Here is a 97,794-nt window from a genome sequence, read left to right on the forward strand (position 1 = left end):
GGTCGGGGCGGGGGCGCGGCGGCGGCCCGTCCCCGGGGCGGCGGCCGGCCCGGGGACTTCTCCGTCCCGGCCCCCGGCGCCCGCGGCGCGCCGGCGGCGTCCCGCCCGCCGGTCCTCGGCGCGCGGGCCCGGCACGGGGACGGGCAGGGCGGGCTCCGTGTCCCAGGACGAGGGCCCGGGATCGGCGGGCCGGGCCGGGGCTTCGCCCCCGTACGCCTCGGGGACGGGAGCGCCCCGGCGGTGGCTGCCCTGCGTATCGCTCACGACGCTCGCTCCCCTGGTGGTCCGGCACCCGCTGGTTGGGGCACGGCACCCTAGCGGAGGACCGGTCACGGAAAAAAGTCGTACGATTACCCTGTGTGCCGTCGGACGGGGATGGGTCAGTAGGCGAAGGCGCGGGCCGTGTTGGCCGCCAGGGCGGTGGCCATCGCGTCCTCGTCGATCCCGCGGACCGCGGCCATCGCGCGGACCGTCAGCGGAATGAGGTACGGCGCGTTGGGCCGTCCGCGGTACGGCGCGGGGGTCAGGTAGGGCGCGTCGGTCTCGACGAGGAGCAGTTCCAGCGGGGCCGCGGCCAGCGCCTCGCGCAGCGGCGCGGCGTTCTTGAAGGTGACGGTGCCGGCGAAGGACATGTAGTAGCCGGCGGCGGCGCACTCGCGGGCCATGTCGGCGTCCCCGGAGTAGCAGTGGAAGACGGTCCGCTCGGGGGCGCCCTCCTCGCGCAGCACGCGCAGCACGTCGGCGTGGGCGTCGCGGTCGTGGATGACGAGGGCCTTGCCCTGCCGCTTGGCGATCTCGATGTGGGCGCGGAAGGACCGCTCCTGCGCTGCCATGCCCTCAGGTCCGGTACGGAAGTAGTCCAGCCCGGTCTCGCCGACCGCTTTGACGTGGTCGAGGGCGGCGAGCGCCTCGATCTCCGCGAGGGCCTCGTCGAGGGCGGCGTCGCCGCCCCCTGCCCGGGCGCCCTGGCGGGACCAGCCGTCCGGGTCCCCGTGGACGATGCGCGGGGCTTCGTTGGGGTGCAGGGCGACGGCCGCGTGGACGTTGTCGTACCGGGCCGCGGTCTCGGCGGCCCACCGGGAGCCCTTCACGTCGCAGCCGACCTGGACCACGGTGGTGACGCCGACCGAGGCGGCCTTGGCGAGGCCCTCCTCGACGGTCCCCGACTGCATGTCCAGGTGGGTGTGCGAGTCCGCCACCGCCACCCGGAGGGGTTCGGGCAGCGGCGGCGGTGCGTCCTTGGAGGCGGAGGAAGGGCTCATGGAGCCGATCTTATGACCGGCGGAAGAACCCCATCAGCCGGGAGAGGAGGCCCCCGCGCTTCTCGGCCTCACTGATGGCGACGGGTCCGGGGCCGTCGGGGAGTTCGGCGGCCCTGCGGGGCTTCGGGGTGCGCGGGACGTTCGCTCCGGCCGGCACCGGTCCCGCGATCCCGGGGGCGATGCGGTGGTGGTAGAGGTGGTCGATCATCCCGAGCACCGAGGAGACCTGGCCGGCCCGCATGATCCGCACGACGTGCCCGCCGCAGTTCAGGCAGGTCGGGTTGGACAGCGGGGAGGGCACCCGCTCCCCGTTGATCGTGTACATGATGAACGGCTCGCCGCGGCCGTCGACGTGGTGCTCGATCCGGTAGCCCTGCTCCCAGGCGTACCCGCAGCGCATGCACGCGAAGGAGTACGCCTCGTGCACGGTCTGCACGTCGGGGCTGGAGTAACGCGCGGGGGCCGCGGGCCGGACCGGTACCGGGGTGTCTGCGATCTCACTCATGCCAGCTCCTCTTGTTCCACTGGTGCCATGGCCAGTGGACGCCTCTTCGGGCGGGAGCGCATCAGGTCCTGTCCAGTGTTGGACGACCTTTGGGCGACTCATGCCCAAAGCGCCCGGCGCACGGTCTGAGCTTTGCCTTTCAGGTTAGCTCTTTACCGAGTTATGGCGCCTTTTGTGCCGCATTCTTTGCCGCCACGACCGCGTCGAAGACGTCGCGCTTGGGTACCCCGGCCTCGGCCGCGACCGCTGCGATGGCCTCCTTGCGGCGCTCCCCCGCTTCCTCCCGCACCCGGACACGGCGCACCAGTTCCTCGTCGTCCACGTCGCCGGGGCCGGCCGCCGGGGCGCCCTCCACCACGATGGTGATCTCCCCGCGCACGCCCTCCGCGGCCCAGGCGGCGAGTTCGCCGAGCCCACCGCGCCTGACCTCCTCGTAGGTCTTCGTGAGCTCGCGGCAGACCGCGGCCCGCCGCTCCGCGCCGAAGACCTCGGCCATCGCGGCCAGGGTGTCGTCGAGCCGGTGGGGGGCCTCGAAGTAGACGAGCGTGCGCCGCTCGCCCTCGACCTCGCGCAGCCGGCCGAGGCGCTCGCCGGCCTTGCGCGGCAGGAAGCCCTCGAAGCAGAACCGGTCCACCGGCAGCCCGGACAGCGCGAGCGCGGTGAGCACGGCGGACGGCCCGGGTACCGCGGTGACCTTGATGTCCTTCTCCACGGCGGCGGCGACCAGCCGGTAGCCGGGGTCGGAGACGGACGGCATGCCGGCGTCGGTCACCAGCAGCACGCGCGCCCCGCCGACCAGGGCCTCGACCAGTTCCGGGGTGCGGGCCGACTCGTTGCCCTCGAAGTACGACAGGACGCGCCCGGTGGTGTGCACGCCGAGCCCCTGGGTCAGCCGGCGCAGCCGCCGGGTGTCCTCGGCGGCGACGACGTCGGCCCGCTCCAGTTCCGCCGCCAGACGCGGCGGGGCGTCGGCGAGGTCGCCGATGGGGGTGCCGGCAAGGACGAGGACGCCTGCCGAGGAGGTGGGCTCGGTACCGCGGGGCTGGTCAGTTGTCACCCGCCCATCCTCTCAGTCCCACGGCTCGTCACCCCACGCCACTGGGGCGCACACAGATCTCTTCCCTACGATGTGCCGGTGACCAGTACCGCGACGCCGCCGCCCATCCCCGCGGGGGCCCTGCCCACCGCAACGGCGGGCGGCGAAGAAGAGCCGCCCACCTGGCTGCGCCGCCTGCGCGGCTTCGGCTACGCGCCGGCCGCCGGCGCGTCGCCCCGCGTGGACGTCCGCACCCGCCTGGTGCCCCCGTACACGAAGCCGTCCCGGCAGCTGTGGATGACCTTCGGACTGCCACCGGAGGTGTGGGGGACCTGGCAGCGCATCGTGTCGTGGATCGGGCCGCTGCTGGTGGCGCTGGTCGCGGGCGTGCTGCGGTTCGTGCACCTGGGCAGCCCGAAGGCGGTGATATTCGACGAGACGTACTACGCCAAGGACGCCTGGGCCACGATCAAGCAGGGCTACGAGGCGAACTGGCCCAAGGACATCGACAAGTCGATCCTCGCCAACCCGGACGGGGTCGCCCTGCCGGTGGACCCGGGCTACGTCGTGCACCCGCCGGTCGGCAAGTGGGTGATCGGGCTCGGCGAGTGGATGTTCGGCCTCACCCCCTTCGGCTGGCGGTTCATGACCGCCGTGCTCGGCACCCTGTCGGTGCTGATGCTGTGCCGGATCGGGCGGCGCCTGTTCCGCTCGACGTTCCTGGGCTGCCTGGCGGGCACGCTGCTGGCGGTGGACGGTCTGCACCTGGTGATGAGCCGCACGGCCCTGCTCGACCTGGTGCTGATGTTCTTCGTGCTCGCCGCGTTCGGGGCGCTGCTCATCGACCGGGACCGGGCCAGGGCCCGGCTCGCGGACGCCCTGCCGGTGGACGAGGAGGGCCGGACCCGGCCCGACGCGAAGATCGCGGAGACGCTGCGGCTGGGCTGGCGCCCGTACCGGATCCTGGCCGGTGTGTGCCTGGGGCTGGCGGCCGGCACGAAGTGGAACGGCTTCGTGATCCTGGCCTTCTTCGGCGTCCTCACCGTGCTGTGGGACGCCGCCGCCCGCCGAACCGCCGGCGCGGGCGCCCCGTACGCGGCGATGCTGCGCCGTGATGCGCTGCCGGCCTTCGTCTCCACGGTGCCGGTGGCGGTCGTCACGTACGTGGCCTCCTGGTCGGGCTGGATCTTCAGCCCGGACAACGGCAAGGGCGGCTACCTGCGCGACTGGGCAGCCAAGCACGACCAGAACAGCTCGCTGTCGTTCCTGCCCGAATGGGTGCGCAGCCTGTGGCACTACGAGACCGAGGTCTACAGCTTCCACGTCGGCCTGACCTCGGGGCACACCTACGAGTCCAACCCGTGGAGCTGGCTGGTGCTGGGCCGGCCCGTCTCGTACTTCTACGAGTCCCCCGAGCCCGGCACCGACGGCTGCCCGGCGACGGCTGCCGGCAAGTGCGCCCGGGAGGTCCTGGCGCTGGGGACTCCGCTGCTGTGGTGGGCGGGCTGCTTCGCGCTGCTGTACGTGCTGTGGCGGTGGTTCTTCCGCCGTGACTGGCGGGCGGGCGCGATCGCGTGCGCGCTGGGCGCGGGTCTGCTGCCCTGGTTCAACTACCAGGAGCGGACGATCTTCTACTTCTACGCGGTGGTCTTCGTCCCGTACCTGTGCCTGGCGGTGGCGATGATGATCGGCGCCCTGCTGGGGCCCGCGGGCTCGACGGAACGCCGCCGCGCCCTGGGCGCGATCGGCGCGGGCGTGCTGGTCCTGCTCATCGTGTGGAACTTCATCTACTTCTGGCCGATCTACACGGGCCAGACCCTCCCGATGGACTCCTGGCGCGGCCGCATGTGGCTGGACACCTGGGTCTAGCGGGACGGACGAGGGCCCCGGCACCGGGTGGTGCCGGGGCCCTCGTGCGTTCCGGGTGCGGCGTCAGCGGGAGGCTTCGCAGGCCGTGTTCGCCACGTCCTTGGAGGCGCCGACCGCGGTGAGGCTGGAGACGCAGCTGGTCTGGTTGCCGATCTGGCCCTCGTAGCACGCTTCCGCGGCGCCGTCCGTGGCCTTGGGGGCGTGCTGGGCGACGTACTGCTCGCAGGCCTTCACGTCCGCCTGGGCGGACGGGGCGGCGACGACGGCGCCGCCGGCGGCGAGGGCGAGGGCGGCGAGGATGCCGGGGATACGAGCCGACGGACGCATGCGGATGCACCTGCTCTCTCGGTCGGTCACGCGATCCGCGGATGCGCCGGACCACGGGCGGGGGCGGCGGCGCGGAGCGGGGACTCCGGGGCGGGCGACCGGCTCGGCGCATCGGTCGCCCTCGCCCTTCCGACGCTAGAACACGGCCCCGGCGCCTGCACGTCGGCCGTCCGGCCCAACTCAGCCGGGCTCGTCGTCCCAGGCGGGGAGCGTGGTCGTGCCGGTGAGCCAGTCCCGTCGCAGGATCGCGTAGCCGACGGCGTCGTGGACGGCGCTGCCGTCGGCGGCGGGCCATCCGTCCCGGTAGTGGGCCTCCTTGACGTAGCCGCAGCGCCGGAAGGTGCGGCGCATCGCCGCATTGTCCCGTCGCGTGGTGCCCTCGATCCGCCGGATCGCAGGGAACTCGGCGAACAGGTACGCCGTCAGCCAGGCCAGGGCGTGGCCGCCGACGCCCCGGCCCCGGTAACGGGTGTGAATCCGCAGGTCGAACACGGGTGTGCTGTCGCCGAGGTCCATGAGGCGCAGGAGTCCGAGGACGTCGTCGCCGTCCGTGATCCAGAAGGTCCTGGTGTCGTCGCCGTCGAAGCGGCCGTCCGCGAGCCAACGCCGGGCGAGGTCGGCGTCGACCACGGCCGCGCCGTGGAAGGGCCAGGTGTCCGCGGTGAGGAAGGCGAGCAGGGCGTCGCCCTCGGCGGGGTCGAACCGCCGGTACGTGAGGTCCACGGGCGCACCCTAGGGCCCGGATCGGCGGGGGGTCTTCCGGATTTTCGTCCGGTAACTACTGCACACCGGTCGACTCCGCAGAGTAAGGTCGAAGCCAAGGGCTCTTTGAACGCGTTCAGGAGCCGTGTCACGGGGGAGGACCGAAGAATTGAACGGGGCAGCGAAGGGCGCCGTCATAGGCGGCGTGTTCCTGGCGATGCTCGGCGGGGCCGGGTACGGGGTGTACTCCCTGGTGGGCGACAGCGGTGACGCATCGGACCCGGACGCCTCCGTCCAGTCCGCCCAGGGCAGCGGGCCGGTCGGTGAGAAGGAGGCGACCCGGACCGCCAAGGCGTTCCTGGCGGCCTGGGCGTCCGGGGACGGACGGGGAGCGGCCGACCTGACCAACAACGCCGCGGCCGCGCAGACCGCGGTCGGGGAGTTCAGGACCAAGGCGTACGTGTCCAAGGCCGTGATCACCCCCGGCGAGGCGAACGGCACCACCGTTCCCTTCAAGGTCGAGGCGGAGATCACCTACGAGGGCACGACCAAGCCGCTCGTCTACGACTCCCAGCTCACGGTGGTACGCGGCCTGACCAGCGGCAAGCCCCTCGTCGACTGGCAGCCCTCGGTGATCCACCCGCAGCTCCAGAAGGACGAGAAGCTGCGCGCGGGCGCCCCCGCGAACCCGCCGGTGAAGGCCGTGGACCGCAACGGCGAGGAGCTGACGGCGGAGAAGTACCCCTCGCTGCGGCAGATCCTCGACGAGCTGCGCCAGAACTACGGCAGCAAGGCGGGCGGAAAGGCCGGCGCCGAGGTGTGGATCGAGCCGGCCGGGAAGGAGGCACCCAGGCGGACCCTGCTGACCCTCGTCGAGGGCGAGCCGAGCACCCTGAAGACCTATCTGGACGCGAAGGTGCAGGCGGCGGCCGAGCAGGCGGTCGCCAGGTTCCCGGAGGCGTCGGTGGTCGCCGTCAAGCCGAGCAACGGACACATCCTGGCCGTCGCCAACCACCGCAAGGACGGCTTCAACGCGGCCATGCAGGGCAACCGGGCGCCCGGCTCCACGATGAAGATCGTGACGGGCGCGATGCTGCTGGACCGCGGCCTTGTGGCGGCCGGCAAGCCCGCGGAGTGCCCCAAGGAGGTGTCCTGGGGCGGCCGCGCCTTCCACAACCTGAAGAACTTCGAGCTGCCGGCCGGCACCGACTTCTCGACCTCCTTCGCCCGTTCCTGCAACACCGCCTTCATCAAGCAGATCAAGCCCGTCGACGACGACTCCGCGCTGCCGGAGGAGGCCACGGAGGTCTTCGGCATCGGCCTGGACTGGAAGACGGGCGTCAGGTCCACCGACGGCAAGGTCCCGCCGGCGACGGGCGCGTCCGCGGCCGCCGCGTACATCGGGCAGGGCCAGATCACCATGAACCCGCTGAACGTCGCATCCATCACCGCGACCGCCCGCACCGGCGTGTTCCGCCAGCCGCTGCTGGTCTCGCCGGAGCTGGACGGCCGCACGATCGCCACGGCCCAGCGCCGGATGAAGCCCTCCGTGCAGCAGCAGCTCGTCTCCATGATGAAGCTGACGGCGACCAGCGGCACCGCCCGTGAGGCCATGGCCCCGGTGCGCGGCTCGGACAAGGGCGCCAAGACCGGCTCGGCGGAGGTCGGCGGTGCCGGGGACAGCCCGGACAGCTGGTTCACCGGCTTCAGCGGCGATGTCGCCGCGGCCGCGATGGTCGAGGGCGGCGGCCACGGCGGCGAAGCGGCCGGCCCGGTCGTCGCCGAGGTACTGAACGCGGGCTGACGCCCGTCCCCCGCCCACCCGCGCTGCGGCCCGCCCGCCCGGTCGGCCCACGGCCGGGCGGGCGGGCCGGGGGGAATCGCCTCGCGGAGGGCGGCCGGCGCGCGCCGGCGTCCCCGACGACCAGCCGGAGCAAGTCCGCCCGGCTCTCAGAGGACTGACTTCAGGGCCCGCACCAGGGCCTGGGCCCGGGGGTCGGCGGTGACCGACTTGGCCAGGGCGTTGGTGACGTAGCCGAAGCCGATGCCGGCTTCCGGGTCGGCGAAGGCCAGGGAGCCGCCGCGGCCGGGGTGCCCGAAGGAGGCGGGCGAGAGCAGCGGCGAGGCCGGCCCGTGCAGCATGTAGCCGGCGCCGAAACGGGTGTTGACGACCAGGACCCGGTCCGGACCCGCGGAGTGCTCGCGGGCGGCCAGTGCGGTGGTGGCCGGGGTGAAGATCCGCGCGCCGTCCTCGACCACCCCGATCGTGGCCGCGTAGAACCGGGCCAGGGCGCGGGCCGTGCCGATGCCGTTCGAGGCCGGGAGCTCGGCGGCCCGGTACGCGGGGGCGTTCTCGTCGGGCAGCGGGTCGATGGCGGCGAAGGCGCGGCGGGTCAGGGACGCGGGGTCGGCGTAGGCCTCGGAAACGTTCCTGCGCGGCCTGGTCCTCAGCACCCCGGCGCTCTCCGGCGGCTCGACCGGGGCCACCCGGCCCACCCGGCCGGCCTCGGCCTCGGCGTCCGGCAGGCCGATCCAGAAGTCCACGCCGAGCGGCTCGGCGATCTCCTCCGCCAGGACGCAGCCCAGCGTGCGTCCCGTCACCCGGAGCACCAGCTCGGACAGCAGCCAGCTGTAGGTCTGGGCGTGGTAGCCGTGCCCGGTCCCCGGCTCCCAGAAGGGGCGCTGCGCGGCGACCGCGCGGGGCCCGGACACCCCGTCCGCGGCCTCTGCGGCGGTCAGTCCCCGGTCCAGGGCCGGCACGCCCGCGCGGTGCGCGAGGAGGTCCCGGACGAGGACCTTCTCCTTGCCGCCCGCCTTGAACTCCGGCCAGTACGCGCCGACCGGCGCGTCCAGGTCGAGCAGACCGCGCTGGTGCAGGAGCAGCGGGACGGCGGCGGCCACGCCCTTGGTGGCGGAGCGGACGACCTGAGCGGTGTCCTCGGTCCACGGTGCGGTGCCGTCGGCGTCCCTCGTGCCGCCCCACAGGTCGACGACCTTGCGGCCGTCCCGGTAGACGGCGACGGCCGCGCCCCGGTCCCCGAGTACCTCGAAGTTGCGTACGAACGCGTCCCTGACGGGCTCGAAGCCCGCCGTCACCACACCCTGGATGTCCACGTGCGGTGCAACAAACGCGGACCGGTGCTTATGCCACCGATACCGAACGAGGGTCGAAGCCGAAGGGGAGCTCCAGCCGGTGGGCCCGCATCAGCTTCTCGTCGCACAGCAGTTCCTGCGTGCGGCCGTCCGCCGCGATCACGCCCTCGCTGAGGATCACCGAGCGCGGGCACAGCTCCAGGGCGTAGGGCAGGTCGTGCGTCACCATCAGCACGGTGACGTCGAGCGAGCGCAGGATGTCGGCGAGCTCGCGGCGCGAGGCCGGGTCCAGGTTGGAGGAGGGTTCGTCCAGGACCAGGATCTCCGGCCGCATGGCCAGTACGGTCGCCACGGCCACCCGGCGGCGCTGCCCGAAGGAAAGGTGGTGCGGCGGCCGGTCGGCGAAGCCGGCCATGCCGACCTGGTCCAGGGCGGCCCGGACCCGTTCCTCCAGCTCGGCGCCCCGCAGGCCGGCCGCCGCCGGCCCGAAGGCCACGTCCTCGCGCACGGTCGGCATGAACAGCTGGTCGTCGGGGTCCTGGAAGACGATCCCGACCCGGCGCCGGATCTCGGCCAGGTTCCGCTTCTCCACCGGGAGGCCGGCCACGGCCACCGTGCCGACCCCGCCGGCGAGGATCCCGTTGAGGTGCAGCACGAGGGTGGTCTTGCCGGCGCCGTTGGGGCCGAGGAGGGCGACGCGCTCGCCGCGCCCGACGGTGAGGTCGACGCCGTACAGGGCCTGGTGGCCGTCCGGGTAGGCGTATGCGAGGCCGGCGACTTCGAGCGAGGGGGCGGTCGGGGGGGTACTGGTCACAGGGTCCATCCCATCAGACAGACGGCGAGGGCCGTCACCGGGAGCACGGCCGCGTACGCCCACTGGCCGCGGGTGGCCACGGCCTCGTCGACGACCGGCATGGAGCCGGTGTAGCCGCGGCTGACCATCGCCAGGTAGACCCGCTCGCCGCGTTCGTAGGAGCGGATGAACAGCGCGCCGGCCGTCTTCGCCAGCACGCCCCAGTGCCGGATTCCGCTCGCCTCGAAGCCGCGTGAGCGGCGGGCGACGGACATCCGGCGCAGCTCGTCGCCGATCACGTCGCCGTAGCGGATCATGAAGGAGGCGATCTGCACGAGCAGGGGTGGCAGCCTGAGCCGCTGCAGGCCCAGCAGCAGGGCCCGCAGCTCGGTCGTCGAGGCGAGCAGCACGGACGCGGCCACGCCGAGGGTTCCCTTGGCGAGGACGTTCCAGGCGCCCCAGAGGCCGGAGACGCTCAGCGACATGCCGAGGACCTCGACCCGCTCGCCCTGGGCCACGAAGGGCATGAGCACGGCGAAGGCAACGAACGGGACCTCGATCAGCAGCCTGCGCAGCAGCAGGCCCGCCGGGATCCGGGCCACGGCCGCGACCCCGGCGAGGAGCAGTGCGTACAGGCCAAAGGCCCACACCGCCTCCCGCGGTGTGGACACGACGACCAGGACGAAGCCGAAGGTCGCGGCGAGTTTGCAGTGCGGTGGCAGGGCGTGGACCGGCGAGGTGCCCGGGCGGTAGAGCCTGTGGGCGTGGCCGGCACCCATGTCAGGCGACCGGGGTGGCGGTGGAGGTGGCGGTCGGCGCGTCCGTCGTGCGGCGGCGCACGGCCCAGAAGATCCCGGTGCCGGCGACGACGGTGACCCCGACGCCGATGACCCCGGCGAGGCCGCCGGAGAGGCGGGCGTCCTCGACGTCCTTGACCCCGTAGTCGGCGAGCGGCGAGCCGGCGGCTGCGTGCTCCTCGACCTTCTCGTCGATGCCCTTGTCCGCGGCGACCTTCTCCAGGCCGTCGGGGTCGGCGGAGGCGTAGAAGGAGACGAACCCGGCGAGGACGAGCGCGGTGACCAGGCCGGTCGCCCACACCTTCTTTGTGGAGCGGCCCGCGGCGGCGGGTGCCGGGGCCGCGGCCGGCGCGTCGACGAGCGCGCCGTCGACGCGCAGCTTCAGCGGCGTGGCCAGTCCGCGGGCGCCGTGCACCAGGTCGGGCCGTACGGCGATCACGGCGCCCACGGTCGCGGTGGTGATGAGGGCCTCGCCGATGCCGATGAGGACGTGTACGCCGACCATGGCGGTCAGCACCTTGCCGAGGGGCACGTCGGTGGTGCCGCCGACGGCGTAGACGGCGGTGAAGGCGGCGGCCGCGGCGGGCACCGAGAGCAGGGCGGCGGTGAATCCGGCGACGGTCACGGAGCGGCGGCTGCGCGGCAGGATGCCGAGGAGCCCGCGGAAGACCAGGTGTGCGGTGACGACGGTGACGACGCCCATGACGGTGATGTTCACGCCGAGGGCGGTGAGGCCGCCGTCGGCGAAGAGGATGCCCTGCATGAGCAGGACGACGGACACGCAGAGCACGCCGGTGTAGGGGCCGACGAGTATCGCCGCGAGTGCGCCGCCCAGGAGGTGGCCGCTGGTTCCGGCGGCCACGGGGAAGTTCAGCATCTGGACGGCGAAGATGAAGGCGGCGACGAGTCCGGCGAGCGGCGCGGTCCGCTCGTCGAGCTCGCGTCGGGCGCCGCGGAGGCTGACGGCCACCGCCGCGGCCGCCGCCACTCCGGCGGCCACCGAGACGGGTGCGTTGATGAATCCGTCGGGCACATGCATGGAGTGGGCTCCGCTTCATATACGGTCTTTAGCCGTTCAAGAATAGTGCCCAGTTGCAAACCGTTGGCAAGAGCGAGCGCACCACAAAAAGCCGCGCGCGCTTTCGTCGGAATGTGCGAGGCTGGAGGGCAAACGGACGGATACGTTCCGATTCGAGGAGTCTGGTCGATGTCAGCCACCGCCGAGAATCTCCCAGCGACCGCGACCGCGGCCCCCGTCGAAGAGCGGGTCCGCGCCCGTGTGATCACGGACGACCCCCTCTACCGGGCGATCCCCGTTGCCCTGCGTTTCACCCCCGCCGAGCCGCTGGCCGTGCGCATCGTCTTCCCCGCCGACCTCTCCCCCGAGGGCACCGACAACGAGTGGGTCTTCCCCCGGGCGCTGCTCGAGGCCGGTCTCCAGGCCCCGACGGGGACCGGGGACGTACGCGTCTGGCCCTGCGGCCGCGTCCAGGCGGTCGTCGAGTTCCACTCCCCCGAGGGCGTCGCGGTGGTCCAGTTCGACATCGCCGCGCTGCGCCGCTTCCTCCGGCGCACCTACGCGGCCACCGCCACCCGCTAGTCGTCACCCGATGGGCCCAACGGGCCCGGCCCCGTGCCCCCGGGTGATCGGGGGTACGGGGCCGGGCCGTGTGCGGCGCGTGCGGTCAGGCGTTGACCAGCTCGCGGTCCTTGTCGGGGCCTTCGCCCTGCGGGGACCCGGAGGCGAGGTGCTTGCGCAGGCTCTCGCCCTCCACGTCCACGTTCGGCAGCATCCGGTCCAGCCACTTGGGCAGCCACCAGGCCTTGTGGCCGAGCAGGGCGAGCACCGCCGGGACGATGGCCATGCGGACCACGAAGGCGTCGAAGAAGACCGCGACGGCCAGACCGAAACCGATCATCTTGACCATCTGCTCGCTGGCCCCGATGAAGCCGGCGAACACCGCGATCATGATGACGGCGGCGGCCACGACGACCCGCGCGCTGTACTGGAAGCCGGTCACGACCGCCTGGCCGGGGCGCTCGCCGTGGACGTACGCCTCGCGCATGCGGGTGACGAGGAAGACCTCGTAGTCCATGGCCAGGCCGAAGACCACGCCGACCATGAAGATCGGCATCATCGACATGATCGGACCGGTCTGTTCCACGCCGAAGACCGAGCCGAGCCAGCCCCACTGGAAGACGGCGACGACCGCGCCGAGGGCCGCGACGACCGAGAGCAGGAAGCCGAGGGCCGCCTTGAGCGGGACCAGGATCGAGCGGAAGACCAGCATCAGCAGCAGGAAGGCGAGGCCGACGACGAGGGCCAGGTAGGGCAGCAGCGCGTCGTTCATCTTCTGCGAGAAGTCGATGTTCATCGCGGTGGCGCCGGTGACGAGGACGTCGTCGCCGCTGCCGTCGCGGATCTCGTGGACCAGTTCCTCGGTGTGCGTGGAGGACGGACGGTCCTTCGGGATGACGGTGATCACCGAGGCGTCGCCGGCCTCGTTGGGGGTCGGCGGCATGACCGCGGCGACGCCCTCGAGGCCCTTGATCCGGTCGACGGTGGAGTCCGCGAGGCCCTTGTCGCCGTCGACGACCACCATCAGCGGCCCGTTGAAGCCCGGGCCGAAGCCCTCGGACAGCAGGTCGTACGCCTGGCGCTGGGTGGTGGAGACCGGCTGGGCGCCGTCGTCCGGCAGGCCCATCTCCAGCTTGCTCGCCGGGACGGCGATGACGCCGAGGCCGATCACACCGGCCAGCAGCACCATGACGGGGCGGCGCAGGACGAAGCGGGCCCAGCGGGTGCCGCCGTTGGCCTTCTTCTCCGAGGCCGGCTTGCCCTTGCCGAACAGCTTGCTCTTCTCGCCCGCGGGCAGGACCTTCTTGCCCGCGAAGCCGAGGATGGCCGGGACCAGGGTCAGCGCGACGAGCACGGCGATGACCACGGTGCCCGCGGCCGCGACGCCCATCTTGGTCAGCATCGGGATGTTGACGACGGCCAGGCCCACGAGGGCGATGACGACGGTCAGACCGGCGAAGACGACGGCGGAGCCGGCGGTTCCGGTGGCCCGGCCGGCGGCCTCGTCGCGGTCGCGGCCGTCGGCGAGCTCCGCACGGTAGCGGGAGACGATGAAGAGGGCGTAGTCGATGCCGACGGCGAGGCCGATCATCGTGGCGAGGGTGGCGGTGGTGTTGCCGAGGTCCAGCACGTTGGCGAGCGCGGTGATGGAGGAGACGCCGATGCCGACACCGATGAGCGCCGTGAGCAGCGGCAGACCGGCCGCGACCAGCGAACCGAAGGTGATCACGAGGACGATCGCGGCGACGAGGATGCCGATGATCTCGCCGGAGCCGGTCTCGGGGGCCACCATCAGCGCGTCACCGCCGATCTGGACGTTCAGGCCCGCCGCCTTGGCGCCGTCGCCGGACTCCTTCAGCGCGTCACGGGTGGCGTCCTTCAGCTCCATCCCGCTGACGGTGTACTTGGCGCTGATGTAGGTGGTGGAGCCGTCCTGGCTGACGGCCTGCACCTCGTACGGGTTGGCCACGGAGGCGATCTGCTCCGCGCCCGGACCGGTCTTGAGGCCGTTGACGATCTTCTCGACCTCGGCCTTGGGGCCGGGGTCGGTGACCTTCGCGCCCGCGGGGGCCTTGACGACGATGCGCGCGGTGGCGCCGTCGGCGGCCATGCCCGGGAACTTCTTGTCCAGCAGGTCGAAGGCCTTCTGGGCCTCCGTGCCGGGTATCGAGAACGATCCGGAGGTCGGGGCCGCCGCGGAGGCGGCGCCGAAACCGGCGGCGAACAGCAGCGCCACCCAGAGGAGGGCGACGAGCCCGCGGCGCCTGAAGGCGCCCCGGCCGAGTCGGTAGAGGAAGGTGGCCACGTCGTGGTTCTCCCGTTCAGGTCGTGGGATGGATCCGGAGGGATCAGGGCGTGGGGAGCCGGCCCGACGACGAGAGCGGCGTGTCAGGAGCAGCGGGGCGGCACGGGGTGCCGGGGGACGGGGAGGTTCAGACGCCGAGGGCGGGGAAGACCACGGCGTCGATGAAGTCACCGAGGAACGCCCGGTCCACCGGCCGGTCCTCGATCAGCGGGAGCGCGATGAACGCCCCGATGAGCATGTGCGGTACGAAGCCCAGGGCCGGGCACCCCGGGGCGATCTCGCCCCGGTCCACCGCGCGCTGCAGCATCACCTGCAGCCCGGTGATCTCCGGGTCGACCAACAGGTCCCGCAGCGCCTTGTGGAGCTCCGGGCTCTCGTGGACGGCGTGGGCCAGACCCCGCATCAGCGCGGTGTCCTTGGCCATCTGCGCGTCGTCCGAGTGCTCCACCATGAGCGCGAAGTCCCCGCGCAGGCTGCCCGTGTCGATCTCGCGCAGCGAGACGGGCTGCGTGCACCGCAGGGCCTTGGCGACCAGCTCCGGCTTGCTCCCCCACTGGCGGTAGAGGGTGGCCTTGCTGGACTTCGTACGGGCGGCGACCGCGTCCATGGTCAGCGCCTCGTAGCCGACGTCACGCAGGAGGTCGAGGACCGCCTCGTGCAGTTCGGCCTGCCGTTCGGGGGTGATCCGGCTGCGCCGGGCCGCCATCGCCTCGGTCATCTCCGTGCCTCCGTCCCGAACGAAACTGTTCCGTACGCTCAAGACGATACCCCTCCCGCAAGCGAAACGAAACCGTTCCGTTTCGATTGGAGGGGTGGCGTGGATCACCAGTACGAGTTGCCGCACCCCCTCCGCGCGGAAAGCATTGGGGGGTGAGTCACGACGTCGCGTACCTCCGGTTCCCGCACCTGCACGACGACCTCCTGTGCTTCGCCACCGAGGACGACCTCTGGGTCGCCCCGCTGGTCCCCGACGGCCACCCGCCCGGACGCGCCTGGCGGGTCACCGTCGACCGGACCCGGGTCGGCCACCCCCGTTTCTCCCCCGACGGCCGGCACATCGCCTTCACCACCTGGCGCAGCCTCGACCCCGAGATCCACCTGGCGCCCGTCGACGGCGGCCCCGCCCGCCGGCTGACGTACTGGGGTGCCACCGACACCCGCGTCTGCGGCTGGGACCCCGACGGCAACATCCTCGCCGTCTCCTCGCACGAACAGCCGTTCTCCTACTTCTCCTGGGCCTACAAACTGCCCACCGACGGCAGCCCCGGCGGGCGCCTGCCCTGGGGCCCCGTCTCCGACATCCAGGTCGCCGACATCGACGGCGAGCACCGCAGCCTGCTGCTCACCGGCAAACCGCCGCACGAGCCCGCCGCCTGGAAGCGCTACCGGGGCGGCGCCATGGGCCGGCTCTGGCTGCACGGGCGCCAGCTCCTGGAGGGCCTCGAAGGGCACCTGGACGCGCCGATGTTCGTGAGCGGCCGGATCGCCTTCCTCTCCGACCACGAGGGCATCGGCAACCTCTACTCCTGCCTGCCCGACGGCACCGACCTGCGCCGCCACACCGACCACGACGAGTTCTACGCCCGGCACGCCTCCAGCGACGGCTCCCGGGTCGTCTACCAGTGCGCCGGGGACCTCTGGCTCGTCGACTCCCTGGCCCCCGACGCCGCCCCGCGCAAGCTCCAGGTCCGCCTCGGCGGCCCGCGCGCGGGCCGGCGCACCTACCAGGTACCGGCCGCCAGCCACGTCGACTCCCTCTCGGTGGACGCCACCGGGCGGGCCAGCGCCGTCGTGGTGCGCGGCAGCCTGTACTGGCTGACCCACCGCGACGGACCGGCCCGGACCATCGCCGACACCCCGGGCGTGCGGGTGCGGCTGCCGGAGATGCTCGGCAGCGGCGGGCAGGTCGCCTACGTCACCGACGCCGAGGGCGAGGACGCGATCGAGATCGCCTACCTGCCCCGGGCCTCGGGGGAGCGGGAGCCGCGCCGGCTGGCCTCGGGCGCACTGGGGCGCGTGACCGAACTGCTCGCCGACCCCGACGGGGAGCGCCTCGCCGTCGCCTCGAACGACGGCCGGCTGCTGCTCGTCGACGCGACGGAGGAGTCCGACGGCGAGGTCACCGAGCTGATCCGGTCCATCAACGGCCCCGTCACCGACCTGGCCTTCTCCCCCGACGGGGACTGGCTGACCTGGTCGCACCCGGGCATCGGGCGCTCGCTGCGGCAGATCAAGATGGCCCGCATCTCCGGCCCCGGTGCGCGCACCGTCGTCGACGTCACCAACGGCCGCTTCGCCGACGAGAATCCGGTCTTCACCCGGGACGGGCGCTACCTGGCCTTCCTGTCCTGGCGCGGTTTCGACCCGGTCTACGACGTGCACACCGGCGACCTGTCCTTCCCGCTCGGCTGCCGCCCGTACCTGGTGCCGCTGTCCTCCGCGACCCCCTCCCCCTTCGCGCTCTCGGCCGAGGGCAGGCCCGCGGCGGGCGGACTGGACCCGGGCGAGGGCGAATCGGAGAACTCGGGCGAGGGCGGCGCCGTGACCGTGGAGGTGGAGGGGCTGGAGAGCCGCGTCACCCCGTTCCCGGTGAGCGCGTCCAAGTACTCGGCCCTGTACCCGGTGCACGGCGGCGGGCTGGTCTGGCTGCGCTGGCCGATCTCCGGCGCGCTCGGCGAGACCTTCGCCAACCCCAACGACATCAGCGGCAAGCCCACGCTGGAGCACTTCGACCTGACCAAGGCCCGCAAGAGCGAACTGGCCTCGGGGCTGGACTGGTTCGCCGTCAGCGGCGACGGCACCCGGCTCGTGATCAACGACGACGGGGACCTGCGCGCGGTCCCCGCCACCGAGTCGGGCGACAGCGACTCGACGGTCTACCTGGACCTGCGGCGCATCCTGCACGAGGTGGACCCGGCGGCCGAATGGCGCCAGGCCTTCGAGGAGGCCGGGCGGATCATCCGCGCGTACTTCTGGGAGCCGAACATGTGCGGCATCGACTGGGACGGCGTACTGCGCCAGTACCGCCCTCTGGTCGAACGGGTCGCCTCCCCCGACGAGTTCGCGGACCTGCTGCGCGAGGTCCTCGGCGAGCTCGGCACCTCGCACGCCTACGTCTCCCCCGCCCGCCGCAACGAGGGCCCCCCGCACTACCAGCGGGCCATCGGCCTGCTCGGCGCCAACCTGGTCCCCCGGGACGGGACATGGGTGGTGGCCAAGATCCTGCCCGGCGAGTCCTCCGACTCCAAGGCCCGCTCCCCGCTGGCCGGAACCGGCATCAGGCAGGGCGCGGTGCTCACCCACGTGGACGGCCGGCCCGTGGACCCGGTCGCCGGGCCCTACCCGCTGCTGGCGGGAGCGGGCGGCACCACGGTCGAGCTGACCTTCCGGCCGGAGGGGGGGTCGGCCCGCTCCCGCCGGGTCGCCGTCGTCCCGCTGATCGACGAACGGCCGCTGCGCTACCAGGACTGGGTGTCCAAGCGGCGCCAGGTGGTCCGCGAGCTCAGCGGCGGCCGGTGCGGCTACCTCCACATCCCCGACATGGGCGGCTCGGGCTGGGCGCAGTTCAACCGGGACCTGCGCATGGAGATGTCCCGGCCCGCGCTGATCGTGGACGTGCGCGGCAACGCGGGCGGCCACATCAGCGAGCTGGTGGTGGAGAAGCTCACCCGTTCCATCCTCGGCTGGGACCTGACGCGCGACGCCCAGCCCGTCAGCTACGCCTCCAACGCACCCCGCGGCCCGATCGTGGCACTGGCCGACGAGGCGACCTCCTCGGACGGGGACATGATCACCGCGGCCTTCAAACTGCTGGGGCTGGGCCCGGTGGTGGGCCAGCGCACCTGGGGCGGGGTGGTCGGCATGACGGGCCGGCACCCCCTCGGCGACGGCACGGTGATCACGGTGCCGATGAACGCCGCCTGGTTCCCCGAGTACGGCTGGTCGGTGGAGAACCACGGCGTGGAACCGGACTTCGAGATCCTGCGCACCCCGCTCGACTGGGCGGAGGGGCGGCACGCCGGGATGGACGACGCCGTGCACCTGGCGCTGGAGCTGCTCGAACAGGACCCGGCCGCGATGCCGCCCGGCTACACGGACGTACCGGACCGGCGCCGTCCGAAGCTGCCGCCCAGGCCGTGAGCGCATTCCCGAGGCCGTGAGCGGATGCCGGAGGGGCGCGGCCGCCGGTGACGGCCGCGCCCCTTGCGTCTGATGGGCGGCGGACGGAGCCCGCGCCCCGGTCAGTGGCTGCGGGTGCGTTCCTGCTCGTCCGCGGCGCCGCCCGCCCCGACCAGACCCCGGGAGACACCGGCCAGCCGGGGCTCGAAGCGCTTCACGTCACGCTGCCCGACGGTCGCGATGATCCCGGGCAGGTAGCCGCGCACCCCCTGCATCCCGCGCAGCCACCACTGCGCGTACACGTGCGGCGAGCGCCGTTCGATGCCCGCGACGATCCGGTCGACGGCGGGACCCAGCGGGTAGGTGCGGTTCGCCGGCCACGGCAGCCGCTGCCGCAGCTCCCGCATGACCTCGTCCTGGTCGGCGCCGCGCACCATGTCCGTGTCGGTCCACGAGAGGTAGCCGACCCCGACGCCCACGCCCTTGTGGGCGACCTCGGCGCGCAGGCAGTGGGCGAAGGCCTCGACGCCGGACTTGGAGGCGCAGTAGGCGGTCATCATCGGCGCCGGGGTGATGGCGGCGAGCGAGGCGATCTGGAGGAAGTAGCCGCGGCTCTCCGTCAGCACGGGCAGGAAGGCCCGGGCGGTGACGGCCCCGCCGATCAGGTTGACCTCGATCACCCGGCGCCAGGCGTCGGGGTCGGAGTGGGCGAACGGCCCGCCCGCGGCGACCCCCGCGTTGGCGACGACGATGTCGACCTTCCCGAAGCGCTCCTCGACCTCCCGGGCGACGCGTGCCATCGCCTCGTGGTCGGTGACGTCGGCGTACCAGTGCTCGCTGTCGGTGTGCAGGCGCTCGGAGACCTCCTTGAGGGCCTCCGGCTCCAGGCCGACGAGGGCGATCCGCGCGCCGCGGGCCGACAGTTTGCGGGCGAGCAGCTCGCCGACCCCGCGGGCGGCCCCGGTGACGACGGCGACCCGGCCTTCCAGACTCCTGCGAGCACTCACGGTGTCTTCTCCTTCTCGGTGGTGACGAGATAGCGCGCGGTCAGCTCGCACACGGCACGGGTGACGGCTTCGGGAGCCTCGACCGGGGTCATGTGCCCCACGCCGGTGAGCTCGGTGAGTCCCACGCAGTTCGGCAGCGCCGCGGCGAGCCCGCGGGCGTGGACGACCGGGGTGAGCCGGTCGGCGGTACCGCCGAGCACGGCGGTGGGGACGGTCAGCCGGGCCACGTCGGCGTCGAGGTCCAGCCCGGCCAGCACCCGGGACCAGGCGTGCCGCACCCCGGTGGGGCAGGCGTGCACGATACGGGCGCACGCCTCGACCCGGTCGGGCGCCGAACCCGGTCCCATGGTGGCGTACTTGAGGATCTTCCGGGCGACGGGCGTGACCGGCCCGAGCGGGGCGCGCGATCCGAGGACGGCGCCGGTGACACGGGTCCGGGCGCGCCCGGCGCGCACCGGCAGCACGGTGGCCTGCTCGACCAGGGCGGAGCTGCCGGTGCTGCACAGCAGGGCGGCGGCGGCGTGCTCGGTGAACTCCGGCCGGGCCGCGGCCGCCATGATCGTCATGCCGCCCATGGAGTGCCCGGCGACGACCGCGCGCTCCCCCGGGGCGAGGGTGGCGCCGAGCACCGCCACGAGGTCGTCGGCGAGTGCGGTGGTGCTGTGCTCCCGGGCGGCGGGGCTGCGCCCGTGTCCGCGCTGGTCGTAGGCGACGACCCGGTGGGTGGCGGCCAGGGCCCGTACCGGCGCGGCCCAGAACGCGGTGGAGCAGGTCCAGCCGTGGGCCAGCACCACGGGCGGCGCCCCCTCCTCCCCGTGCACCTCGACGTGCAGGCGGGACCCGTCGGCGGAGACGGCGACGAGCTCGCGCCGCGGGGCGGGAGGGGCGTAGGGGCCGGAGGTGACGTGCGCCGGGCGGCTCACGCGACGCCCTCGGCGGCGTCGGCCCCGGCGGTTGCGGAGCCGGCCGCGCCGGCGTCCGCGGTGCGGGGCTCCGGGGGCACGGCCCCCGGCGGCGTCGCGTCGGGCCCCCCGGCGGTCCCCCGGGAGCGGCGCGGCTTCGGCCCGGAGGGCGCGGCCGTCGTGGCCGTCCCGGCCGTCGCCACGGCCACGGCCGGGACCCGCTCGCGGTCCCGGGCGCGTACGACCTCGTACTCCCCCAGGTCGACGCTGCGCGTCTCGCGGCGGAACTCACCGGTCGTACCCGGCCAGACCGTCGTGTTGCGGCCGTTCGCGTCCAGGTACCAGCTGGTGCAGCCGCCGGTGTTCCAGACCGTCCGCTCCATCCGGGCCTGCACCTGCCGGTTCCACTGGTTCACGGCGGAGGGTCGCGCGGCGAGCGCGACCTTCCCGCCCAGCATGCCCAACTGCCGCAGGTAGTCGGCCATGTAGTTCAGCTGCGACTCGATCATGAGGATCATCGAGCTGTTCCCGAGACCGGTGTTCGGCCCGATGATCGTCATCCAGTTGGGGAAGCCGGCCGCGGTCGCCCCGCGCAGCGACTGCATCCCGTCCTTCCACTGGTCGGCGAGGGTCCGGCCCTCCGCGCCCACGACCCGGTCGGCGATCGGCATGTCCGTGACGTGGAAGCCCGTACCGAAGATGATCGCGTCGACCTCGGCCTCGGTCCCGTCGGCCGCGACGAGGACCGAGCCCCGGATCTCCTGCAGCCCGGAGGCGACGAGGTCCACATCGGGCCGTGCCAGCGCCGGGTAGTACTCGCTGGAGAGCAGGATCCGCTTGCAGCCGATCCGGTAGGAGGGGGTCAGCTTGGCGCGCAGCTCCGGGTCCTTGATCGACCGGGCCATGTTGGCCCTGGCGAGCGCCTCGACGAGTCCGAGCTGGTGGGGCCGCTTGGTGAAGGCGCTGACCTGGAGTTCCCGGATGCCCCACAGCAGGCCGCGGCGCGCGGCGCGGGTGAAGGGCAGCTGCCGGTGCAGCCAGCGCTCCACCGCCGAGATCGCCCGGTCGGTACGCGGCATCACCCACGGCGGGGTCCGCTGGAAGAGCGTCAGCCGCTCCACCTCGGGGGCGATGGCCGGCACGATCTGGATCGCGGAGGCCCCCGTACCGATCATGGCGACACGCTTGCCGGTGAGGTCGTAGTCGTGGTCCCAGCGCGCGGAGTGGAAGACCTTGCCGGGGAACCCGGCCAGTCCCGGCACCTCCGGCAGCTTCGGCTCGGACAGCGGCCCGGTCGCGGAGACCACGACGTCGGCGGTCAGCTCGCCCCGGGAGGTCTCGATCTCCCAGCGCAGTTCGTCGGCGTCCCAGCGCATCATCAGGACCTCGGAGCCGAGCCGGATGTGCCGGCGCAGCCCGAAGGTGTCCGCGACGTGCTCCAGGTACTCCCGGATGGCGGGCTGCCCGGAGAAGGTGCGGGGCCAGTCCGGATTCGGTGCGAAGGAGAAGGAGTACAGGTGCGACGGGACGTCGCACGCGCATCCGGGGTAACTGTTGTCCCGCCAGGTCCCGCCGACGGAGTCGGCCCGTTCCAGGACGACGAAGTCCGTGATCCCCTCGCGCCGCAGCCGCACGGCGGCCCCGAGCCCGCCGAATCCGGATCCGATCACCGCCACTCGTACGTGCTCGCGCCCCTTGCGCCCGCCCGTGCCGCCCATGCCCGCCGCCTTCCGCTCGTCCCCAGTTCCAGCCACGCAACGCCGCAACGCACCACACCATCGAAACACTGCCAGCAATCACTGGCACAATCGGGAGGGTAGAGCAGCTCCGTACTCATGGGTAGGGGGCGGACCCGGAAAGTTACTCCCGGTACGCCATCGGGGCCGCCCTGCCGATCATGCCGGGCTGACCGGCACGACACCCCCTAGGCTGCAACTGTGGCGAAGGAAGAGACGCAAGCGAAGCCGGTGCGCGAGTACCGCACCGAGGAGCTGGCCGAGGCGGCCGGCATACCCGTGCGCACCCTGCGCTTCTACCGGGAACGCAAACTGCTCCCGCCGCCCCGCCGCGAGGGCCGCATCGCCTGGTACGACGACCACCACCTGGCCCGCCTGCGCACCATCGCCGCCCTGCTCGAACGGGGCCACACCCTCGGCGGCATCGCCGAGCTGACCGCCGCCTTCGAGAAGGGCCGCGACGTCGGCCAGCTGGGTGAGCTGCTCGGCATCGGCTGGTCGGAGGAGACCCCGGTCCGGCTCACCCCGGAGGAACTGGCCGACTACTTCGAGGGCGAGGTCACCCCCGAGAACCTGGCGGCCTCGCTGGACCTGGGCTACCTCGCCGTCGACGGCGACGCGATCGTGCACGTCAGCCGCCGCCTGCTGGACGTCTCCTCGGCGCTGGTCCGCGAGGGGGTGCCGCTCGCCGAGGTCCTGGAGACGGGCCGACGCGTCCGCGAGCACGCGGACGCGATGGCGCTGCTGTTCACCGAGCTGATCTCGGAGCACATCTCCCCGGACGCGCTCACGCGGCTGCGCCCGCTCGCCAAGAGCGTGGTCGAGGCCGAGCTGACGATGGCGATGGACCGCCTGCTGGCGTCCGCGCAGGGTCAGACGCCGAGCTCGTAGACGACGGTCACGGGCGCGTGGTCGGACCAGCGCTCGGGGTGGGTCTCGGCCCGCTCGACGAAGGCCTTCACGGCCTTCGCGGCCAGCCGCGGGGTCGCCACCTGCAGGTCGATCCGCCAGCCGGCGTCGTTGTCGAAGGCGCGGCCGCGGTAGGACCACCACGAGTACGGCCCCTCCGTGTCGGGGTGCAGCTCGCGCACCACGTCGACGTAGCCGGCCTCGGCGTAGACCTTCCCCAGCCACTCCCGCTCCTCGGGGAGGAAGCCGGCGCTCTTGCGGTTGGTCTTCCAGTTCTTGAGGTCGGCCTCGCGGTGACAGATGTTCCAGTCACCGCAGACCACGACCTCGCGCCCGTCGGCGGCGGCCTTCTCCTTCAGCGCGGTCAGGTAGGTCAGGAACTCCCGCATGAACCGGTACTTCTCGTCCTGCTTCTCCGTGCCCGCCTCGCCGGAGGGCAGGTAGAGGCTGGCCACGGTCACACCGGGCAGGTCGACCTCCAGGTACCGCCCGGCGGTGTCGAACTCCGCGCTGCCGAAACCGACCTGCACCCGCTCGGGCGCGCGCCGCGTGTACAGCGCGACCCCGGCCCGGCCCTTCGCGGCGGCCGGCGCGAAGACGGTGTGCCAGCCCTCGGGCGAGCGCACCTCCTGCGGGATCTGCCCCTCCTCGGCCCGTACCTCCTGCAGGCACACCACGTCGGCGTCGGATCCCGCGAGCCACGCCCCGAAGCCCTTCTTGGCGGCGGCCCGGATCCCATTCACATTCACGGAGGTCACAGTGAGCATCCCAGCACCATAGCGGGAGGGTTCCGTACGATGTCCGGATGTCTCATGGGATCGAGCTCCGCACCGTGCCGTACGACCACCCGGACGCGGTGAAACTCAACGACCAGGTCCAGCTCGAATACCAGGAGCGGTACCAGGGCGAGGGCGACGCGACCTTCCTGGACCCGGCGATGTTCGCTCCGCCGCGGGGCCTGTACATAGTGGCGTACGACACCTCCGGCGCCCCGGTGGCGACCGGCGGCTGGCGCAGCCAGGAGAAGAACGACGAGGGCTACTCGGACGGCGACGCCGAACTCAAGCGGATGTACGTCGTCCCCGAGGCCCGCGGCCTGGGCCTGGCCCGCCGCATCCTGGCCGTGCTGGAGACGGACGCCCGCGCGGCGGGCCGCCTGCGGATGGTCCTCGAAACGGGCGACCGGCAGCCGGAGGCGATCGCCCTCTACCTCTCCGAGGGCTACACCCCGTCCCCGAAGTTCGGCTTCTACCGCTTCTACGACTCCAGCCGCTGCATGGCCAAGCCCCTCCGGGCACCCGGCCCCGCCACCGTCTGAGGCGCGGGGGGCGGGGGCGGCGCCCCCGGCGAAGGACGGGGGGCACCCCCGCCGCCGGCCCGCAGACCCCGACGGCCGCACGCGCCAACTCCCGCACCGGCAGCGGCCCTTCCCCGAGGTTCCCGCTCCCGGTGCAGCGGACCCGCCCCACGCCCTCCGGCGCGCCGCCCCACGACCTCCGGTGCACCGCCGAGCGCCTCCCACGCCGGGGCCGTACCGGCGTCCCGTTCCTCACCGATCGTCAGGAACGCACCCTCGCCCAACCGCCCCCGGAAACGCCGAGATCCCGCCCGGTCTTGCGACCGGACGGGATCTCGTGACGTTCACGAGAGCTACTCGCGAACTGTCGTCTGTGGACCTGTGGGGATTTGAACCCCAGACCCCCTCGATGCGAACGAGGTGCGCTACCAGACTGCGCCACAGGCCCTTGCGACGTGTGAAACATTAGCACCCCTGCGCCGGTGCTCCAAAACGCGTATCCCCGAAGGTCCGCGCAGGTCACCGCTCACTCGTTCGCGGCGCGGGGGCGGTCCTCGTTCTCGTACTGGTCGAACAGCGGAGTGCGGCCGCGGCCCTGGCCGCGAGGGCGGGAGTCCTCCTCGGCCGGCGCCGGCGCCGGGGCGGGGACGGCGGGCTGGGCGCGCAGGCGGGGTTCCGTCGGCTCGGCCGTGCTGGAGCGGGTCGCGCTCCAGGCGTCCGGGGTCACGGGGCCCGTGGCGCGGGGGGCGACGGGGGCCGTCACGTATGTCGGCAGCGGGACCGGGACCGGCTCCCAGCTGTCACCGCGGGCGGGGCCGCGTTCGCGTTCGCGCTGCTGGTCCACCCACTCAGCGTGGTCGGTCTGCTCGACCAGCGCGCGCCGTCCGGCCTCCTGGGGGGAGACCGGTGGAGCAGGGTCCGGTTCGCCGGCCGCCGGCGCGCCCTCCTCGGGGTGGCGGCGGTGCGGGCGGTCCTCGCGCAGCCGGCGCGCGGCTGCCTCGGCCCGCCGCCGGTCCATGGTGAACTCGTAGCGCCGCCGCTCCTGGACGCGCAGGTGGGCGATGTACGTGCTCAGCAGGACGGCGGGGACGGCGGGGGCCCACAGGTAGTGCAGGCCGCCCACGGCCGCAACGACGGCGCCGGCGGTGAAGACCAGGAAGAGGAGGGCCGTGGTGCGCCGACGGCGCGCGAGGACCTGGAGGCGTTGTTCGCGCCGGGCCCGCTCCGCGCGATGCTCCCGCTCGGCGGCTGCCGCACGCGGCTCCGCCCTGGTCGGGGACACGCCGAGGGCCCGGGCGTCGGCGTCGACGGAATTGACCGTCTCCGTCGCGGCGTCCGGGTCCGCGTGGGGCTGGGGCTCCGCCTCCTCGTCACCGCGCTCACGCAGTCCCTTGGCGTAACGGCGCTCCATTCCCGCCCGGCCGGAAAGCAGCCGAATGGCGGTGGAGAAGCGTTCCGTCGGACGGGCTTCGTTCAGCTCGTCCTGCCTCCGGAGCCACATGGGCACCAAGTAGGCGGCCCAGGCCCCGACGATGACTGCGTAGATGAGGCCGCTGCTGCTCACACCTCACACCGTAGAGGGGCGCGGGCGAGGGGATCGGCCAATTGGGCCGGTGTGTCGCGCGATCTCGCTGATATCACGGACTTTTTTTGTGATTCTTCGGATCAGGTTATGGGCGAATCGGTTACCCGGGCCATTAATTCGAACAGTTATTCGTTTATCGTCGATGGCCCGGCCACCCGCGAGCCACCCCTATTGCGGCGGGGGCGGCGCGTCGCGGGAGCGGTGCCAGCGGCGCAGCAACCCCTCCGGCACCTCCTCCGCCGTGATCGCGTAGACGAGGTGGTCTCGCCAGGCGCCGTCGATGTGGAGGTAGCGCGGACGCAGGCCCTCCTCGCGCAGGCCGAGCTTCTCCACGACCCGTCGGCTCGGCCCGTTCTCGGGCCGGATGCACACCTCGATCCGGTGCAGCCCGAGCTTCCGGAAGCAGTGGTCCACCGCCAACGCGACCGCCGTCGGCATGACGCCCCGGCCGGCGACGTCGCGGTCCACCCAGTAGCCGACGTGCCCCGCGCACATCGAACCCCAGGTGATGCCGGCCACCGTCAGCTGGCCCACCAGCCGGCCCTGGTACTCGATGACGAAGGGCAGCATGCGGCCCGCGTTCGCCTCCGCCCGCAGGTGCCGGACCATCTGGCGGTACGTGGGCCGCTGGATCACCGGCCCCCACGGCGCGGGCGGCGGGATCGTCGCCTCCCACGGCCGCAGCCAGTCGCGGTTGCGCCGGTTGACCTCCCGCCAGTCCTTCTGGTCGCGCAGTTTTATCGGCCGGAGCGTGACATCGCCGTCGGTCAGGACCACCGGCCAGGTGGGGCCGTTCAGCTCGCGCTCCCGGAGGATCCCGCCGGTCTGGGGTGGTCGCCGCCCCGGATCTGGTCCACCGCGTGCGGCAGGATGCGGGACAGGACCGTGAGGCCGTCGCGCACCCCGCCCGTGGAACCGGGCAGGTTGACGATCAGCGTGCGCCCCGCGACGCCCGCCAGGCCCCGGGACAGGGCCGCGGTCGGCACCTTGGCCAGGCCCTCCGCCCGGATGGCCTGCGGGATGCCCGGGATCTCGTAGTCCAGCACCCGCGCGGTGGCGTCCGGGGTGCGGTCGGTCGGCGAGATGCCCGTACCGCCGGTGGTCAGGATGACGTCGTAGGCGGCGGCCACGCCCTCGCGCAGCGCCCGCTCGACCGGATCGCCGTCCGGGACGACCCGGGGGCCGTCCACCGTGAAGCCGAGCTTCTCCAGAGCCTCGGCCAGCAGCGGACCGCCCTTGTCCGCGTACACGCCCTGCGAGGCCCGGTTGGAGGCCGTGACGACGAGCGCCCTGCCGAGGGGCCCGGCCGGGGCCGCCCCGGCCTCCGGCGCCGCCGCCGCGTGGTGGCTGTGCACCTCCCCGCCGCGCGGGGCGTTCACGAGCGCGCCCAGTCGCCGGACTTGCCGCCGGTCTTCTCCTCCACCCGGACGTCGGTGATGACGGCGCCCTTGTCGACCGCCTTCACCATGTCGATCACGGTGAGGCCGGCGACCGCGACGGCGGTCAGCGCCTCCATCTCGACGCCGGTGCGGTCGGTCGTCTTCACGGTGGCGAGGATCTCGACGGCGTCGTCGGCGACCGACAGGTCGACCTTCACGCCGGAGACGGCCAGCGGGTGGCACAGCGGGATCAGCTCCGGGGTCTTCTTCGCGCCCATGATCCCGGCGATGCGCGCGGTGGCGAGGGCGTCCCCCTTGGGCACTCCCTCGCCGCGCAGCAGCTCGATCACCCGGGGGGAGACGAGTACACGTCCACTGGCGCGCGCCGTCCGGGTGGTGACGTCCTTCGCGGAGACGTCGACCATCCGGGCCGCACCGGCCTCGTCGATGTGGGTGAGCCTGCTCTCGGTACTCATGCTGTGCCGCTCCGCTCTGGGCCCCCGGGGGCCTGTGTGGTGCGACACACGCTACCCGCACAGGCCGCCGGAGGGGCGCGCCGGGGGAACGGGCCCGGGTGCGCGGAAACGGACGGCTCGGCTCGGCCGGGACGACGCGGCTCAGCAGAGCAGGATCACTTCCAGCTCGGTACCGGGCTCCACCGAGGTGACGTCCTCGGGGACGACCATCAACGAGTCGGCGTGCGCCAGTGCGGCGATCAGGTGGGAGCCCGATCCGCCGACCGGACTGACCGTGCCGCTCTCGGCGTCGTAGGTGCCGCGCAGGAACTGGCGGCGACCGGCCGGGGAGCCGAGTGCCGTGTCGGCCTTCAGCACGGCCCGCACGCTCGGCCGCCGGACCTCGGACTCCGGCAGCCCCATGAGGGCGCGGATCGCGGGGCGCACGAACAGCTCGAAGGAGACGTACGAGGAGACCGGGTTGCCGGGGAGCGCCAGCAGCGGGGTGTGGTCGGGGCCGATGGTGCCGAAGCCCTGCGGCTTGCCGGGCTGCATGGCGAGCTTGCGGAAGTCGATCCGGGTCGCGTCCACGTCCACGTCGTCCTCGCCCGGGTCGGTGGAACCGGACGACAGGGCCGAGCCGACGGAGGAGAGCGCCTCCTTGACCACGTCGTAGGCGCCGACGCTGACCCCGCCCGTGGTCACCAGCAGGTCGGCCCGGATCAGCTGGTCCTCGATGGTGGAGCGCAGCGTGTCGGCGTCGTCCGCGACGGCCCCGACCCGGTAGGCGATGGCGCCGGCGTCCCGGGCGGCCGCGGCCAGCGCGAAGCTGTTGGAGTCGTAGATCGTGCCGGCGGTGAGCGGCTCGCCGGGCTGGACCAGCTCGCTGCCGGTGGACAGGACCACCACGCGCGGGCGCGGGCGCACCCGGACGGTGCCGCGCCCGATGGCTGCCAGCAGGGCGATCTGCGGCGGGCCGAGGACCGTGCCGGCCGCGAGGGCGAGGTCGCCCGCCTGGACGTCGCTGCCGCGGGCGCGGACGTGCGCCCGCGCCTCGGCCGCGCGGTGCACCCGTACCTCGCCGCCCGACTGCTCCGGGGCGGCGCTGGCCGGGGTCATCCCGGCGGCGGCACCGCCCCCGGTTCCGCCGTCGGTCCACTCCACCGGCACGACGGCTTCCGCACCGGGCGGCAGCGGGGCCCCGGTCATGATCCGGGCGGCCTCGCCGGGGCCCACGGTGGGCAGCTCACCGCTGCCCGCCGCGACGTCCCCGACGACCGTCAGCACCGCGGGGAACTCCTCGCTCGCACCCTGGACGTCGGCCGTGCGGACGGCGTAGCCGTCCATGGAGCTGTTGTCGAAGGGCGGGAGGGCGACGGGCACGGTGACGTCCTCGACGAGGACACAGCCCTGGGCGTCCAGCAGCTGGAGCTCGATCGGCTCCAGCGGCCGGACGGCCCCGAGGACGTCCGCGAGGTGCTCGTCCACGGACCACAGACGGTGGCCGGTGTCCTGCGGTGCGGAACTGCTCAAGGTCCTACATCTCCTCCGTGACGTAACGGTGAAGCCAGGTGCGGAACTCGGGGCCCAGGTCCTCGCGCTCGCACGCGAGGCGGACGATGGCCCGCAGGTAGTCGCCGCGGTCCCCGGTGTCGTAACGACGGCCCCGGAAGACCACGCCGTGCACCGGACCGCCCACGGTCTCGTCGGCGGCCAGCTTCTGCAGGGCGTCGGTGAGCTGGATCTCCCCACCACGGCCCGGCTCGGTCTCCCGCAGTATGTCGAAGATCGCGGGGTTGAGGACGTAGCGTCCGATGACCGCGTAGTTGCTGGGGGCGTCCTGGGGCTCCGGCTTCTCGACGAGGCCGGTGATGCGGACGACGTCCTCCTCGTCGGTGGCCTCGACGGCGGCGCAGCCGTAGAGGTGGACGCTGGCCGGGTCGACCTCCATGAGGGCGATGACGGTGCCGCCGGTGCGGGCGTGGATGTCGGCCATCTGACGCAGCAGCGGGTCGCGGGGGTCGATGAGGTCGTCGCCGAGGAGGACGGCGAAGGGCTCGCGGCCGACGTGCGGCTCGGCGCACAGCACGGCGTGGCCCAGGCCCCGCGGGTCGCCCTGGCGGACGTAGTGCATGGTCGCGAGGTCGCTGGATTCCTGGACCTTCTTCAGCCGGTCGTCGTCGCCCTTGGCGATGAGAGCCGACTCCAGCTCGTAGTTGCGGTCGAAGTGGTCTTCCAGGGCACGCTTGTTACGCCCAGTGATCATGAGGACGTCGTCGAGTCCGGCCGCGACGGCCTCCTCGACCACGTACTGGATGGCCGGCTTGTCCACAACCGGGAGCATTTCCTTCGGGGTCGCCTTGGTCGCCGGAAGGAAGCGGGTACCGAGGCCAGCGGCCGGAATGACGGCCTTCTTGATCACGGGGTGCAACATAGTCATGGCCAGAACGATAGTGGGTCCTGCCGAACACCCGACGATATCGCGGTAGGTAGGTCCACATATGCCCTGATTCGAAGGAAATTTGATTCCCGTGGCAGAGAACCCGCCGACCGCGTCCGCCAAGTCCGAGCTGCGCCGGGAACTCCTCGCGGCCCGTCGCGCCTTGACCCCCGACGCCCGTGCCGAGGCGGCCGCGGCGCTCGCCGTGACCGCCCTCGAACTTCCCGAACTGGCCGGTGCGCGCACGGTGGCGGCGTACGTCTCGGTCGGCGGCGAGCCGGGCACCCGCGCGCTCCTCGACGCCCTGCGCGCGGCCGGCAAGCGGGTGCTGCTCCCCCTCCTGCTGCCCGACAACGACCTCGACTGGGCGGCGTACGAGGGCCCGGGCAGCCTCGCCGAGGCCGCCCACCCGGGGAAGATGCGGCTGCTGGAGCCGTCCGGCCCGGCGCTCGGACCGGACGCGGTGACGCAGACCGACGCGGTGCTGCTGCCCGGACTCGCGGTGGACGGGCGCGGCATGCGGCTCGGCCGCGGCGGGGGCAGTTACGACCGGGTGCTGCAGCGGCTGGAGCGGGCCGGGGCGCATCCGGCGCTGGTCGTGCTCCTCTACGACGAAGAGGTGGTCGCGCGGGTCCCGGAGGAACCGCACGACCACCCCGTTCAGGCGGTGGCCACCCCGTCAGGGGTGCGCCGCTTCAGCTCATGAGCCGCCGGCCGGCTTGAGGGTCAGGGTGTCGACCGTGGCCTTCTCGACGGCGTCCTTGCCGAAGGGCCACTCCAGCAGCTCGCCCTTGGCCCACATCTGCGTCTGGTCCGTGTAGTGGGCGTTGTACGCGTGGCCCGAGGCGCCCGTGAGGTTGATCCAGCGGGACTTGTCGAGGTCGTTGAGGTTGACGACCATCCGCATGGACGGCACCCAGGTGACCCCGTAGCCGCTGGAGGCGTTCCAGCCGGTGGCGTTGACGGTCGCCTCGCCGCCGCCCACGTTCCACGGGCCGCGGTTGAGGAGCCACTGCATGAAGCCGGGGCCCTCGGTGCCGATCGTCTGGTTCTTCAGGTTCAGCTGGTGCAGGCGGCCCCAGCTCCAGGTGGACTGGTCCTTGCCGAGCTTGGCGGTCAGCTCCCAGCGGGCGTCCGCCATGGCCCGGGCGAACAGCTCGTCACGGGTGGTGGTGGCCGGCTTGTTCAGGCCCTTGGCGGGCGCGCTCCACCAGGGCGACTTCTCGTCCTTGACCAGGCGGCGGACGACCTCGAACCAGCGGTCGCCGCCGTCGGGCTGCGCCGAGTCGGCGTCGCGGGTGCCGCATTCGCGGACGGTCTTGGCGAGGTCGTCGGCCGGGCCGGTGCCGTTGTTGAGGACGTTCATGCAGCTGTCCTCGATCCGCAGCTCCTTGGGCATCTTGTCGCCGAAGGACAGCTTGAGGATGTTGCGCCAGACCGCGTTGAAGTAGGCAGCGGCCGCGGAGTCGGACTCCTGCGTGTAGTTCCAGCCGTCGAGCAGCTTCTGCGCGGCGCGCACGCCCGGGTCCGAGATCTGGATCTTCGACAGCATCGGGGTCAGCAGCGCGGCGATCTCGCTGCTGTTGTCCATCTGCATGGCGCGCATGTCGTCGGTCGAGATCTTGCCGCCGTCCTTGATCTTCGCCTCGATGAGGTCGTTGATCCGCTGGCTGCGGGCGCCGTAGCCCCAGTCGGTGGTCAGCAGGTGCGGGTACTTGCCCGCGCCGGTGCCGCCCTCGGCGACGGCCTGGTTGGCGGTGACGATGTAGCCGCGCGAGGGGTTCTGGTCCCAGGGCAGCTCGTTCTGCGGAATGTAGCCGACGCCGCCGTCGCGGCCGCCCTTCCAGGCGAACTTGGAGTCCCAGCCCGGGGCGGGCATCCGGCCGTCTCCCTGGCCGCGGACCGGGATGCGTCCGGGGGCCTGGTAACCGATGTTGCCGTTGGTGCCCTTGCTGTCGGCGTAGATCAGGTTCTGGGAGGGGACGTCGAAGTCGGCGGCCGCCTTGCGGAAGTCGTCGAAGGTCTTGGCCTGGTTCAGCTTGAAGACCGCGTCCATGGTCCGGCCCGGGTCCAGCGCGGTCCAGCGCAGGGCGATGGCGTAGCCGTCGCCGCGGTCCGGGGCGGAGCTGTCGACGGGGGCGCGGGTGCCGACGGTGCCGAGTTCCTCGCTGCGGTCCGAGACGAGCGGGCCGTTGTTGGTGGTGCGGACGGTGATCTTCTTGCTGGCGCCGCCCGCGACCTTGATGATCTCCTCGCGGAGCGTGAAGGGGAGCACCCGGTTGTCGTAGACGTAGCCCTCGGGCTTGATCTGCTCCAGGTACAGGTCGGTGACGTCGGCACCGAGGTTGGTCATGCCCCACGCGATGTCGGTGTTGTGGCCGATGACCACGCCCGGCATGCCGGAGAAGGTGAAGCCGGCCACGTCGTACTTGCACTGGGCCGAGACGGCGCGGCAGTGCAGGCCCATCTGGTACCAGACCGAGGGAAGTTGCGGCGACAGGTGCGGGTCGTTGGCGAGCAGCGGCTTGCCGGTGGTCGTGTACTTGCCGGAGATGACCCAGGAGTTCGAGCCGATGCCGCTGCCGTTGGGGCCGAGGATGGCCGGCACCTTCTCCAGGGTGTCGGCGAGGGCGCTCAGCTGCGTGCGCAGGCCCACGGTCGCGCCCTGGGCGGTGGCGTTGCCGGCGAGGCCGGTGGCGTCACCGGCCCCCGGGGCGGTGGAGGCCTGGTTGGCGACGGCGCCGCCGGAGGCCGCGCCGGGGCTGCCGGAACCGCCGGCGGAGCCGGAGCCGCTGCCCGACGCCGGGGCGGCGTTCCCGGTCTGACCCTGGGGGGTGTACTTGCCGCCGTCGACCTTGCCGCCCTCGACGACCGGCTTGTTGCGGTCGAAGGGGTACGGCGGGTAGAGCTCGGCGATCTGCGCCTGCGAGAGCTTGCTCGCCATCAGCGCGCGGTCGATCTCGTCCTGCATGTTGCCGCGCAGGTCCCAGGCCATCGCCTTGAGCCAGGCCACCGAGTCCACCGGCGACCACTGCTCGGGGGCGTAGCTTCCGCTGATCTTGAGGGCGGCGTGCTCGACGGAGAGGTCCTTGCCGGACTTCCCCTTCAGGTAGGCGTTGACCCCGTCGGCGTAGGCCTGCAGATTCTTCTTCGTCTCGGCGGAGAGCTTGGTGTCGTACTCCTCCTGCGCGACCTGGCGCCAACCCAGCGTGCGCAGGAAGGCGTCGGTCTCGACCTGGCCGGCGCCGAACATCTCCGAGAGCCGCCCCGAGGTCATGTGGCGGCGTACGTCCATCTCCCAGAAGCGGTCCTGCGCGTGCACGAAGCCCTGCGCGCGGAAGAGGTCGTCGTCGCTGTCCGCGTAGAGCTGGGGAATGCCGTTGGCGTCGCGCTTCACCTCGACCGTCCCCTTCAGGCCGGGCACGTCGAGGGAGCCGGTCGTCTGGGGGAAGGAGGCGCGCACGCCGTCCACGCTCCAGTACGCCCCGTAGCCGAGGCCCGCGACGAGTCCCAGGACCAGTACGAGCACGATCAGACGGGCGCGTCGTCCCTTCTTCTTGGCGGGAGGAGCGGTTTCGTTGGCGGGCATCGCTGTCCTTAGAGGGGCAGGGTGGTCCTGGGAGTGCTGGGAGCAACCATAGGCGCAGGACCGACTCCGTTGATCCGGCAGGGGTGGAGGCCGTGTGGAGGGGCTGTATCCCGCGGCGGCCCCGCAGGCGGCCTGAAATGGATCTCCGGCGGTTCCCGCGGTCCCGAGGACAGGGGGGAAGCCTCGTTTCACAATGTGGTTATCGCGTAAAGGGCGCGTCAAAGATTAGGTAAGGTAACGAACTACTTGCCGAACTTGTCGCCGGGAGGATCGATCCGCCGGGCGCATTGAGGAGGGCCGCCCGCTGACTGTCCACACGCTCAATGAGCTCCTGCTGGTCTGCTCGCTCGTACTGCTCGTCGCCGTGGCCGCGGTGCGGGTCTCGTCACGCAGCGGCCTGCCCAGTCTGCTCATCTACCTCGGCATAGGCGTCGCCATAGGCCAGGACGGCATCGGGAACGTCGTTTTCGACAATGCCGAGCTGACCCAGGTCATCGGCTACGCCGCCCTCGTCGTGATCCTCGCCGAGGGTGGTCTGGGCACCAAGTGGACAGAGATCAAGCCGGCCCTGCCGGCCGCGATCATGCTGTCCCTGGTGGGTGTGGCGATCAGCGTGGGCGTGACGGCGGCGGGAGCGCACTACCTCGTCGGACTCGAATGGCGCCAGGCGCTGCTGATCGGCGCGGTCGTCTCCTCGACCGATGCGGCGGCCGTCTTCTCCGTGCTGCGCAAGGTCCCGCTGCCCGCCCGGATCACGGGCGTCCTGGAGGCCGAGTCCGGCTTCAACGACGCACCCGTCGTGATCCTGGTGGTGGCCTTCTCCACGGTCGGCCCGGTGGACGACTGGTACGTCCTGCTCGGCAAGATCGCCCTGGAGCTCGCGATCGGCGCCGCGATCGGCCTGACGGTGGGCTTCCTCGGCGCCTACGGCCTGCGGCACGTGGCACTGCCCGCCTCCGGCCTCTACCCGATCGCCGTGATGGCCATCGCCATCGTGGCGTACGCGGCCGGAGCGATGGCGCACGGCTCGGGCTTCCTCGCGGTGTACCTGGCGGCGATGCTCCTGGGCAACGCCAGGCTCCCGCACTGGCCGGCCACCCGCGGCTTCGCCGACGGGCTCGGCTGGATCGCCCAGATCGGCATGTTCGTGCTGCTGGGCCTGCTGGTCACCCCGCACGAGCTGGTCCGCGACTTCTGGCCCGCGGTCGTCATCGGGCTGGTGCTGACGATGGTGGCGCGGCCCCTGGAGGTCTTCGTCAGCCTGCTGCCCTTCCGGCTCCCGTGGCAGGAGCAGGTCCTGATGTCGTGGGCGGGCCTGCGCGGCGCCGTACCCATCATCCTGGCGACCATCCCCATGGTGTCCGGGATCGAGGGCAGCGACCGCGTCTTCAACATCGTTTTCGTGCTGGTCGTCGTCTACACCCTGGTGCAGGGGCCGACCCTGCCGTGGCTCGCGCGCAAGCTGGACCTCGGACGGGGCATGGAGACCGCCTCCGACCTCGGCATCGAGTCTGCGCCGCTGGAGAAGCTGCGCGGGCACCTGCTGTCCTTCGCCATCCCGCCGGCCTCGCGGATGCACGGCGTCGAGGTGAGCGAGCTGCGCCTGCCGCCCGGGGCCTCGGTCACGCTGGTCGTCCGGGACGCGAAGAGCTTCGTACCGGCTCCGTCGACCGTGCTGAGGCGCGGGGACGAGCTGCTGGTGGTGGCCACGGACCCGGTGCGGGACGCGGCGGAGGCGCGGCTGCGGGCGGTGGCCCGGGGCGGCAAGCTGGCGGGCTGGCTCGGGACCGGCAACGGATCCGGCACCCATTAGAGCAACGCTCTCATTCGGCAGGTTCGATGAGATCTAGCCGCTCTTATCTGGATATATAGCCTTTTTCGGACGCGAAGTTGCCGTTAATCGCAGGTGAAGAGAGGGGTTGTCGGCGCAATCACAGGGCGTGGTATCGGCTTCCCCTGTACGATGAAGGCACAACAGATCGAACCAACTCTGCCTGACGCAGAGCTGGCGCGACCGCAAAGCGGCCGTGGCGCAGTGGGCGCCCAGGTATCACTCGGTTCTGCGCAAGAGGACAGCTCTCGGGGCTCCCAACACGTACGGGTGCGGCCGCTCACAAAGCAAGGCACCGTCCGCAGACGGGGACGCTCTACCAGGCAGCGGAAAGGCAAGGCCGTGACATCCGCGGTCACGACCGACACATCCGCCCGCCCCGGCTACGGACAGCTCCTGCGCACACCCGGCGCCCTCGGCTTCGTCCTCCCCGGCTTCGCAGCGCGACTCCCCTTCGGGATGCTGACCATCAGCATCCTGCTGCTGGTCCAGCACACCACCGGCTCCTACGGCAGCGCCGGCATCGTCGCCGCCGTCACCGGCATCTCGATGGCCCTGTCCGCCCCGCTGATGGGCATCTTCACCGACCGCTTCGGCCAGAGCGCCGTGCTCGTGCCCGTGGTCCTCGCGCACGCCGCCGCCGTCAGCGGCCTCGCCGCCCTCGCGCTGGCCGACGCGAACGTCTGGTTCCTGGCGCTGGCCGCCATCCCGACCGGCGCCTCGGTGCCGCAGGTCGGCCCCATGGTCCGGGCACGCTGGGCCGCCCGGCTGGAGGGCTCCCCGCTGCTGCCCACGGCCGCCGCCTTCGAGTCCGTCACCGACGAGTTCACCTTCGTCGTCGGCCCGGTCCTGGCGACCGCGCTGTGCACCGGCGTCCACCCGGCGGCCGGCCTGGTCACCGAGGCCACGCTGACGCTGCTCGGCGGCCTGCTCTTCGCGGCCCGCCGCGCCTCGCAGCCCAGGACGCACGCCCCGTCGGCCCCCGGCGAGAAGCGCACCTTCGCCCTGTCCCACCCCGGCCTGCGCGTCCTGGTCTTCGCCTTCCTCGGGATCGGCGCCGTCTTCGGCGGCATGCAGGTCTCGCTCGCCGCCTTCTCCAACGAGATCGGCAACCCCGGCGCCAACGGCCTGCTCTACGGCGTCTTCGCGGCCGGCAACATGATCGCGGGCATCGCCATGGGGGCCGTCGCGTGGAAGATCGGCCCGCGCCGCCGGCTGATCCTGGGCTACGTCGGCCTCACCGCCGCGGCGTCCGTCCTGTGGGCCGCGCACTCGGTGATCCTGCTGGGCGCGCTCGGCCTGGTCGTCGGCCTGTTCATCGCCCCGGCCCTGATCACCGGCTACACCATGGTCGAGCAGCTGGTTCCGGCGAACGCCCGGACCGAGGCCTTCACCTGGCTGACCGGCTCCATCGCCTTCGGCCAGGCCGTCGCGGTCATCCTGGCCGGCCGCCTGACCGACGCGCACGGATCGGCGTACGGCTTCCTGGTGCCGATGGCGGCCACCGCGCTGGCGCTGGCCGTCCTGCTGACGCTGCGCGCGAAGCTGGCCCCGAAGGCACCGAGCCGGATCGTGAACTCGTCCGGGCCCGGCAGCGAGGCCGCGGCGGGCGCGGAGACCGGCGCCGGGGCCGCCGCCTGCGCTGAGGGCGCCGCCCGCGCTGAGGGCGCCGCCCGCGCCGCGGGCCCCGTCCGCGCCGAGGCCCGCACCGAGGTCACGGCTCCGGCCACCCCCTCGACGGCCCCCCGTGACCGGGTGAACGAGCGTGGGATGGGTCACCGCGTGCCGGTGACGGTGGACTGATCCGCCGGAATACGTCACCATGGAGCCGTCGTTAGCACTCATTGAGTGAGAGTGCCAGGAGGAAATTCGTGCCGACCTACCAGTACCAGTGCACCGAGTGCGGTGAGGGCCTTGAGGCCGTGCAGAAGTTCACCGATGACGCACTGACCGTGTGCCCGAGCTGCGACGGACGCCTGAAGAAGGTGTTCTCCGCGGTCGGCATCGTCTTCAAGGGCTCCGGTTTCTACCGGAACGACAGCCGCGGCGCCTCGTCGAGCAGCACCCCTGCCTCGAAGCCCGCGTCGAGCTCGTCGTCCTCGACGACGACCGCCACCGCCGCTCCCGCCGCTGCGTCCTCCTCGACGTCGTCGAGCACGAGCAGCAGCTCCACGTCGGCCGCCTGACCGCTCCTTCCCGAGGCCCCGCACGCCCCCCACCGGGCAGCGGGGCCTCGGGCATGCCCGGTTAGGGTGAGGGACATGGTGAACGCAGAGATCGGTGTCATCGGCGGCTCGGGCTTCTACTCCTTCCTGGAGGACGTCTCCGAGATCCAGGTGGAGACCCCGTACGGGCCTCCCAGCGACTCCCTGTACATCGGCGAGCTCGCCGGCCGCTCGGTGGCCTTCCTGCCGCGCCACGGGCGCAGCCACACGGTCCCGCCGCACAGGATCAACTACCGGGCGAACCTCTGGGCCCTGCGCTCGGTCGGCGTCCGCCAGGTCCTCGGCCCGTGCGCGGTCGGTGGCCTGCGGCCCGAGTACGGACCGGGCACGCTGCTCGTCCCCGACCAGCTGGTCGACCGTACGCAGAGCCGCGTCCAGACCTTCTTCGACGGTGTCGCCCTGCCGGACGGCCGCGTTCCGAACGTCGTGCACACCACCTTCGCCGACCCGTACTGCCCGGTGGGCCGGTCCGTGGCGGTGGCGGCGGCGCGCGGCCAGGACTGGGAGCCGGTCGACGGCGGCACCATGGTCGTCATCGAAGGGCCGCGCTTCTCGACGCGCGCCGAGTCCCGCTGGTACGCGTCGGCGGGCTGGTCCGTGATCGGCATGACGGGGCACCCGGAGGCGATCCTCGCCCGTGAGCTGGGGCTCTGCTACACCTCGATGGCGCTGGTCACGGACCTGGACGCGGGCGCCGAGACCGGTGAGGGCGTCTCCCACACCGAGGTCCTGAAGGTGTTCGGCGAGAACGTCGGCCGCCTGCGCACGGTGCTCTTCGACGCGGTGGCGGGCCTGCCGGCGACCGACTCCCGCGACTGCCTCTGCACCCACGCGCACGACGGCTGGGACCTGGGCATCGAGCTCCCCTAGCCCTTTCGGCCGCTGCTGCTGCCGCTGCCGCTGTCACATCCGGGGCGGCTGTCCTGTCTTCCCCTGTGACAGCCCAGTCGGGACAGGACAGACCGCTCCGGGAGACGACAGTCATGGCTCGCATCTCGCTCACCCCGCCCCGCACCCTGCTGACGCGCATCGGCGCCTGGTACTCGCGCCGCAGCTACGGCAAGGTGCTCGACCCCGGTCGGGCCTACGGGCACAACGCGCGCGTGCTCTACACGTACGTCCGCCTGGAACAGCGGGCGGCGAAGTGGAACGCGCTGGACGCCGGCCTGAAGCACCTCGCGGTGATGGCGGCGGCGGCCCGCATCAACTGCTCGTGGTGCATGGACTTCGGCTACTGGGAGGGCCACGAGCAGGGGATGGCGGCGGAGAAGATCGAACAGGTGCCTCGGTGGCGGGAGGCGCGCGAGGTGTTCACCGAGCAGGAACTGCTGGTCATGGAGTACGCCGAGGCCATGACCGAGACCGAGCCGACGGTCACGGACGAACTGGCCGCGGCGCTGATCGCACGGCTCGGGGAGGCGGCGTTCGTCGAACTCACGGCGGTGGTGGCGCTGGAGAACTGGCGCTCGCGCGTCAACAGCGCCTTCGGCCTGACCAGCCAGGGCTTCTCGGAGGCCTGCACGGTGCCGGTGAGGCGGTGACGCCGACCGACAATGGCGGGGTGAACACCGACTTCACCGGCTCCGCCCGCTCCGCCCGCTCTTGCGGTTCCCCCGTCCCCGACGCCGAGACCGGCTCCGGCTCCGGCTCCGATGTGGACGGCCGGGTCATCGTCGCCCTGGACTTCGCCGATCGCCGGTCCGCCGAAGGGCTCGTGGAGCGACTCGGCGACGCGTGCAGCTCCTACAAGATCGGCCTGGAGCTGCTGACGGCCGCCGGCCCCGGACTCGCACGGGACCTGGTCGGGCGGGGGAACGAGGTCTTCCTCGACCTGAAGCTCTTCGAGATCCCGAACTCCGTCGCGGGTGCCGTCCGGGCCGCGGGCGCCCTGGGCGCGTCGATGGTCACGGTGCACGGCATGGGCGGTACGGGGATCATGGCCGCGGCGGTGGACGCGGCGCGGGAGTTCCCTCGGCTGCGGGTGCTCGCGCTGACGGTGGTCACCAGCATGACCGGGAGCGACCTCGCCGACATCGGCGTCGCGGCGGGCCCCGGGGAACAGGTGCTGCGGCTGGCCCGGCTGGCGATGCGCGCCGGGTGCGACGGGGTCGTCGCCTCGCCACGAGAGGCCGGATCGCTGCGGGCAGCGCTGGGACCGGAGCCGCTGATCGTGACGCCGGGCGTGACGCTGGGACCCGTCGGGGGCGGGGCCGGTGCGGCGGGCGGAGTGGGTGCGGCAGGCGGGGCGGGAGAGGCGGGCGGGCACGCCCGGCCGGGGACCCCTGCGGCGGCCTTCGCGGCCGGGGCCTCGCACGTCGTGGTGGGCCGGTCGGTCGCCCGGGCGGCGGACCCGGTGGCGGCGCTGCGGCAGGTCCGGGCGGCCGCTCAGTAGGGCGCCGGGAAGGCGGCCTGCGCGAGGGGCCTTCACTCCGGCGGGTGACGGGGTTTTCCACAGGCTGGGGACCGTCCACAGGCGCCAGCGGGATGCGGGGGAAGGCCGGATCGTGGGGTGTGTCCGGGCGGTGGGTCCGGGCACAGGAACTCCCTGCGTTTGGTGGTGCTCGTCATGTCCCGGACTTCCGCGGCCTCTTCGCCCTCTTCGTCCTCCCCTTCGTCCCCCTCCTGGTCCTCCTCGCCGGTCCTCTCGGCGTCCTCGGCGTCCTCGGCCTCTTCGACCTCCGCCGCGGTGGCGGGGCTGCCCGCCCGGGCGTTCCCCGTGTGTGCGGCGTCGTCCTCGTGCCCCCCGTCGCGGCCCGTCCCGTCGTTCCCGCCGCTTCGTGTGGGGCGGGGGCCGGGGCGGCTGCGCCGGGCCCTGCGGCGCCGGCGGCGGGCCGCCTCGGCCGCCCTGGCCGTGGTCGCGGCGGCCCTGGCGGTAGGAGGGGCGGAGGCCCAGGCCTCCCGGGGTGCGCCTGCGCCCGTGGTGAAACCGCCGCCGCCGGCGGCGGTGCGGATGGTCTCGGCGCCCGTGCGCATCGCGGATGCCGCGACGGTGCGGCTGCTGCGGCCCGGGGACCGGGTGGACGTGGTGGCGGCGGAACGCGCACAGGCGCCCAGGGTGCTTGCGGCCGGGGCGCGGGTCGCCGAAGTGCCGGATCCGGAAAAGGGTGTTGGGGACGGTGGGGCGCTCGTCGTCCTGTCCGTGCCGCGGGACACCGCGCGGGCCCTGGTGGGGGCGGGCGCGACGGCCCGACTGGCGGTGACGTTGTGCTGACTCGCACGCACGATCAGTCGATTCACCTCAAAGGGAAGCCCGATTGGACACACCTCTGCCGGACTGCCGTAGCTTTCGGAACCGTTGGCTCCGTGTTTGGCTTCCGTGGAGAAGGGCTCAGCAATGGGCGAGAAGAAGAAGGAAAGCGTGCTGGCGGGCTTCAAGGCCTTCCTGATGCGCGGCAACGTCGTCGACCTGGCGGTCGCCGTGGTGATCGGAGCCGCGTTCACGAACATCGTGAACTCGGTGGTCAAGGGGATCATCAGCCCGATCGTGGGCGCGGTGGGCACGAAGAGCCTGGACGGCTACAAGTCCTGCCTGAAGGCCCCTTGCGAGATCGGCCCCGACGGCCAGCCGACCGGTGTCGAGATCCTCTGGGGGTCGGTGCTGAACGCCACGCTGACCTTCGTGATCACTGCGGCGGTCGTGTACTTCCTGATGGTGCTGCCGATGGCGAAGTACCTGGCGCGGCAGGAGGACCGTCGCAAGGCCCGCGAGGGGGCCCAGGAGATCGTCGAGATCACCGAGCTGGAGGTCCTCAAGGAGATCCGCGACACGCTGGTCGCGCAGCGCGTGGGCGGCGGTGGCGGCAGCGGCGTCGGCGGTCAGGCGGTTTCGCGCGACGGCTTCTGAACGCGCCGGCCGGTCAGATGTGGTGCGGCGGCTTCTCGTCGAGGAAGCGGGCCAGATCGGCCGCGCTTCCACCCGAGGGCGGCCGCTCGCCCCAGCCGCGGTCCGTGTCGTCCGACGACTGCTGGTCCAGCGGGTCGTCGAAGACGATCCGCGGCTTCGGCCGGGGCTGCCGGGCCTCGGCGGCGGGTCGCTGGGGCTGCGGGTCGGAGGCGGGGGTGCTGCTCATACCTCCAGGGTACGGCCGCCCCTCGTGGCGGCCCGGCTCAGTCGGGCGCCTCGGCCCCCTTCCGGGCGAGGGATGCGGACATGGACATGATCACCGGCCCTTCGGGTCGAGGCGCCGCAGTCCGAGCACCACGAGGAAGGACAGGACCAGGAAGCCTGCCGCCCACCAGGCCGTCCCGGTGTTTCCCTCCCTCCACTCATTGACGGTGAAGGTAAGCGCCCAGAGCTGGCCGACGACGACGGTCAGGGCGAGCGCCAGACGGGCGTTCAGCTTCGAGGACCGCTCCGGCTCCTGGTCGGTGCCGGCGCCGGGGCCGGGGCCCGTGTGCCGGATCCGCGGGTCTCCGTAGCCGCTGGTGGGCCGGATCTGCGGATAGCGTTCCCGCACCGGCCGGTTCAGCCGCGGCTGGGCGCTGCCCCGGAGGTAGTCCGGGCGCAGGGGGGATCCGGTCGTCGCTCATGTCCGTTTCCTCTCGGTCGACTTGGCCCGGTGGGCGCCCGGACAGCCGAGCACCTCGGTGGAGGGGTCCATCGGCGCGCGCCACTCGACGACCTGCGGGTGGATCCTGCCCGTCGGGGGGGAGGTCTGCCGCCCTCGAACAGCCGGGGCGTGCCCGGGTGGTCGGCGCTGGGGCAGGGCCACATGATGCCGCCGGTCTCCTCCAGGCGTTCGTAGGTGATGCCGTAGTAGTCGTTGACCGTGCCGGCCGAGGCGACGCGCGGTCACGTGAACCCGTTGCTGCCGCGTCGGTCCCGAGCTGCGGACCGAAGGTCCTGTACATTCCGGCGCACATGTCATCCGCACCGGCCTGACCTGGGGCTTTGGGGGTGCCTCAAGCCCTTTTGCGCGCTTGTGAAGCTCTTCATAAAGCTCCGGGCGCACCCGTCACACTTCGGCGTCGGCGCCGCCCGAGGGCGCTTCCGCCGTCATGCGGAGGACGTCACGCGCCTGCTCCGTCGCGCGGGCGAGGCTTTCGGCGACGAAGTCGAGGAAGCGGGCGACGTTCTCCAGGCGGACGGCGGCCGGGGTGCCCGGGCCGAGGACACCGGCGCCCTGCCGTGCGATGTCGACCTGCTGGTTGAGGGAGCGGACGCTGGCGACCATCGACTGGTACCAGAGGTTCTCGTCGATGACGTAGCGCTCCCGGCGGCCCTCGTCGCGCTCCCGGCGGACGAGGGCCTGCCCCTCCAGGTACGCGATGGACTTGGAGATGGACGCCGGGCTGACCTGGAGGCGCTGGACGAGTTCGGCGGCGGTCATGCTGGCGGAATCGGCGGTGAGGAGGCAGACCATCACCCGCGCGGTCATCTTGTTGGACAGCCCCGACTGCATCATCACGGCGGTGAACTGCTCTTCGTACTCGGCCACCGCCTCCGGGTCGCGGCCGTGCGGCAGGGCGGCCGGACCCGTGCCCCGGGACGCGGCAGGCTTGCGCCGGCGGGCGCGGCGCTCGGTGGCGCGGTGGGCCGTTTCCGCCCGGTATCCGGCGGGGCCGCCGTTGCGCATGACCTCGCGGGTGACCGTGGAGGTCGGACGGTCCAGGCGCCTGGCGATCTCGGCGTAGGCGAGACCGTCGGCCACCCCCAGGGCGATCTGCTGGCGTTCCTGCTGGGTGAGCCTGCCTCCTGGCATCGCTGTCTCCTTCTGCGTTCTGCGGAGATCTCAGCATAGCGTTCACCGCTATTCCATTGCAACGGAATGTCGCCTTCTATTGCTTTAACCGTAGAGCCGTTGCAACGATTTCCCGCGCTTGACCTGCATGAATGACAATTCCACGCAACGAACTAGTTGCCGCCTCTTCGAACGCAACGTAGCTTTTCACTCATCGGAAACAGCGGGGCCGCCAAGGCGCCGCCGACGACGAAGGAGAAGCACCATGCAGCAGTTCGCCACCCCCGCCCCGATCGCCGCCGTCCTCGACGTCCCCGCCGGACGCATCCGGTTCATCGCCGCCGACCGCGCCGACACCACCGTCGAGATCCTCCCGGCCGACACCTCCAAGGGCCGCGACGTGAAGGCCGCGGAGCAGACCGCGGTCGAGTACGGCGACGGCATCCTGCGGATCACCACCGCGGAGCCGAAGAACCGGATCCTCGGCACCCCCGGCTCCGTCGAGGTGACCGTCCAGCTCCCCGCCGGCTCCCGCGTCGAGGCCAAGGCCGCGAGCGCCGAGATCCGGGGCGTCGGACGGCTCGGCGACGTCACCCTCGACAGCGCGCACGGCGAGGTCAAGCTCGACGAGACCGCGAGCGCCCGCCTGACCCTCCAGGCCGGTGACATCACCGTCGGCCGCCTCGGCGGCCCCGCGGAGATCAGCACCCAGAAGGGCGACCTGCACATCGCCGAGGCCGTGCAGGGCTCGGTCGTCCTGCACACCCAGGCCGGCGACATCTCCATCGGCGCCGCCCGCGGAGCCGCCGCCACCCTCGACGCCGGCACCTCCTACGGCCGCGTCCGCAACGCCCTCAAGAACGACGGCACCGGCGCCGACCTCGCCATCCACGCCACCACCGCCTACGGCGACATCACCGCCCGCAGCCTCTGATCCCAGCCCCTGCCTCGTCCCCCGATCCCCAGCCTCTGACCCGCAGCCCCCGAAGGAGCTCACCCCCATGACCGAAACGGCCATCGCAGCACGCGGGCTGCGCAAGTCCTACGGCGACAAGAAGGTCCTCGACGGCATCGACCTGGCCGTACCGGCCGGCACGGTCTTCTCCCTGCTCGGCCCGAACGGCGCCGGCAAGACCACCGCCGTCAAGATCCTCTCCACCCTCGTCACCGCCGACGCCGGCGAACTGCGCGTGGCCGGCCACGATCTGGCCGACGACCCGCAGGCGGTCCGCGCCGCCATCGGCGTCACCGGCCAGTTCTCCGCCGTCGACGGCCTGATCACCGGCGAGGAGAACATGCTCCTCATGGCGGACCTGCACCACCTGTCCAGGAAAGAAGGACGCCGGGTCACCGGCGAACTCCTGGAACGCTTCGACCTGGTGGAGGCCGCGAAGAAGCCCGCCGCCACCTACTCCGGCGGCATGAAGCGCCGTCTCGACATCGCCATGACCCTGGTCGGGGACCCGCGCGTCATCTTCCTCGACGAGCCCACCACCGGCCTCGACCCCCGCAGCCGCCACAACATGTGGCAGATCATCCGCGAGCTCGTCACCGGCGGCGTCACCGTCTTCCTCACCACCCAGTACCTGGAGGAGGCCGACCAGCTCGCCGACCGCATCGCGGTGCTCGACGGCGGGAGGATCGCCGCCGAGGGGACCGCCGAAGAACTCAAGCGGCTCGTCCCCGGCGGACACGTCAGGCTCCGCTTCACCGACCCGGCCGCCTACCGGGCCGCCGCCCCCGCCCTGCCCGGGGCGACCCGCGACGACGAGACCCTGTCCCTGCAGATCCCCAGCGACGGCAGCCAGCGCGACCTGCGCTCCGTACTGGAGCGGCTGGACTCCGCCGGCATCGAGGCCGACGAGCTGACCGTCCACACCCCCGACCTCGACGACGTCTTCTTCGCCCTGACCGGCAGCGCCGCCGCCATCCCCGCCCAGCCCAAGGAGAACGCCCGATGAGCTCGCTCGCCCTCGCCGTCCGCGACTGCTCGACGATGCTGCGCCGCAACCTCCTGCACGCCCGGCGCTACCCGTCCCTGACGCTGAACCTGCTGCTCACCCCGGTGATGCTGCTGCTCCTCTTCGTCTACATCTTCGGCGACGTGATGAGCGCGGGCATGGGCGGCGGCGACCGCTCCGACTACATCGCGTACGTCGTCCCGGGCATCCTGCTGATGACCATCGGCTCCACCGTGATCGGGGCGGCGGTGTCCGTCGCCACCGACATGTCCGAGGGGATCATCGCCCGTTTCCGGACGATGGCGATCCACCGGGGCTCGGTCCTCATCGGGCACGTGGTCGGCAGCGTCCTGCAGTCGGTCGCCAGCGTCGTCCTCGTCGGCGCCGTCGCGGTCGCCATCGGGTTCCGCTCCAAGGACGCCACCGCCCTGGAATGGCTCGCCGCCTTCGGCCTCCTCGCCCTGTTCGCCCTCGCCCTCACCTGGATCGCCGTCGGCATGGGCATGGCCAGCCCCAACGCCGAGGCCGCCAGCAACAGCGCGATGCCGCTGATCCTGCTCCCGCTCATCTCCAGCGCCTTCACCCCGATCGAGGCGATGCCGGGCTGGTTCCGGCCGATCGCCGAGTACCAGCCCTTCACCCCCGCCATCGAGACCCTCCGGGGCCTCCTCCTCGGCACCGAGATCGGCAACAACGGGTGGCTGGCCCTCGCCTGGTGCCTGGGCCTCGCGGTACTCGGCTACCGCTGGTCGGCCTCGAAGTTCGGCCAGGACCCCACGTAGCCCCGAAGCAGTTCCGCAGCAGCGCGTGACCCGCCGCACCAGGGGCGGCGTACTCCGGCACCGTCGGCGTACGCCGCCCCTTCCGCGTGCCGGGACCGGCCACCACGGCCCGGCTGGGAGTCTCGGCTGCGGGGCGGGCGTAGAACCACCGGCCCACCACCACGCACGAGGCGTAGAAGGCCATGAAGCCCACATCGCGCTCGTCACCGAGAAGGTGGCGAACACCGCCGGGATGAAGAAGGGCGTGCGGGCCGTAGGGGCCACCGCGTCCGTACGGGCCACCGCGGCCGCCCGGGGCACAGCGGCCGCCCGGACAGCGTGCCCGACCTGCCGGAAGGCGGTTCCTCTGTTCTTCTGGCCGGTATGGCCTACACCCCCATGACCGCCCGCAGCCGCGACGAGCACCACCGCACCTCGACGCCCCTGGAGCTGTTCTTCGACCTCTGTTTCGTCGTCGCGATCGCCCAGGCCGGCGCCCGGCTGGTGCACGCGCTCGCGGAGGGCCATCCCGCCACGGGGGTGATCGGCTACTTCTTCGTCTTCTTCGGCGTGTGGTGGGCCTGGATGAACTTCACCTGGTTCGCCTCCGCCTACGACTGCGACGACGTGCCGTACCGGATCGCGACGCTCGTCCAGATCGCCGGTGTGCTCGTCTACGCGGCCGGGGTGGGCGAGGCCTTCGACGAGAACGACTGGACCGTCGCCGTCGTCGGCTACATCATCATGCGCGTCGCGCTGACGGCGCAGTGGCTGCGCGCCGCCGCCGGGGAGAGCGGCCCCGCCCGCACGGCGGCCCTGACGTACGCGGCCGGGCTGGTGATCTGCCAGATCGGCTGGGTGGGACTGCTGTTCGCCCCGAGCGACGCCAAACGCTGGCTGTTCCTGGTCCTCGTCGCGGCCGAGCTGCTGGTCCCGGTGATCGCCGAGCGCGGCCACCAGACGCCGTGGCACGCGCACCACATCGTGGAGCGCTACGGCCTGTTCACCATCATCGTGCTGGGCGAGACGATCGCCGCGAGCACGGTGGCGGTGAAGTCGGCGCTCGACGAGCACGAGGCCCTCGGCCTGCTGCTCCCCATCGCCGCGGGCGGGCTGCTGATCGTGTTCGCCGCGTGGTGGATCTACTTCGCCGTGCCGATGCACCAGCACCTGAACTCCAACCGGGAGGCCATTCCGTGGGGATACGGCCACCTGCTGGTCTTCGCGTCCGGTGCGGCGATCGGTGCGGGCATCGAAGTCGCGGTCGAGCACGCGGTCGGCAAGGCGCACATCTCCCAGGTCGCCGCGAACGCCTCCGTCATGGTCCCGGCCGCGGGCTTCCTGCTCATGGTGTGGCTGCTGCACTCGCGCCACTTCAAGCGCGGCCTCGCCCAGCAGCTGGTGCTGCCCGCCGCCGCCGTGGTCACCCTCGCCTGCACCTGGACGGGCGCCTACGCCGTCCTCTACGCCGGACTCGTCGCCGTGGTCACGGTCACCGTCGGCGTGATCCTGGCCGAGCGGCCGGCCGTCCCCGCCCGGTAGCGGCGGGGACGGCCGGACCGTCACTCCCGCGCCCCCGCCGCCGTTCTCCAGCGCAGAACGAGCAGCACCCACCGCCCGACTGGAGGCACGGCCATGACACTCCCGGCGCAACGCCACGGCACTGAACCCGGAAGGGAGTTGGCCGAGCCGGGCTTCTGGCAGCAGCCACCCGCCCACCGGCTCGCCGCCTTCGCCCGCCTCCGCGCCCTCGAGGGCCCCGTGTTCGTACCCGAGGGGGCCGGGCACTGGGCCCTCGTCCGCCACGCCCACGTGCAGGAGGCCAGCCGGCTGCCCAAGGTCTTCGCCAGCGCCCCCGGGGTGACCACCCCCGAGCCGGCCCGCTGGGTCCGCGCCCTGTTCGGTGACTCGATGGTCAACCTCGACGGCCCGGACCACGCCCAGCTCCGCAAGATCGTCCAACGGGCCTTCACCCCGCGCCTGCTGGCGGCGGCCGAGGCCGACATCCACGCCGTGGCCGCCCGCATCGTGGACGACGTCCTGGCCGACCGGCCCGACGAGTTCGTCTCGGCAGTGGCCTCACGGCTGCCGCTGGAAGTCATCTGCAACATGATGGGCATCCCGGAGCGTTTCCGCGCCGAGATCGCCGACCGGGTCAACCACGCCTCCGAGAACATCGGCGTGGAGCGCGGCCTGGCCTCCCGGCTGCGGATGCCGGGCCGCGGGCTGCGCGCACTCGCCCGGATGCAGCGGATGGTGGCGGGCATCGGCCGGGAGCGGCGCAGGAACCCCACCGACGACCTGATCTCGGCGCTGGTCTGCGCGAACGTCGACGGGCAGGCCCTCGGGGCCCGTCAACTCGGCGCCTTCTTCTCGCTGTTGATGGTGGCCGGCGTGGAGACCACCCGCAACGCCATCACCCACGGGCTGACCCTGCTGACCGACCACCCCGACCAGCGGGACCTGCTGCTGTCGGACTTCGAGACGTACGCGGACGGCGCGGTGGACGAGATGATCCGCCACTCGACGCCGATCATCCAGTTCCGCCGGACGGTGGTCGCCGAGCACACCCTGGGCGGCCGCGTCCTGCAGCCGGGCGACAAGGTCGTCCTGTACTACGCCTCCGCCAACCGCGACGAGTCGGTCTTCCCCGACCCCGACGCCTTCGTCATCACCCGCTCGCCCAATCCACACCTGGGCTTCGGCGGCGGCGGCCCGCACTTCTGCCTCGGCGCGCACCTGGCCCGGGTCGAGATGAAGTCGCTCTTCCGCGAGCTGCTGACCCGGCCGGTCGGGCTGCGCGCGGTGGGCCTGCCGGACCTGGCGGGCTCGAACTTCGACAACCGGGTCCGCTCGCTCAGGTTCGCCTTCGAACGGCCCTGAGGGCGGGACCGGCGTCGGGCCGCGAAGGGCGGCACCGGCCACCGGGCAGGCTGGGAGCCCGGCGGCCGGAGCGGGCGGGGCGCACGGGGCGGGCGCCCGGCGGGGCGGCTACTTCTGCAGGCGCCGCACGGAGAGCACGCAGTGGGCGCTGCCCGTGAGGACCTCCTCGTCGCCCGCGAATGCCTGGAGGGTCTTGGCGTCGACCGGGCGTCCCGGGACCGCCTCGGGCCAGGCGCGCGTGGCGAAGAGGAAGTAGGCCTGGCCGCTCTCGTCAGCCGCGGCGACCCACTCGTCGGGGGCGGTGCACTGCGCGTTCATCCCGGGCAGGGTGAGCGCGATCTGGTTGCCCTCCAGCAGGATCTGCACCGGGAAGCCGGCCGGGTTGCGGGTGCCGTCCATGACGACGTCGCCGATGGGCAGGCCGATCTCCTCCAGCAGCCCGCGTGCCGCCGCCTCACCGGCCTCCCGGCCCCCGGGGCCGTCGCCCAGGGTGTAGGCGAGGAGGTACGGGATGTCGTGCGCCTCGGAGGGGTCGCCGATCCAGGCGAGCACCGAAAGGGTGCCGAGCTGGGACCGGTCGATTTCGGCTTGAGTAGAAGTCATGCGCCGCACCCTAGTGGTCCCGCGCCCGGGCCTTTCACGGCCTTTCACCCGCGCGGGCTAGACGGCCCAGAATCCCTCTCCGGTATTCGCCCTGATGTTCGCGTCCTGGTATTCCAGTCGCACAATGCGCGCGTTTTCCGGGATTTCGAACACCACCCATCCCTCTGCCCGCTCACCGACCGCGAGGGAATCGAAGACGATCGGTTTGCCGGTCGTCAGCTCACCGGTGGGAACCACCGGGTGGCGCTGTCCCGCGCCGTCGTGCGCCCACATGCGTCCGAGCGCCCCGTACGAGGCACCGCCCACGTTGACGAACGACATCGAGGCGGCCACCCAGCGCTTGCCGGCCGGCGGGGCGAAGTTCTTGTCCGCGCTGACCGCGGGGTCCACGTAGGCGCCGAGCACGACCTCCAGGTGGCGCCCGACCTGCGAACCGTGCACCCGTACGGCGTCACCCACATGGGCGTCCTTCGCACCCGGCTGCACGGGACCGCCCTCGCCCCCCGGAGCCCCGTCGTCCACCGGGACGGCCGGCGCCGCGGCGGGGGCGACGGCGGCCCCCTCGGGAACGCTCTGGCAGGCGGTGGCGCCGAGCAGCAGGAGCGGGAGCAGGGCGAGGGCGGGGAGGGTGGGCTGGCGCATGCAAGATCCCTTCGGGGACGTGGTGCGGCCAGTTTCACGCGCCCGGGCAGGTAATTGCACACAACGACACGAGTGTGCGGAGCGCGGGCGTACGGCCACCTGCCAGCACAATGCGTTCCGGCGGAATCCCGCCGTCCGCACCCTTTGGAGGAAGAATGCGCATCTCCGCCCGCCGAATGGCCCTGGCGGCCTTCTCCGTACTGGCCGCCACCACGCTGTTCAGCGCTCCGGCCGGCGCCACCGTTTTCAATCAAGGTATTTCCGTACATCACGACGCGTACGTCGCGGGGGACGGCACCGTCACCCTTTCCGGGTCCTACCACTGCGAGCAGGCGTCACCCACGGGGGCGATGCAGATCAGGGCGACCGTCGTCCAGGAGGACGGCCACCGGCTGAGCGTCGGCGCGGAGCAGCCCGTCTGCGACGGCACGGAGCGCCGGTGGGTGGCCACCGCCCCGGGCCGCTGGGTGAAGGTGCGCCCGGGCCACGCGGTGGTCACCGCCGAGCTGCAGGAGGTCCGCCTCTCGGGCCTGATGCCGAAGTCGGTCGCCACCGTCGCCCAGGACACGCAGGACGTCGAGGTCCGCAGGCACTGAGGCCGTGCGCGGCCGTGGCACCCTCCCGGTAGCCGCCGCTACCGGGACCGGCACTCGGGTGCGACGCCCGTCATCGACATGAAGGCCACTGTCTGGCACCCGGGGTCCGCGTGCGGTCGTCCCGTCGTCCAGTCCACGACCGTGGGCACTCCGGCAGCCAGCAGGAGCACGGTGAGGATGCCGGTCACGGCACCCGTGCTCAGCCTGCGCACAGCGCGTTCCGTTCCATGGTCGGCATCATCGCCCCGGCCGCCGCCGTCCACAACTCGACGTGTCCGGCCGGTCACCCGGCGCTCCGGGGGCTGCCTCCGACGTCGAACTCGCACCACACCGCCTTGCCGTCGCCCCGGGACTCCACGCCCCAGTGCGTGGCCAGGGCGTCCACCAGGAGCAGTCCGCGCCCCGTCGTGGCCGCCTCGCCCGGGCTGCGCCGGCGCGGCCACACGCTGGAGCGGTCCTTGACCCACAGCCGGATCCTGCGGACCGGCTCCGGGAGCACCTCCATGGTCAGCACCGCCCCGCCGTCGGTGTGCAGCAGGGCGTTGACCAGCAGCTCCCCCGCCGCCACCTCCACGTCGTCGGCGAGCTCGGGCACACCCCAGTCGCGCAGGGCCTGGCGCAGCGCGTAGCGGGCCTCCGAGAGGCCCTCGGGGTCGGCCTGGTGGATGTACTGGTGGATGCGCGGCGCCCGGTGGGTGCCTGGGTCGGGGGCCCTGCGCAGCACCAGCAGCGCCACGTCGTCCCCGGAGCCCCAGCGCTCCCACAGCCGGTCCGAGAGGTGGTCGGCGAGCGCACCGGCGTCCTGGGGCCCGCTGCGCACCGCGTGGGCGAGCGCGTCCATGCCCGCGGTGATGGTCGTACCGGGCTCCTCGACGAGGCCGTCGGTGCACAGCACCAGCGTCTCGCCGGGAACCAGGTCGAGCTGGGTCTCGGGGAACTCCTCCTGCTCGAAGGCCGAGGCCAGCCCCAGCGGGAGGCCGCCGCGCACGTTGGGCCAGCCCGTTCGCCCGTCCGTGTGACGGATCAGCGGGCCGAGGTGGCCCGCACGGACCGCGCGTACGCCGCCCGTCTCCAGGTCCACCTGCGCGTACATGCAGGTGGCGAACCGCTCCGTGTCCAGCTCCGCGAGGAAGCGCGAGGCCCGCGCCAGCACCGTGGACGGCGGGTGGCCCTCCCCCGCGTACGCCCGCAGCGCGATCCGCAGCTGGCCCATGATGGCCGCCGCGTGCGTGTCGTGGCCCTGGACGTCGCCCACGACGATGCCGACCCGGTTGCGGGGCAGCGCGATCACGTCGTACCAGTCCCCGCCGACCTCCCGCCCGCTCCATGCGGCGTGGTAGCGGACCGCGATCTCCCCGCCGGAGATCTCCGGGATCCGGCGCGGCAGCATCGCCGCCTGCAGTCCGGTCGCGAACTCCCGCTCCTGGTCGAAGAGGAGCGCCCGCTGGAGCGACTGGGCCACGATGCCCGCCAGGCCCAGGCACAGGTTGCGCTCCTCGGGGCTGAACTCCTCGCGGCGGCGGTAGAAGAGGACCAGCCCGCCGATGGCCTTGGCCTGGGCGATCAGCGGCAGGTAGGCGGCGGCCTCGAAGCGGATGCGGTTCAGGTAGTCCGCAAGGAGCGGGAACTCGTGGCCGAGCTCGCCGAGCGAGGTGACGAAACGTGCCTGCCTGGTCAGCCCCGCGTGCGAGAGCGGCAGCGACCCGTCCATCCGCGTGAACCGGCGCTCGCTGAGGATCTCCAGCGACTCCCCGCTCAGCGCGATGATCTTCATGGTCCCGCCCTCGACCAGCCCCAGGGCCAGGCCGTCCGCCCCGAGCCGCTCCAGCGCGCCCGCCCCGGTCAGCGCGGCCGTGACGTCGTCGACCGTCACCGCCCTCGACAGGGCCTCGGTGGTCCGCTGCACGATCGTCGTCTGCTGGGCGCGCGCCGCCTCCAGCTTGCGCAGCAGCGTCGCGTGGGCGAGCTCCGCCGCCGCGTCCCGGACGATCCCGGCGATGTGCAGCGCCTGCCCCTCCTCGTCCCGCACCACCCGGCCCGTGGTGTGCGTCCACTGGTCACGGCCGTCACGCCGGTGCACCGTGAAGTACGCGCCGAACGTCTCGCCGCCCTCCTCCAGGACACCGGCGATGGTCTCGCGCAGCCGGGCCGCGTCCTCGGGCCGCACGCGCAGGGCGGCGCCCTCCGCGGTGCCGTCGTACTCCTCCGGCTCCACGTCGAACACGGCCATGGCGGCCGCGTCCAGCGCCACCGTCCGCGAGGCGAGGTCCCACTCGAAACTGCCCATGCCGTTCAGCGCGAGCCGCTCCCCGGCGTCGGTCACGGGGATCCGCCGGCCCGGCCCTGGTCCGTCGCGCTCCGCCGCTGCCACCTTCCGCACCCCTACCGGCCGGGCCAGCACGGCTGGGAGATCAGGCGCTCCCACTCCTCGTCGGGCTGGCCCGGGAGGGTGCGCCCGGCCTCCCGCCAGCGCTGGACGACGGAGAGGTAGATCGTGGCCGGGTCGGCGGCGGACGCCGTCGCGTACGGGCCCGCGTACTGCCCGGGGTACGGGCCAGGATGCCCGCCCGGGTACTGGCCGGCGTGCGGGCCCGAGTAGGGGGACCGGTCGTGCCCGGCGGTCATGGCCGTGGCGGACTGTTCGACGCGGCTGGCGGGAATGCGTACCCAGCCGCGGCCCTGTGCTCGCTCCGCGCTCATCACGGACCCCTTCTCACCGCGGATCTCACCGCAGGTACGTCTTCGGATGCCCCGGCGGTACCCCCGGACCCGGCCCGGAGGAAGCAGCCCGGCCGAGCCGGGCGCCCCCGGGGGAGCCCGGCCGCGGACCCCGGGCGCCGAGGCGCTTGCGGACTCCTCTCACCAGTCTCCCCGCCGTGAAGCCCGCGCCGTGCACGAATCGCATGGAAGGGCCGAATGAGGGAGCCGCCAGCAGCCCCGCGAAGAACAGCCCGGGCCACGAGGACTCGAAACCGGGGCCCAATGCCGGGACCCTGCTGCTGCCGACGGTCGTCAGCGCGGCGCGCAGCCCCGCGTCCAGCAGCTCCAGCCGGGCCAGGTCCGGGGCGAAGCCGGTGGCCGCGATGACGTGGGAGACGTCCAGGACCACCGATTCACCCGCGTGCGTGGTCAGCCCGAGCCGCGTCCGCTCGCCCACCGCCACCGCCCGGTGCAACCGGTGCCCGAGCAGCGCGGGCACGCGCCGCTCGAAGCGGTCCCGCAGCCACCAGGCGCCCGCCGGGCCCAGCGCGGTCGCCGCGATCCGCTCCCGGGTGTGCGCGGGCAGCCTGCGCACCGCCCAGGGCAGCTCCGACCACACCCAGCTGCGCCATCCCGTCCCGAGACCGCTGTGCGGTTCGCGCAGGGCGCGCAGCGGGGGCCGGCTCAGCGGCTGCGGGACGGTGTTCCAGTTCAGCCGCGAGCGCCGGGCGACCAGGCACGGCCGGGCACCCTGCTCGGCCAGCAGGGCGGCGGTCTCCAGGGCCGCCTGTCCGGCCCCGAGCACGGCGACCTCGCGGCCCGCGAAACCGGACAGGTCCCGGTGGCCGCTGCTGTGCGAGTAGTGGGTGGGCGGGAGCTCCCGCAGCGCCTCGGGGTGGCGGGTGAAGGGCATCACCCCGGCCGCGACGGCGACCGTACGGGCGAGGAGGGGCGGTCCCTCGGCGGTGCGGACGCGGAAGCCGTCGCCCTGTGGGGTCACCTCCGTGACGGTCACCTCCTCCACCTGCGGCCCGGCGTGCCGGGCGAACCACATCCCGTACGCGCTGAACGTGCCGATGGGCAGCGGAGTGCCGTGTTCCGCCACCGTTCCGAGGGAGGCGCAGTACTCGGCCAGGGTGTGCCGCCCGTCCGGCGCGGACAGGTTGGAGGACCAGGGCTCCGACTTGAGGTACATGCCCTCGGGCATGTGGTCGCGCCACGAGGCCATGGGCCTCCCCAGCAGCCGTACGCCGAGGCCCGCGCCGGCTGCGTGGGCGGCGATCGACAGCCCGTACGGGCCCGCGCCGATCACCACGAGATCGTCGATCCGCGTCACGGCCGCTCCTCCCGCTCGATGGCCACCTGCCCGGTCCCGCCCGCCGGGCCCGGCCCGGTCAACGCGTCACCAGTTCGTCCGGCTCGGCCGAGGCCTCCGGCGGAACGGGGCGGGAGACCGCCCCCGCGGAGGTCACGCCGGGCTGCTGCTCCCGCCCGCGCTGCCGGGGCGCGCGGACGACCGCGCGGGCCGTGCGGCGGCCCTGCGCCGGGACACCGCGCAGGACCCGTACCCCCTTGGCCGCGCCGCGTCCCAGGAAGGCGGCGAGCATGGCCAGGAACGGCCGGACGTCGTCCGCGGCGAACCAGGCCGCTTCGACCCGCGCCCGCTCCGCGGCCGGCCCCTGCTTCGGCGGCGCGGGGTCCGCCGCCGGTCGGCGGCGCGGCAGGGACCGGCCCCGGACCGCGGCCAGCAGCGCGTAGTTCTCCGCGACGAACATCCGGCCCGCGCCGCCCGAAGGCTGCGGGACCCGTTGGCCCGTCAGGTCCAGGTACATCGCCTGGACCACGTCGAGTCCGGCGGCGTCCGTGAACAGCCTGAACTGTGCGCCCGGGCGGGGGTTGAAGTCCACCAGCCGGAAGACCCCGCGCTCGTCCCGGCGGAAGTCCAGGTCCAGGATGCCCTGGTAGCCGAGGCGTTCGGCGAGGTGCAGCGCGGCCTCCTCCACCGCCGGGTCCGGCAGCCAGCGGCCCACCGCCGTCAGTCCCGTGCGCACCGGCCAGGACAGCTCCTTGCGGCCCGATCCGGCGAGCAGCGGACGGCCGCCCCGGGTGAAGGCGCCGTGGAAGAACCAGTCGGTGTCCGGGCCGGCCGGCAGGAACCTCTGGAGCAGCAGCCTGCTCCCGGCCTCGGCGGAGCGCTCGTACAGCCGGCGCGCCTCGGCGGTGGTGTGCACGAGGGTGGTGCTGCGCAGCCCGTCCGCCCCGGAGGGCAGCAGCCAGGGCCGGCTCCACTTGGCGATCACCGGCAGGCCCAGCCGCCAGGCCGCCTCCGCCGCCTCGGCTCCGCTCGCCGGGACCACGGTCTCCGGGTGCGGGACGTCCCACCGTGAACAGAGCCTGGACAACTCGGCCTTGTCGGCCACCCGGGCGGGCAGGTTGTCGGGCTGATGGGGGATCCGGAAACGGTCGCGGAGCGCCGGGGCGACCCGGGACACGGCGATGGCGCTCAGGTCGTCCATGGCGATGAGCACGGCGGGGCGGCCGATCCGCTCCGACACCGCGGTGAGGCACTCCAGCAGGGCCTCGGGCGTTTCCGGGTCCAGTCCGCCGACGGGCCCGGGGTGCGCGGAGCGCAGGTACCGCGAACGCCCCATGGGACCTCCCCCGGCCTCGACGACGGCATGGACCTCCACGCCCTTGCGGCCGAGGGACCTGACGGCGCCGAGGGTTCCGTGGTGGAACGGATTGCGGTCGAGTCTGAGCACGACGGCGGGCACATGGTTGGCGAACGCGTGCATGGCAAAGGGGTCTTTCACCTAGTCGGACCAAGCGGGGGTGATGTGGAGCTGCGAATGGCCTACCCGGCAGTCACCGAACAGGCAGTTCGTCAGATGTGATGCCTAACGTCTTCGACAAGCACACCGATTCGGGAAAGCTCGGGAGACGCCATGCCCAGACCACGCCGCCGACTGGCGAGCACCTGCGTCGGTACGGTCACGGCCGGACTGCTCGCCACCGGGGCCGCCCTCGCGGCGCCCGACGAGAATCGGACCGGGGACTCCGGCACCGCCATGGGCGCCTATCTCGACTACGGGCCCAACGGGGTGGCCCGCATCCCGTACCTCTCGCGCTGGCTGGGCGGCAGGGAGATCCGGGTCGGCCACACCTATCTCCCCGGCGACCAGTGGGCCGGCATTGAGGGCCGGGTCTCCTTCCTGGAGGACTGGGCGCGGTGGCGGCTGGCTGACGACGACCGGATGTTCGTCCTCAACGTGCCCATGCAGGCCCGCAACGAGGCGCGGGTGCCCGACCACCAGGTGGCCCGGCTCATCCGGGCGGGCGCGCTCGGCGACCACGACGAGCACTTCCGCCGGCTCGCCGAGCGGCTGGTGTCGCTGGGGGTCCCCGACACCGTGATCGTGCTCGGCTGGGAGATGAACGGCGTCACCTACACCCACCGGTGCCGGCCCGACCCGGCGAACTGGAAGGTGTACTGGCGGCGCGTCGTCGAGGTGATGCGCGCCGTGCCCGGCCAGAAGTTCAAGTTCGACTTCGCCCCGAGCAGGGGTACGGACGCGATCGGCTGGACGAAGTGCTACCCGGGCGACGACTACGTCGACATCATCGGGATGGACTCCTACGACCAGGCCCCCGGAGAGACCTTCGACGAGCAGGTCTCCCAGCCGTACGGGCTCCAGAAGCACGTCGACTTCGCGCGGGCGCACCGCAAGGCGATCTCGTACCCGGAGTGGGGGCTGTTCCGGCGCGGGGACAACCCGGAGTACGTACGGCGCATGCTGCGGTGGATCGAGCAGCACAAGCCGCTCTACCACACCATCACCGACTACTGCCCGCACGGCGTGTGGCAGTGCAAGCAGAACCCCGAGTCCTCGAAGGTCTTCCGGGACGCGCTGACGCCGGAGGCGCCCGGCCCGGTGGTGCCCACGCCGGTCGTGCCCACGCCGGTCGTACCCACACCCATGGTGCCGACCCCCGTGGTGCCCACGCCCGTCGTGCCGACGCCGGTTGTGCCCACGCCGCAGGTCCCGACGCCCGCCGTCCCGACCCCGCAGATGCCCACACCCGCCGTCCCGACCCCGCAGATCCCGACACCCGCCGTCCCGACCCCGCAGATCCCGACCCCGCAGATCCCGACCCCGCAGATCCCGACACCGCAGATCCCGACACCCCAGGTCACCGAGCCCTCGGCCGAACCGAGCCCGGTCGCCCCGACCCCGGTCGCCCCCAGCCCCGAGGTGCCGACCCCGGTCGCCCCGAGTCCCGAGGTCCCCGCACCCGTCAGCCCCCGGCCCACGCCGCCGGAGCCGAGCCCCGAGGTACCGAAGCCCTCCCCCGCTGCGCCCTCGCCGGTGGCACCGGCGCCCGTCACGCCGGGCCCGGTCGTACCGAAGCCCGAGCCCACTCCGGCCAAGCCCCTGCCGCAGCCGCAGCAGCCGCCGCTCAACAGCAGGCAGTGGTGCGTACCGATCAACTTCGGCGAGTGGCTGTCCAAGCTCGTCGGCAAGCAGTCGATCTGCGTCAAGATCGACCTGGGGGAGGACTCCGGCTTCTGGCCCTTCTAGACGGGTCATCGCACCCGCAGTTCGTTGAGCCGCGCCCGCCAGTCCCTGGCGGCCGGCAGCGCCTCCCGCAGCGCGCCCACCGCCCGCTCGCGCCCCGTCACCTGCGACTCGTGCAGCCGCAGCAGGGGCGCGAGCGTGCCCGGTGCCATCAGGAAACGCTGGTTGACGACCGTCTCGGGCCGCCAGTGGTTCTTGTACGGCTCGTTGCCCCGCAGGAAACTCACCACCGGCCGGCCCTCCGCCAGCGCCCGCCCGGCCTCGTAGCGCAGCAGCAGGGTCGCCACGTCCACCTTGCGCGCCCGCAGGTCCGGGTCCGCCCCGTAGAGGTAGCCACCGCTCAGTCCCGCCGACAGCAGCGTGAGGTTGGCCGCCACCACCTTCCCGTCGAGCCGGAACTCCGTCAGCCTGCCCTCGCCCGCCCGCACCATCCTGCGGGTGGCCCGGGTGAGGTGCTCGGCGAAGCGGGGGCGCAGGTGCTCCGGGGTCACCCCGCGGCCGCGCCACTGCTTCTCGTGCAGCCGCAGCAGGTTCCGTACCGCGCCCGGCACTTCGTGCTCGGTGGCCTGGTGCTCCTCGAGCCCGGCCGCGTCGGTCTTGCGCAGCTTGGCCCGCACCCGCTGGGCGCCGGAGGCCGGCATCCGCTTGACCAGTTCGTCGAACGGCAGGGTCGGCAGCTCCATGCACGTGGAGTCGGCGAGCCTGCTGCCGATCCCGGGCCACTGCCGGTACAGCTCCTCGGCGGCGGCCCCGGGGCGCACCTCCCGCAGGTCGACCACCGCGCCGCGGGCCGCCCGGTGCAGCCCCCGGGCCATCGCCGGCACGACCTGGCCGGCGTGCTCCGCGGCCACGAGCACGTCGAAGTAGTCGGTGATCGGGCCGCCGAGGGGCACCAGCAGCGGGATCGGCCGGTGCACGAGCATCAGGGCGGCCGCGCCGACCAGTTCCCCGCCGCGCCGGACCAGGACGATCCGGAGCCGCCCCTCCTTCCCGTACGACAGCCACCAGGAGTGCAGCCAGGCGTGGCTCTGGAAGGGGGTGGCGGTGGGACAGGCGCGGACGAGCCGGTTCCACGGCTCTTCCAGCGCGGCGAACTGCCGGGGGTCGCGGCACAGCGTCACCGACAGGGCCCCGGCGGAGCCCCGACTCATCGAACGGACTCCTTCTCCTTGGCCGAGACCGGCTCACCCTGGGCGGGGAGGGTGGCGTACTCCTCGGCCGGCGCCCCGGCCGCGCGCTCCGTGACGGGCTCGGCCACCGGGCCGGCGGCGGACGCGGACGCGCCCTCCTCATGGCGCCGCGCGCGGCCGGGCCGGGCGAGCAGCCACAGGCCGCCCAGCAGCCCGCCGGCGCACATCCCCACGGCGCCGCTGATGGCGGCGGAGGGGGAGGCGGGCTCGGTGGGGGCCACTGCCTGGTTGAAGAGGAGCAGCTGCACGCCGGTGTTCTTTGCGGCCTGGTTGCTGCTCAGCGACAGGGCGTCGGCGACCGCGTTCGCGATGTCGGCGGCCTCGGCGGGGCTCTTGGAGGTGCCGGTGATGGCGATCATCGGGGACTCGGGAGAGGTCTCGGCCCGCACCTGGGTCCGCAGCTCCCGCGCGGTGATGCCCGCGCGGGGCTGGGCGTAGGCGAGGGTGGAACTGCTGGTGGCGATACGGGCGTAGGCCTGCGCGAAGCCGAGGGCGGTGGCGGGCTCGGTGGTGTCGTCGGGCACGGCGACGACGTAGCTGGTGGCGGCGTACTCGGGGGCCTTGAGCACCCCGTACGCCCCGCCGGCGGCCAGCCCCAGCACGGCGCAGGCGGGCAGCGGCCACCACACGGGGGGCCGGGTGAGGCGCCGCCTGGACCTCTTCCCGGAGCGGTGGTCGGCCCTCTTCTCGGGCTTCTCGGACGTCTTCTCGGCGGTGTCGGCCATGGTCGTGCTCGCTTCCTGGAGGGGGTGGTTCCTTCGGGTCCCGGCGGGACCCCTTCGGGGGTGGGGGTCAGCCGCGGGTGCCCGGCGCCCGCCGGGGGGAGCCGGGCCCGGGCACCGTCAGCCCCGCCGGCGCTCGCGGATCCGGCGCCTGCGGGTCCGGCGCGGCGCCCCGGGCCGTGGCCGCCGTCCGCGCCGTCCCGGCCGCGCCCGGCGCGGCGGAGAGGGCGAGGTCGTACACGTCCAGCAGCCGCCGCGCGCTGTGCGCGATGTCGTAGCGGCGGACGACCGGCGGCGGGGGCAGCCGGCGGGCGCCCGCCTCCATGTGGCCGCGCAGCGCCGCGACGAGTTCCTCGGTGCCGGTGCCGATGCGGCGGGCGCCGGGGGCCTCGGCGGCGGGGAGGTCGTCGATGGCCGGGCAGGTCACGTGCAGGACGGGGAGTCCGGCGGCCAGTGCCTCGACGACCGCGAGTCCGAAGGCCTCCTCCCGCGACGGCGAGACGAAGACGTCCATGGCGGCCAGCAGGGCCGGGATGCCGGGGGTACGGCCGTCCGCGCTGTCGCCCAGCGGGTCCCGTTCCCCCAGCAGGTGGATCCGGCTCTGCGCGCCGAGCTCGGCGGCCAGCCGGCGCAGCCCCGCCCGCTCGGGACCGTCCCCGGCCAGCAGCAGGTGCGCGCCCGGCAGCGCGGCCACGGCCCGCACCAGGACGTCGAACCGCTTGCCCGGGACGAGCCGGCCGACCCCGCCGACCACGAAGGCCCGCTCGGGCAGCCCGGTGCGGGCCCGGGTGGTCCGCCGTACGCCCTCGTCGAAACGGAAGCGGGCGGCCTCGATCCCGTTGGGTACGACGTGGACCCGCGCGGCCGGCACCCCCCACCCCTCCAGCCGGGCGGCGACGGTGTCCGAGACGGCCACGGTCGCCGCGCCCAGGCGTTCACTGGCCAGGTACAGCGCGCGCACCCCGCCCGAGAGCGGCCGGCCCTCGATCTCGCCCTCGCCGAGGGAGTGCTCGGTGGCGACGGTCGCCCCGGTGCCCGCGAGCCGGGCCGCGAGGCGCCCGTACACGCAGGCCCGGTACAGGTGGGTGTGCACGAGGTCGTACTGGCCGCGGCGGATGAACCGCACGAGCCGGGGCAGCGCCCCCAGGTCGCGGTTGCCGCGCATCCCCAGGTGCACGACCCGCACCCCGTCGGCGCGCAGCCCCTCGGCCACCGGGCCGGGGTTGGTCAGCGTCAGCACGTCGCACCGCATCGGCATGTGCCGCAGCAGCAGCCGCAGTTGCTGCTCGGCGCCGCCGACGCCGAGGCCGGTGATGACGTGCAGCGCCTTGACCGCCTCGATCGGCTTCACCGGTACACCGCCCGCCGCAGCTCACGGACCCGGTGGCGCAGATGCTTGACCCGCAGCCGGGGACCGCCGTCGGCCTGGCTGACGTGCGTGCGCGGCAGGGCGTGCGGGCCGGCGAGCCGCCCGGGATCGATGGCGCAGGCGTAGCCGTATCCGGCGGCCCGCGTCGCGTCGACGACCCGGGCGTCGACGTGCCCGTACGGGTAGCAGAACCCTTCGGGCAGGGCGCCGGTCAGTTCGCGCAACAGGTCGCGGCTGCCCCGCAGTTCCTGCAGGAGCACGTCGTCGGGGGCCGCGGTGAGGTCCTGGTGGAGCAGGCCGTGCGAGCCGATCTCCTGCCCTGCGGCGGCGACCTCGCGGATGCCCTCGGCGGTCAGCAGGGACTTGCGCGGCCCCAGCGGGTCCCAGACGTTGTCGACGCCGAGCCGTCCGGGCAGCACGAAGAGGGTGGCGGTGCAGCCGTGGCGCCGCAGCAGCGGCAGCGCGTGGGTCAGGAAGTCGGTGTAGCCGTCGTCGAAGGTCAGTCCGACCAGACCGGTTCCGCCTCCGGCCGCCCGGGCCCGCAGCAGTTCGCCGACCGACACCCCGCGCAGGCCCCGGGAGCGCAGCCACAGCAGCTGGGCCTCCAGGGCGTGGGGGGTGACCGTGATCCCGTACGGGTCCTCGGCGGGGTCGGTGAACTCGGCGACCGAGTGGTACATCAGGACCCACGGCGATGCGGTCCGGCGGGCGGGGGCCACCGCGGCGGGTGCCGTGTCGGTGTCAGCGGGCATTGCGGAACCTCTGCGTGAGCTGGGAGATCTGACCGGGCAGGGCGGTGACTTCGAGGGCGCATATGGCCATGCCGGTGGCGCCGAACATGGCCGGGACGAGCAGGCAGCCGAGTCCGGCGCTGAGCAGCGGATCGGGGATCATCGGCCCGGCGATCCAGCCGGTGGCGCAGGCGGCGACGGCGGCCACCGCGAGCCGTCCGATGCTGACGGTGACCCTGCGCACGTGGATGGCGATGATCCGCGGGCCGAGGCCGGTGAGCAGCAGGGCGGCGGCGGTGGAGATGCCGGCGGCGTTGGCGGCGGCGATCCCGTAGATGCCCCACCAGCGGACGGCGAAGGCGCCCGCCACGACGTTGACGAACAGTCCGGCACCCATCGCGAACGCCGGGAACCAGGTGGGCCGGGCGGTCGAGAAGAAGGGCCGGGACAGTGCCCCGACGAGGCAGTGGCCGAGCAGTCCGAGTCCGTAGACCCGCATGACGGCGGCGGTGGCGAGGGTGTCCTCGTGGGTGAAGGCGCCGCGTTCGAAGAGGACCTGGATGATCTGGGGGGCGTAGCCGATGACGAGCGCGGTGCCCATCAGGACGGCGAGCGAGGCCAGCGCCAGGTCCCGCTCCACCCGTCGCCGGGCCTTCTCGCGTTCGCCGCCCGCCATGGCCTGGGCGACGACGGGGAAGGTGACGGTGCAGATCATCAGCGACAGCACCATCGGCATCTGCGCGACCTTCTGCGCGTAGTTGAGGTGGGAGATCACCCCGGACGGCAGCGAGGCCGCCAGGAACCGCTCGACGAGGACCTGCGACTGGCGGAAGACGGCGAAGAGGATGACGGGGGCGATGACCCCGAAGGCGATGAGGGTGGGGCGGTCGCGGTCGCGCTGGCTGCGCGGGGCGGCGGACCGTCTGGCCCGGGGCGGGCCGAAACCGACGTGGCGGATGAAGGAGGGGAGTTGGACCAGCGCCATCAGCAGCCCGCCGACGGCGACGCCCGCGGCGGCCGCCCGCACGCCCCAGAGGGTGTGGAGGGTCACCATCGTGGCGATGATGCCGATGTTGTACGTGACGTAGATCGCGGCGGGCGGTACGAAGGAGCGGTGCGCGCGCAGCGCGGCGCTGAAGTAGCCGGCGACGCCGAAGGAGAGCACGGTCAGCGCGGTCAGGCGGGTGCACTCGACGGCCAGGCGGGGGTCGGGCAGGCCCGGCGCGAGCACGGCGACGACGGCCGGCGCGGCGACGGCGAGGACGGAGGCGACGACGGCCAGGACCACCAGGAGCCGCGGCAGGGTCGCCCCGACCAGCAGCCGTACGGGGTCCTGGGTGCGGGCCTCCCGTCGGGTCAGTCCGGCGCGGCCGGCGGCCCGCCGGGCCAGGGCGTGGCTGAAGGCGGGCACCATCAGCAGCGCCATGGCGTCCTCGATCAGCAGCGTCGAGGCCATCTCGGGGACGGTCCAGGCGATGAGGAAGGCGTCGCTGTCGTGCCCGGCGCCGAAGAGGTGCGCGATGGTCTGGTCGCGCACCAGCCCGAACAGGGACCCGGCGGCGGTCAGCCCGGCGGTGACGGCGGCGGCCTTGGCCAGGAACCGCCCGAGCGGGGCGCCGGCGGCGGGCTCGGCGGACACCTCGGCCTCTCCCCGGCGGCGGCCGCGCCCAAACCGGCTCCGGCCGCAGTCGCCGGGTACGGCGGACCCGCCCGCCCGGCGGACGACGCCGGACCGCTCCCCGTCGGGCGCGTCGGCGGGGTCGCTCGCGACGCGCGCCGCGACGCGCACGCCGCAGCCCGCCGGGGCCCCGCCCGGATAGCCCACGGAGCCGAACGGCTGTTCCCGCACGGCGGACTCGCCGCCCGGCAGGCCCCCGGTGACGAAGCCCGGATCGGCCGGAAGCGGCGCCGCCGGGGCCTGCTCGCCGCCGGGCCCCCCGTCCGCGGGCCCGTGGGAGACGTACCCGGAGGTGGGCGGGACACGGGTGTGGCCCGCTCCGGCAGGGGGGCCGGAAGCGGGCCGCCAGGGCGTGGTGTCCGTCACCGGCCGCTCGAACTCTCGGGGACCGGGCCCCGTACCCCGGTGCCGCCCCGGACGCCCGCCGGGGAGGGGAGCGACCACCAGGCCGCCAGGCCGATGATCACGCCGGTCAGGACGGTGGACGGGCCGCCGATGTCCGCGTAGAGGAAGTCGGTCAGCTGCCACACGAACAGCCCCGTCGCGATCAGCCCGCAGTCCCGCATCCGCGCCCCCGCGCCGCCGGCGAGCCTCCGCAGTCCCGCGACCAGCAGGGCCGCCCAGCCGCCCGCCAGCGCGATCAGGCCGATCAGGCCCTGCTCGCTGAGGATCAGCAGGTACATGTTGTGCGGGGAGAGCAGCGGCTGGCGGATGTACGCCTGTCCCGCGCCGGCGGTGTCGCTGCCGGAGGAGAGGCCGAGCGAGGCGTGGCCGTCGCGGTGGGCGGGGAAGCCCTTGAGGCCCACGCCCGCGGCCGGCCGCTCGCGCCACATCGACTCGGCGGCGGCCCACATCGTGTAGCGGTCGGTCACCGACTGGTCGGGGGCGCTGGAGACCTGGGTGATGGAGGTCAGCCGTTCGGCGACCATCTCCGAGCCGACGCCGAGCCCGCCGACGAGGACCACCCCGGCGGCGGCCAGCGCGGCGAGCACCGTGAGGGCCCGTCGGATCCCGGCCAGCGCCATCACCAGCAGCGCCGCGCCGAGGGTGGCGATCCAGGCGCCGCGGCTGAAGGACAGCACCAACGGCAGGACCAGCACCAGGGCGCAGCCCGCGGCGATCCGTCGCAGGCGCGGCGGCAGTCCGGGGGCGAGGGCGGCGGCGGTCGCGACGACCAGCCCGTAGGCGACGACCGTGGCCATGCCCATGACGTCGCCGGGGCCGAAGGTGCCCACGGCCCTGATGTCCTCGCCCTGGTAGGAGGCGCCGGTGTGGGTCGCGTACTGCACGACGCCCACCGCGCCCTGCACCAGTGCCAGCACCACGAAGCAGCCGGCCGCGAGCCGGAACTCCCGGGCGTCGCGCACCAGCAGCACCACGGCCGCCGGGACCAGCACGAAGACCTGGAGGTAGCGGACGAAGCCCGGGAGGGCGGCGTACGGGTCGCCCGCGGTCACCGTCGCGACGGCGAGGCCGACGGCCGGCGCCCCGAGGACAAGGGCCCCCAGCGGGGACAGTGCCCGCACCCGGCCGCGCAGCGCCTGGACGGCGCAGACGAGGACCAGCAGCAGCGAGGCGGCGTCCGCCGGGCCGACCTTGCCGGAGGCGGTCGCGTCACCGGCCGGGAGCGGGGCGAGCAGGAAGAGCACGGTCGCGGCGAGCGGCAGCAGCGGCCAGTGCCGGCGCAGCATGCCGGGTACGTCCGGCCGGGCCCAGTGGCCGGGGGCGGCGAGGCTCATCAGCTGCCCCCCAGCCGGAAACGGAAGAAGGAGGCCGCGGTGCGGGCGAGGATCCACAGGTCCTGCCACAGCGACCAGGTGTCGATGTAGTGGTTGTCGAAGCGGGCCCGGTCCTCGATGGAGGTGTCCCCGCGCAGGCCGTTGATCTGGGCGAGGCCGGTGATGCCGACGGGCATCCGGTGGCGGGCCTCGTAGCCGGGGTGGACGGTGGAGAACTTGGCGACGAAGAAGGGCCGTTCGGGGCGGGGGCCGACCAGGCTCATGTCGCCGCGCACGACGTTCCACAGCTGCGGCAGCTCGTCGAGGGAGGACTTGCGCAGGAACGAGCCCACCGGGCTCATGCGGCGGTCGCCCGCGACCGTCCAGCGGGTGGCGGACTCGTGCGCGTCGGCGCGCAGCGTCCGGAACTTCAGCAGGGTGAAGGGACGCCCGTACAGGCCGACGCGCTCCTGCCGGAAGATCACCCCGGGCCCGTCCCAGAGGCGTACGGCGGCCGCGCAGAGCAGCATCACGGGTGCGGCGGCGACGAGGGCGACCAGGGCGAGCGCGGAGTCGATGATGCGCTTGGCCCAGCGCTCCAGCGGGCGGGCCGGGCGCGGCAGCAGCGGCTGCACGGCGTACCCCCACAGCTGGTCGGCGGGGTGGGCCAGCCGCATGCCGGTGACCTTGGCGGTGCCCGCCGGGTCCGCGAGCCACAGCCGGCAGCCGTGGTCGTGGAAGAGCCGGACCAGGGAGGCGGTGCGCTCGTCCGCCTCGGGCGGGCGGGTGAACACCGCGTGGCGGACGGTGTTCTGGATGACCGCGCGCCGGATGTCCTCGTGGGTGGAGAGGAGCGGGAGGGGGCCGGCGTCCCCGTCCGCGGGAGCCGCGGTGTCGGCGAGCCCGACCGGACGCAGACCGAACTCGGGGCGGCCGTGCAGGGCCGCGGCGACCGCGCTCGCCCCGGCGCCCGGTCCGACCACGAGGGCGGAGGCGGGCCGTCGCACGGCCGCGCGGCGGTGCAGCTGGTTGGCGACGCCGCGGCCCGTGCAGACCAGTACGGCCTGCAGGCACACGGCGGTCAGCAGCATGCTCCAGCCCATGGCGCGGGCCGGGTCGAGGGCCGCGGCCACGGCGGCCGCCGCGCACCACAGGACGGCGGAACGGCCCAGCACCGCGGGCAGTTCGAGGAGGGCGGAGGGGGCCAGCCGCGGCCGGTACAGGCCCGCCTGCGCGTGCAGGGCGACGAGCAGGGCGGGCAGCACGGCGACGGCCGGCGCGGCGGGCAGCACCTGGCCGGGCAGGGTGGCCGCGGTGAGTACGGCGGCCAGCGCGTCGGCGGTGAGCAGGGGGAGCACCCGGCTGCTGCGGCGCAGGCGCTGCGGGCGTACGGCGGACCGGGCCAGGTCGGCCCTGGGCCCGCGCGGCGGGTGGATGGCGGTCGCGGAACGGCGGGCTGCCGCGTGGGGCGCGGGCGCGAAGGCGCTGCCGCCGGGCCCTGTGCCGCCCTGTCCGGTGTGCCGGGCGGGTGCGCTGTCCATCGTCATCGGCTGATGCGCTCCTGGTTCAAGGGCCGGGGCCTGCCCAGCAGTTCGTGGTACAGGCTGCTGACCGCGTCCGTGGTCCGCCGCACGTCGAAGTCGGTCCGGGCGTGCTGCCGGGCCTGCTCCCCGAGTTCGGCGAGGAGCCGCGGCTCGGCGAGCAGCCGTCCCAGGGCCTTGGCCAGTGCCGTCGGGTCCTCCGGCGGTACCAGGCACAGCCGTCCCTGGCCGGACGGCAGGCTCTCCCGGGCACCGCTGACGTCGGAGACCAGGACCGGTCGGCCACAGGCCATGGCTTCGAGCGGGGCGAGCGCCATGCCTTCCCACCGCGACGGCAGTACAACGAGATCGGCGGCCCGAAGCCACGGTCGGATGTCGGCGGCGGAGCCCGCGAAGTGCACCCCGGCCGGGGCGGTGCGGCGCAGCCGCTCGGCGTCGGGGCCGTCGCCGACGAGGGCGAGGCGGGCCGCGGGGACGGCCGCGAGCACCTCCGGCCAGGCCCGCAGCAGGATGTCCTGACCCTTCTGGGCGCAGAGCCGGCCGACGCAGACGGCGAGCGGCCCGTCGGCCGGGAAGGAGGGCGGCAGCGGCAGTGCCGCGCGGGATTCGGCCCGGTCCTGGCCGGGGTCCGGTCCGCCGGGCCGGAAGTGGTCGAGGTCCACCCCGTTGCGGATCACCGTCCAGCGGGCGGTGATGCCCTCGGACTCCCCCGCGCGGCGTTCGGCCTCGCTGACGCAGAGCACCCGGTCGGCCCAGCGGGCCGCGTACCTCTCCCAGCGCAGGGCGAGGGCGGCGGTGGTGCCGCCGACGGCGTCGAAGGACCAGGCGTGGGGCTGGAAGACGGTGGGTGGCGTCCCGCGTGCGGCGATCCGTCCGGCCAGTCCCGCCTTGGCGCTGTGGGCGTGCAGGAGGTCGGGCCGGATGCGGCGCAGCAGCGCGCGGGCGCCGGCCAGTTCGGCGGGGAGGCCGGGTCCCAGCGCCCGGTCGGCCCGCCAGGTGAACACCTCGGCGCCGGCCGACCGGGCCGCGTCGCCGAGCGTGCCGCCGGGCGGGCAGCCGACGACGGCGCGGATGCCCTGCGCGGTCTGGGCGCGGACGAGGTCGGTGACGACCCTGGCCACACCGCCGTCGACGGGTTGTACGAGGTGGAGGACGGTCGTGGGCTGTGCCGCCCGGGAGTGCGTGGGCACGTGGAGTGGTCTCCTGCGTTCAGCGGCGCGCGTCTGTCTGAACGAAGAGCACACCGAGGAAATGACCCTGACTTTCGCCCGTGAACCTGAAGTCCAGGCTGCGGGCACCACCGGACAGGGCGGGACTCAGGTCGAACACGTCCGCGTCATATCCGAGATTATTCATATGATCCGGCTGTCGCACGAAAGATTGACCGCCGAATTCCGTGATCGTGGAATTCATGACGTCGTTGAACGGGTTTTCCCCGTCGCTGAGGCTCACCCGGCGCCCACTGTCGGCGGTCACGGTGAGTGAGTCACCGAGGGTGCCCCGGTCCCCGTCGTACGCGACCACCCCGACCCGGCCCGCCGAGCCCGCCGGAGCGTCCAGGCCCTCGATCGCGACCGTTCCGTCGCCGGCCCGGGCGGCGAGCGACTCGAAGCCGTCCCACAGCGAGATCCGGCGCAGCGGCTCCTGCGGGTGCTCGTAGGCGACGACGAGGGTCCAGCCGCCCCAGGCGCCGACCTCGGAGTGGCCCATGGCGATGTTCAGCTGCGAGACCGTCCACATCCCGGCGCCGCCCTTGCGCACCAGCGTCGTCACGTCCGCCGAGGCCTGGTAGGCGTCGCTGCCCGCGTCCGTGCGGTGGCCGATCACCGTGTCGGCGAGGACCTCCTTGTACGCCCCGCCCGGCTCGGCGACCAGCACCCGGCCGTTGTCCTCCGGCGGCTTCTGCTCGCCCACCCGCAGGTTCCCGCCCCAGTAGAGCCGGGCGTACGAGACCTTCGCGCCCTGGGGGACCTTGAGCTCGGCCCGGGTGGAGTTGTAGGTGTCCGGGTCCTTGTCGACCTCGCTGTAGAACATCTCGAACTCGCCGTTGACCCCCGCCGCCCCCCGCTTGACCTCGGCGCACGGCTCCGCCTGCGGGGACTCCTCCTTGCGGCAGCTGATGCCGGAGTTGGAGGCGCGGACCAGCCCGCCGTGCTGCACGGCCTGGTAACGCTGGGTGAACGGGATCCGGGGCAGCTCCTTGGGCGCGGGTGGCGCGGCGGCGGCCGCGGGAGCGTTCACGGAAAGTGCGAGGCAGGACAGCAGGCCGAGCGCGCCGAGGATTCTGCCGGAGGAACCCATGAGCCTGTCTCCATTTTCGATCAAGGGGACAAAACAGGAGTGCACCTTGTCAGAAATCGGGCTGGAAATCACGTCGGACTCGCTTGTACGGCCTTTTGGGCGATAGCACGCACCCTCGCAACGGGCGGGTCGTTATGAGGTGCACCATTGTTCGAACCGAAAGGAAATACGCAGATGAAGAAGAGGCTGCTGCGCGGCACCACCGTCGCCGCCGCGGGCGTCGCCGTGCTGATGGGCGGCGCGGGCCTCGCTCCGCGCACGGTGGCGGCGCCACGGCCGAGGGCCTCGCCGCCGGCTCCCCCGGCGTGGCGAGCGGCAACCTGGGCCAGATCCCGGTCCACGTCCCCGTGAACGTCTGCGCCCTGACCGTGAACGTGGCCGGCGCGCTGAACCCCGCGTTCGGCACCACCTGCGTGAACGCCTGAGCGTCAATCACACCGCGCGAAACGGCTGCATCCGAGTGAAGCCACGCAACCCGCACCGGGGCGCGGCCGTTGATCCAGGTGCTCCGCTACCGGGCAATCCTGCAAAAAAGGGACGACAATGATCAAGAAGATGATGGCCTCGGCCGCGGTTGCCGCCTCGGTCGTGGGCATGGGTGCCGCGATGGCCCCGCAGGCGATGGCCGTCGGCAACGACAACGGCATCAACACCGTCAACGGCAACAACTCCGCCCAGATCTACGGCAACCAGGCCACCTACGGCAACATGAGCCCGCAGATGGCGCTCATCCAGGGCTCCTTCAACAAGCCCTGCATCGCGCTCCCCGCGAAGGCCAACGTCCAGTCCGTGCTGGCCCTCATCAACGTCGGCGTCCAGGACATCCCGGTCCTGTCCAGCCCGCAGAACCAGCAGTGCACCGAGAACTCCACCCAGGCCAAGGGCGACGAGGCTCTCTCGCACATCCTCAGCAACATCCCGGTCCTCTCCGGCAACGCCTCCGCCGGCAGCTGACCGCACCCCGCGCCCGCGAGGCCGTCGCACCTTCGGGTCGCGGCGGCCTCGCCGCATGTCGGGCCCGTCCGCAGCACCCCTGAATTGTCGTCGCAAATCACCGGCCGAACCACCCTCCCGAATTCCGGCGGGGGCATCGGAGTGAATTGCCGGGCGATCACCGAAAAGGCGCGGTTTCTTTTCACCGGGCCACTCGTTGTTAATTCTGCAGCGGATACGCCTCTGCGGGAAGGATCGAAAACGAAATGACGTACAAGAAGGCAGTGGTGCTGGCCGCCGGCGCGCTGATGGCAGCCGGTGCCGCCTCCCCCGCCATGGCCGACTCGGTGGCCGACGGCAAGGCCGCGGGCTCCCCGGGCGTCCTCTCCGGAAACGTCGCCCAGGTCCCGGTCAACATCCCGGTCAACGTCTGCGGCAACAGCGTCAACATCGTCGGTCTTCTGAACCCCGCGTTCGGCAACACCTGCGTCAACGCCTGACGCTGCGCGTGCGCCCGCGAGGGCAGAACCTCCTCGGGGTGGCCCCGGAGTGCACGGCGGTGCACTCCGGGGCCACCTCCGATACAGCACCGGCGACCGTGCCGGTAGACAGGGAAGGACCCATGCGACAGGTACTGAGCCGACAGGTACTGGGCAAGGGGATGCTCACGGCGGCAGCCGCGTCGAGCCTGCTGTCGATCGCGACCGGTGCGGCCTACGCGCACACCGGCGCGACGGCCGAAGCCTCGCATTCACCCGGCGTGCTGGCCGGCAACAGCGTCTCGGTACCGATCACCTTCGCACCGAACGTGTGCGGCAACAGCGTGGACGGCGGTGCGGCGCTCAACCCCGCGATGGGCAACACCTGCGCCACCGGCGCCGGCTCGCACACCGACGAGGGCCACGACTACGGGCGCTACCTGAGCCCCGAGCACGCCGAGGCCCTCGAGCGCTACCTCGACGAGCGCCCGGGCCGCCACGCAGTGCCCGAACAGCGCCAGGAGGCGCGGCGCCACGAGGTGCCGCGGCAGGAGGTGTCCCGGCCGGAGGCCCCCCGGAAGGAGGGACCCCGCCACGCGAAGCCGCGCCACCAGGAGCCCCGCCACGAGGGCGGCTACGGCGGGCCCGGCGAGGAGCAGGGCCCGCAGGAGGAGTGCGACGACCACCCCGCACCGCCCGCGCACCACGCCCCGCCGTCACCCGAGCACCCGCACCCGAAGCCGGAGCCGGTCGAGGAGCACCCCGCACCGCTGCCCCTCCCGGAGCCGGTCCAGGAGCAGCCCGCACCGCCCGCGGCCCCGGCGCCCGCCCCGCAGCCGCCGGCCGCGGAGGCACCCCAGCCGCTGCCCGCGCCGCAGCCTCCCGCCGAGGAGGTTCCGCACACGCTCCCCGCCCCGGCGCCCGTGGTCGGGGAGGAGGCGCCGGCCGCGCCGCCGCGCGGCAGCCAGCCCGTCGAACGCCCCGCACCGGCACCGGCGCCCGCCCCCGAGGCGGGACCGCCGGCGGACCAGCCACCGGCCGCCCCCGCCGGCGACACCCCCGTCCACGTCCCGCCGGCGCCCGCTCCTGCTCCCGCTCCCGGGGCGGCGCCCGCACCGGTCCCCGCGCCCGCCCCGGCTCCGGCCCCCGCCGCGGTGGGCGCACCCGTGCTGGCCGAGACGGGCGCGGGTCAGCCCGCGGCCGCGGCGGCCCTCGCCTCCGCCCTGATCCTGGGCGGCGCGATTCTGTACCGGCGGTCCCGCATCTCCTGACCCGGCAGTGCCGGTCATCGGAAGAAATGTCGGCCGGAGAATCCCTCTCGGATTCTCCGGCCGCTGTCATGTACCCGCGCGTCCGCGTTTCCACGGCGCACGGGAATCGTTACGCATGGCGAAAGCGGCGCGCCGGTCGCCGCTGATGCCTCTGTCCACGAAAGAAGAGGATTTCGATAATGAAGCTCACGAAGGTCGCCGCTGTCGTCGTCGGCTCCGTCGCCGCCCTCGGCGCCTCCGGTACCGCGTTCGCCGCCGGGCCGGCGGCCGCGATGCCCCCCATGAGCCTGACCGGCGGGGTCACGGAGACCCTGGACGCGGTCGCCCCCGTCACCGAGTCCCTTCCGCAGACGGTGGGCAACGGGCTCGCCGAGCAGGGTGACACCGTCAACAAGGTCGTGGGCACGGCCCAGAAGGTCAACAAGGTGCGCAACGACGTGCCCGGCACTGTCCTCGGCCTCGCGAACGGCGCCACCCAGGCGTCGCCGATGCTGGGCGGCGTACAGCTCAACGGCGGCAAGGGCTGATCCACGCCGGTCGGATCCGGGCCGGTCGGATCCCGGCCGGGTCACGTCCGGCACCTGCCGACAAGACTGTGGGCGCCACCGGCAAGGCCGGGGCGCCCACAGTCGGTTGCGCGACGACGTCAGTCGTTGACGCAGACGTTGCCGAACGCCGGGTTGAGCAGGGCGATCACGTTCACGGTGTTGCCGCAGACGTTGACCGGGATGTGGACCGGGACCTGGAGCAGGTTGCCGGAGAGGACGCCGGGGGAACCCACGGCCGCACCCTCGGCCGACGAGTCGGCGACGGCGGAGCCGGCGGCACCGGCCGCGGCGAGACCAGCGGTGGCCAGGACCAGGGCGGCCTTCTTGGCAGAGTTCATGGGAAGTGCACCTTCTGTTCGACGTTCCGCCCCGCTCCGGGGCTCACACCGAGCGAAACGGTTCCACACTCCCCGACGACACGGTTTCGCACACGATCAGACCTGTTCGGCTCAATCGCCTTCACCGTGTTGCCGTTTCGGGGCCGCTAGGGGACGGCGGGGAGCTGGACCTCCGGGAGTTGGACGTCGGGGATCTCCACGTCGGGGACCTCCGGCACGAGGTCCACCGGGGCCGCCGGATCGGGCAGCGCCGGAGGGGTGAGCGGCGGCAGCTCGGGGATCTCGACCCCCGGGATCTCCGGGAGCTGCACTCCCGGGATGCTCGGCAGGTTGATCTCCGGCAGCTTGATCTCCGGGATCTTGATGTCCGGCAGGGTGACGCCCGCCGGCAGCAGCGCCTTGATCTGGGCGAGGAGCCCGTTGACGAGGTCGTCGATCGGGCCGGCCGGGGCGGCCTTGGTGGACACCGCACCGGACCCGGAGTCGACTGCGCTCGCGGGTGCCGCCGCGCCGGTCAGTATGACGACGGCGAGCGCCGAGGGGACGAGAAGACGGGCGCGGGACGGCCTGGTGCGGTGCATGGGGGTTCCTTCGCGTGGGGACACGGGGACTCCGCGTGGGGACACGGGGACTCGCGGGCGGACCGATCGGCCCGCCCGCTACTCACCGTGGGAACACCTCGCACGGAGCGCAACAGGAGCGCGGGCGACTGGGGTCGCGTACGGGCTTCGCGCACGTGTCCGCAGGCGGCTCACCCGGGCTGGGGAAAACATCGGGACGCGCGGGCCGTTTGAGTGAAGCAGCGGAACCAACCCCCTGACCGGGCAGTTGATCAGGGCGCTCCATCAGCGGGCACTCGTGCGACAAAAGGATCAAGATGTTCAAGAAGTTCATGACCGCCGCCGCGGTCTCCGCCGTTGCCGTCGGCGCTGGCGCTGCTGCCGCGGCCCCGGCCATGGCCATCGGCAACGACAACGGGGTCAACACCGTCAACGGCAACGGTGCCCAGCAGATCTACGGCAACCAGAAGACCCACGGCGACCAGAGCCCGCAGCTCAGCCTGGTCCAGGGCTCCCTGAACAAGCCCTGCATCGGCCTGCCCGCGAAGGTCAACGCCCAGTCGCTGATCGCCGCGCTCAACATCGGCGTCCAGGACATCAACGTCCTGTCCAACCCGCAGAACCAGCAGTGCACCGAGAACTCCACCCAGGCCAAGGGCGACGAGCCGCTCTCGCACATCCGGCCCGCGGGTCCGCGCGGTGATGTGACAGGGGCCCCGGCAGCGTCCAGCTGCCGGGGCCCTCGCACGTGCCGCGCACGGCGGCGCTCAGCCGGTCCAGAAGTCCCACCACCGGGTGAGGACCAGCATCCCGATCACCCCGGTGTGCAGGGCGGGAGGGGCCCAGCCGAACTCGGTGAAGAAGACCCGCAGCGGGCCGGGGGCGGGGAGCACGCGGGTACGGACGTTGTGCGCGGTGACCGCCCAGAACATCAGCAGCGTCGCCACCCAGGCCAGGCAGCACCACAGGCAGAGCGCGTTGATCTCGTAGAGCGACTGGACCATGAGCCAGCTGCAGAAGCCGACGCCGAACAGCGTGCCGGCGTTCAGTCCCAGCCAGAACCAGCCGCGGTAACCGGCGCCCGCCAGCAGGCCCGCGCCGACGCAGACCACGACGGCGTAGGCGACCAGCCCCAGCATGGGGTTGGGGAAGCCGAAGGCCTGCGCCTGCTCGCTCTGCATCACGCTGCCGCAGGAGACGACCGGGTTGAGACTGCAGGCGGGCTTGAAGTCCGGGTCCTCCAGCAGGAGGAACTTGTCGAGGGTGATCACCCAGGAGGCCAGCACTCCGGCCGCCCCGGTGACGGCCAGCAGCCACGCCAATCCCCGTGGTGCGCCGCTGCGTTCGTCCTCGTGTCCGCCTCTGGGCCCTACCTGCTGGCGCGGGACGCCCACTGTATTCGTTGCCATGTGGCCCATAATCCCCCGTCCCCACCCAGAGCGGGCCCAACCATGAGCATTCGTACGCAAGTTGACCTGAAGGTGTGGCAGGAACCTCCGATGCTTCCCGGACGTTTTACCGAACCCCGGACGTGATGTCAGAGCCAGGGGTTACGTTGAGCTTCCGCGAAGTGACAAGCTGCGACGGCCTGGAGACCCACCTTGAGCGATCCGTACGAGACAACCGAGGCGCACCTCGACCGACTCCTCGGCCGCGCCCTCAACTCCTTCGACCTGCCCGACCGGCTGGTGGAGCGCCTCGGCACGGCGCTCGCCCACAGCTCTTCGCTCTGCACCACCCACCACAATCCGGCGGCGGGTGTCTGGCGGGAGACCCGCCGGCACACCTATCTGCTCGCCGACGGCGGCTCGGTCTCGCTGTGGGAGCTGTCGTACCGGCCGGCGGGAGACCGGGCCGTGCGGCACGAGGTCTTCACGAGCAAGGCGGAGACCTGCCTGGCGGTGGCCCGGCTGTTCGGGGAGTCCGCCGCCGGGGCGGTCCCGGATCCGGTGCCGCTCGCGGGCGAGGAGGAACCGGACGGCGATCCGGCGGCGTTCGGTGCGCTGTTCGCCGCCCCGGCACCGGCGGCCCGGCACCGGGAGTACGTGGTGGAGGAGTCCGCCGACCACGCCCGGCGGGTGCTGCGCCGCGCGGAGAACGCGGACCGGCCCGGCGAGCGGGTGGCGGCGCTGCTGCGCGCTGCGTACGCGCACCACATCACGCAGGCGTTCGGGACGCGGCAGGCCCTGCCGAACGGGCGGGACGCCGGCTTCAACCTCTACGAGCACGCCTTCGTGCTGCTGGACGGGACCGAGCTGAGCCTGTGGGAGGTCGAGCACACGGCGACGCCCGACGGGCGGCACATGTGCGAGGTGTACGAGAGCGAGGCCGCCGCGCGCGGGGCGATGGAGTTCCGCGCCCGCGTCGGCTGAGCCCTGCCGCCCGTCCCGCGCCGGGTCCGTCGCCGCCGGCGATGAGGAAGCCGGCCGGGGCCGCGCCGCCGTGCACCCTGCGGACATGCCCACCCGTGGCGGGTGGGCATGTCCGCAGGGACCCGGGATGGTGCCGGGACGCCCGCTAGAAGGCGGGCACCTTCTCCGGAGCAGTGCTCGGGGTGCTGCCCGCGTGCTCGGCGGCGCCCTCGCGCTCCTCCATCGGGATCGCCTTGCGCGGCAGCATGAACATCACCAGGGAGATGACCACCAGCACGCCCACGACCCACCAGAGCGCGCCGCGGAAGGCCTCGACGTAGGGCGGCCCGAAGACCATGTCGTCCTCGATCAGCCCGAAGAAGACGACGGAGGTCAGGGCGAGGCCCAGCGCGTTGCCCATCTGGCCGGTCGTGTTGATCAGGCCGGAGGCGGAACCCGCGTCCCGGCGCGGCACCTCGGACAGCGTGGTGTCGTTGAGCGGGGCGACGATCAGGCCCATGCCGATGCCCATGAGGATCAGCGGGGCGGCCATCTGCCAGGACGCAATCTCCATGCCGTAGTGCTCGGACTCCCAGATGTAGAGGATCAGGCCCGCGGCCATGACCAGGGCGCCCGCCTGGAGCACCTTGCGGCCGAAGCGCGGAACGAGCTTCTCGACGGAGAGGCCGGCGGCCACCGAGACGGCGATGGAGAAGGGGATGCCGGTGGTGCCGGCCCGCAGCGCGCTCCAGCCGAGGCCCATCTGCATGTAGAGCGTCCAGACCAGGAAGAAGATGCCGGTCGCGATGCCGAAGGTCAGCTGGACCGCGATGCCCCCGGCGAAGCTCTTGACCTTGAAGAGGGAGAGCTCGACGAGCGGGGAGCCGTCCTTCTTGATCTTGTACTTCTCGTACGCGATGAACGCGGCGAAGACGAACGGTGACGCGATCATGCAGACGAAGCCCCACAGCGGCCAGCCGTTCTCGCGGCCCTGGGTGAGCGGGAAGATCAGCATGACGAGGGCGAGGGTCGCCAGGACCACGCCCACCAGGTCCAGCCGCAGCGCCTGCGGGGCCTTGGACTCGGTGATGAACTTGCGGCCCAGGATCACACCCGCGATGCCGACGGGCAGGTTGATCAGGAAGATCGGGCGCCATTCGAGGCCGAAGAGGTTCCACTCGGTGAGCAGCGCGCCGAGCATGGGGCCGGAGACGGCGCCGAGGCCCACGATCGCGCCGAACATCCCGAAGACCTTGCCGCGCTCCTGGGGCGGGAAGGTGACGTGGATGATGGCGAGCACCTGCGGCACCATCATGGCGGCCATACCGCCCTGGAGGATGCGGGAGGCGACGAGCATGGCCGGGTCGGCCGCGATGCCGCAGAGCAGCGAGGCGGTGGTGAAGCCGGAGATGCCGATGAGGAAGAGGCGCTTGCGTCCGTAGATGTCACCGAGACGGCCGCCGGTGATGAGCCCTGCGGCGAACGCGAGCGCGTAGCCGGCGGTGATCCACTGGATCGCGCTGGTGGAGGCGCCGAAGTCCTGGCGCAGGGTGGGTATCGCGATGTTGACGATCGTGACGTCGACCAGGTCCATGAAGGCCGCGGTCATCACGATGGCGAGCGCCAGCCAGCGGCGGCGGTCGGGGGGTGAGCTGGGTGCGTCGTGGGCTACGTCGTTCCGCTCTTCTCGTACGGGCCCGTTCTCTCTTTCGGGCGCTGTCCTGGACGTCTCGGTGGTCATGAGGAGAAACCTAGACGGGATGTAGGTCAGTGAGTGTCCTATTTCGCTGGCAACCTGGATCCCATGACCGACACACCGGCACGGCTGCTCTCCCTGCTGTCCCTCCTCCAGACCCCGCGTGAATGGCCGGGGAGCGAGCTGGCGGAGCGGCTGAGGGTGAGCGCGCGGACCATCCGGCGCGACATCGAGCGGCTGCGGGAGCTCGGCTACCCGGTGGAGGCCACCCTCGGGGCCGAGGGCGGCTACCGGCTGGTGGCGGGAGCCGCGATGCCGCCGCTGCTGCTCGACGACGAGGAGGCCGTGGCGATCGCGGTGGGCCTGCGGGCGGGGGCCGGGCATGCGATCGAGGGGGTCGAGGAGGCCTCCGTACGCGCTCTGGCGAAACTGGAGCAGGTCCTGCCGTCGCGGCTGCGACACCGGGTGGGCACGCTGCAGTCGGCCACCATCGCGCTGACGCGGGGGGACGGGGCCAGCGTGGATCCGCGGACGCTGACGACGATGGCGTCGGCGGTGGCGGGGCCGGAGCGGCTGCGGTTCGCCTACCGGGCGCGGGACGGGGCCGAGTCGCGACGGCTGGTGGAGCCGTACCGGCTGGTCAGCACGGGCAGCCGCTGGTATCTCGTCGCCTACGACATGGAGCGGGAGGACTGGCGGACCTTCCGGGTGGACCGGGTGGCCGAGCCCTTCGCGACGGGGGCCCGGTTCGCGCCGCGGGAGCTGCCGATGGACCCGGAGGAGTTCGTACGGCGGGGGCTCGGCGCGCACGGCTCGCGGACGTACGCGGTGGAGGTCTCCTTCGAGGCGGGCGTGGCGGATCTGCCGGAGTGGCTGCGGGCGGCCGCGGTGCCGGGAGGGAGCACGCCGGCCGTGGTCCGCTTCGAGAGCCGGGACGCGCCGGAGTGGCTGGCGGCCCGGCTGGCCCTGACCGGCCTGGCCTTCACGGTCCGCGCACCGGATTCCCTGGCCGAGGCGGCCCGCATGCTGGGCGCACGCCTGAGCGGAGCCGGTGCCCCGCGGGAGGCGGCGGACGGTTAGGGGTGCCCCGCGGGAGGCGGCGGACGGCTGGGCGTGCCCCGCGGGAGGCGGCGGACGGCTGGGGGTGCCCCGGGGGTGTCCTCCCCGCCTTCTGCCCGGGCAGGGGGGAGCCCCGGCGCCTGGGGGGGATAGGCACCGGGGCTCGTTCGGGGGCTCGACGCGGGCGGCTAGGCCACGGCGTCGAAGCCGGTGTCGCGCGCCATCCGCTTCAGCTCCAGCAGGGCGTGCTTCTCGATCTGGCGGATCCGCTCGCGGGTCAGGCCGTGCTGCTTGCCGACCTCCGTCAGGGTCCGCTCGCGGCCGTCGTCGATCCCGTACCGCATCTTGATGATCGACGCGGTGCGCTGGTCGAGCTTGCCGAGCAGGTCCTCCAGCTCCTCGCTGCGCAGCAGCGAGAGCACGGACTGCTCGGGGGAGATCGCCGAGGTGTCCTCCAGGAGGTCACCGAACTGGGTGTCGCCCTCGTCGTCCACCGACATGTTCAGGCTGACCGGGTCACGCGCCCAGTCCAGTACGTCACCGACGCGCTTCTCCGTCGAGTCCAGCTCGGCGGCGATCTCGGCGTGCTCCGGCTCGCGGCCGTTCTCCCGGTTGAACTCGCGCTGGACCCGGCGGATCCGGCCGAGCTCCTCGACCAGGTGGACGGGGAGGCGGATGGTGCGGGACTGGTCGGCGATGGAGCGGGTGATCGCCTGGCGGATCCACCACGTGGCGTACGTGGAGAACTTGAAGCCCTTGGTGTAGTCGAACTTCTCCACGGCGCGGACCAGGCCGGCGTTGCCCTCCTGGATCAGGTCGAGGAGGGGCAGGCCGCTGCGCGGGTAGCGCCGGGCGACGGCGACGACGAGGCGGAGGTTGGAGCGGATGAACACTTCCTTGGCCCGCTCCCCCTCGGCGGCCAGCGCCTCCAGTTCCTCGCGGGTGGGCGCGTCCCCCTCGCGCTCCGTCGCGCCTTCGAGGATCTGCTGGGCGTAGACACCGGCCTCGATGATCTGGGAGAGCTCCACTTCCCTGGCGGCGTCGAGGAGCGGGGTGCGCGCGATCTCGTCCAGGTACATCCCGACCAGGTCGCGGTCTGCGATCTCCCCGCCCACAGCGCGTGCGCTGCTCGTGGACTGACGGCGGGCGACGGCGCGGGTTGCCATGCGTGCTCCCTTGCGATGAGTTCGGTCGCGGTGCGGCTGCCGGACGGCCACCGTGGTGCGGTGGTGCGCCCTCGGACACTCTCCCGAGTGCCCGCTTCCGAAGGAAACAACGACTGGAAACGGGACAGAATTCCCACGCTGGTCCCTCTTTTCCGAGATCTTGCAGTATCCTGCCCCGCCACGAGAGGGGGCCGAATATCGCGCGGCCTCGAAGAGGTGCAGGTCAGCCCCGGAACGGGGGCCGGTCCGACACGGCCCGCGGGCTCGTGCCCGTGAGACGGCCGTCACGCTCGGCGCCGCCTCGTTCACTCGGAACGGTGCCGCCCCGGCTGCACTCCCACCCCTGAGGACGGCCTCCGCGGGCTTGCGGTTGCCTGGACGCCCGTTCGACTGAGGCCCGGGCGCATCTCGACGGAATCGACGGCTCGGTCACCGGCGCCCTGACGGACACCCGCTAGCCGAACTGCAGGCTGCGCTTCGACAGGCCCATCCAGAAGCCGTCCACCGGGTCGCGGCGGGCTCCGAGGTCGCCGGTGGCGTCGGCCGCGCCGAGGGTGACGAAGAGCGGCGCGAAGTGTTCCGTACGGGGATGGGCCAGGCGGCCGGAGGGGGACTTGGCCTCGAAGTCGAGCAGGGCGTCGACGTCGCCGGCGGCCAGCGCCTCGTGGCCCCACGCGTCGAACTCCGCGGACCAGGCCGGGACGCCCGGTCCCGTGTGGCGCAGCGCGGCCAGGTTGTGGGTGAAGAAGCCGCTGCCGACGATGAGGACGCCCTCGTCGCGCAGGGGCGCGAGCTTGCGGCCGAGGTCCATCAGGCGGCGCGGGTCCAGCGTCGGCAGGGACATCTGGAGGACCGGTACGTCGGCCTCCGGGAACATCTCCACCAGCGGGACGTACGCGCCGTGGTCCAGGCCGCGGTCCGGGATGTCCTGGACCGGGGTGCCGGGGGCCTGCAGCAGCGCCCGGACCGAGGCGGCCAGCTCCGGGGCGCCCGGGGCGTCGTAGCGGACCCGGTAGTAGTGCTCGGGGAAGCCCCAGAAGTCGTGGACCAGCGGGGCCGGTTCGGTGGCGCCGAGGGCCAGGGGGGCCTCCTCCCAGTGGGCGGAGACCATCAGTATCGCCGTGGGGCGGGGCAGGTCCGCCGACCAGGCGGCCAGCTCGCCCGGCCAGACCGGGTCGTCGGCGAGCGGCGGCGCCCCGTGGCTGAGGTAGAGGGCCGGCATGCGCGCCGCGCGGGGGGTCGCGCCCGTCGGGGCCTGGGGGGCGGGGGCCGGGGTCATGGGGCGCTCCTCCGTCGTCGTTCAGGGCTGCCTCGAAAAGACTAACCCCGCTTGGTTCAAATTTGAACCAAGCGGGGTGTGCAGTCATTCCCGCGGGCCTGCGGCCCGGATCAGTGGGCGATCACCGGGACCTTGACCTCCGCGCCCTCGGCGGAGCCGGACCCGGAGGCCACCGGGTCGCCCGCACCCGGACGGCCGGTGTTGATCAGGGTCAGGGCGATGGCCGCGCTGGCGGCCAGGATGCCCACCGCCCACCAGATGGCGGAGGCGTAGCCCTCGACCATGGCCTGCGCCTGCACCAGCTGGGCCGCGGCCCCGCCGGCGGCGGCCTCGGCCGCGTGGTCGGTGAGGTACGCCGTGGTGGCCGAGGCGGCGATGGTGTTCAGCAGCGCGGTACCGATGGCGCCGCCGACCTGCTGCGAGGTGTTGACCATGGCCGAGGCGACACCCGCGTCGGCCGGGTTCACCCCGTGCGTGGACAGGGACATGGCCGGCATGAAGGCCGTGCCCATGCCGAGGCCGAGCAGCAGCTGGGCCGGCAGGATCAGCGCCGGGTAGGAGGAGCCGACCTCCAGCTGGGTCAGGAGCAGCATGCCGGCCGCGGCGACCAGGAAGCCCGGGCCCATCAGCAGGCGCGGCGCGACGCGGGTCATCAGGCGGGCGCCGATCTGGGTGGAGCCCAGGATCATGCCCGCGATCATCGGCAGGAAGGCGAAGCCGGTCTTGACGGGCGAGAAGCCCTTCACGACCTGGAGGTAGTAGGTGAGGAAGAGGAACAGGCCGAACATCGCGATGACGGCCAGGCCGAGCGAGAGGTAGACGCCGCCGCGGTTGCGCTCCAGCAGGACGCGCAGGGGCAGCAGCGGGGACTTCACCTTGGACTCGGCGAAGACGAACGCCGCGAGCAGGGCCGCCGAGGAGATGAACATGGCCACGGTGACCGCGTCCGACCAGCCGGCCGACTCGGCGCGGGTGAATCCGTACACCAGGGCCACGAGACCGGTGGTGGACAGGACCACGCCGGGGATGTCCAGCGGGGCGCGGTTGCGGGAGCCTGCGGGCTCGCGGATGACCATCCAGGCGCCCACGGCCGCGACGACCGCGAAGGGGATGTTGACGAAGAAGGTCCAGCGCCAGTTGAGGTACTCGGTGAGGAAGCCGCCGAGGATCAGGCCGACGGCGCCGCCGCCGCCCGCGATCGCGCCGTAGATGCCGAAGGCCTTGGCGCGCTCCTTGGCGTCGGTGAACATCACCGCGAGCAGGGAGAGGGCCGCCGGTGCGAGCAGTGCGCCGAAGGCACCCTGGAGGGCGCGGGCGCCGAGCATCATGGCCTCGCCGTTCGCGGCGCCGCCGAGCGCGGAGGCCAGGGCGAAGCCGACGAGACCGACGACGAAGGCGTTCTTGCGGCCCCACTTGTCGGCGATGCGGCCGCCGAAGAGGAGCAGTCCGCCGAAGGCCAGCGCGTACGCGGTGATGACCCACTGACGGTTGCCGTCGGAAATGCCCAGGTCGGTCTGGGCCGAGGGGAGGGCGATGTTCACGATGGTCGCGTCGAGGACGACCATCAGCTGGGCCAGGGCTATGAAGACGAGCGCCTTCCAGCGGCTGGGATCGGCAGCCGACACGGGTGTCACGGCTGTTTTCGGCATGGGAATACCCACTTCACTGTGCGGAATGACTGAAAAATGCTAGTTCGTAAGCTTTGAAGGTGTCACACGGTTTTCAGCGTCAGGTCGCCCAACGTGGCTGCGGAACCGGGGAGTTCGGAGCGGGCCGGGGCCCGCAGCCCGTCGAGGAAGAGCTGGAGATGACGGTGGGCGAAGCGGTCGGTGTCGAAGCAGGCGGTGCCCGGGAGGGGGCGGCTGAGCTGGGAGAGGGCGACCATCAGGTCGCCGACACCGATGTCCGCGCGGACCAGTCCGGACTCCTGCCCCGCGGCCAGCAGGGTCTCGACGGCCTCCGACAAGGCGGTGCGCGCCGCGAGGAGTTCGGGGTGGTCCCGGTCGAAGCCGTCGGCGAGCATCGGGCACAGGGCGCCGATCCGCTCGTCGGCGGCGGCGTGCGTGAACCGGCACAGCGCGGCGAAGGCGTCGGGCTCCTCGGCGAGTGAGGCCTCGGCCGAGGCCGTGACCCGCTCGGTCGTGAAGAGCACGACGTGGTGGACGAGGGTGTCGCGGTCGGGGAAGTGCCGGTAGAGGGTGGCGTTCCCGATGCCCGCCCGCCGGGCCACCTCGTCGAGGGGGGCCGCCGAGCCGAACTCGACGAACGCTTCGCGGGCCGCCGCCAGGATCCGCTCGCGGTTGCGGACCGCGTCGGCGCGCGGGCGCGGTACGGCGCCCGCGCGGGAGGCGCGGGTCCCGCAGCCCCGGCCGGACTCCGGGGGCGCCGGGTCCACGGCCGCCCGCGGGGCGGTCGGGGCCGCCGTGGCGGGCGGGCTGGGGCGCTTCATTTCCGGGGCCTCCCTGGGGCGGTGGTCGGATCGGGCGGTACGGGTCGGACTCCCAAACGGGGAGCCGTTCCCCGCTTCCGGGGACTCACGTACAAACGGGGAACTGCTCCCCGGTTATTTCACTCCCTCGTGTGAGCCGGGTCACGCCGCCGAGGGTCGCCCGTCACCGTTTGGCCTCTCCCGACGCGCGGGCGCGGCGCGCCCGGCGGAGGGTGAATCGCACAGGGCGCAGACCGGACACGGCCGGCTGCCGCGGACCCGAGGGCGAGCTCCATGACGCAGACCCGCCGCCGGATACGCAGACCACGCCTCACCGGCGCGTACATCGGCCTGACCGCGCTGGCGATCGGGGTCACGGCGACCGCGAGCACGGGGACATCCGGCCGCGGCCAGTCCGCGGCCGGGCCGGTGGCCACGACCGTCGAATCGGCGCTCGCGCCGTGCCGGATCGCCGGGACGATGGGCGTGCAGATGTCCGAGGGCATACCCACCCCGCCCGGGTACTCGCGCTCGACGGGGGAGGTCCGGGCGCTGAACCTGATGATCGACTTCCCCGACGCCAAGGGCGAGGGCACGGCGCTGGACCGGCTGGCGGAGTTCTTCCCGCAGACGTCCGAGTGGTTCCGCACCAGTTCCTACGGCCGCCTGACCTACCGGGCGGAGGCGCCCGTGAGGACCTGGCTGCGGATGCCGATGCCGTTCGCGGCGTACGGGATCGAGCGCGGTTCCTCGTACGAGCCGGGCTACCGGCAGCTCGTCGAGCACATCGCCAAGGCCGCCGACGCCGAGGTGGACTTCAGCCGGTACGACCTGGTCAACATCCTGGTCACGCCGAACGCCGGACCGTCCGCCCTGGACACCGTGCTCTCGGTGACCTTCTCGGGCAACGGCGAGGCGCCGATGGCCGACGGCGTGCCGCTGTCCAACACGTCCTTCGTCTACAGCCGGCAGGACGACGGCTCCGGGACCTACCGGGAGACGGGCTACCGGGTGCTCCCGCACGAGAACGGCCACGTCTTCGGGCTGCCCGACCTCTACACCGCCGACGGCGGGAACACGGTCGGGCACTGGGACATCATGAGCGAGGACTGGGGCGCCAACAACGACCTGATGGGCTGGCACAAGTGGAAGCTGGGCTGGCTGGACAGCACCCAGATCTCCTGTGCGTCGAAGTCCGGCACGAGCGACCACGTCCTGACCCCGCTGGCGGTGGAGGGCGGCATGAAGCTGGCGTTCATCCCGCTGTCGGAGAGCGTCGGGTACGCCGTGGAGGTGCGGACCCGGGCCGGCAACGACGAGGCCGTCTGCCGGCCGGGCGTCCTCATCTACAAGGTGGACTCCGACGTGGACACCGGGCACGGCCCCGTGACCGTGTCGGACAGCTCGACGGCGAGCGGCGGCTGCACCCGCCGGCCCAACGTGCACGCCGAACTGTCGGACGCCCCGTTCCGGCCGGGTGAGACCTTCACCGACGACAAGGCCGGCATCAGCATCTCGGTGGTGGGCGAACTGCGCGACGGCAGCTACCAGGTCCGGGTCATCCGGCCCTGACGTCCTCCCGGGCGGTTCGGCCCTCGGCAGGAAGGCGTCCACGTCCAGCCACACCAGCGTGTCCCGCATGACGTGGTGCTCGGACGCCGGAGGCCCGCCGGAGGCGTCCGAGCCGCCGCCCGTACGTCCCCCTCGCGGACCGTCCGGGGACGCGGGGCGGTGGCCGGTGCGGTCAGCGCCCGAGGGCCTCGCGCAGGATGTCCACGACGGCTCCGCGGTGCGCGTCGGCGAGGAGGAAGAAGTGGTCGCCGTCGAAGCGGCGGACCCGGCAGGGGCCGGTCGTGTGCCCGGCCCAGCCGTCGAGCGGCTCGTGCGGGACCAGCGGATCGGCCGTACCGCCGAGGACGTGCAGGGGCACGGCGAGCCGCACGTCCTCGAACCCCACGGCGGCCTCCCGGCTGAGGTCGATGTCGGCGCGCAGGACGCGCGTGACGTGGGCGAGCATGTCCGGGTCCTGCAGGACCCAGTCCGGGGTGCCCCCGCCGTCCCGCAGCAGCCGGACGGCGTCCTCCTCGGTGGTGGTGGTGTGGGCCCGGCGCCGGGTCCGGCCGGGGACCTGGCCGCTGACGACGGCGGCGCGGCAGTGCGGGCCGAGGAGCTGCGCGGCGCGAATCGCGAGGAGCGCCCCCAGACTGTGACCGAAGACCACGGTGGGCAGCGGGTCCCGGCCGAGCACCTCGTCGGTGACGGAGTCCAGCACCTCGTCGAGACGGCAGCCCGGGGTCTCGCCGAAGCGGCGTTCCCGGCCGGGCAGCGACAGCCCGAGCACTTCGACGTCGTCGGGCAGCGGACCGAAGAGGGGGAAGAGGGTGTTGGGGCCGGCGCCGGAGTGCGGGAACACCAGCAGGCGCAGCCTGGGCGCGGCCGTCTCCCGGAGCCGCAGCAGCGGCCACCAGGGGGCGGCGGAGGAGGACTTCACCGTGGCCATGTCGTCCGTCCCGGTCACGGGCAGTGGATGATCTGGCCGGCGTAGGACAGGCCGCCGCCGAACGCGAAGAGCAGCACGGGTGCCCCCTTCGCGATCTCGCCGCGCTCCACGAGCTTGGAGAGCGCGAGCGGGATGCTGGCGGCCGAGGTGTTGCCGGAGTCGACGACGTCCTTGGCGATGACGGCGTTGACCGCGCCGATCTTGCGGGCCAGGGGCTCGATGATCCGCAGGTTGGCCTGGTGCAGGACGACACCGCCCAGGTCCTCGGGCTTGACTCCCGCCCGCTCGCACACCTGGAGCGCGACCTTCGGCAGGGCGGTGGTGGCCCACCGGTACACCGACTGCCCCTCTTGGGAGAAGGTATGGGACGGCGCCTCGATGCGGACGGCGTGCCCCATTTCGGGTACGGATCCCCACACGACCGGGCTGATCAGGGACTCCTCGGAGGCCACCACCACGGCCGCTCCGGCTCCGTCGCCGATGAGCACGCAGGTGGTCCGGTCGGTCCAGTCGGCGAAGTCCGTCAGCTTCTCCACGCCGATGACGAGGGCCTTCGTCGCGGAACCGGTCCGGATGCTCTGGTCCGCGAGCGCCATTGCGTGCGGAAACCCAGAACACGCCGTGTTCACGTCGATCGCAGCCGGGGCCTTGGCGCCGACGGCCGCTGCGACGCGTGCCGCCATGTTGGGCGAGCGGTCCTGCGCCGTGCAGGTGGCCACGATGACGAAATCTATGTCCGCTCCGGTCAGCCCCGCACGGGCCAGAGCGTTCGCTGCGGCCTTTGCCGCCATGTCCGAGACCGACTCGTCAGCGGCGGCCACCCGGCGGGTCTTGATCCCGACCCGGCTCTGGATCCACTCGTCACTGGTGTCGACCATGAGCTCCAGATCGGCGTTGGTCAGAACTTTTGACGGCTGGTAGTGGCCGAAGGAAAGGACGCGGGACCCGACCATCAGTGCTTCTCCTCATTCCATGGACCCTGAGCCGGATCCGGATTGACCCATGGTCAGCCTATGCAGGGGGCCGGCCGCCCTCGTACGGCGTTCACGCCCACCAGCTGATCCGCGCCACAGTCCTCCAGGGAGGGGGCGTGGGTCAAGATCGCGCGCCGAAGTCGCCTGAGAGCGGGGCGGGTTCGCTCCCCGGCCCCCTCGAATGCCGCGGAGGCCGTTTCCGCCCGCTCTCTTCAAGCCACACGCAAACGGCGCGAAACCGACCCTCGGCGGCAGGCGGAACCACCCCGAACCGGACACCGGGCGCCCCTGACGGACCACTCGCCCGCGGGGACCCCGAGATCAAACTCGATCACTTTCGGTGCAACCGGCACGCACGCCCCGTCGTCCCCCACGGCAGGGCGTTCACGCGAGTCGAAAACATGTTCGCATCAGTCGGCGGTATGTGTACTCTGAACGCGCGTTACTTTCTGAACCAGTTCAATAACAAGGGGGGACCGGTGCACCGACACCGCGTCATGATCTCGGCTGCCGTCGTAGCGGCAGCCATCGGCTTCGTACCGACGGCGGCCCAGGCCGCCGACCAGCCCGCGGAACGCAAGGGGAGCGTCTCCGCGCAGGTGGAATCCGCGAAGGCGGCTGCGGCGAAGTCCGCCGTCTTCCACAGCCCCGCCGAGCGCACGGTCCGCACGACCGGCAAGGCGGCGGCCGCACCGCAGGCCGCGGGAGCCGCAGGAGCCGCGAAGGACAACGCCGGCCTCGCGGTCGACCTGCGCGCCACAGCCACCACCGCGCGCGGCATCAGCCTCGCGTCACAGGTCACCACCGGCGCCGGCACCCCCGTCCGGGTCGACATCGACTGGGGCGACGGCAAGACCGACACCGAGCACGTCACCAGCACGAAGCTCCTGACCTCGAAGCACACCTTCGCGGAGGTCGGGAAGCACAAGGTCACGGTCACCCTGACCGACCAGAACAACAACGTGACCGCCACCAACAGCGTCGAGGTCCAGTCCCTCGGCTCGAAGTTCACCCCGCACGCCCCGACCCGGCTGCTCGACACCCGGTCCGGAATCGGCGGCACCGACCGCCCGGTCACCCCGTACGGCGTGGCCCGCGTGAAGGTCGGCGGCAACAGCGGCATCCCGGCCGACGCGACCGCCGTGGCGCTCAACCTCACCGTCGTCAGCCCTCGTTCCGGCGGCCACATCACCGCCTACCCGTCGGGCGAGGAGCAGCCGACCACCTCGAACGTCAACTTCGTCGCGGGTCAGACCGTGCCGAACATGACGATCGTGCCGGTCGGTGAGGACGGCTACGTCGAGCTCCTCAACCGCAGCTACGGCGACGTCGACCTGCTCGCGGACGTCACCGGCTACTTCAGCCCCTCCGCCACCGCCGGCGGCTACACCTCGCTGAACCCCTTCCGCATCGCAGACAGCCGCACGGGCCAGGGCACTTGGGGTCAGGTCGCCGGGCAGAGCACCTTCGGGCTCCAGGTCGCCGGCAACGGCGCGGTCCCGGCGAGCGGCGTCACCGCGGTGGCCCTCAACGTCACCGTCACGGCCCCCCGCGGCGCGGGGCACCTGACCGTGTTCCCGAGCGGGCAGTCGGCACCGGGCACGTCGAACGTGAACTTCAAGGCCGGTCAGACCATCGCGAACTCGGTGATCGTCCCGGTGGGCTCCGACGGCAGGATCAACATCCGCAACGGCGCCTGGGACCCGGCCGACGTCATCGTCGACGTCGTCGGCTACTACAGCCCCGGCAGCAAGGCCTCCTACATCCCGACGCCGCCGACGCGTCTGCACGACTCGCGCGAGTGGGAGTTCCCCGTCGAAGGGCAGGACTTCCGCTGGCTGCCGCTGTCGGACGGCGACCCCACGGTCACGGCGTTCGTCCTGAACACCACGGTCACCGACACCCAGGGCAGCGGGCACCTCACGGTCTCCCCGGACCCGTACACCTGGGCCCAGCGCGAGAGCGGGGCGCCCAAGCCGACCCCGCCGAACTCCTCCAACCTGAACTGGACGAGGGGCGAGACCGTCCCGAACCTGGTCCAGGCGAGCACCGGAACGACCGGCGTCATCGACTTCTGGAACCGCGGCTGGGACCGCACGCACCTCATCGTCGACATGTTCGGCTTCTACGAGAAGGACTGACCCGCCGGGCGGCCCCGGCCGCCCGGACGACCGTGCCCCGGAACCAGCCGCACAGGCTGCTCCGGGGCACGGCCCTTTCGGGGAGCCCGGCTCAGTCGGTCCGGGGTCCCGCCAGGGCGGGCTCGGGCTCGGCGGGCGTCGCGGGCGCGGCCGGGGCCGCGGGCCGGTCCGCCGGACGGCGGCGCTCCACGTCCTTCTGCACGCGCCGGCCCAGGCGCTGCATCGGCATCTCGACCACGTGGTACATCAGGTGGCTGACGGCCACCACGACACCGAGGAAGACCGCCGTCCAGGCGATCCTGCCGAGCGTCGAGGACGGCTGCGGCGGAACGCCCAGCAGCGGCTCGATGGTGCGCAGCAGCGGGATGTGCAGCAGGTACACGGAGAAGCTGATCGCACCGAGCCAGGTCAGCACCTTCGGGAAGCGGCGCGCCCGCAGGAGGAAGCCGACGCCGAAGAGCACCCATGCCGCGAGGTAGGCGACCGACCAGGCCTTCCAGCCGGAGGACCAGGTCAGGTCGAGGACCTTGCCGTGGTTGTAGAACCGGCCGACCAGCACGCCCGCGACGATGACGAACCCGCAGGCGAGCAGGGCCGGGACACGGGCGAGCTGCCCGTGCTGCGCCCGGTAGACGACCGTACCGGCGAACATCGTCGCGAAGATCATCCAGGTCTCGAAGGCGGGCGCCCGGCCGTTCAGCGCGAGCAGGACCAGGCCGATGCCGCCGAGCAGCAGCGCGCCCACCCCGGTCAGCGTGCGGTTGCCGCTGAGCACACCGGCGAGGCCCATGAGCACGATCGGCGTCACGATCAGCAGGAGCGTGCGGGTCGAACCGAGCTCCGCGTTCAGCAGCTGGGTGCCGACGGCCGTACCGGTCACCAGTGCCACGCCGGCCAGACCGACCGCGATCGGTGCGCTGTGCCGGTGCAGGCCACGGGTGAACAGGGCGGTGACGAGGAAGTAGAAGACCATCTCGTAGCAGAGCGTCCAGGTGACGTTCATGCCGTTGGTCACGCCAAGCAGGTCCTGGAGCATCAGGCCGTTCGCCACCAGCGAGGCCAGGTTGTCGCCGGTGCGCAGCAGCGCGACCGACCCGTCCCCGGCCGGCAGGATCATCGACAGGACGAAGGCGGCGATCAGGGCCGGGTAGATCCGGAAGATCCGCCCGATCCAGAAGGCGCGGACGTCTCCCCGCCGCTCCAGGGAGGCGGGGATGATGTAGCCGCTGACGATGAAGAAGAGCATGACGCCGAACAGGCCCATGTCGAAGTTCCACCAGACGGCGCCCCCGAAGGGCAGCATCCGCAGCACGTCGAAGTGGTGAAGTGCCACGACCAGCGCGGCGACGCCGCGCAGCGCGTCCAGCCAGCCGAGCCGGGCACCCGGCGTGACGGCCGGCACCGCAGCCGGCGCGGCGGACGTCCGCCGGGTGAGTAGGCGTATGAGCTTCACCGCAGGGACGATAGCCGATGTCCGAAGCCCGGCAGCATCGTCCGCGGAGAGGTGAGGTCGGCCACACAGCGCGACGCCCCGCCGACGGGACGTCGGGGCGAAGCCGAACCGCGCCGCAATCGGGGCGACCACGGGCAGGGTGATCCGCTAGGCTGTCAGCGGTCACGCGGCGGTCTCCGCCGAGGCCACGCCCGCCTTCGTAGCTCAGGGGATAGAGCACGGCTCTCCTAAAGCCGGTGTCGCAGGTTCGAATCCTGCCGAGGGCACAGTCGAGGACCCCCCGCCGGAAAACGGCTGGGGGTCCTCTTCGCGTTGTGGTTGGATGGCGCACGTGTCGCGTGACGCCGCCTACTGAGATGTGGGCCGGGCGGTGGTTGGGCAGGCACCCGCTTGTGAAGGACCGGGCCCATGGGCACATACGCCACCGGCTACGGGTGATCTCCCTCGGTTGTAACGCTGCCGTCGCACGCACACACACCGTGAGGAAATCCACACTCCGTGTCATCTTTCAACGAGTTCAACGAGAACGTCATCGCAGAGTTCAGGGCCAACGCCGGTAAGGTCGGCGGGCCCTTCGAAGGGGCCGAGCTGCTCCTTCTCACCACCACCGGAGCCAGGTCCGGCAGGCCGCACACCGTCCCCCTCGGGTTCCTGCGCGACGGCAGCACGCCGCTCGTCGTCGCGTCCGCCGCCGGGGCCGACCGGCACCCCGCCTGGTACCACAACCTCCTCGCCCGCCCCCTCGTCCAGGTCGAGACCGGGACCGAGGAGTACGAGGCCGTCGCCGTGCCCGCCGCCGGGGCGCGGCGCGACGAGCTGTTCGCGCAGGTCGTCCGCGCCGAGCCCGGGTACGGGGAGTACCAGGGGCGTACCGCGCGGGTGATCCCGGTCGTGGCGCTGCAGCGCACGCACGAGGCCCCCGAGGAGGAGGGCGGGGTCGCCGGGAAGCTGCTGAGCGTGCACGGCTGGCTGCGCGTGCAGCTGGCCCACGTACGGGAGCTCGCGGCGGACGGCGCACGGGAGGCGGGCGCACGGGGGGACGGGGTGGCCTCGCTCGGGCTCCAACTGCGCCAGCACTGCCTGGCGTTCTGCCACACCCTGGAGTTCCACCACCGCAGCGAGGACGCGGGGCTCTTCCCGTATCTGGAGCAACAGCACCCGCACATGCGGGAGTTCTTCCGCCGCGTCGACGCCGAGCACCGCGTCATCGCACGGCTTCAGGAGGAGCTCGTGCGGGCCCTGGACGCGCCCGGCGCGGGCGGGGTCGTCGGCGAGGGGTTCAGCGAGCGCGTCGAGCGCATGAGCCGGGAGCTGGAAGGCCATCTCGACCGGGAGGAGGCTCAGTTGCTGCCGGTGCTGCGGGCCCTGGGAGCGTGACGCGGGCCTCGGCGCCGCCCTCCGCCCGGTTGCGGAAGGCGAGGGTGGCGCCGAGGACGCGTGCCTGGCCGACGGCGATGGTCAGGCCCAGCCCGTGGCCCTTGTTCGTGCCCTCGGTACGGAACCGCTGCGGGCCGGTCGCGATCAGGTACTCCGGATAGCCCGGCCCCGCGTCGGTCACCGTCAGGGTCGGGCCGTCCACCGTGACCGTGACCGGGGCGGCGCCGTGGCGGTGCGCGTTGGCCACGAGGTTGCCCAGGATCCGCTCCAGGCGGCGCCGGTCCGTCTCCACCCGCGGGGAGGCCAGCACCGTCAGGGCCGTGTCCGTCCCGGACGCGCGGATCGTGCGGGCCGCCAGGTCGGCCAGGTCGTGCGAGTCCAGCTCCACGCGTTCGCTGCGGGTGTCCAGGCGGGAGATCTCCAGCAGGTCCTCCGTCAGCGAGCGCATCGCCCGCACCCGGTCCCGTACGAGCTCGGCCGGGCGCCCCGGCGGCAGGAGCTCGGCGGCCGCGTTCAGGCCGGTCAGCGGGGTGCGGAGCTCGTGGGCGACGTCCGCCGTGAACCGCTGCTCCGCCTCCAGCTTGCGCTGGAGCGAGGAGGCCATGGTGTCCAGGGCCCGGGAGACCGCAGCCACCTCGTCCTTCTTGCGGGGCGCGTCGCCGACCCGGGCGTCCAGGTCGCCGGCGCTGATCCGGCGGGCCACCTGCGCGGTCACGTGCAGCCGCCGGGTGATCCGGGTGACGCCGACCGCGCCGATGAGGAGGGTGACGCCGATGGCGAGGCCCGAGGAGCCGAGGATGGCCCGGTCGAGATTGAGGATGGTCCGCTCGGCTCCGCGGAAGTCCACGAACACCGCGATCGCGGTGCCGTCCTGGGCGGGCGCGGCCGCCCACATCACGGGGCGCCCGCGGTGCGTGCCGACCTCCGTGCCGCGCTTCCCGCCGCGTGCCAGGGCGCGCAGCCCCGGGGGCAGGCCCGCGGGGTCGATGCCCTCGCCCCGGGGCAGGCGCGCGCCGGTCTCGTACCCCTGGATGCTCCGCTCCAGCTTGGTGAGCGCCTTCTCGCGCGCCGTGCCGACGGTCTGGCGGGTCATGGCACCGTGCACGAGGCACCCGAGCAGCGCGGCGAGCCCGCAGCACATCAGGGTGATGAAGACCGCGGCCTTCCAGGTCAGGGTCGAGGTCCAGGCCGGCAGCCGCAGGCGGGGCCGCAGCCGCGCTCCGCGCTGCATCTCGTTCATGGTCAGGTCACGGTAATGCGCCCGCCCCGGCGGGCGAGCGGCGGGATCCGGCCTCATCCCGCGAGATCCGGCCGTAATCGAGCCGTACCGGTCGGATCGAGCCCGCCCCCGACCGCCGTGACCCGCGCCCCAGACGCTCGAAGCCCTCCCGGCCGGGGCCGGAAGGGCTGCGCCATCGCGGATGCGACCCCCTGGGGCTCCGGGGTCCTGGGATTGTGGGCCCCGGGGTCAGCTCAGGCCGCTGGTGCGTTCGCCGATGCGGTCACCCTGCGGAGTGCCGGCCCGCTTGAGCGCGGCCTTCGTGTGCAGTCCGCCCTTGACCTTGCTCCGTACAGGACCGTCGAAGCCGTGGCCCGGGGGGCGCGGCGGGGAGGAAGTCTCCTGCGCCTTCGCGATGGCCGCCCGGACGTCCCGCTTCTGCTCTTTGTTCATCCCGTCGTCAACTCCCTCAGGAAGCACCCAATCGGACTACTGGGATCGTATGCATATATACGGAGCAACGCACCCGGACCGGAACGTAAAGAAATCAAGGAGTCGAGCCGGTCGCCGGAGCCGGACGCTCCGGCGTTCCCGACGTCGCCCGGACGACCTCCTCCGGGCAGGGCGTGCCCCGCGGCAGCTGGTACTTCGCCGCCACCCGGTACTCCCCCGGCGCCGGGACCAGCAGCTCGGTCCACACGTCGCCCTCGCCGTCCGGGAGCGCCTTGAACAGGCAGCCGGCCGTGTTCGCGAACTCCTTCGGCACGGCACCGCGCGCCTTGGAGTCCGCGGTCTCCTGCGGCGGCGGCACCGGTTTCCCGGCCCCGTCCACCAGCCCCAGCCACGGCGAGTGCGGGATCCGCACCAGCACCCGTCCGGCCTGCCTCGCGTCGATGACCAGCTGGTCGGCGCCCGCCCGCACCACGCTCGCCGGCCCCGTCACCAGGTTCGTCGGCGCGTCGACCTTGAAGAGCTGCCAGTTCGCGTCGCCCCACACCTGCTGGAGGTACGGGAGCCCGGCGCGCACCAGCTTCGCCTCGTCCTCGCCGCCCGAATCGGGTTTGTCGGCCGGCAGCACCACGTAGTGCACGGCCCAGCGCTCCAGCCAGGCCCGGTAGCTGTCGGCGGTGAGGGTGTCGTCGTAGAAGAGCGGGTTGCGCTCCAGGTCGGCCTGCCGGTTCCAGCCGCGCGCAAGGTTCACGTACGAGGGGAAGGCGGAGGACTCGCGGTGGCTGCTGACGGGCACCACCTCGACCCGGCCGCGGTCCGCGCCCGCCTTCTGGAGCTGGTCCACGAGCGGGGCCAGCTCCCGGTTCCAGGCGGCCACCGGGGTCGTGCGGACGATGTCCGTGATGCTGTTGGTGGTGATCCATGCGTTCAGCCCGGCGAACGCGAGCAGCACCCCGTACCAGCGCCGCGAGCGCGGGACCTCGTACGGGAGGGCCGCGAGCAGCACGGCACCGCCGAACAGCATCACCATCCTGGTGACGTTCGAACCGACCTGGGAGTCGATCGCCCAGGTCAGGAAGACCCCGAGGGCGTAGACCGCGGCGGCGATCCGGACCGTCCGCCAGCGCCGCGGCACGAGGAAGAAGATCAGCAGCCCGAACAGGAACGGCAGCCCGGCGGAACCGATCTTCATCGGCTGGGTCCCGGAGAACGGGAAGAGCCAGGCCGACAGCCCGACCACGGCCACCGGCGCCAGCCCGAGCGCGTACGCACCGGGGCGCCGCCGGCTCAGGAACAGCGCGGCCGCCACCACCCCGAGGAAAAGGCCCGCGACGGGACTGGCGGCGGTCGCGATCCCGGCCAGCGGGGCCGCGACCGCGGCCTTCGCCCAGCGCCGCCGCGCCCACTTGCGGGGCCAGCAGAAGACCGCCGCGACCGCACCGAGGGCGAACATCGCACCGAGCCCGAAGGTGACCCGGCCCGAGAGGGCGTTGCAGAACAGCCCGTACGCCCCCGCCAGGGCGGGCCACAGCGGCTCCCGCACGGCCCCGCGGCAGCGGGTCAGGATCAGCGCCAGGAGCCCGGCCGAGACGGTGCCCGCGACCATCATCGTGGTCCGCACGCCGAGCATGTGCATGAGGTACGGCGAGACCACGCTGTACGAGACGGGGTGCATGCCGCCGTACCAGGCGAGGTTGTAGGCCGAGTCGGGATGCCGGCCCACGAATTCCGCCCAGGCGTCCTGCGCGGCGAGATCACCGCCGCTGTTGGCGAAGGCGAAGAACCAGACGACGTGCAGCACGGCCGCGAGCACGGTGGCGACGGCCACCGGGTGGCGGCGGAGCGGATCGAGGAGGCGGCCACTGGTGCGCCGCGGGGGCCCGTCGTGCGGCCCCTGCTGCGGCGGCAGGGCGCCACGGCCCGAGCCGCCACCGTCTGCCGACGCGATGGCTGCCCGGCGCCGGCCCTGCTGCTCAGCGGTGGTCACTGCCGCACTCCCCAACACATGGATCCCCACCGGCACGCGTCCACGCGTCCCGGGTCCCTAGGCGGTGTCCGGCCGGCGGGACCGGGCGGACACTCGCTAGACGCGCACCGGCGCCCCGGGGTTGCCCGGGGCGCCGGAATCCGCGCTCTCACCTGCGGCGGTCGTGGCCGCCCGCGGACGCCCGCGCACCGCCACGCACGGCCGCGCACCGCCACGGACGGCCGCGCACGGCGATCGGCCGACCGGCCGACCGGCCGACCGGCCGACCGGCCGATCAGCCGATGCGCGTCAGCTTGCTGCCGATGCCCGGCGAGGCCAGGTCGCTCTTGAGCGCCACCGGCACCTTGACCTGGCTGGCGCCCTCGCCGACGGTCAGCAAGCCGACCTCGGTGCCGGCCTTCGCCGTCTGCGGCATCTTGGCACCGCCGTCCGCCAGCTTGACGGTCACGGTCAGCGACGCCCATCCGATCGCCTGCACGTCGGCGGTGGCGACGACCGGCGTCCGGCCGCCGAGTCCGTCGTCGACGTAGCCGACGACGTCGCCCTTCTTGACCACGGTCGCACCTTCGAGGGCCTTCTGCGTACCGGTCATCAGCTGCTTGCTCGCGGCGAGCACGGTGTCGATGATCGACGGCTTGTGCTGGCCGAGGACCGCTCCGACGATCAGCTGGTTGGTGTTGCCGATCTTCTTCTGCGCGGCGAAGAGCAGGTTTCCGCCCGCCTTCGTCGTCGTACCGGTCTTGATGCCGAGCGCACCGCTGGGTCCGGTCAGACCGTTCCAGTTGCGCCAGCTCTTGCCGGACGGGTCGACCCAGTTCGGCTTCTTGGTGATGTCGAGCAGCGTCTCGATCTCGACCAGCTTCAGGCCCAGCTTCACCTGGTCCTCGGCGGTGCTGACCGTGGTCGCGTCCAGACCCGAGGGGTCCGTGTACGTGGTGTTGGTCATGCCGAGTTCCTTGGCGGTGTCGTTCATCTTCTTGACGAACGCCTCCTGGGAACCGGAGTCCCAGCGCGCGAGCAGCCGCGCGATGTTGTTGGCCGACGGGATCATGAGGGCGGCGATCGCGTCGTACTCCGAGATCTTGTCGCCCTCCTTGACCGTGTCGAGGGTGGACTCGTTGTTGACGGAGTCGTTCTTCTTGCCCTCGGTCTCGGCCGTCTTGTCGACGTCGATCATCGCGCCCTGCTCACCCTTCTTTATGGGGTGGTCGCGCAGGATGATGTAGGCCGTCATCGACTTGGTGACGCTCGCGATCGGCACCGGCTTCTGCTCGCCGGACTGGCCGAGCGTGCCGAGGCCGGCGGCCGCCATGTACGCCTGTCCCTCGGTGGGCCAGGGCAGCTGCGGCGCGGCGCCCTCGAAGGTGTACGAGGACTTCGCGGTCATCACGAGCTTCGGCTCGGGCAGCGGGCGTACGAGCTGCACGACGGCCAGGATGACCGCCAGGAGCACGACGAGCGGCGCGTAGATCTTGAACCGGCGGACGGCGGTGCGCAGCGGGCTCGGCGGCGGGGGCGGGTTGTTCGTGAGGTCCGCCAGCATGTCGAGCGGCGGCTTGGGCGGCAGCGGCTGCTGCGTGGTCCGCTCGCTGCGGTCGCTCCGGTCGAGCCGCTCGGTGGCGGTCGACGCGGCGGCCGGGGCCGACGGGGTCGGCAGGGGCGGCGGAACCGGGGTCTTCGGCTTCGGCTTCGCCTCCGCCGTGCCGTCTCCGTCGGTGCGCAGCGGCACGAAGGTGCTGGGCTTCGGGGCGCGGAAGACGGCGGTGCGCTCGCTGTCCGCGTCCTCGTCGGCGGGCGCCGGAGCCGGTGCCGACGCCGGAGCGGAAGCGGAAGCGGAAGCGGAAGCGGAAGCGGAAGCGGAAGCGGATCCCGGCTTCGCGAGGGTGGGCTTCGCCTTCTGCCCGCCCTCGGGCTTCACCGTGTCCACCTTCGGCACCCGGAACACCGCGGTGCGCTCACTGTCCGCCGACGGAGCCGCAGCCTTGGGCTCCGCCGACGGCTCGGCCGCAGCGCCGGAGCCCGGCTTCACCGCACGGAACACGGCCGTACGCTCACTGTCCGCAGCCGGAGCCGCAGCCTTCGACTCCGCGGCACGGGACGCAGTCCCCTCCGCTTCGGCCGACGGCTCGGCCGCATCCGCGGAAGCGGAAGCAGCTGCGGGGGACGCAGCCCCGTCGGCCTCAGCCGCC

At 72.9% G+C, this 97,794-nt stretch carries 87 protein-coding genes, 2 tRNA genes and 4 pseudogenes; 34 read left to right on the plus strand and 59 right to left on the minus strand.

Translation table 11 applies throughout. The annotated features are described in order from the left end of the window. From IH80_RS0122935 to rsmI, 4 genes and pseudogenes are all read right to left on the minus strand, one after another. A pseudogene (locus IH80_RS0122935) lies at window positions 1–264 on the minus strand (hypothetical protein); the annotation flags it as partial. A 116-nt stretch (window positions 265–380) separates the two neighbouring features. Next, window positions 381–1,262, minus strand: coding sequence for a TatD family hydrolase (locus IH80_RS0122940; RefSeq protein WP_030962930.1), 882 nt, complete (start codon window positions 1,260–1,262; stop codon window positions 381–383). Window positions 1,263–1,272: 10 nt separating this feature from the next. Beyond that, the gene (locus IH80_RS0122945) at window positions 1,273–1,767 is read right to left on the minus strand and encodes a hypothetical protein (RefSeq protein ID WP_030962931.1); all 495 of its coding nucleotides are present in this window, start codon (window positions 1,765–1,767) and stop codon (window positions 1,273–1,275) included. Between the two features lie 160 nt (window positions 1,768–1,927). After that, window positions 1,928–2,824 (minus strand): 16S rRNA (cytidine(1402)-2'-O)-methyltransferase, encoded by an 897-nt coding sequence (gene rsmI / locus IH80_RS0122950; protein ID WP_030962932.1) that lies wholly within the window; start codon window positions 2,822–2,824, stop codon window positions 1,928–1,930. A gap of 78 nt (window positions 2,825–2,902) precedes the next feature. On the opposite strand from rsmI, the gene IH80_RS0122955 reads away from it, so the two are divergent. Then, window positions 2,903–4,672 (plus strand): phospholipid carrier-dependent glycosyltransferase, encoded by a 1,770-nt coding sequence (locus IH80_RS0122955; RefSeq protein ID WP_030962934.1) that lies wholly within the window; start codon window positions 2,903–2,905, stop codon window positions 4,670–4,672. A 63-nt stretch (window positions 4,673–4,735) separates the two neighbouring features. Here IH80_RS0122955 and IH80_RS0122960 read toward each other — a convergent pair whose 3' ends face one another. Beyond that, the gene (locus IH80_RS0122960; RefSeq protein ID WP_037880839.1) at window positions 4,736–4,999 is read right to left on the minus strand and encodes a hypothetical protein; all 264 of its coding nucleotides are present in this window, start codon (window positions 4,997–4,999) and stop codon (window positions 4,736–4,738) included. Window positions 5,000–5,179: 180 nt separating this feature from the next. Next, a complete protein-coding gene (locus IH80_RS0122965; protein ID WP_030962936.1) occupies window positions 5,180–5,722 on the minus strand; it encodes a GNAT family N-acetyltransferase in 543 nt (180 codons plus the stop codon). 148 nt (window positions 5,723–5,870) lie between these two features. Between IH80_RS0122965 and IH80_RS0122970 the strand changes: the two genes are divergently transcribed. Next, on the plus strand, window positions 5,871–7,505 hold the full coding sequence (locus IH80_RS0122970; RefSeq protein WP_030962938.1) for a penicillin-binding transpeptidase domain-containing protein: 1,635 nt from the start codon (window positions 5,871–5,873) through the stop codon (window positions 7,503–7,505). A gap of 146 nt (window positions 7,506–7,651) precedes the next feature. On the opposite strand, the gene IH80_RS0122975 is transcribed toward IH80_RS0122970, so the two are convergent. From IH80_RS0122975 to IH80_RS0122990, 4 genes are read right to left on the minus strand one after another with little or no spacing between them, the layout of a single operon-like run. Further along, complete coding sequence (locus IH80_RS0122975; RefSeq protein ID WP_030962939.1) at window positions 7,652–8,815, minus strand: serine hydrolase domain-containing protein; 1,164 nt, start codon at window positions 8,813–8,815, stop codon at window positions 7,652–7,654. Window positions 8,816–8,843: 28 nt separating this feature from the next. Further along, a complete protein-coding gene (locus tag IH80_RS0122980) occupies window positions 8,844–9,617 on the minus strand; it encodes an energy-coupling factor ABC transporter ATP-binding protein (RefSeq protein WP_030962940.1) in 774 nt (257 codons plus the stop codon). After that, window positions 9,605–10,366 (minus strand): cobalt ECF transporter T component CbiQ, encoded by a 762-nt coding sequence (gene cbiQ, locus IH80_RS0122985; protein WP_030962943.1) that lies wholly within the window; start codon window positions 10,364–10,366, stop codon window positions 9,605–9,607. Before cbiQ ends, IH80_RS0122980 begins: the two co-directional genes overlap by 13 nt. 1 nt (window position 10,367) lies before the next feature. Next, window positions 10,368–11,423: an energy-coupling factor ABC transporter permease gene (locus IH80_RS0122990; protein ID WP_030962944.1), complete on the minus strand. Its 1,056-nt coding sequence runs from the start codon at window positions 11,421–11,423 to the stop codon at window positions 10,368–10,370. A gap of 168 nt (window positions 11,424–11,591) precedes the next feature. Here IH80_RS0122990 and IH80_RS0122995 point away from each other — a divergent pair, with 168 nt between their 5' ends. Beyond that, window positions 11,592–11,984, plus strand: coding sequence for an SsgA family sporulation/cell division regulator (locus IH80_RS0122995; protein ID WP_030962946.1), 393 nt, complete (start codon window positions 11,592–11,594; stop codon window positions 11,982–11,984). Window positions 11,985–12,069: 85 nt separating this feature from the next. Here the strand turns inward: IH80_RS0122995 and IH80_RS0123000 are convergent, their stop codons facing one another. Together IH80_RS0123000 and IH80_RS0123005 are read right to left on the minus strand one after the other, a co-directional pair. Continuing rightward, window positions 12,070–14,268 (minus strand): MMPL family transporter, encoded by a 2,199-nt coding sequence (locus IH80_RS0123000; protein ID WP_030962948.1) that lies wholly within the window; start codon window positions 14,266–14,268, stop codon window positions 12,070–12,072. Window positions 14,269–14,395: 127 nt separating this feature from the next. Then, window positions 14,396–14,986: a TetR/AcrR family transcriptional regulator gene (locus tag IH80_RS0123005; RefSeq protein WP_030027812.1), complete on the minus strand. Its 591-nt coding sequence runs from the start codon at window positions 14,984–14,986 to the stop codon at window positions 14,396–14,398. 152 nt (window positions 14,987–15,138) lie between these two features. Here IH80_RS0123005 and IH80_RS0123010 point away from each other — a divergent pair, with 152 nt between their 5' ends. After that, window positions 15,139–18,408: a S41 family peptidase gene (locus IH80_RS0123010; protein ID WP_030962949.1), complete on the plus strand. Its 3,270-nt coding sequence runs from the start codon at window positions 15,139–15,141 to the stop codon at window positions 18,406–18,408. A 101-nt stretch (window positions 18,409–18,509) separates the two neighbouring features. Here IH80_RS0123010 and IH80_RS0123015 read toward each other — a convergent pair whose 3' ends face one another. The 3 genes from IH80_RS0123015 to IH80_RS0123025 are packed head-to-tail and all read right to left on the minus strand — an operon-like array spanning window position 18,510 to window position 22,014. Further along, window positions 18,510–19,394, minus strand: a complete 885-nt coding sequence (locus tag IH80_RS0123015) for an SDR family oxidoreductase (RefSeq protein ID WP_030962950.1) — start codon at window positions 19,392–19,394, stop codon at window positions 18,510–18,512. Continuing rightward, on the minus strand, window positions 19,391–20,317 hold the full coding sequence (locus tag IH80_RS0123020; protein WP_030962951.1) for an alpha/beta fold hydrolase: 927 nt from the start codon (window positions 20,315–20,317) through the stop codon (window positions 19,391–19,393). The genes IH80_RS0123015 and IH80_RS0123020 overlap by 4 nt, the downstream gene beginning before the upstream one ends. Next, on the minus strand, window positions 20,314–22,014 hold the full coding sequence (locus IH80_RS0123025; RefSeq protein ID WP_078906701.1) for a flavin-containing monooxygenase: 1,701 nt from the start codon (window positions 22,012–22,014) through the stop codon (window positions 20,314–20,316). Before IH80_RS0123025 ends, IH80_RS0123020 begins: the two co-directional genes overlap by 4 nt. Window positions 22,015–22,233: 219 nt before the next feature. Here IH80_RS0123025 and IH80_RS0123030 point away from each other — a divergent pair, with 219 nt between their 5' ends. Continuing rightward, a complete protein-coding gene (locus IH80_RS0123030) occupies window positions 22,234–22,923 on the plus strand; it encodes a MerR family transcriptional regulator (protein ID WP_030962955.1) in 690 nt (229 codons plus the stop codon). On the opposite strand, the gene IH80_RS0123035 is transcribed toward IH80_RS0123030, so the two are convergent. Beyond that, entirely contained in the window at window positions 22,905–23,708 is an 804-nt protein-coding gene (locus tag IH80_RS0123035; RefSeq protein WP_030962956.1) for an exodeoxyribonuclease III, read from the minus strand. The two genes, IH80_RS0123030 and IH80_RS0123035, sit on opposite strands and share 19 nt — an antisense overlap. A 38-nt stretch (window positions 23,709–23,746) precedes the next feature. Here IH80_RS0123035 and IH80_RS0123040 point away from each other — a divergent pair, with 38 nt between their 5' ends. Continuing rightward, on the plus strand, window positions 23,747–24,259 hold the full coding sequence (locus IH80_RS0123040) for a GNAT family N-acetyltransferase (RefSeq protein ID WP_030962957.1): 513 nt from the start codon (window positions 23,747–23,749) through the stop codon (window positions 24,257–24,259). Between the two features lie 353 nt (window positions 24,260–24,612). Here IH80_RS0123040 and IH80_RS0123045 read toward each other — a convergent pair. The 7 genes from IH80_RS0123045 to galU form a co-directional block, all read right to left on the minus strand. After that, a tRNA-Ala gene (locus IH80_RS0123045) sits at window positions 24,613–24,686 on the minus strand. 78 nt (window positions 24,687–24,764) lie between these two features. Next, complete coding sequence (locus IH80_RS0123050; protein WP_030962959.1) at window positions 24,765–25,802, minus strand: hypothetical protein; 1,038 nt, start codon at window positions 25,800–25,802, stop codon at window positions 24,765–24,767. A gap of 189 nt (window positions 25,803–25,991) precedes the next feature. Then, window positions 25,992–26,600 (minus strand): GNAT family N-acetyltransferase, encoded by a 609-nt coding sequence (locus IH80_RS0123055; RefSeq protein ID WP_030962961.1) that lies wholly within the window; start codon window positions 26,598–26,600, stop codon window positions 25,992–25,994. A gap of 17 nt (window positions 26,601–26,617) precedes the next feature. Then, the gene (locus IH80_RS0123060; RefSeq protein WP_030962962.1) at window positions 26,618–27,178 is read right to left on the minus strand and encodes a MogA/MoaB family molybdenum cofactor biosynthesis protein; all 561 of its coding nucleotides are present in this window, start codon (window positions 27,176–27,178) and stop codon (window positions 26,618–26,620) included. A gap of 20 nt (window positions 27,179–27,198) precedes the next feature. Next, entirely contained in the window at window positions 27,199–27,678 is a 480-nt protein-coding gene (gene moaC, locus IH80_RS0123065) for a cyclic pyranopterin monophosphate synthase MoaC (protein WP_030962963.1), read from the minus strand. Window positions 27,679–27,819: 141 nt separating this feature from the next. Then, window positions 27,820–29,190, minus strand: a complete 1,371-nt coding sequence (glp, locus tag IH80_RS0123070) for a gephyrin-like molybdotransferase Glp (RefSeq protein WP_051809788.1) — start codon at window positions 29,188–29,190, stop codon at window positions 27,820–27,822. Window positions 29,191–29,194: 4 nt separating this feature from the next. After that, on the minus strand, window positions 29,195–30,097 hold the full coding sequence (galU, locus tag IH80_RS0123075; RefSeq protein WP_030962965.1) for a UTP--glucose-1-phosphate uridylyltransferase GalU: 903 nt from the start codon (window positions 30,095–30,097) through the stop codon (window positions 29,195–29,197). A 91-nt stretch (window positions 30,098–30,188) separates the two neighbouring features. On the opposite strand from galU, the gene IH80_RS0123080 reads away from it, so the two are divergent. Beyond that, complete coding sequence (locus IH80_RS0123080; RefSeq protein WP_030962967.1) at window positions 30,189–30,803, plus strand: 5-formyltetrahydrofolate cyclo-ligase; 615 nt, start codon at window positions 30,189–30,191, stop codon at window positions 30,801–30,803. Here the strand turns inward: IH80_RS0123080 and IH80_RS0123085 are convergent. Then, window positions 30,798–33,686 carry a penicillin acylase family protein gene (locus tag IH80_RS0123085; protein WP_030962969.1) on the minus strand — a complete coding sequence of 963 codons (2,889 nt, stop codon included), beginning with the start codon at window positions 33,684–33,686 and terminating at the stop codon, window positions 30,798–30,800. The two genes, IH80_RS0123080 and IH80_RS0123085, sit on opposite strands and share 6 nt — an antisense overlap. Before the next feature lie 286 nt (window positions 33,687–33,972). Between IH80_RS0123085 and IH80_RS0123090 the strand changes: the two genes are divergently transcribed. From IH80_RS0123090 to mscL, 8 genes are all read left to right on the plus strand, one after another. Continuing rightward, complete coding sequence (locus IH80_RS0123090; protein WP_234432357.1) at window positions 33,973–35,499, plus strand: potassium/proton antiporter; 1,527 nt, start codon at window positions 33,973–33,975, stop codon at window positions 35,497–35,499. A 360-nt stretch (window positions 35,500–35,859) separates the two neighbouring features. Next, window positions 35,860–37,320: an MFS transporter gene (locus tag IH80_RS0123095; RefSeq protein WP_037880846.1), complete on the plus strand. Its 1,461-nt coding sequence runs from the start codon at window positions 35,860–35,862 to the stop codon at window positions 37,318–37,320. 68 nt (window positions 37,321–37,388) lie between these two features. Continuing rightward, window positions 37,389–37,703 carry an FmdB family zinc ribbon protein gene (locus tag IH80_RS42595; protein ID WP_030962972.1) on the plus strand — a complete coding sequence of 105 codons (315 nt, stop codon included), beginning with the start codon at window positions 37,389–37,391 and terminating at the stop codon, window positions 37,701–37,703. A gap of 75 nt (window positions 37,704–37,778) precedes the next feature. Continuing rightward, window positions 37,779–38,612 carry an S-methyl-5'-thioadenosine phosphorylase gene (locus tag IH80_RS0123105; protein WP_030962974.1) on the plus strand — a complete coding sequence of 278 codons (834 nt, stop codon included), beginning with the start codon at window positions 37,779–37,781 and terminating at the stop codon, window positions 38,610–38,612. Window positions 38,613–38,725: 113 nt separating this feature from the next. Further along, a complete protein-coding gene (locus IH80_RS0123110; protein WP_030962975.1) occupies window positions 38,726–39,283 on the plus strand; it encodes a carboxymuconolactone decarboxylase family protein in 558 nt (185 codons plus the stop codon). 20 nt (window positions 39,284–39,303) lie between these two features. Next, the gene (pyrF, locus tag IH80_RS0123115; protein WP_234432352.1) at window positions 39,304–40,134 is read left to right on the plus strand and encodes an orotidine-5'-phosphate decarboxylase; all 831 of its coding nucleotides are present in this window, start codon (window positions 39,304–39,306) and stop codon (window positions 40,132–40,134) included. Between the two features lie 324 nt (window positions 40,135–40,458). After that, the gene (locus IH80_RS0123120) at window positions 40,459–40,953 is read left to right on the plus strand and encodes a hypothetical protein (RefSeq protein WP_030962978.1); all 495 of its coding nucleotides are present in this window, start codon (window positions 40,459–40,461) and stop codon (window positions 40,951–40,953) included. A gap of 123 nt (window positions 40,954–41,076) precedes the next feature. Beyond that, window positions 41,077–41,586, plus strand: coding sequence for a large conductance mechanosensitive channel protein MscL (gene mscL, locus IH80_RS0123125; protein ID WP_030962979.1), 510 nt, complete (start codon window positions 41,077–41,079; stop codon window positions 41,584–41,586). Between the two features lie 13 nt (window positions 41,587–41,599). Here the strand turns inward: mscL and IH80_RS0123130 are convergent, their stop codons facing one another. The 4 genes and pseudogenes from IH80_RS0123130 to IH80_RS0123140 form a co-directional block, all read right to left on the minus strand. Further along, window positions 41,600–41,812, minus strand: coding sequence for a hypothetical protein (locus IH80_RS0123130; protein ID WP_030962980.1), 213 nt, complete (start codon window positions 41,810–41,812; stop codon window positions 41,600–41,602). 90 nt (window positions 41,813–41,902) lie between these two features. Then, window positions 41,903–42,250, minus strand: coding sequence for a DUF6755 family protein (locus IH80_RS0123135; RefSeq protein ID WP_051809792.1), 348 nt, complete (start codon window positions 42,248–42,250; stop codon window positions 41,903–41,905). Between the two features lie 84 nt (window positions 42,251–42,334). Next, window positions 42,335–42,531 (minus strand): annotated as a pseudogene (locus tag IH80_RS47185) (hypothetical protein); the annotation flags it as partial. 166 nt (window positions 42,532–42,697) lie between these two features. After that, the gene (locus tag IH80_RS0123140; RefSeq protein ID WP_030962984.1) at window positions 42,698–43,444 is read right to left on the minus strand and encodes a helix-turn-helix domain-containing protein; all 747 of its coding nucleotides are present in this window, start codon (window positions 43,442–43,444) and stop codon (window positions 42,698–42,700) included. Window positions 43,445–43,688: 244 nt separating this feature from the next. Here IH80_RS0123140 and IH80_RS0123145 point away from each other — a divergent pair, with 244 nt between their 5' ends. From IH80_RS0123145 to IH80_RS0123165, 5 genes are all read left to right on the plus strand, one after another. Beyond that, window positions 43,689–44,357, plus strand: coding sequence for a DUF4097 family beta strand repeat-containing protein (locus IH80_RS0123145; RefSeq protein ID WP_030962986.1), 669 nt, complete (start codon window positions 43,689–43,691; stop codon window positions 44,355–44,357). Window positions 44,358–44,424: 67 nt separating this feature from the next. Further along, window positions 44,425–45,384 carry a daunorubicin resistance protein DrrA family ABC transporter ATP-binding protein gene (locus tag IH80_RS0123150; RefSeq protein WP_030962987.1) on the plus strand — a complete coding sequence of 320 codons (960 nt, stop codon included), beginning with the start codon at window positions 44,425–44,427 and terminating at the stop codon, window positions 45,382–45,384. Then, on the plus strand, window positions 45,381–46,166 hold the full coding sequence (locus IH80_RS0123155; RefSeq protein ID WP_030962988.1) for an ABC transporter permease: 786 nt from the start codon (window positions 45,381–45,383) through the stop codon (window positions 46,164–46,166). Before IH80_RS0123150 ends, IH80_RS0123155 begins: the two co-directional genes overlap by 4 nt. A gap of 363 nt (window positions 46,167–46,529) precedes the next feature. Then, window positions 46,530–47,687, plus strand: a complete 1,158-nt coding sequence (locus IH80_RS0123160) for a low temperature requirement protein A (RefSeq protein WP_078906702.1) — start codon at window positions 46,530–46,532, stop codon at window positions 47,685–47,687. Between the two features lie 93 nt (window positions 47,688–47,780). Continuing rightward, window positions 47,781–49,028 (plus strand): cytochrome P450, encoded by a 1,248-nt coding sequence (locus IH80_RS0123165; protein ID WP_030962991.1) that lies wholly within the window; start codon window positions 47,781–47,783, stop codon window positions 49,026–49,028. 108 nt (window positions 49,029–49,136) lie between these two features. Here IH80_RS0123165 and IH80_RS0123170 read toward each other — a convergent pair whose 3' ends face one another. Both IH80_RS0123170 and IH80_RS0123175 read right to left on the minus strand, forming a co-directional pair. Continuing rightward, window positions 49,137–49,631, minus strand: a complete 495-nt coding sequence (locus IH80_RS0123170) for a DUF5949 family protein (RefSeq protein WP_030852554.1) — start codon at window positions 49,629–49,631, stop codon at window positions 49,137–49,139. Window positions 49,632–49,688: 57 nt separating this feature from the next. Beyond that, on the minus strand, window positions 49,689–50,273 hold the full coding sequence (locus IH80_RS0123175; protein WP_051809797.1) for a DUF4352 domain-containing protein: 585 nt from the start codon (window positions 50,271–50,273) through the stop codon (window positions 49,689–49,691). Between the two features lie 155 nt (window positions 50,274–50,428). On the opposite strand from IH80_RS0123175, the gene IH80_RS0123180 reads away from it, so the two are divergent. Further along, the gene (locus IH80_RS0123180; RefSeq protein ID WP_158943585.1) at window positions 50,429–50,869 is read left to right on the plus strand and encodes a DUF6299 family protein; all 441 of its coding nucleotides are present in this window, start codon (window positions 50,429–50,431) and stop codon (window positions 50,867–50,869) included. A 38-nt stretch (window positions 50,870–50,907) separates the two neighbouring features. On the opposite strand, the gene IH80_RS45400 is transcribed toward IH80_RS0123180, so the two are convergent. From IH80_RS45400 to IH80_RS0123205, 5 genes are all read right to left on the minus strand, one after another. Further along, window positions 50,908–51,081, minus strand: a complete 174-nt coding sequence (locus tag IH80_RS45400) for a hypothetical protein (protein ID WP_199819296.1) — start codon at window positions 51,079–51,081, stop codon at window positions 50,908–50,910. 71 nt (window positions 51,082–51,152) lie between these two features. Then, window positions 51,153–53,156 carry a SpoIIE family protein phosphatase gene (locus IH80_RS0123190; protein ID WP_078906709.1) on the minus strand — a complete coding sequence of 668 codons (2,004 nt, stop codon included), beginning with the start codon at window positions 53,154–53,156 and terminating at the stop codon, window positions 51,153–51,155. Window positions 53,157–53,251: 95 nt separating this feature from the next. Beyond that, window positions 53,252–53,569, minus strand: coding sequence for a hypothetical protein (locus IH80_RS0123195; protein ID WP_030962996.1), 318 nt, complete (start codon window positions 53,567–53,569; stop codon window positions 53,252–53,254). 25 nt (window positions 53,570–53,594) lie between these two features. After that, window positions 53,595–54,896, minus strand: a complete 1,302-nt coding sequence (locus IH80_RS0123200) for an NAD(P)-binding domain-containing protein (RefSeq protein WP_051809821.1) — start codon at window positions 54,894–54,896, stop codon at window positions 53,595–53,597. A gap of 67 nt (window positions 54,897–54,963) precedes the next feature. Beyond that, window positions 54,964–56,364 carry a hypothetical protein gene (locus tag IH80_RS0123205; protein WP_030962999.1) on the minus strand — a complete coding sequence of 467 codons (1,401 nt, stop codon included), beginning with the start codon at window positions 56,362–56,364 and terminating at the stop codon, window positions 54,964–54,966. Between the two features lie 150 nt (window positions 56,365–56,514). On the opposite strand from IH80_RS0123205, the gene IH80_RS0123210 reads away from it, so the two are divergent. Continuing rightward, window positions 56,515–58,149: a glycoside hydrolase family 26 protein gene (locus tag IH80_RS0123210; RefSeq protein WP_051809801.1), complete on the plus strand. Its 1,635-nt coding sequence runs from the start codon at window positions 56,515–56,517 to the stop codon at window positions 58,147–58,149. 5 nt (window positions 58,150–58,154) lie between these two features. Here IH80_RS0123210 and IH80_RS0123215 read toward each other — a convergent pair whose 3' ends face one another. The 9 genes from IH80_RS0123215 to IH80_RS0123255 form a co-directional block, all read right to left on the minus strand. Next, window positions 58,155–59,297, minus strand: a complete 1,143-nt coding sequence (locus tag IH80_RS0123215) for a GNAT family N-acetyltransferase (protein ID WP_030963001.1) — start codon at window positions 59,295–59,297, stop codon at window positions 58,155–58,157. Then, on the minus strand, window positions 59,294–60,061 hold the full coding sequence (locus IH80_RS0123220; protein WP_030963003.1) for an LPS biosynthesis protein: 768 nt from the start codon (window positions 60,059–60,061) through the stop codon (window positions 59,294–59,296). Before IH80_RS0123220 ends, IH80_RS0123215 begins: the two co-directional genes overlap by 4 nt. A 67-nt stretch (window positions 60,062–60,128) precedes the next feature. After that, window positions 60,129–61,400, minus strand: coding sequence for a glycosyltransferase (locus IH80_RS0123225; RefSeq protein ID WP_078906710.1), 1,272 nt, complete (start codon window positions 61,398–61,400; stop codon window positions 60,129–60,131). A 5-nt stretch (window positions 61,401–61,405) separates the two neighbouring features. Continuing rightward, window positions 61,406–62,179 carry a polysaccharide deacetylase family protein gene (locus tag IH80_RS0123230; RefSeq protein WP_030963005.1) on the minus strand — a complete coding sequence of 258 codons (774 nt, stop codon included), beginning with the start codon at window positions 62,177–62,179 and terminating at the stop codon, window positions 61,406–61,408. Continuing rightward, window positions 62,169–64,202 carry a murein biosynthesis integral membrane protein MurJ gene (murJ, locus tag IH80_RS0123235; RefSeq protein WP_234432354.1) on the minus strand — a complete coding sequence of 678 codons (2,034 nt, stop codon included), beginning with the start codon at window positions 64,200–64,202 and terminating at the stop codon, window positions 62,169–62,171. Before murJ ends, IH80_RS0123230 begins: the two co-directional genes overlap by 11 nt. After that, window positions 64,199–65,575 (minus strand): O-antigen ligase family protein, encoded by a 1,377-nt coding sequence (locus IH80_RS0123240; RefSeq protein WP_051809803.1) that lies wholly within the window; start codon window positions 65,573–65,575, stop codon window positions 64,199–64,201. Before IH80_RS0123240 ends, murJ begins: the two co-directional genes overlap by 4 nt. Beyond that, window positions 65,575–67,101, minus strand: a complete 1,527-nt coding sequence (locus IH80_RS0123245; protein ID WP_420708837.1) for an exopolysaccharide biosynthesis polyprenyl glycosylphosphotransferase — start codon at window positions 67,099–67,101, stop codon at window positions 65,575–65,577. Before IH80_RS0123245 ends, IH80_RS0123240 begins: the two co-directional genes overlap by 1 nt. Beyond that, a complete protein-coding gene (locus IH80_RS0123250; protein ID WP_030963012.1) occupies window positions 67,098–68,285 on the minus strand; it encodes a glycosyltransferase in 1,188 nt (395 codons plus the stop codon). The genes IH80_RS0123245 and IH80_RS0123250 overlap by 4 nt, the downstream gene beginning before the upstream one ends. A gap of 19 nt (window positions 68,286–68,304) precedes the next feature. Continuing rightward, a complete protein-coding gene (locus IH80_RS0123255) occupies window positions 68,305–69,468 on the minus strand; it encodes a DUF3344 domain-containing protein (RefSeq protein ID WP_030963013.1) in 1,164 nt (387 codons plus the stop codon). Between the two features lie 102 nt (window positions 69,469–69,570). Here IH80_RS0123255 and IH80_RS39610 point away from each other — a divergent pair. The 5 genes and pseudogenes from IH80_RS39610 to IH80_RS0123280 all read left to right on the plus strand — a co-directional run bounded on the left by IH80_RS39610 (window position 69,571) and on the right by IH80_RS0123280 (window position 72,606). After that, a pseudogene (locus tag IH80_RS39610) lies at window positions 69,571–69,821 on the plus strand (chaplin). A gap of 118 nt (window positions 69,822–69,939) precedes the next feature. After that, complete coding sequence (locus IH80_RS0123265; protein ID WP_030963015.1) at window positions 69,940–70,350, plus strand: rodlin; 411 nt, start codon at window positions 69,940–69,942, stop codon at window positions 70,348–70,350. 245 nt (window positions 70,351–70,595) lie between these two features. Further along, window positions 70,596–70,829 (plus strand): chaplin, encoded by a 234-nt coding sequence (locus IH80_RS0123270; protein WP_030963016.1) that lies wholly within the window; start codon window positions 70,596–70,598, stop codon window positions 70,827–70,829. 122 nt (window positions 70,830–70,951) lie between these two features. Beyond that, a complete protein-coding gene (locus IH80_RS46160; protein WP_030963017.1) occupies window positions 70,952–72,079 on the plus strand; it encodes a chaplin in 1,128 nt (375 codons plus the stop codon). 179 nt (window positions 72,080–72,258) lie between these two features. Further along, on the plus strand, window positions 72,259–72,606 hold the full coding sequence (locus IH80_RS0123280; RefSeq protein WP_030963019.1) for a hypothetical protein: 348 nt from the start codon (window positions 72,259–72,261) through the stop codon (window positions 72,604–72,606). 119 nt (window positions 72,607–72,725) lie between these two features. Here the strand turns inward: IH80_RS0123280 and IH80_RS0123285 are convergent, their stop codons facing one another. Together IH80_RS0123285 and IH80_RS0123290 are read right to left on the minus strand one after the other, a co-directional pair. Beyond that, entirely contained in the window at window positions 72,726–72,965 is a 240-nt protein-coding gene (locus tag IH80_RS0123285) for a chaplin (RefSeq protein ID WP_030963021.1), read from the minus strand. 146 nt (window positions 72,966–73,111) lie between these two features. Next, window positions 73,112–73,546, minus strand: a complete 435-nt coding sequence (locus tag IH80_RS0123290; protein ID WP_030963022.1) for a hypothetical protein — start codon at window positions 73,544–73,546, stop codon at window positions 73,112–73,114. Between the two features lie 296 nt (window positions 73,547–73,842). On the opposite strand from IH80_RS0123290, the pseudogene IH80_RS46165 reads away from it, so the two are divergent. Continuing rightward, a pseudogene (locus IH80_RS46165) lies at window positions 73,843–74,205 on the plus strand (rodlin); the annotation flags it as partial. Between the two features lie 87 nt (window positions 74,206–74,292). Here IH80_RS46165 and IH80_RS0123300 read toward each other — a convergent pair. Further along, window positions 74,293–74,934, minus strand: coding sequence for a vitamin K epoxide reductase family protein (locus IH80_RS0123300; protein ID WP_030963025.1), 642 nt, complete (start codon window positions 74,932–74,934; stop codon window positions 74,293–74,295). Window positions 74,935–75,126: 192 nt separating this feature from the next. Between IH80_RS0123300 and IH80_RS0123305 the strand changes: the two genes are divergently transcribed. Beyond that, the gene (locus IH80_RS0123305; protein WP_030963027.1) at window positions 75,127–75,897 is read left to right on the plus strand and encodes a DUF6227 family protein; all 771 of its coding nucleotides are present in this window, start codon (window positions 75,127–75,129) and stop codon (window positions 75,895–75,897) included. 145 nt (window positions 75,898–76,042) lie between these two features. Here IH80_RS0123305 and IH80_RS0123310 read toward each other — a convergent pair whose 3' ends face one another. Continuing rightward, complete coding sequence (locus IH80_RS0123310; protein WP_051809807.1) at window positions 76,043–77,617, minus strand: MFS transporter; 1,575 nt, start codon at window positions 77,615–77,617, stop codon at window positions 76,043–76,045. Between the two features lie 63 nt (window positions 77,618–77,680). Between IH80_RS0123310 and IH80_RS0123315 the strand changes: the two genes are divergently transcribed. Further along, the gene (locus IH80_RS0123315) at window positions 77,681–78,652 is read left to right on the plus strand and encodes a helix-turn-helix transcriptional regulator (protein ID WP_037880851.1); all 972 of its coding nucleotides are present in this window, start codon (window positions 77,681–77,683) and stop codon (window positions 78,650–78,652) included. A gap of 167 nt (window positions 78,653–78,819) precedes the next feature. On the opposite strand, the gene IH80_RS0123320 is transcribed toward IH80_RS0123315, so the two are convergent. The 4 genes from IH80_RS0123320 to IH80_RS0123335 all read right to left on the minus strand — a co-directional run bounded on the left by IH80_RS0123320 (window position 78,820) and on the right by IH80_RS0123335 (window position 83,525). Then, complete coding sequence (locus tag IH80_RS0123320) at window positions 78,820–79,797, minus strand: sigma-70 family RNA polymerase sigma factor (RefSeq protein ID WP_030963030.1); 978 nt, start codon at window positions 79,795–79,797, stop codon at window positions 78,820–78,822. Window positions 79,798–80,251: 454 nt separating this feature from the next. Next, window positions 80,252–81,076, minus strand: a complete 825-nt coding sequence (locus tag IH80_RS0123325) for a dioxygenase (protein ID WP_051809809.1) — start codon at window positions 81,074–81,076, stop codon at window positions 80,252–80,254. A gap of 110 nt (window positions 81,077–81,186) precedes the next feature. Next, window positions 81,187–82,725, minus strand: coding sequence for an MFS transporter (locus tag IH80_RS0123330; protein ID WP_030963034.1), 1,539 nt, complete (start codon window positions 82,723–82,725; stop codon window positions 81,187–81,189). A gap of 62 nt (window positions 82,726–82,787) precedes the next feature. Beyond that, window positions 82,788–83,525: a TetR/AcrR family transcriptional regulator gene (locus IH80_RS0123335; protein WP_078906705.1), complete on the minus strand. Its 738-nt coding sequence runs from the start codon at window positions 83,523–83,525 to the stop codon at window positions 82,788–82,790. A gap of 273 nt (window positions 83,526–83,798) precedes the next feature. Between IH80_RS0123335 and IH80_RS0123340 the strand changes: the two genes are divergently transcribed. Then, on the plus strand, window positions 83,799–85,076 hold the full coding sequence (locus IH80_RS0123340; protein ID WP_030963036.1) for a M6 family metalloprotease domain-containing protein: 1,278 nt from the start codon (window positions 83,799–83,801) through the stop codon (window positions 85,074–85,076). A 172-nt stretch (window positions 85,077–85,248) separates the two neighbouring features. On the opposite strand, the gene IH80_RS0123345 is transcribed toward IH80_RS0123340, so the two are convergent. Beyond that, window positions 85,249–86,022 (minus strand): thioesterase II family protein, encoded by a 774-nt coding sequence (locus IH80_RS0123345; RefSeq protein ID WP_030963038.1) that lies wholly within the window; start codon window positions 86,020–86,022, stop codon window positions 85,249–85,251. Next, a complete protein-coding gene (locus tag IH80_RS0123350) occupies window positions 86,019–86,957 on the minus strand; it encodes a beta-ketoacyl-ACP synthase III (RefSeq protein WP_030963039.1) in 939 nt (312 codons plus the stop codon). Before IH80_RS0123350 ends, IH80_RS0123345 begins: the two co-directional genes overlap by 4 nt. 500 nt (window positions 86,958–87,457) lie before the next feature. Between IH80_RS0123350 and IH80_RS39615 the strand changes: the two genes are divergently transcribed. After that, window positions 87,458–89,119 (plus strand): PKD domain-containing protein, encoded by a 1,662-nt coding sequence (locus tag IH80_RS39615; RefSeq protein ID WP_158943587.1) that lies wholly within the window; start codon window positions 87,458–87,460, stop codon window positions 89,117–89,119. A gap of 91 nt (window positions 89,120–89,210) precedes the next feature. On the opposite strand, the gene IH80_RS0123360 is transcribed toward IH80_RS39615, so the two are convergent. Then, a complete protein-coding gene (locus IH80_RS0123360) occupies window positions 89,211–90,572 on the minus strand; it encodes an acyltransferase family protein (protein ID WP_158943589.1) in 1,362 nt (453 codons plus the stop codon). A 193-nt stretch (window positions 90,573–90,765) separates the two neighbouring features. Here IH80_RS0123360 and IH80_RS0123365 point away from each other — a divergent pair. Further along, window positions 90,766–90,838: transfer RNA gene (locus IH80_RS0123365), tRNA-Arg, on the plus strand. A 232-nt stretch (window positions 90,839–91,070) separates the two neighbouring features. After that, window positions 91,071–91,949 (plus strand): nitroreductase/quinone reductase family protein, encoded by an 879-nt coding sequence (locus IH80_RS0123370; RefSeq protein WP_030963042.1) that lies wholly within the window; start codon window positions 91,071–91,073, stop codon window positions 91,947–91,949. Here IH80_RS0123370 and IH80_RS0123375 read toward each other — a convergent pair. The 4 genes from IH80_RS0123375 to IH80_RS0123390 form a co-directional block, all read right to left on the minus strand. After that, window positions 91,852–93,189 (minus strand): ATP-binding protein, encoded by a 1,338-nt coding sequence (locus tag IH80_RS0123375; RefSeq protein WP_078906707.1) that lies wholly within the window; start codon window positions 93,187–93,189, stop codon window positions 91,852–91,854. The two genes, IH80_RS0123370 and IH80_RS0123375, sit on opposite strands and share 98 nt — an antisense overlap. A gap of 228 nt (window positions 93,190–93,417) precedes the next feature. Continuing rightward, on the minus strand, window positions 93,418–93,621 hold the full coding sequence (locus tag IH80_RS0123380; RefSeq protein WP_234432355.1) for a hypothetical protein: 204 nt from the start codon (window positions 93,619–93,621) through the stop codon (window positions 93,418–93,420). Window positions 93,622–93,715: 94 nt separating this feature from the next. Further along, a complete protein-coding gene (locus IH80_RS0123385) occupies window positions 93,716–95,605 on the minus strand; it encodes an MFS transporter (protein WP_420708838.1) in 1,890 nt (629 codons plus the stop codon). Window positions 95,606–95,879: 274 nt separating this feature from the next. Further along, window positions 95,880–97,646, minus strand: coding sequence for a D-alanyl-D-alanine carboxypeptidase family protein (locus tag IH80_RS0123390; protein ID WP_234432356.1), 1,767 nt, complete (start codon window positions 97,644–97,646; stop codon window positions 95,880–95,882). Window positions 97,647–97,794: the final 148 nt, after the last annotated feature.

This window comes from Streptomyces sp. NRRL S-378 (assembly GCF_000720645.1).
Classification (GTDB): Bacteria; Actinomycetota; Actinomycetes; order Streptomycetales; family Streptomycetaceae; genus Streptomyces.

Excerpts from the sequence above, each read along its gene's own strand:
- IH80_RS0123340 (WP_030963036.1), top strand. The coding sequence starts at position 83,799 with ATGACGCAGACCCGCCGCCGGATACGCAGACCACGCCTCACCGGCGCG.
- IH80_RS0123300 (WP_030963025.1), bottom strand. The coding sequence starts at position 74,934 with ATGGCAACGAATACAGTGGGCGTCCCGCGCCAGCAGGTAGGGCCCAGA.
- IH80_RS0123005 (WP_030027812.1), bottom strand. The coding sequence starts at position 14,986 with ATGACCGAGGCGATGGCGGCCCGGCGCAGCCGGATCACCCCCGAACGG.
- IH80_RS0123205 (WP_030962999.1), bottom strand. The coding sequence starts at position 56,364 with ATGCACGCGTTCGCCAACCATGTGCCCGCCGTCGTGCTCAGACTCGAC.
- IH80_RS0123210 (WP_051809801.1), top strand. The coding sequence starts at position 56,515 with ATGCCCAGACCACGCCGCCGACTGGCGAGCACCTGCGTCGGTACGGTC.
- IH80_RS0123110 (WP_030962975.1), top strand. The coding sequence starts at position 38,726 with ATGGCTCGCATCTCGCTCACCCCGCCCCGCACCCTGCTGACGCGCATC.
- IH80_RS0123375 (WP_078906707.1), bottom strand. The coding sequence starts at position 93,189 with ATGAACGAGATGCAGCGCGGAGCGCGGCTGCGGCCCCGCCTGCGGCTG.
- IH80_RS0123290 (WP_030963022.1), bottom strand. The coding sequence starts at position 73,546 with ATGCACCGCACCAGGCCGTCCCGCGCCCGTCTTCTCGTCCCCTCGGCG.
- IH80_RS0122940 (WP_030962930.1), bottom strand. The coding sequence starts at position 1,262 with ATGAGCCCTTCCTCCGCCTCCAAGGACGCACCGCCGCCGCTGCCCGAA.
- IH80_RS0123165 (WP_030962991.1), top strand. The coding sequence starts at position 47,781 with ATGACACTCCCGGCGCAACGCCACGGCACTGAACCCGGAAGGGAGTTG.
- IH80_RS0123155 (WP_030962988.1), top strand. The coding sequence starts at position 45,381 with ATGAGCTCGCTCGCCCTCGCCGTCCGCGACTGCTCGACGATGCTGCGC.
- IH80_RS0123315 (WP_037880851.1), top strand. The coding sequence starts at position 77,681 with ATGACCGACACACCGGCACGGCTGCTCTCCCTGCTGTCCCTCCTCCAG.
- IH80_RS0123270 (WP_030963016.1), top strand. The coding sequence starts at position 70,596 with ATGACGTACAAGAAGGCAGTGGTGCTGGCCGCCGGCGCGCTGATGGCA.
- IH80_RS0122995 (WP_030962946.1), top strand. The coding sequence starts at position 11,592 with ATGTCAGCCACCGCCGAGAATCTCCCAGCGACCGCGACCGCGGCCCCC.
- IH80_RS0123085 (WP_030962969.1), bottom strand. The coding sequence starts at position 33,686 with ATGCCCGCCAACGAAACCGCTCCTCCCGCCAAGAAGAAGGGACGACGC.
- IH80_RS0123190 (WP_078906709.1), bottom strand. The coding sequence starts at position 53,156 with ATGGGCAGTTTCGAGTGGGACCTCGCCTCGCGGACGGTGGCGCTGGAC.
- IH80_RS0123140 (WP_030962984.1), bottom strand. The coding sequence starts at position 43,444 with ATGCCAGGAGGCAGGCTCACCCAGCAGGAACGCCAGCAGATCGCCCTG.
- moaC (WP_030962963.1), bottom strand. The coding sequence starts at position 27,678 with ATGAGTACCGAGAGCAGGCTCACCCACATCGACGAGGCCGGTGCGGCC.
- IH80_RS0122990 (WP_030962944.1), bottom strand. The coding sequence starts at position 11,423 with ATGCATGTGCCCGACGGATTCATCAACGCACCCGTCTCGGTGGCCGCC.
- IH80_RS0123145 (WP_030962986.1), top strand. The coding sequence starts at position 43,689 with ATGCAGCAGTTCGCCACCCCCGCCCCGATCGCCGCCGTCCTCGACGTC.
- IH80_RS0123150 (WP_030962987.1), top strand. The coding sequence starts at position 44,425 with ATGACCGAAACGGCCATCGCAGCACGCGGGCTGCGCAAGTCCTACGGC.
- IH80_RS0123170 (WP_030852554.1), bottom strand. The coding sequence starts at position 49,631 with ATGACTTCTACTCAAGCCGAAATCGACCGGTCCCAGCTCGGCACCCTT.
- IH80_RS0123230 (WP_030963005.1), bottom strand. The coding sequence starts at position 62,179 with ATGCCCGCTGACACCGACACGGCACCCGCCGCGGTGGCCCCCGCCCGC.
- IH80_RS0122960 (WP_037880839.1), bottom strand. The coding sequence starts at position 4,999 with ATGCGTCCGTCGGCTCGTATCCCCGGCATCCTCGCCGCCCTCGCCCTC.
- IH80_RS0123035 (WP_030962956.1), bottom strand. The coding sequence starts at position 23,708 with ATGCTCACTGTGACCTCCGTGAATGTGAATGGGATCCGGGCCGCCGCC.
- IH80_RS0123180 (WP_158943585.1), top strand. The coding sequence starts at position 50,429 with ATGCGCATCTCCGCCCGCCGAATGGCCCTGGCGGCCTTCTCCGTACTG.
- IH80_RS0123380 (WP_234432355.1), bottom strand. The coding sequence starts at position 93,621 with ATGAACAAAGAGCAGAAGCGGGACGTCCGGGCGGCCATCGCGAAGGCG.
- IH80_RS0123220 (WP_030963003.1), bottom strand. The coding sequence starts at position 60,061 with ATGGCCGACACCGCCGAGAAGACGTCCGAGAAGCCCGAGAAGAGGGCC.
- IH80_RS0123325 (WP_051809809.1), bottom strand. The coding sequence starts at position 81,076 with ATGACCCCGGCCCCCGCCCCCCAGGCCCCGACGGGCGCGACCCCCCGC.
- IH80_RS0123330 (WP_030963034.1), bottom strand. The coding sequence starts at position 82,725 with ATGCCGAAAACAGCCGTGACACCCGTGTCGGCTGCCGATCCCAGCCGC.
- IH80_RS0123350 (WP_030963039.1), bottom strand. The coding sequence starts at position 86,957 with ATGGTCGGGTCCCGCGTCCTTTCCTTCGGCCACTACCAGCCGTCAAAA.
- IH80_RS0123025 (WP_078906701.1), bottom strand. The coding sequence starts at position 22,014 with ATGGGCGGCACGGGCGGGCGCAAGGGGCGCGAGCACGTACGAGTGGCG.
- IH80_RS0123310 (WP_051809807.1), bottom strand. The coding sequence starts at position 77,617 with ATGACCACCGAGACGTCCAGGACAGCGCCCGAAAGAGAGAACGGGCCC.
- IH80_RS0123245 (WP_420708837.1), bottom strand. The coding sequence starts at position 67,101 with ATGACGATGGACAGCGCACCCGCCCGGCACACCGGACAGGGCGGCACA.
- IH80_RS0123285 (WP_030963021.1), bottom strand. The coding sequence starts at position 72,965 with ATGAACTCTGCCAAGAAGGCCGCCCTGGTCCTGGCCACCGCTGGTCTC.
- IH80_RS0123175 (WP_051809797.1), bottom strand. The coding sequence starts at position 50,273 with ATGCGCCAGCCCACCCTCCCCGCCCTCGCCCTGCTCCCGCTCCTGCTG.
- IH80_RS0123195 (WP_030962996.1), bottom strand. The coding sequence starts at position 53,569 with ATGAGCGCGGAGCGAGCACAGGGCCGCGGCTGGGTACGCATTCCCGCC.
- IH80_RS0122980 (WP_030962940.1), bottom strand. The coding sequence starts at position 9,617 with ATGGACCCTGTGACCAGTACCCCCCCGACCGCCCCCTCGCTCGAAGTC.
- cbiQ (WP_030962943.1), bottom strand. The coding sequence starts at position 10,366 with ATGGGTGCCGGCCACGCCCACAGGCTCTACCGCCCGGGCACCTCGCCG.
- IH80_RS0123240 (WP_051809803.1), bottom strand. The coding sequence starts at position 65,575 with ATGAGCCTCGCCGCCCCCGGCCACTGGGCCCGGCCGGACGTACCCGGC.
- IH80_RS0123335 (WP_078906705.1), bottom strand. The coding sequence starts at position 83,525 with ATGAAGCGCCCCAGCCCGCCCGCCACGGCGGCCCCGACCGCCCCGCGG.
- IH80_RS46160 (WP_030963017.1), top strand. The coding sequence starts at position 70,952 with ATGCGACAGGTACTGAGCCGACAGGTACTGGGCAAGGGGATGCTCACG.
- IH80_RS0123040 (WP_030962957.1), top strand. The coding sequence starts at position 23,747 with ATGTCTCATGGGATCGAGCTCCGCACCGTGCCGTACGACCACCCGGAC.
- IH80_RS0122945 (WP_030962931.1), bottom strand. The coding sequence starts at position 1,767 with ATGAGTGAGATCGCAGACACCCCGGTACCGGTCCGGCCCGCGGCCCCC.
- galU (WP_030962965.1), bottom strand. The coding sequence starts at position 30,097 with ATGACTATGTTGCACCCCGTGATCAAGAAGGCCGTCATTCCGGCCGCT.
- IH80_RS0123130 (WP_030962980.1), bottom strand. The coding sequence starts at position 41,812 with ATGAGCAGCACCCCCGCCTCCGACCCGCAGCCCCAGCGACCCGCCGCC.
- IH80_RS0123265 (WP_030963015.1), top strand. The coding sequence starts at position 69,940 with ATGATCAAGAAGATGATGGCCTCGGCCGCGGTTGCCGCCTCGGTCGTG.
- IH80_RS0123280 (WP_030963019.1), top strand. The coding sequence starts at position 72,259 with ATGAAGCTCACGAAGGTCGCCGCTGTCGTCGTCGGCTCCGTCGCCGCC.
- IH80_RS0123105 (WP_030962974.1), top strand. The coding sequence starts at position 37,779 with ATGGTGAACGCAGAGATCGGTGTCATCGGCGGCTCGGGCTTCTACTCC.
- IH80_RS0123215 (WP_030963001.1), bottom strand. The coding sequence starts at position 59,297 with ATGAGTCGGGGCTCCGCCGGGGCCCTGTCGGTGACGCTGTGCCGCGAC.
- IH80_RS0123320 (WP_030963030.1), bottom strand. The coding sequence starts at position 79,797 with ATGGCAACCCGCGCCGTCGCCCGCCGTCAGTCCACGAGCAGCGCACGC.
- IH80_RS0123160 (WP_078906702.1), top strand. The coding sequence starts at position 46,530 with ATGGCCTACACCCCCATGACCGCCCGCAGCCGCGACGAGCACCACCGC.
- mscL (WP_030962979.1), top strand. The coding sequence starts at position 41,077 with ATGGGCGAGAAGAAGAAGGAAAGCGTGCTGGCGGGCTTCAAGGCCTTC.